This window comes from Chitinophaga niabensis (genome assembly GCF_900129465.1).
In the GTDB taxonomy this organism is placed as follows: domain Bacteria; phylum Bacteroidota; class Bacteroidia; order Chitinophagales; family Chitinophagaceae; genus Chitinophaga; species Chitinophaga niabensis.
Window position 1 is genome coordinate 173,015 of the sequence record NZ_FSRA01000002.1, and the last position, 115,343, is coordinate 288,357.

The 115,343-nt window shown below is 45.7% G+C and carries 76 protein-coding genes (1 of these 76 cut by a window edge); 27 read left to right on the top strand and 49 right to left on the bottom strand.

What is annotated here, in order from left to right; translation table 11 throughout:
* The 3 genes from BUR42_RS17635 to BUR42_RS17645 form a co-directional block, all read right to left on the bottom strand.
* On the bottom strand, positions 1-2,569 hold the 5' portion of the coding sequence (locus BUR42_RS17635; RefSeq protein ID WP_074240764.1) for a TonB-dependent receptor. Its footprint begins 761 nt before the window's first position; the window shows 2,569 of its 3,330 coding nt (coding positions 1-2,569); it begins with the start codon at positions 2,567-2,569; the stop codon falls past the left edge of the window.
* A gap of 223 nt (positions 2,570-2,792) precedes the next feature.
* Positions 2,793-3,947, bottom strand: a complete 1,155-nt coding sequence (locus tag BUR42_RS17640) for a FecR family protein (protein ID WP_074240765.1) — start codon at positions 3,945-3,947, stop codon at positions 2,793-2,795.
* Between the two features lie 69 nt (positions 3,948-4,016).
* A complete protein-coding gene (locus BUR42_RS17645; RefSeq protein WP_074240766.1) occupies positions 4,017-4,607 on the bottom strand; it encodes an RNA polymerase sigma factor in 591 nt (196 codons plus the stop codon).
* A 96-nt stretch (positions 4,608-4,703) separates the two neighbouring features.
* On the opposite strand from BUR42_RS17645, the gene BUR42_RS17650 reads away from it, so the two are divergent.
* Positions 4,704-5,282: a J domain-containing protein gene (locus BUR42_RS17650; protein ID WP_074240767.1), complete on the top strand. Its 579-nt coding sequence runs from the start codon at positions 4,704-4,706 to the stop codon at positions 5,280-5,282.
* On the top strand, positions 5,275-6,177 hold the full coding sequence (locus tag BUR42_RS17655) for a DMT family transporter (RefSeq protein ID WP_074240768.1): 903 nt from the start codon (positions 5,275-5,277) through the stop codon (positions 6,175-6,177). Before BUR42_RS17650 ends, BUR42_RS17655 begins: the two co-directional genes overlap by 8 nt.
* On the opposite strand, the gene BUR42_RS17660 is transcribed toward BUR42_RS17655, so the two are convergent.
* From BUR42_RS17660 to BUR42_RS17705, 10 genes are all read right to left on the bottom strand, one after another.
* Positions 6,141-6,746, bottom strand: a complete 606-nt coding sequence (locus BUR42_RS17660) for an RNA polymerase sigma factor (protein WP_074240769.1) — start codon at positions 6,744-6,746, stop codon at positions 6,141-6,143. The genes BUR42_RS17655 and BUR42_RS17660 overlap by 37 nt on opposite strands.
* 138 nt (positions 6,747-6,884) lie before the next feature.
* Positions 6,885-8,567, bottom strand: a complete 1,683-nt coding sequence (locus BUR42_RS17665; protein WP_084185674.1) for a DUF4082 domain-containing protein — start codon at positions 8,565-8,567, stop codon at positions 6,885-6,887.
* Positions 8,568-8,606: 39 nt separating this feature from the next.
* Positions 8,607-10,280 carry a DUF4082 domain-containing protein gene (locus BUR42_RS17670; protein WP_200798317.1) on the bottom strand — a complete coding sequence of 558 codons (1,674 nt, stop codon included), beginning with the start codon at positions 10,278-10,280 and terminating at the stop codon, positions 8,607-8,609.
* 29 nt (positions 10,281-10,309) lie between these two features.
* Positions 10,310-11,290 (bottom strand): right-handed parallel beta-helix repeat-containing protein, encoded by a 981-nt coding sequence (locus BUR42_RS17675; RefSeq protein ID WP_143197507.1) that lies wholly within the window; start codon positions 11,288-11,290, stop codon positions 10,310-10,312.
* Positions 11,291-11,309: 19 nt separating this feature from the next.
* Positions 11,310-13,049, bottom strand: a complete 1,740-nt coding sequence (locus BUR42_RS17680) for a hypothetical protein (protein ID WP_074240773.1) — start codon at positions 13,047-13,049, stop codon at positions 11,310-11,312.
* Positions 13,046-14,080: a carbon-nitrogen hydrolase family protein gene (locus BUR42_RS17685; RefSeq protein WP_074240774.1), complete on the bottom strand. Its 1,035-nt coding sequence runs from the start codon at positions 14,078-14,080 to the stop codon at positions 13,046-13,048. The genes BUR42_RS17680 and BUR42_RS17685 overlap by 4 nt, the downstream gene beginning before the upstream one ends.
* An 83-nt stretch (positions 14,081-14,163) precedes the next feature.
* Positions 14,164-15,582, bottom strand: a complete 1,419-nt coding sequence (locus tag BUR42_RS17690) for a DUF4832 domain-containing protein (protein ID WP_074240775.1) — start codon at positions 15,580-15,582, stop codon at positions 14,164-14,166.
* Between the two features lie 20 nt (positions 15,583-15,602).
* Positions 15,603-17,270: a RagB/SusD family nutrient uptake outer membrane protein gene (locus tag BUR42_RS17695; RefSeq protein WP_074240776.1), complete on the bottom strand. Its 1,668-nt coding sequence runs from the start codon at positions 17,268-17,270 to the stop codon at positions 15,603-15,605.
* Between the two features lie 11 nt (positions 17,271-17,281).
* Entirely contained in the window at positions 17,282-20,551 is a 3,270-nt protein-coding gene (locus tag BUR42_RS17700) for a TonB-dependent receptor (protein WP_159442296.1), read from the bottom strand.
* A gap of 126 nt (positions 20,552-20,677) precedes the next feature.
* Positions 20,678-21,844: a FecR family protein gene (locus BUR42_RS17705; RefSeq protein WP_074240777.1), complete on the bottom strand. Its 1,167-nt coding sequence runs from the start codon at positions 21,842-21,844 to the stop codon at positions 20,678-20,680.
* Between the two features lie 98 nt (positions 21,845-21,942).
* Between BUR42_RS17705 and BUR42_RS17710 the strand changes: the two genes are divergently transcribed.
* From BUR42_RS17710 to BUR42_RS17720, 3 genes are all read left to right on the top strand, one after another.
* Positions 21,943-22,476 carry a gluconate 2-dehydrogenase subunit 3 family protein gene (locus BUR42_RS17710; RefSeq protein WP_084185677.1) on the top strand — a complete coding sequence of 178 codons (534 nt, stop codon included), beginning with the start codon at positions 21,943-21,945 and terminating at the stop codon, positions 22,474-22,476.
* Positions 22,477-22,490: 14 nt separating this feature from the next.
* Positions 22,491-24,206: a GMC oxidoreductase gene (locus BUR42_RS17715; RefSeq protein WP_074240778.1), complete on the top strand. Its 1,716-nt coding sequence runs from the start codon at positions 22,491-22,493 to the stop codon at positions 24,204-24,206.
* A 64-nt stretch (positions 24,207-24,270) separates the two neighbouring features.
* Complete coding sequence (locus BUR42_RS17720; protein ID WP_084185678.1) at positions 24,271-25,179, top strand: alpha-1,2-fucosyltransferase; 909 nt, start codon at positions 24,271-24,273, stop codon at positions 25,177-25,179.
* Here the strand turns inward: BUR42_RS17720 and BUR42_RS17725 are convergent.
* Positions 25,174-26,028: an NAD(P)-dependent oxidoreductase gene (locus BUR42_RS17725; protein ID WP_074240779.1), complete on the bottom strand. Its 855-nt coding sequence runs from the start codon at positions 26,026-26,028 to the stop codon at positions 25,174-25,176. The two genes, BUR42_RS17720 and BUR42_RS17725, sit on opposite strands and share 6 nt — an antisense overlap.
* Positions 26,029-26,038: 10 nt before the next feature.
* Positions 26,039-27,310, bottom strand: a complete 1,272-nt coding sequence (locus BUR42_RS17730) for a hypothetical protein (protein ID WP_074240780.1) — start codon at positions 27,308-27,310, stop codon at positions 26,039-26,041.
* Positions 27,311-27,433: 123 nt separating this feature from the next.
* On the opposite strand from BUR42_RS17730, the gene BUR42_RS17735 reads away from it, so the two are divergent.
* The 8 genes from BUR42_RS17735 to BUR42_RS17770 all read left to right on the top strand — a co-directional run bounded on the left by BUR42_RS17735 (position 27,434) and on the right by BUR42_RS17770 (position 40,198).
* A complete protein-coding gene (locus tag BUR42_RS17735; protein WP_074240781.1) occupies positions 27,434-28,564 on the top strand; it encodes a LamG domain-containing protein in 1,131 nt (376 codons plus the stop codon).
* 276 nt (positions 28,565-28,840) lie between these two features.
* Complete coding sequence (locus BUR42_RS17740; RefSeq protein ID WP_074240782.1) at positions 28,841-32,002, top strand: TonB-dependent receptor; 3,162 nt, start codon at positions 28,841-28,843, stop codon at positions 32,000-32,002.
* A gap of 90 nt (positions 32,003-32,092) precedes the next feature.
* A complete protein-coding gene (locus BUR42_RS17745; protein WP_074240783.1) occupies positions 32,093-32,665 on the top strand; it encodes an RNA polymerase sigma factor in 573 nt (190 codons plus the stop codon).
* A 79-nt stretch (positions 32,666-32,744) separates the two neighbouring features.
* Complete coding sequence (locus tag BUR42_RS17750; RefSeq protein ID WP_074240784.1) at positions 32,745-33,722, top strand: FecR family protein; 978 nt, start codon at positions 32,745-32,747, stop codon at positions 33,720-33,722.
* Positions 33,723-33,797: 75 nt separating this feature from the next.
* The gene (locus tag BUR42_RS17755; RefSeq protein WP_159442297.1) at positions 33,798-36,884 is read left to right on the top strand and encodes a SusC/RagA family TonB-linked outer membrane protein; all 3,087 of its coding nucleotides are present in this window, start codon (positions 33,798-33,800) and stop codon (positions 36,882-36,884) included.
* Between the two features lie 29 nt (positions 36,885-36,913).
* Positions 36,914-38,695, top strand: coding sequence for a RagB/SusD family nutrient uptake outer membrane protein (locus tag BUR42_RS17760; protein WP_074240785.1), 1,782 nt, complete (start codon positions 36,914-36,916; stop codon positions 38,693-38,695).
* 17 nt (positions 38,696-38,712) lie between these two features.
* On the top strand, positions 38,713-39,573 hold the full coding sequence (locus BUR42_RS17765) for a glycerophosphodiester phosphodiesterase family protein (RefSeq protein WP_074240786.1): 861 nt from the start codon (positions 38,713-38,715) through the stop codon (positions 39,571-39,573).
* 88 nt (positions 39,574-39,661) lie between these two features.
* On the top strand, positions 39,662-40,198 hold the full coding sequence (locus BUR42_RS17770) for a pyridoxamine 5'-phosphate oxidase family protein (RefSeq protein WP_074243070.1): 537 nt from the start codon (positions 39,662-39,664) through the stop codon (positions 40,196-40,198).
* Positions 40,199-40,238: 40 nt separating this feature from the next.
* On the opposite strand, the gene BUR42_RS17775 is transcribed toward BUR42_RS17770, so the two are convergent.
* The 12 genes from BUR42_RS17775 to BUR42_RS17830 form a co-directional block, all read right to left on the bottom strand.
* A complete protein-coding gene (locus tag BUR42_RS17775; protein WP_234979710.1) occupies positions 40,239-41,624 on the bottom strand; it encodes a Gfo/Idh/MocA family protein in 1,386 nt (461 codons plus the stop codon).
* 95 nt (positions 41,625-41,719) lie between these two features.
* Entirely contained in the window at positions 41,720-43,033 is a 1,314-nt protein-coding gene (locus tag BUR42_RS17780; protein ID WP_143197508.1) for an esterase/lipase family protein, read from the bottom strand.
* Positions 43,034-43,174: 141 nt separating this feature from the next.
* Positions 43,175-44,644, bottom strand: a complete 1,470-nt coding sequence (locus BUR42_RS17785; RefSeq protein ID WP_074240789.1) for a TlpA family protein disulfide reductase — start codon at positions 44,642-44,644, stop codon at positions 43,175-43,177.
* Between the two features lie 85 nt (positions 44,645-44,729).
* On the bottom strand, positions 44,730-46,235 hold the full coding sequence (locus tag BUR42_RS17790) for a redoxin family protein (RefSeq protein WP_074240790.1): 1,506 nt from the start codon (positions 46,233-46,235) through the stop codon (positions 44,730-44,732).
* An 11-nt stretch (positions 46,236-46,246) separates the two neighbouring features.
* Positions 46,247-47,698 (bottom strand): RagB/SusD family nutrient uptake outer membrane protein, encoded by a 1,452-nt coding sequence (locus BUR42_RS17795; RefSeq protein ID WP_084185680.1) that lies wholly within the window; start codon positions 47,696-47,698, stop codon positions 46,247-46,249.
* A gap of 5 nt (positions 47,699-47,703) precedes the next feature.
* Entirely contained in the window at positions 47,704-51,219 is a 3,516-nt protein-coding gene (locus BUR42_RS17800) for a SusC/RagA family TonB-linked outer membrane protein (protein ID WP_159442298.1), read from the bottom strand.
* A 288-nt stretch (positions 51,220-51,507) separates the two neighbouring features.
* On the bottom strand, positions 51,508-52,620 hold the full coding sequence (locus tag BUR42_RS17805) for a FecR family protein (RefSeq protein WP_074240792.1): 1,113 nt from the start codon (positions 52,618-52,620) through the stop codon (positions 51,508-51,510).
* A gap of 70 nt (positions 52,621-52,690) precedes the next feature.
* A complete protein-coding gene (locus BUR42_RS17810) occupies positions 52,691-53,254 on the bottom strand; it encodes an RNA polymerase sigma factor (RefSeq protein WP_159442299.1) in 564 nt (187 codons plus the stop codon).
* A 135-nt stretch (positions 53,255-53,389) separates the two neighbouring features.
* Positions 53,390-54,922 carry a DUF5689 domain-containing protein gene (locus BUR42_RS17815; RefSeq protein WP_074240794.1) on the bottom strand — a complete coding sequence of 511 codons (1,533 nt, stop codon included), beginning with the start codon at positions 54,920-54,922 and terminating at the stop codon, positions 53,390-53,392.
* Between the two features lie 27 nt (positions 54,923-54,949).
* The gene (locus BUR42_RS17820; protein ID WP_074240795.1) at positions 54,950-56,470 is read right to left on the bottom strand and encodes a SusD/RagB family nutrient-binding outer membrane lipoprotein; all 1,521 of its coding nucleotides are present in this window, start codon (positions 56,468-56,470) and stop codon (positions 54,950-54,952) included.
* 11 nt (positions 56,471-56,481) lie between these two features.
* The gene (locus tag BUR42_RS17825) at positions 56,482-59,712 is read right to left on the bottom strand and encodes a SusC/RagA family TonB-linked outer membrane protein (RefSeq protein ID WP_084185682.1); all 3,231 of its coding nucleotides are present in this window, start codon (positions 59,710-59,712) and stop codon (positions 56,482-56,484) included.
* 553 nt (positions 59,713-60,265) lie between these two features.
* Positions 60,266-62,776 (bottom strand): alpha-amylase family protein, encoded by a 2,511-nt coding sequence (locus BUR42_RS17830; RefSeq protein ID WP_074240796.1) that lies wholly within the window; start codon positions 62,774-62,776, stop codon positions 60,266-60,268.
* Positions 62,777-62,969: 193 nt separating this feature from the next.
* Between BUR42_RS17830 and BUR42_RS17835 the strand changes: the two genes are divergently transcribed.
* Positions 62,970-63,383 (top strand): VOC family protein, encoded by a 414-nt coding sequence (locus BUR42_RS17835; RefSeq protein WP_074240797.1) that lies wholly within the window; start codon positions 62,970-62,972, stop codon positions 63,381-63,383.
* 4 nt (positions 63,384-63,387) lie between these two features.
* Positions 63,388-63,966, top strand: a complete 579-nt coding sequence (locus tag BUR42_RS17840) for a YdeI/OmpD-associated family protein (protein ID WP_074240798.1) — start codon at positions 63,388-63,390, stop codon at positions 63,964-63,966.
* Between the two features lie 208 nt (positions 63,967-64,174).
* Here the strand turns inward: BUR42_RS17840 and BUR42_RS17845 are convergent, their stop codons facing one another.
* Positions 64,175-64,690 (bottom strand): GNAT family N-acetyltransferase, encoded by a 516-nt coding sequence (locus tag BUR42_RS17845; RefSeq protein ID WP_074240799.1) that lies wholly within the window; start codon positions 64,688-64,690, stop codon positions 64,175-64,177.
* Between the two features lie 131 nt (positions 64,691-64,821).
* On the opposite strand from BUR42_RS17845, the gene BUR42_RS17850 reads away from it, so the two are divergent.
* Positions 64,822-66,840, top strand: a complete 2,019-nt coding sequence (locus tag BUR42_RS17850; protein WP_074240800.1) for a glucosidase family protein — start codon at positions 64,822-64,824, stop codon at positions 66,838-66,840.
* Positions 66,841-66,878: 38 nt separating this feature from the next.
* On the opposite strand, the gene BUR42_RS17855 is transcribed toward BUR42_RS17850, so the two are convergent.
* From BUR42_RS17855 to BUR42_RS17880, 4 genes are all read right to left on the bottom strand, one after another.
* On the bottom strand, positions 66,879-67,781 hold the full coding sequence (locus tag BUR42_RS17855; RefSeq protein ID WP_074240801.1) for a serine hydrolase: 903 nt from the start codon (positions 67,779-67,781) through the stop codon (positions 66,879-66,881).
* A gap of 22 nt (positions 67,782-67,803) precedes the next feature.
* On the bottom strand, positions 67,804-69,738 hold the full coding sequence (locus BUR42_RS29375; RefSeq protein WP_084185683.1) for a PAS domain-containing sensor histidine kinase: 1,935 nt from the start codon (positions 69,736-69,738) through the stop codon (positions 67,804-67,806).
* 86 nt (positions 69,739-69,824) lie between these two features.
* Positions 69,825-70,793 (bottom strand): glycosyl hydrolase family 18 protein, encoded by a 969-nt coding sequence (locus BUR42_RS17875; RefSeq protein ID WP_074240802.1) that lies wholly within the window; start codon positions 70,791-70,793, stop codon positions 69,825-69,827.
* Positions 70,794-70,879: 86 nt separating this feature from the next.
* Complete coding sequence (locus tag BUR42_RS17880) at positions 70,880-72,016, bottom strand: porin (RefSeq protein WP_074240803.1); 1,137 nt, start codon at positions 72,014-72,016, stop codon at positions 70,880-70,882.
* A 62-nt stretch (positions 72,017-72,078) separates the two neighbouring features.
* Here BUR42_RS17880 and BUR42_RS17885 point away from each other — a divergent pair, with 62 nt between their 5' ends.
* Positions 72,079-73,029, top strand: coding sequence for an aldo/keto reductase (locus BUR42_RS17885; RefSeq protein WP_074240804.1), 951 nt, complete (start codon positions 72,079-72,081; stop codon positions 73,027-73,029).
* Positions 73,030-73,083: 54 nt separating this feature from the next.
* Here the strand turns inward: BUR42_RS17885 and BUR42_RS17890 are convergent, their stop codons facing one another.
* Positions 73,084-74,598: a sulfatase family protein gene (locus BUR42_RS17890; protein ID WP_074240805.1), complete on the bottom strand. Its 1,515-nt coding sequence runs from the start codon at positions 74,596-74,598 to the stop codon at positions 73,084-73,086.
* 224 nt (positions 74,599-74,822) lie between these two features.
* Between BUR42_RS17890 and BUR42_RS17895 the strand changes: the two genes are divergently transcribed.
* Positions 74,823-75,218 (top strand): response regulator, encoded by a 396-nt coding sequence (locus BUR42_RS17895; protein WP_074240806.1) that lies wholly within the window; start codon positions 74,823-74,825, stop codon positions 75,216-75,218.
* Positions 75,219-75,231: 13 nt separating this feature from the next.
* Positions 75,232-76,932 carry a PAS domain-containing sensor histidine kinase gene (locus BUR42_RS17900; protein WP_074240807.1) on the top strand — a complete coding sequence of 567 codons (1,701 nt, stop codon included), beginning with the start codon at positions 75,232-75,234 and terminating at the stop codon, positions 76,930-76,932.
* Between the two features lie 93 nt (positions 76,933-77,025).
* Here BUR42_RS17900 and BUR42_RS17905 read toward each other — a convergent pair whose 3' ends face one another.
* Positions 77,026-78,531 carry a sulfatase gene (locus tag BUR42_RS17905; RefSeq protein ID WP_074240808.1) on the bottom strand — a complete coding sequence of 502 codons (1,506 nt, stop codon included), beginning with the start codon at positions 78,529-78,531 and terminating at the stop codon, positions 77,026-77,028.
* 225 nt (positions 78,532-78,756) lie between these two features.
* Here BUR42_RS17905 and BUR42_RS17910 point away from each other — a divergent pair, with 225 nt between their 5' ends.
* Entirely contained in the window at positions 78,757-81,393 is a 2,637-nt protein-coding gene (locus BUR42_RS17910; protein ID WP_074240809.1) for a T9SS type B sorting domain-containing protein, read from the top strand.
* Here BUR42_RS17910 and BUR42_RS17915 read toward each other — a convergent pair.
* Positions 81,382-81,774, bottom strand: a complete 393-nt coding sequence (locus BUR42_RS17915) for a nuclear transport factor 2 family protein (protein WP_074240810.1) — start codon at positions 81,772-81,774, stop codon at positions 81,382-81,384. The genes BUR42_RS17910 and BUR42_RS17915 overlap by 12 nt on opposite strands.
* A gap of 114 nt (positions 81,775-81,888) precedes the next feature.
* Here BUR42_RS17915 and BUR42_RS17920 point away from each other — a divergent pair, with 114 nt between their 5' ends.
* From BUR42_RS17920 to BUR42_RS17930, 3 genes are all read left to right on the top strand, one after another.
* Positions 81,889-82,890, top strand: a complete 1,002-nt coding sequence (locus tag BUR42_RS17920) for an AraC family transcriptional regulator (RefSeq protein ID WP_074240811.1) — start codon at positions 81,889-81,891, stop codon at positions 82,888-82,890.
* An 89-nt stretch (positions 82,891-82,979) separates the two neighbouring features.
* The gene (locus BUR42_RS17925; RefSeq protein ID WP_159442300.1) at positions 82,980-85,220 is read left to right on the top strand and encodes a CocE/NonD family hydrolase; all 2,241 of its coding nucleotides are present in this window, start codon (positions 82,980-82,982) and stop codon (positions 85,218-85,220) included.
* Positions 85,221-85,340: 120 nt separating this feature from the next.
* Positions 85,341-87,062 (top strand): ATP-binding response regulator, encoded by a 1,722-nt coding sequence (locus BUR42_RS17930; RefSeq protein WP_074240813.1) that lies wholly within the window; start codon positions 85,341-85,343, stop codon positions 87,060-87,062.
* Positions 87,063-87,119: 57 nt separating this feature from the next.
* Here the strand turns inward: BUR42_RS17930 and BUR42_RS17935 are convergent, their stop codons facing one another.
* The 6 genes from BUR42_RS17935 to BUR42_RS17960 all read right to left on the bottom strand — a co-directional run bounded on the left by BUR42_RS17935 (position 87,120) and on the right by BUR42_RS17960 (position 96,505).
* Complete coding sequence (locus BUR42_RS17935; RefSeq protein ID WP_074240814.1) at positions 87,120-88,373, bottom strand: alkaline phosphatase family protein; 1,254 nt, start codon at positions 88,371-88,373, stop codon at positions 87,120-87,122.
* A 16-nt stretch (positions 88,374-88,389) separates the two neighbouring features.
* Positions 88,390-89,289, bottom strand: coding sequence for a metallophosphoesterase family protein (locus BUR42_RS17940; RefSeq protein WP_074240815.1), 900 nt, complete (start codon positions 89,287-89,289; stop codon positions 88,390-88,392).
* A gap of 7 nt (positions 89,290-89,296) precedes the next feature.
* On the bottom strand, positions 89,297-91,099 hold the full coding sequence (locus BUR42_RS17945) for a RagB/SusD family nutrient uptake outer membrane protein (RefSeq protein WP_074243073.1): 1,803 nt from the start codon (positions 91,097-91,099) through the stop codon (positions 89,297-89,299).
* 16 nt (positions 91,100-91,115) lie between these two features.
* Positions 91,116-94,583, bottom strand: a complete 3,468-nt coding sequence (locus BUR42_RS17950; protein ID WP_200798318.1) for a TonB-dependent receptor — start codon at positions 94,581-94,583, stop codon at positions 91,116-91,118.
* A 207-nt stretch (positions 94,584-94,790) separates the two neighbouring features.
* Positions 94,791-95,861 (bottom strand): FecR family protein, encoded by a 1,071-nt coding sequence (locus tag BUR42_RS17955; protein ID WP_074240816.1) that lies wholly within the window; start codon positions 95,859-95,861, stop codon positions 94,791-94,793.
* A 53-nt stretch (positions 95,862-95,914) separates the two neighbouring features.
* Complete coding sequence (locus BUR42_RS17960) at positions 95,915-96,505, bottom strand: RNA polymerase sigma-70 factor (RefSeq protein WP_074240817.1); 591 nt, start codon at positions 96,503-96,505, stop codon at positions 95,915-95,917.
* Between the two features lie 194 nt (positions 96,506-96,699).
* Between BUR42_RS17960 and BUR42_RS17965 the strand changes: the two genes are divergently transcribed.
* A complete protein-coding gene (locus tag BUR42_RS17965) occupies positions 96,700-97,551 on the top strand; it encodes a strictosidine synthase family protein (protein WP_074243075.1) in 852 nt (283 codons plus the stop codon).
* A 72-nt stretch (positions 97,552-97,623) separates the two neighbouring features.
* Positions 97,624-100,764 (top strand): ligand-binding sensor domain-containing protein, encoded by a 3,141-nt coding sequence (locus tag BUR42_RS17970; RefSeq protein ID WP_074240818.1) that lies wholly within the window; start codon positions 97,624-97,626, stop codon positions 100,762-100,764.
* Between the two features lie 29 nt (positions 100,765-100,793).
* On the opposite strand, the gene BUR42_RS17975 is transcribed toward BUR42_RS17970, so the two are convergent.
* From BUR42_RS17975 to BUR42_RS17990, 4 genes are read right to left on the bottom strand one after another with little or no spacing between them, the layout of a single operon-like run.
* A complete protein-coding gene (locus BUR42_RS17975) occupies positions 100,794-102,197 on the bottom strand; it encodes an MBL fold metallo-hydrolase (protein ID WP_074240819.1) in 1,404 nt (467 codons plus the stop codon).
* 12 nt (positions 102,198-102,209) lie between these two features.
* Positions 102,210-102,707, bottom strand: coding sequence for a DUF4442 domain-containing protein (locus tag BUR42_RS17980; protein WP_074243076.1), 498 nt, complete (start codon positions 102,705-102,707; stop codon positions 102,210-102,212).
* A gap of 11 nt (positions 102,708-102,718) precedes the next feature.
* Positions 102,719-104,716, bottom strand: coding sequence for a polyphosphate kinase 1 (gene ppk1, locus BUR42_RS17985; RefSeq protein WP_084185687.1), 1,998 nt, complete (start codon positions 104,714-104,716; stop codon positions 102,719-102,721).
* Positions 104,717-104,718: 2 nt separating this feature from the next.
* Positions 104,719-105,981, bottom strand: a complete 1,263-nt coding sequence (locus BUR42_RS17990; RefSeq protein ID WP_074240820.1) for a Pycsar system effector family protein — start codon at positions 105,979-105,981, stop codon at positions 104,719-104,721.
* An 83-nt stretch (positions 105,982-106,064) separates the two neighbouring features.
* Between BUR42_RS17990 and BUR42_RS17995 the strand changes: the two genes are divergently transcribed.
* Together BUR42_RS17995 and BUR42_RS18000 are read left to right on the top strand one after the other, a co-directional pair.
* Complete coding sequence (locus tag BUR42_RS17995) at positions 106,065-106,916, top strand: SdiA-regulated domain-containing protein (protein WP_074240821.1); 852 nt, start codon at positions 106,065-106,067, stop codon at positions 106,914-106,916.
* A 4-nt stretch (positions 106,917-106,920) separates the two neighbouring features.
* Positions 106,921-110,556, top strand: a complete 3,636-nt coding sequence (locus tag BUR42_RS18000; RefSeq protein WP_074243078.1) for a BamA/TamA family outer membrane protein — start codon at positions 106,921-106,923, stop codon at positions 110,554-110,556.
* Here BUR42_RS18000 and BUR42_RS18005 read toward each other — a convergent pair.
* From BUR42_RS18005 to BUR42_RS18020, 4 genes are all read right to left on the bottom strand, one after another.
* Positions 110,546-112,813: a hypothetical protein gene (locus tag BUR42_RS18005; RefSeq protein ID WP_143197509.1), complete on the bottom strand. Its 2,268-nt coding sequence runs from the start codon at positions 112,811-112,813 to the stop codon at positions 110,546-110,548. The two genes, BUR42_RS18000 and BUR42_RS18005, sit on opposite strands and share 11 nt — an antisense overlap.
* 177 nt (positions 112,814-112,990) lie before the next feature.
* Positions 112,991-113,665, bottom strand: a complete 675-nt coding sequence (locus tag BUR42_RS18010) for a DUF3267 domain-containing protein (protein WP_074240823.1) — start codon at positions 113,663-113,665, stop codon at positions 112,991-112,993.
* 3 nt (positions 113,666-113,668) lie between these two features.
* On the bottom strand, positions 113,669-114,895 hold the full coding sequence (gene lysA / locus BUR42_RS18015) for a diaminopimelate decarboxylase (RefSeq protein WP_074240824.1): 1,227 nt from the start codon (positions 114,893-114,895) through the stop codon (positions 113,669-113,671).
* Between the two features lie 39 nt (positions 114,896-114,934).
* Entirely contained in the window at positions 114,935-115,321 is a 387-nt protein-coding gene (locus tag BUR42_RS18020; RefSeq protein WP_074240825.1) for an RNA-binding S4 domain-containing protein, read from the bottom strand.
* Positions 115,322-115,343: the final 22 nt, after the last annotated feature.

A 115,343-nucleotide genomic window follows, 5' to 3' on the forward strand; every position in this document is an offset into this window, starting at 1 on the left:
CGGTAGCGCTGTAAGTAAAGTCACCTATTTTATCATTCCATCCCAGCTGTAATTCCCAGCCTGTTGTATACATTTTACCTGTATTCTGATCAGGATTATCAAAACCTATGAAATCAGGTATTTCCAGCTCAAGCAACATATCCCTGGTCGTTTTTTTGAAATAATCACCTGTGAAGCGGAGCCTGTTATCCAGGAAATTAACATCTAAACCCAGGTCGTAAGACTGCGTGGTTTCCCAGGAAATATCACGGATAGCATATTGCCATTGCGCGGCTGATTGCGCAGAGGTAACAGTATTACCCCTGTAGAAGAGGGAATTATTTTCGAAGGAAAGGATAGCCTGGTAAGGATAGTTATTACCAATCCTTTCATTACCCAGCGATCCCCAGGAAGCACGCACTTTCAGGAAAGACAACCAGCTGGAAGTACTTTGCATGAAAGGCTCCTGGGACGCCACCCATCCTGCAGATACAGATGGAAAAGATCCCCAGCGGTAACCACGTGCAAAACGGGAAGAAGCATCGTAACGGATATTAGCCTGCAACAGGTATTTATCTTTGTAGTTATACATGATCCTTCCAAACCAGGAACGGTAAGCATTTTCAGAAGCGCCGCCTGAGTTGTCCCGGAATTCCAGCGGGCCCAGGTTCAGGTAAGGATAAGAACCTAAAATATACTGGCCGCGGTAGGCCATCAGGTCTTCATTAAACGCATGAAAGTATTCATAACCAGCCAGCAGGTTAATATTATGCTTACCCAATTGTTTGGTATAGTTAGCAAGGAACTGCATGGTATACCGGTAGCTGTCATCTCTGTTTTCCGTTAGCTTGGTTTCTGTAGCCCCTTCTATGTAACCTGAAATGGAATTGGGATTATTAAAAGAGGTATAAGGAACCTTTCTGTTGAACAGTTTCTTCTTATTATAATTCAGGAAAGGGGATGCAATAGCCGAAATTTTCAACCCTTCAATGGGGGTAAGATCAACGCTGACACGGCCACCTATCTGGTTATACCATTCATCTCTGAAACCGCCATTTTTCATAAGCGCGTAGATATTTGCGCCATCCTTACCAGCACCTACACGTCCATCTGACCACATCGCTGCATACAGTGGCGGAACGATACCCATTTTATACATAGGATCCGTAACGGGCTGTTTCACAATAGAACGGCGGAAATTGATATCCACGCTGGAAGAGAGGTACTTGTTAATAGTGATATCATTGTTGATCCTTGCCGTAAGCCGTTCATACGTACGGTTATCATACAACGCATCTGTTTTATCATAACCCAGCGAAACCCTCGACCGTACGGATTTTCCTGCCCCGCTGATGCTGAGGATATGACTTTGCCTTGGCGCGCTGTTATGCAATATCATTCCCCGCCAGTCCGTATTCGGATATTCATCCGGGCTCTGGGCATGCAAATTCAGATAATTATCCACTGTAGCCTTGGGGTAAGTAGGATATTCATTTGCATTATTCCCATTATCGTTCCAACGTAATTCATTCGTCATCTGCATATATCTTATCACATCAACATAAGCCGGAAGTTTAGTGGGTTTTTCAATACCATATTCAAATGCATAGTCCATGCTCATGGCATTTCCCTTGGACCTTTTGGAGGTAACTACGATCACACCTGCCGCTGCGCGGGAACCATAGATGGAAGCAGAAGCTGCATCTTTCAGTACAGAAACACTCTCCACATCGTTAGGGTTAATGGAGTTGATATCATCCACCGGTACACCATCCAGGATGATCAATGGATCGGCGCCGGCACCTGAAATGGTAGTGATCCCTCTCACCCTGATCCTTGCTGTTGCTCCGGGTGCATTATTATCACGGGTCACCATCACACCAGGCATGGAGCCTTGCAGTGCCTGGGATAATTGTGTGGTTTTACGTGCGGTGATATCTTCTCCCTGCACGGCAGAAACCGCACCGGTAAGGTCACTTTTTTTCATGGCACCATATCCTACCACCACAATCGCTTCCAGTGCTGTATTATCTGCTAAGGCAAGCTTTACCTGCAGGCTGCGTTTCCCTTCCAGGTTAATCTCCTGTTTTTCAAAGCCTATATAGGTAAAAACAAGTGTGGCATGATCATCCACATGGGCAAACTTAAACTCTCCTTTTTCATCTGTTGTTGTTCCCGTCTGTGTACCTTTCACAAGAATGGTTACACCAGGGAGAGGAATACCTTTATCGTCCGTCACACGTCCTGACACAGCTGCCGGTGGAGGTTCCGCCGGTGGCTGCACAGGCAATGGTTCCGGCTGCTTCCTGATAGAGATTGTTTTATCTGTAATGGAAAAACTGAGCCCCTGGCCTTTCAGCGTGGCGGACAGCAGTGTTTCTATGGACACATGGTCCATTGCTATTGTAACTGGTTGCGCGCTTTTGATAAGGTTATTATCATAAAATACTACATACCCTGTCTGCTTTCTGATAGCAGAAAAGACCGTTTTCAGTCTGGCATTCTTACCGGAGAAACTCACCGTCTGCGATACGGCAGTGGCACTTACATTCAGGCATATTACGGTTAGGAGCAGCGTTGTTAACTTCATCGCTAACAGAATTTTGGTTGAGCAACGAACCCGGCATCCGATATCCGGATCACCGGTGTGGAATTGTACAGCAAGCGCTATCCGCTTGCAAACAGCAATAAATTTTAATTGCATACATTTGCATTGTTTGGTTGAATAATGAAGCAGTCCTGGTCGATTGTTTTTTATCAACTGAGCGTCAGCCAGAGATGTTCCCGCATTTCTGGCTTTTTTTTCAGCTGAACTATTTCATAACGGTTATATTTCTTCCTTCTATTTTAAAACGTACATTATTCTCCTCAAGGATGTCCAATACCTTAGATAAGGGTAAAGAACGCTGTATAGCGCCACCAAAGCTCCTTTGCGGCACGCGGCCTTCATAGGTCACGGTAATGTCGTACCAGTTCTCAAGTTGCCGCATCACCGTAGGCATATCTGCATCATTGAACTGGAAAAAGCCATTCTTCCAGGCCATTACTTCATCTGTTTCCACATCATCCTCCACCCGGAACTGACCGGTTGCAGCCAGGCTGGCCTGCTGCCCTGGTTTCATGATGGCATCCTGTATCCGCACAGCCCCTTCCAGCAGGGTGGTTCTGATAACCGGCTCTCCGGGATAAGCATTGATATTAAAATGTGTGCCCAGCACCTCCACTTTCATATTGCCCGCCTGTACTTTAAAAGGCCTGGCAGCATCCTTCGCTACTTCAAAATAGGCCTCTCCTGTGATCTCTACAGACCGGGTATCTCCTGTGAACACATTAGGATAAGTAATAGATGAAGCTGCATTCAACCATACTTTTGAACCATCCGGTAACTGCAGCCGGTATTCCCCCCCACGTGGTGTGCGCATGGTATTAAACATCACTTCACCAGACCCAGCATCATTCATTTCATAAGCCAGTTGGCCATTCGGCAATTTGATGATCCGGGCATTCCCCTGTTGCGTCAACAACCCATTGGCAGCACTGTCCAGTTCAATAACGGTACCATCTCCCAATGTGAGCAAAGCTTTATTCCCTCCTGCCGGTACCTCATTTTTATACCGGGTATGTTCTGCCATCCGGGCTTTTTGCTGAAGCTGACCGGGCTTTTTAATAAAAAATAAACCTGCGCTCACAATCAATAATAGTGATGCCGCAACCGCCATCCATTTCCTGGACCATACAGGCCGTACTTTTTCTTCTACGGGAAATACTGCGGCCTGGATCCGTTCGGATACAGCCACAGGCATCAGTTCCGTTGGCTGGAACCGTTCCCATGAATTCCCAACCAGCTGTTTTAACAGCTCATCATCTTTTAGATCGTTGATCCCGCGCGCCAGTTCCTGTTTTTCCTCTTCTGTACAGATACCTTGAAAATACCTGTCCAGCAGGTATTGCATTCGTTCTCGCAACATGATGGATAGTTTGTCTGATAAATAGACAATCGGGCGGAAGGATATACCTAGATTCTTTTAAAAAAAATTTCAGGAAAGGAAAAGGAGGCAATAAACCAATACGGTAAAGGTATCCGGCGTGGCCCGTAATTGCCTGCGGATAATACGAAGGGCTTCTATCAGGTGATTATTGACGGTGGAAGGGGAAATATTGAGGGACCTGGCTATCTCATCGTGCCGGAGCCCTTTATCCCGGCTGAGGGTATATACCAGTTTCTGTTTGGGCGTAAGTTTATTAAGTGCATAGTGCAGGCTCCTGTTCGCCTCCTGCAGGGAAATATGCTCTTCCACATCGGAGCAGGCATTTTCCAGTTTCTGGCTCAACTCGTGGATAATATGTGTTTCCGTGGCCATGCGCTTCAGGGAATTGATCACATGATTCTGCGCCATACGGTAAAGGTAACCGCCAAAATTCTCTATGTTTATCAAGCTGGTACGGTCTTTCCACAGTTTCAGGAATACGTCCTGGATGATGTCTTCCGTCATTTCAGGGGAGCCGTTGGCCCGCAGGAGGAAATGATACAGCTTATCTTTATAGTTGGAAAAAAGCGTGGCGAATGCCGTGGAATTACCTTCTGCAGCATACCGTAACAGGTCCTTTTCATTGAATGGAGACTCCATGGAGCGGAATAGTGGAATTATTGTATCATTTTAACGTAGACCTGATAAAAATAACGAATTAGTTTGAAATCCATAATTTCCTATATTTATTTTCTCATGCATAATTATTATACCATCCTGGGGATAGCAGATTTTTCGGGGGCTGAAGAAATAAAAGCAGCCCACCGCAGGCTCTCTAAAAGATACCATCCGGATCTTAATAACGGCAATAAACTGTATGAGGAAAGATTTAGGGAAATTCAGCATGCCTATGAACAGCTGCGTGATCCATTAACAAAAGAAAGGCATGACAACCGGTTACGCTACTCTTATGCAGCAAAAAATACTTTTATAGAACCAGAACCCGTTGTAGTGCAACCGGATACTGCTGTAATTAAATGGCGACGATCCCGCGGAGCCGCAATTGCCTGTTTAATTCTTCTCCCCCTTTTTGCCCGGGTACTTTTTTCAAAACCCTGGGAAGCGAATGCCCGTGTACAGGAAACATTCACAGTAGGCTCAGAAAGAGAAGCGGTACTCAACGCACAAGGCAAACCTCATTGGACAACTAAACAGGGAAGTGTTGAAATGTGGGCCTACGGCAAAAGTTTTGTGATCTTCCAGGACGGAACAGTAAGCAATTATCTTAACTTAGACAGCAATCTCCACATTTCAGCAGCAGCATCTTATGAATAAAACTACCCGGGGAATTATTACCATTGTTTTCGTGATGTTCATCTGGGGCAGCTCCTTCACGGTGACCAAAATGGTGGTAACTAAAGCACCGCCGCTTACCTCAGCGGTCATACGAAATATCATTGCCTGCCTGGTACTCCTTCCTTTTTATCTCTCAAGAAGAAGAAAAGTACAGCAAACTTTACCCTATCCCAAACTGGCATTAATGGGAGTAGTTGGCACCACTGTCTATTATTTATTCTTCAACATAGGAATGAAATACATAGCCGCATCTACCGGTGCACTGATAGAAGGTCTCGTTCCTGTAGCCATTGCCGTGCCCGCTGCATTGATCCTAAAAGAACAATTAAACAAAAGGACCATCGCCGGTATTTTGCTTTCTGTAACAGGTGTTATACTGGTTGGCTTTGTGGGCAGCGCGCAAAAATCATCCAATGCATTGCTGGGCAGTACCATGATAGTTGGTGCCGTTTGTTTATGGAGTACCTACACCTTACTGTCCAGGAGCCTTAAAAATGCGGATACAATACTTGTCACAACGGTTAGTATGTTTATCGGTACCGTTCTCTCCATACCACTTGCGTTAATAGAGATCAGCAATAACGGATGGCCGGATATTTCACTCAAAGCCTGGCTGGGCATTATCTACCTGGGTGTTTTTGCATCTGCGGTGGCCTACTTTCTCTATAACAGAGCATTGGAAAGTTTGCCTGCAGCTCAGGTAGGCAACTTCCTGAACCTGATACCGGTAATAGGTGCTATCATTGCTTTTATCTTTCTGAAAGATACATTCACCTGGTTGCAGATGGCAGGTGGTATATTAGTTCTGGCAGGTATCTGGCTGAGCAGCAAACGAACTCAATCCCAGGTTTCGAGGAAAAAGAAAATCCAATAGGTAATAAGCACACCGGAGGGATGATTGTCCAAAGTTTTACGAAGTGTGGCAATGGCCTGTACGATGTAACTTTTAATGGTGATCCTGGAAACGCCCATAGTTACAGCAATATCTTCATGCCGCATGCCTTCGAAGCGGCTTAATTTAAAAGCTTTCTGCTGCTGGGGAGGTAATTGCTGTATGGCCTCCAGGATGGTAGACTCCAGTTCTTTGAACTCCGCTCTCCCGTTAGCCCATGTTTCATCCTGCTCCCGGAAAAAATGCAGGATGTGCTGCCTGTATGCATCTCCTGAAGCCAGTTTACGAAGGCGGGTATAGATCATATTCCTCGCTGCTACGAATAAGAAACCTTCAAACTTCTCCACCCCGCCCATGCCGGAACGTTTTTCCCAAACCATCGTAAATATATCCTGTGCAATGTCTTCTGCAAGATCAGGGGATTTGGTAAGCAGCAATGCTGTGGAGTAAACAGGGTCCCAGTAATGTTCAAATATAGCCTTGTATGCATGCTGATCGCCGGAAGCGAGCATACGTAACAATTCACTTTCATTATTTAGAACATGAGGCATATCCTGTGGAACTAGCGCTGGTCTTAACTTAAAAGTAATAAATGTTTCACAAATTTTCCGGCATTATATTAAATCATTAACAAAAAGGGACAGCCATATTGACTGTCCCTTTTCGTTAATGAAAAACTACTGAATCGTTTACGGATATGTGATAACTGTACCCATATTACCCGTATTTGCGGGATTATTTACGTAGTTATTTGTCCATCCTCCCAATGCAGCGCCCTGCGTTGAAATGTACCCATATGCCGGCCCGGAATAGAACCTGTTGTTATCTATATAAATGTGATCACCATAATAGCGGGTAGGGCCTCCATCAGGCGTATAGTTTCCTGCGGATATAACATATCCACCGCCGCCAAAAAGGTTACCACGCAACAGGATATTGTCAATAAAACCATACGTTGGTTGAATCATGAATGCACCGGTAGCATTGTTGCCTGCACTACGCACATCAATGTGGTTATCTATTACATTTAATTGAGCAGTACCAATACGCCTTGTACCTCCGTCAACGTGATTGCCTGCACCTCCTGGATCTCCGCCATCCCCCGGCAGATTATTAATTAGACAATTTCTCACAATGGAAGCGCCGCCAAATGAAAATCCTCCTCCCTGGATCGATACCTCTACTCTTAAAAAGGTCACGTCTTTATCCAGTGGAGTTTGCTGCGGATGTGCCGCATAGCTGCCAAGACCACCAGATCCTTCAATATGCGAATCTTTGATCAGCACTGCACCCTCCGTTGAACCAACAGGCCATCCATTACTGGCTTCAGAAACGATCCAGCATCTGTCAATAATAATATTACCCTCACTCACATCCAGGTTTACTATTTTCTTCATGCTGATGGTTGAACCTCTTGGTATACGCCCCCCGGTATACAGCGGAAGCGTTAACTTATCTATACCCTTACCTCTTAATCCTGCATTGGTGGAATCTATCTGCCAGCCACGTAAGCCACTGCTGGTTGAGCCTGAAGTAATGTTGATCGCAGTACTTGCAACAGAAAGGTTGCCTGCTGCATCTCTCGCTCTTACTTTGATACTATAGGCGGTAGAAGGGGTCAATCCATAAATATTAGCCCAGGTACCGTAAACGGAAGCGAGTAATACCGTGTCGTTGTACACATTGTACCCGGTAACAGCATCGTTATCCGTAGAAGGTTTCCAGCTCAGATCAAGACCATAGGCATAATTTTCAGTAATGGTAACAGAATCGGGAGTAGTTGGAGCACTGATATCCGGGAGTACCTCAAAAGTAACATCACGGAAGTAATTGGTGCTATGATATGTGCCTGTAGGAAACGCTCCTAAGGTTGAGCCAAAAACACCATTGGCTCCAACAATCGTACTTAATGGTCCATTGGTCACAACGTTTTCCAATCCATTGGCAGTAGCACCGTATTCCGTGTTAGAGTTAACTGTTACTACATACACTGTGTTCGCCGTAGTTACATAGGGTGTGCTCAGCGTTGCGGTTTGCCAGCCTGAAGCTGTTTCTCCCGTAAAGGTTACACTGGCCAGCACTGTGCCTCCGGCAGACCATATGCGTCCAGTGTGGGTACCGGTTTCTCCTGTGGTCTTGTAATAACGGATCTGTGTGATCTGCCCAAGGCTGGTGACCTTGAATTTCGTACCCAACTCGTAGGGGCCGTCGTTACCTGATACGGCAGGCGTTTGCGAAGTGAATATGTTATAGAACTCATCTTCCTCATCCATGGTGGCAAGAAGATCCGGCTTCACCCTTTCGCGGTCTTTCAGTTTGTTACAACTGGTTGTCAGGCAACCAGCCAATAAAAATAGAAACAGAACTCTCATGTTTTAAGGTTTTTTTAGGTTATTATAATTGACATCTGATTATGGATTACTGATGGCAGTTCCTTTATTATCTGTATTTGCAGGATTATTTACATAGTTATTGGTCCATGATCCAAACCCTGGCCCGCTTGGCATCGCTGCATAAGCATACCCGGGGCCGGTGTAGAACCTGTTGTTATCTGCATAAAGATGGGAGCCATAAGTATTGCCGCTGTGGTTTTCCCCATATACAGTATATCCTCCGCCGCCAAATAGGTTACCGCGTAACAGGATATTGTCTATAAAGCCCCATAGTGGTTGAATAAAGAATGCAGAGGAACCATTGCCACCGGCAGAACGTATATCTATCTGGTTATCTATTACGTTCAGTTGTGCTGTACCGGCACGCCTTGTTCCACCGTCAACATGATTACCTGTTGTAGCAGGGTTACCATAACCAGGCATGTTATGAATAAAACAGTTCCTTACAATGCTGGGGCCATTTAGCAGGAATCCACCTCCCTGGTCTGTAATTTCTGTTCTTAATAAAGTCACCGCTTTATTAGTAGGAGCCTGGTATGGCGCTGTAAAATATTTACCCGGGGTACCAGTTCCTTCTATCCGTGAATCTTTGATCAATACGGCGCCATTATCAGAACCCACAGCCCAGGAACCACTTCCTGTGGTAACGATCCAGCATCTGTCAATAATGATATTACCGGCACTCAGGTTGGGATCTACCAGTTTTTTCATACTGATGGTGGAACCTGCTGCAATAGCGCCGGTATGCAACGGCAGGCTGTTCTTATTTACACCAACACCGGTTAATCCGGAATTGGTAGAATCGATCTGCCAGCCACGCAAACCACTGCTGGCCGCACCTGTAGTTACGCTGAGCGCAGTGCTTGCAGCAGAAAGATTACCTGCCGCATCTTTTGCTTTTACTTTGATGCTATAGGCAGTAGACGGGGTCAATCCATAAATATTAGCCCAGGTACCAGTAACAGCAGCGATCAATACCGTATCGTTGTATACATTGTATCCTGTAACATTAACATTGTCAGTGGAAGCTGTCCAGCTAAGGTCAACACCATATCCTGTAATATCAGAGGACGTAACAGAAGTCGGGGTAGTTGGCGCTGTAACATCTCCGGTTCCACTACTCACAAAAGTAATATCACGGAAGTAGTTGGAATTATTATATGAGCTGGTTGGGAACGCACCTAATGTTGTACCATAAACACCATTGGAACCAACAACCGTACTTAAAGGGCCATTGGTAACAGCTGATGCCAAACCTCCGTTAGTAGCGCCATATCTTGCATTGGAGTTAACCGATACCACATAGGTAGTATTGGCAGAAATGCTATAGGGCGTGCTCAGTGTTGCCGTTTGCCAGCCGGAAGCCGTTTCTCCTGTAAAGGTTACACTCGCCAGCTGTGTACCGGCTGCAGACCACAAACGGCCGGTATGTGTACCATTCTCTCCGCTATATTTATAATAACGGATCTGTGTAATGGTTCCGGATTCTGAGGACCGGAATTTCATACCCATTTCATAAGGGCCATCGGTATCTGTTGTGGAAGGGGTTTGAGAGGTGAACACGTTATATGTCCCCCCCTCATCATTCAATGTTGCAAGAACGCCATCTGCCTTAACGGTATCACGGTCTTTCATTTTTGAACAACCTGTGGCCACGAGTGCAGTCAGCAAAACTAAACTTAGGATTTTCATGTTTTAAGGTTTTAAACAATAAACAATCATTACCAGTTTACTAGTACAGGGGTAAAGGGCTCATCATTATCATCCCAAACGTTGTTTGTCCATACCGCCGGATAAAACTCCCAATAACTTGCAGGGCCATAGTCTCCGCCTAATGGATTCCTTGCACCCGGGTCAGGTGGGTTACGTCTTACCCTGTTGCCGGTACAAATGCCAGCACCCAAACCAGCACCATTATTCGGGAAATTCAGCCTGATGGCATAGGAACCACCGGTCACTTTGTTATTAGTGATCTTAACATTACGGGAAGCAGCGCCCTGCATGAAAATAGAAGCAGTATTGGATTCATCCAGTAACTCTATGTTATTGGCATTTACGGTTACGTTGTTAGAGTTGCCCCAGATGAACACACCATCATGATGTTTTGATTTATCCTGTGTAACCCATATTTCATGAATGAAATTGTTCTCCACCAGGGAATTGCTCATGGCATCAACACCTCTTACCACATCATGAATATTATTGTTCCTGATGGTAGTATTCGTTGCGCAGCCAGCTATTCCGCAGTCTACATCATTGGGGTTAAAACTTCCTACTTCAGGTCCGATGTCGCAGTTCTCAATGAGGATAGATGTCCTGTCGCCATTTACGCCTGGTACGCTTGGCTGCGCAGTGTTCTGAAACCATACTACCGTACGGTCAAAACCGATCGTAGCATCTCCGCGAACACGGCAGCGCCTGATAGTACAACGTTTCACAGATACAGGGATAGATATATACCCGGTAACAAGCACATCACTCAGTACTTCATTGTTACGCATGGTATAGTTAGCATAAGTTTTTTTAGGTTTCCACCCTCTTGGAAGACCGGTGTTGCTGGCATCAGGCCAGCTCCTGTCGCCACACCTGTTTTTTGAATAGGATAAAGCATCTTTGAGGGATACCTTATCCAGTGCCGCCTCTTTAGAGGAACATCCGGCGAGTAAGATGCCGATAAAAAATAATACTAGTCTTTGTTTCATCATTTGGTTGTTTAAATGGTTAATTGTTTATAATACTCTCAAGTAGCGGGGTCCAGTTCCTTTCATAATATGCCTTCATTAACGTGTTGATCTTATCCGTTTGGTTGCTCTTTTCAAAATGGGTCAGCAGATCATTGAAAATGTAGAATTGAAGCCAATAACCGTTGCTGTACTTCTCCCATTTGCTTTTGGGACTTGTTAGCGAAGCATACCATTTATAATTGATCTTAAGGGCCTTGGCCACTTTAATAGATTGCAATGCATTGCTCCACATTTCATCTGCTACTTTTTCAAACAGGTTATGATACTCCTTGTAGGTAAACTTCCTCGTATCGATTATTTCATACCTGATATTAAATGGGCGCAGATTCGTCACCCGTTCAAAAGTGGCATCACCGTCCAGATCATGTTTGATAAGATCAAAGAAACCATCTCCGTCCGTATCTTCATAAGCGATGGTGGGGAACTGTTTCGGCTCATCAGGAAGGCGTTCATATCCTCCTTCATACAATCCACCCCAGCCCTGATAACATGCCGCATTCTGGTCAATCCTCCAGCAACCTTTTTCTGCACCGTATAAATGGATCTTACCATCAAAACCGATATACAGTTTGCCTTTTCCGGAATTATCCTCATCCCATTCCCCCCTGTCTCCGGCAGCATCTGCCTGTGGATTATGGTCAATTCCATTATTATTCTTTCCTATCCTGAAAAGGTTCTTAGGTTCATAAAACTCTACCCGCTCCCAACGTTCACAATCATCATCTTCATCAAACACCATCCAGCAGCGGCTCCATTCGCCTTTATTAAAGATCCTGTCCAATGCAACATCCCTGGATGTATATACCAATGTGTTTAATGCTCTCCATCTTTTATCATATAACAGATGACTGATCCGTGCATCAATATCTGCATGATCATTATTTATCTTATGTACCTGGTCTTTATAAGAAAAACCCTTCCCTTCAAAGTACAGGCTGAAATCATAATCAAATTCATTTGAAGGTGCATTATCATTATCCAGATCAATGGATAAAAAGGCCCGGTTTACCACTCCATTTAGTGAAACATCACCCGCTGAATCGAAACGGCCTTTATCCTCCAGCCTTACAGACATTTCCGTAAGCCCGTCATGATCCGCATCATAAAATATAAATGGGTTCTCCCAATTGATCCCAGGGTCTTTGATCCGGTAACTGGGAGCATGTGTTTTCAGAAAAAGCGTTTGCCCATGATAATCTTCAAAGAAATTGGAGGCGCCGCCATGTGTCCAGCATCTTAATACCAGCTCTTTCCAGTTAATAAAATGAAATGCTCCATCCTTTTCATCATCAATGATCCACATGTAATTGCTGCTCCAATCCCATCCATCAACAGACTTCAGATCACTGTTCTCCACTACCAGCTGCATATCCGCTTCTCCATCACCATCGTTATCTATCCAGTCAACACTCAGATCTCCGGGGCCTGCAAATACGCCATCCCCATTCCTATCGATCAATAAACAATCACTATCAAGATCACCTTCTGTGTCACTGTAGGTCATATCATCATCATCGTCTACCCATATGGCATTAGCACCATTGAATAATCTGATCTTTATCAGATCCGGATCACCGTCCCCGTCTAAATCCACATGCGCAGGTTTATCCATATATCTAGGCCTGAATTCGTTCAATAGCTGGGCAGAGGCCTTACTTAAAACCCCCATGCAGGCAACCAGCAGGATCAACCCTGTTCTCTTCAGATCTATGTTCATTGCTTCCGGGCTTTTATCTGTGCCACTTCAGAATCCTGCACATGCTGTTCAAATGTTCTGATGTTGAACTCCTTTAAAACATCTTTCACCTTCACCTCCGGGGACAAACTCTCTATAATGGCCCATTCTTCCTCATGAAAAATAGTGATACGTATCTTTCGGCCATATTTCTCTTTTATCTTTTCAAACTGAAATACATGTGGCCAAACGTGTACGAAAGCTTTCTCCAGATTAATAGGAGCACATACCAGGTTTCTATTCCAGATACCCGTCTTCGCAATTTCCATCCCGGACATATCGCAGATCTTAGATGTGTCTTTCCTTGTGCTGGACACTACATGGTATCTGTTCTGCCAGGCCCTGGTGTTCACCATCTGGCCACCGGCGAAAGCTGAGGGCCAAAAGACAATTTCAGCCCCGCTTTCTCTTAGTTTCCGCCAACAGTCTTCCCATAAAATATCAAAGCAGATCTGAATACCAATTATGCCAAAATCAGTTTTAAAAACCGGAGGTGATAAGGTGCCGGGGGTAAGACCAAATGACACCTCGTCCTCCACGATATGCGCTTTCCTGTATTCACCAAGTCTCTTCCCCTGCCTGTCAAATACCACGGCAGAATTATACACGCTTCCGGCTTCTTCCGTATACACCGGGCAGATAACATAACAATTGTTTGTTTTAGCAAACGCTGCAAACTGCTTTAAGGTCTCTGCGGAAAAAGCCACTTCTTCTTTAAAAGTGTATTTCCGTTTTATATTGGATGTATTAAAGAGTTCCGGCAGGCAGATGATATCCGGTTTAAAAACAAGTGCCTCGCGGAGTACTTCAAATATTCTCTCCACCATTAACGCTGGTGTTTCCGCTGCCATGTCCATTTGAGACACTGTGGCAATCCATACTTCCCTGGCAGCACTTTCAGTTACGGCACCTGGCAAAGTATTAGCCAATCCACCGGAAGCGATGGTTACCCCTCCTGCTGCCATAGCCGAAGCGGACAGGAATTTCCTACGCGAAATCATATTTCTTCTCATCTTTGATATTTGGTTCGTTTATGGACGTAAAAGGCTGCCCTGCAAATACTGCAGGTTCTGAGGGAACAAACCGATCTTCATTTTTAGTTGACCATCACCTCTCCGATCTTATACCAACCGGAAACAGTTTCACGCTCCTTTTTAAGTGGTAATTCAATTTTCCTGTTATGAAATCCGCATGCATCAAGCATGTTTATCAACAGGTCATACTTACCCATGTCTAATTTTTTATCTATTTCAATCTTATATTGTTCCGCTACTATTTCATCAGGCAGCCATGTTCTGTTATCAGACTCCCGCAATTCCTGTATGAACGATCTGCCGGTTTTCTTATTGATCAGTTGCACAAAAAGTTTAAACCGGTGATACGCAGGTGCCACACCATGATTTTCCCAGGTCATCCTTAAATAGTTCCGGTTAGAATGAATACGGAATGTATCCGGCATCATGGCAAATTTGGGGAAGTACCAATATCCGCTCAGGTTAGCCAGTCTGCCAGCCAGTACCTTGTTCTCCAGGAGCCATTCCCTGGGATAATGGTGAAAGCCTATGTAGGTGGCATGCGTTTCATGGATTGCCCTTTCAAACCCGGAACCATCCCTCCACATACCATTTTGCACTGCATCACTGTAATGGTCGGATTCCAGCACAACCGGGATCTTCTTATACACTTTACTATACAGCTCGGGGCTGCGTATACAGGAAGGGCCAAAACCCAGCCGCTCGTACCACTTTACGTTGCCGCTATCATCACGGAAGCCGATACCTTTTTGCAGGCAGTAATGATATATTTCATAATCTGCTCCATCGTCTGTATCCCGCTGTCCGATAAAGTCATCACTGATCAGCAGTACAGATTTTTTGTAACACCTTTTATACATATCCACATGCCGCTTAACAACAGTCACCGGTACATCTTCCCAACCTGAAAAAGCAGTATGCCCTTCTCCCCATTCTCCGATGCTCCCGATATCGATATATTCCACCCAGGGTTTACCATCATATCTTGCGGCGAAGGCTTTATGAAAATTCTCCAGCTTTTCAAGGAACACCGGATCTCCATAATCCGGTGCCCAGGCCTTACCACCCTGTATCATTTTTCCTTTTGCACCGGCCTTTTCCACCCATGCGGGTGTAGCATAGGGAGGGCCGGTTGTTTCTTTACAGGTGATGCGGAATGAAATGGTATGCCCCCATCCTACCCACCTGTTGATAATAGAATCTATCAGTTTCCAATTGTACGCACCTTCCTCCGGTTCCAGATAAGACCATGCCAGCCGCAGATAGATATCATTCAATCCGGGGAAGTCAGGCAGGGAATCATTTGGTGCCAGCCGGTCCCCATAATTGGAGATACTGTTATCATAATAATGGATGAACCAGCCTTTATGTGGGTTGCTGCATACTTTCGCACTATCCCAGTAACGCTCCAGGTGAAAAAAAGTACGGTTCTTATAAACGCCTTTTCCATCCTGTGCCTGTGTATGCAGACTTAAAAACAAAAACAGAAAACAATACCTCATTAATAACCCGGATTTTGTACCATCTTTCTATTTGCATCCATTTCTGCCTGCGGGATAGGGAATAAATATTTCCTAACGGGGTTGAACGTACGGGTTTCCAGTTTGATGTAATTCACATCGTTCACATCATTTCCATTTCCTACCCAGGTAATGCTGCCGTCTGCAAAGTTCATCGTTCCTCTGCGGCTGCCATATAAGGGTCCATTCAATACCTGCGGGCCAAGGTCCCAGCGCATGATATCCAGGTACCGGAGTCCTTCGAAAGCCAGTTCCACCCTGCGTTCATTCCTCACCAATGCCTTTGTTAAAGTGGTGGCTTTTATATGCCCGCTCCTTGTTCTGATAGCATTGATATAATCCAGTGCGGCGGCAGTGTTTGTATTTGTTTCCACCGCAGCTTCTGCATAGGTGAGATACATTTCCGCCAGGCGGATCACCATAATATCTCCGCCGAAGTTAAGAGGCCCGGCTCCATCAGCAAGACTATTGATGTATTTGATAATGTTCATACCGGATCGGGCCGCAGGTTCATTCCTGTTGTAATCCGGATTAGGACTGCCGTTTGCCAAAAACTGGTCCAGCGTATTATAGTAACGGCCTTTCCATAATTGGCCCGGATGAAGTAAAGACATTTCCAGCCGGGGATCGCGGTCCTTAAAAGGATTGTTGATATCGTAACCGGAGGTGGGATCAGTGATGGCTTTACCGTTACTACACTCATAAGCGTCCACGATACTTTTGGTGGCATTCAGGGCAGACCAGCCGCCATCTCCTGCAGGCAGGCTGATCTGTGTAAGAGACTGTTCGTAATCATTTACGATATATTGCACATTTAAGATCGCCTCTTTATTGATCCCTTCACTTTTTTCCAGGAAAAGGTCCCGGTAATTGGGGAACAGTTCATAACAAGGCATATCAATTACAGCCTTTGCATCTGCCATGGCAGCCGGATAATTCCCCATCATTAAATGCAACCTCGCTCTCAATGCCAGGGCAGCCCCTTTTGTAATGTGTCCTTTTGAATCAATGGTATTCTGAACCGATAATGCACCTTCTGTGATAATGGCAGACAGCTCATCCAGCACAAACTGTTTTACTTTAGCAGCAGGGTCCCTTGGAAGTTCATCCGAAGCATTAAGCACTTTGGTAACCAGCGCCACATCACCATGCAACATTACTTTCCAGAAGTAATCATATGCTCTCAGGAACCTTACTTCACTTTTGTACAGTGCTTTTTTAGCATCATCCATTGGCACACGGTCTATATTCGCAAGGAAATTATTGTACTTGCGGATACGCATATAGGGATACCAGTTAGCAGATGCTGCAAAGTCGTTACCATTTTCAGCGCTAAACTGGACCCAATCGATCCAGCTGCCGAGCACATTGTAGTTCGCTGGTGTCAGCGTTCCGTTACCCAGCACCTGGAAACCGAAATTGGATTTCTCATAAGCATTATCAGAGGCTCCGTCAAAAAGTGCAATATTGGCATAGGCTTCCCATAAACGGTAACAGCCATTCAGTGCTAATGTAGCGTCCTGCTCTGTTTTCCAGAAAGAGGCATCCGTTAGTTCATTCCTGGGTTTCACATCAAGGAACTTATCCCCGCATGAATATATTACAACGATGTTAAGTGCAAGTATTGTAAGTAATAGTATCTTTTTCATCCTTGTACGTTTTAGAATGTTACATCAATTCCTACTGTATAAAATTTAACCTGTGGGTAAGTACCGTTACCGGAGCCGGATAAAAGTTCCGGATCAAAACCGGAAGGGAATTTTGTAAATGTCAGCAGGTTCTGTCCGCTGGCATATACCCTGGCCCTTGTAATGCCCGCCTTCTTCAGCAAAGCCGTTGGGATGGTATATCCTATCTGCGCTGTCTTTAACCGCAGGTAGGAAGCATTCAGTACACTAAAAGAACTCAGATTCTCCTTGTTATGTTTGTCCGTGATCAGGATCCTTGGATAGTATCCGTTCTTCACCACTTTACCATTTTCAACAATGGTCCTGTCCAGGTGCATACGCAATCCATTGTTGGGATCGAACGCCCAGAATGATTCAGCGCCTATCACACGGTTCACTTTACTGGCTCCCTGGAAGAAGGCAGACAGATCAAACCCTTTATAGCTCAGATTGATATTAGCACCATAAGTAAACTCAGGGATGGTATTACCCAGCACAATCCTGTCGTCTCCATCGATCTTGCCATCTTTATTCTTATCTTTAAAGATCAGGTCACCAGCGTATACAGGTACACCTGCCAAATGCGGGGAAGCCGCTGCTTCTGCATCTGTCTGGTAAATACCTATCGCCTCATAACCATAATAAGAACCCCATGCTTCGCCTTCTGCATAGATCATGTTTCCTTTGGACGGGTTTTTATATCGTTCCACTTTATTCTTATTAAATGCACCATTCAGTGCTACTGAATACTGAAAAGCTCCTATTGAATGATTATGCTCAAGTAATAGTTCAACACCTTTATTCCTCATGGCACCGGCGTTTGTAATCGGAGCGGGCAATCCAAAGATCATGGAAACAGGAACGGAGGAAAGGATATCGTCTGTATAACGATCATAATAATCAGCAGATATGGATAACAGTTTGTTCCGGAAAAGGTCCAGATCAAAACCCAGGTCCAACTCCGTGGTTTTCTCCCAGCTGATGATCGCATTGCTGGCAAGAGCAGTAGCAGCACCATTTGCTACAATACCGCCAAAATTATAGTTTTGTCCTAATTTTACTCTTTGGAAATAAGTGTAGTCTCCAATATTATTATTTCCCAGCTGGCCCCAGGAACCTCTCAGCTTCAGGTTATCGATCCAGCTAACACCCTGCATGAAATTTTCTTCAGTTACTCTCCAGCCTGCGGATAATGATGGGAACCAGCCTACCCTGTAGCCGCGGGCAAACCTGGAAGAAGCATCCCTGCGCATGTTTAGTTCCAGTAAATACCTGTTATCAAATTCGTAATTAGCTCTTCCGAATATAGATCCCAGCCTGGATTCGATGGCATAACCTCCGTTCGTCATTCCCTCTGTTGATCCGCCATTTAACTGGTCCAGGTCGTTAGAGGGAAAGCCCTTCCGGAACGCCTCGTTCGTGAAAAACTGGTAGGCTTCGCGGGAAGCACCCAGCAATCCTTTCACGGCATGTTTACCAAACTTCCGGTTATAGTTCAGCAAGCTTTGTAAGGTGATGGTTTGCTGACGGGTGATATTATCTGTTACGCTATTGGGGCCATCAACGGTATGCACACCATTACTGTAATAGTCAATTGTTTTTACATGCCTTTTGTTGTCGCCCAGGTCGTAGTTAACACCAGCAACACCTTTCAGGGTTAAACCTTTCAACAGCGTCAATTCTCCGAAAACACTTCCCAGCAAATGGGAGTTGGTACCATTCCTGAATCCGCCTGCATCTACCCAGGCAATAGGGTTCCCGTCTGTATAGCGGTTCCAGGTACCGTCCGCATTTTTATTGGATATCGTGGGTGGTATAAAGTTAATCTGTCTGAAAAACTCTTCTCCTCCGCTAAATGGGGAGATAGGATAGATCACGTTATTCCTGGACAGTGATATATTCGTCCCTACGGTCAACCATTCTTTTACTTTGCTATCCAGGTTGATCCTTGCATTGTAACGTTTGTGGGTAGACCCTTTGATAAGTCCTTTTTGATTGAAATACTCAAAAGACACTCTGTAGCTGGTGATATTATTACCACCGGAAAAAGAAAGGTTGTGATCCTGGGTAGCGCCTGATTCTGTTATCAGGAGGTCTTGCCAGTCTGTATTGGGAAAATTGTAGGGGTCAATACCTGATTTGTATTTGGCAATATCGTCATTACTATATCTTGGAGGCAATCCCTGGTTCCTGTTCGCTTCATTGTATAATTCAGCATACTCATGTGATGGAAGATGATCCGGAAGATTAGTGGTAGCCTGCCAGCCGGTAAAGCCTCTGTAATTAATTTCAGATACTCCATTTTTCCCACGTTTGGTGGTAACCAGTATCACACCATTAGCAGCCCTTGATCCATAGATAGCAGCAGAAGACGCATCCTTCAACACACTCACACTTTCAATATCGCCGGGCGAAACATTGTCCATTCTTGATTCCAACCCGTCCACAAGGATCATGGGGCCCGCATAGTTCATAGTACCGATCCCCCTGATCAATATATTGACACCTTCGTCACCCGGCTGGCCGGATGGTTGTGTAATAGTAACACCGGGCAAACGGCCCTGCAATGCAGCTACCGTATTGGTTGGTACATTGGCGATAAGGTCTTTCCCGGAGACCGTTCCAACAGCACCTGTGAGGTTTACTTTCTTCTGCGTGCCATAACCAATGGCCACTACTTCATCCAGCCCAACTGTTGATCGCTGCAATTTTATGTTCATCACGGCATTACCGCCTGCAACAAATTCCTGCGGGATCATCCCAACAAAAGTGAACAGGATCGTTCCGTTCCGCGGAACACCTGAAAGCTGATAATTACCACCGGCATCCGTAACAGTTCTTACAGTAGTGCCTTTTACCACAATGGATGCACCAGGCAATGGTTCCCCATTATCATCTGTTACCTTTCCACTGATCCGTCCTGCGGTATCCTGGTCTAATGATCTTGCCGGCAGGTAAGTGGGGGTTTCTTCCTTTTGTTTGATCACAATATTCTTCCCTACGATCGAATAAGAAAGTGGCTGGTTCTTCAGAATGGATTCCAGTGCTTTTTCCAGCGGAACGTTTTTAAGGTCCACTGATAAACGGGGCACCTTGTCGATCATCTTATGATCAAAGAAGAACACATACCCTGTTTGTTTTTCAATGTACCGGAACAACTTCTCCATGGTGGTGTTTTTCTCAGAAATAGTCACGTTCTGAGCGGAAACCTCCATACTCACCTGAAGGCATAAGAATAGTAGAATACCCGTGAAAAACTTCATAACATGTCGTTTAAAATAAAATCTGCGCATAGCCTGTATTGCATAATTTTGGTTGTTAGGACAATAGTATCCCTTTCGGCTTCCAGCCGGCATTTTAAGTACCCGTAAAAAACAGTTGATTTGCCCTTATGGTGTTACGATGATCTTTTTACCTTCGATCCTGAAATGCACATTGCTCAGTTCAAGTATCTTCAATACATCCTTAATGTCGCTGCCCCTTCCTATTTTACCTCCGAACTCCCTTCCGGGTATAGTTCCTTCATACGTGATCTCAGCATCATACCAACGGCCTACCTGGCGCATCACACCTTCCAGCGATTCATGGTTAAAGTGGAAATAGCCGTTTTTCCAGGCAACAACTCCTTCCACATCTACATTTTCGCTAACGGACATGCTGCCTGTTGCATTTAATTGTGCCTGCTGCCCTGGCTTCAACTGAACTGCCTGCGTACCTTTATTTACCTTCACCGCACCTTCCAGCAGGGTAGTTTGTATATTCATTTCATCGTCATAGGCCATAATATTGAAATTAGTACCCAATACCTGCACCATCATACCTTTCACGTTCACTTTAAACGGCAGGCCCGGGTTCCTGGCTATTTCAAAATAGGCCTCCCCCGTTAACTGCACTTCTCTTTCCTTACCGGTAAAAGCTGTAGGAAAACGCAAAGAAGAAGCTGCATTCAGCCATACTTTGGATCCATCCGGCAAAATGACCCTGAACTGCCCTCCCTTTGGTGTAGCCAGTGTGTTATATCGCATCTCCCCTTCTGCTCCTTCTCTCACAGCATTGTAAGCCAGTTGGCCGCTATCCAGCTTAATCACCTGCACATTGCCCTGGTTGGCAATAGCACCGTTCCCGGTACTGTCCAGCGTAATTTGAGAACCGTCTGCCAGTGTGAGCACCGCTTTATTACCACCGGGCATTACCTGGTACGGCACACCTTCACTCAGAATCTGCTCACCCCGAGTAGCTGGTTGAAAAAAATAGATCAGACCGGTTACCGCAAAAGCAATGAGAGCTGCCGCTGCTGCATACGGGAGTATCCTCCTGATGCGGGAAGGTTTCTTTGCAGGCTTCCCTACCATAATAGATTGGCGGACAGCCTCCATACGCACAGGATCAGAAAGGCCATGGACCGTTTTATTATGCAATAAGGTGCCGAGGGCAGCCTCCCATTGCTGCCTCATGGCATCGTCCTGCAGGGAATCCAGCAACTGGGAGACTTCCTCCTGGCTAAGGTCCTCACTAAGGAACTTTTCCAGTAATGCGGTAAATGTTTTTTGGTCCATAACAATATAAAGACGCACAACTATATCAATAGGAGGTGCCGGAATAAAAAAAATTACCGAATCTTTAGTATTTTACCCGTCAAGCTAAAGCAAATCTGATGGACAAATTAATCAAGAGAAGGACGGCCATCCGCAATTTATTGATCATAGCAGGAGGGGCGATGGTACTCCCGGCCTGTTACAGGAACTCCGGGAAAGCCAGCATAGCATTGCAAAACCTCACCATCAATGAAGACGAGGAGAACCTGCTGGCTGAATTAACGGAAACACTCATTCCTGAAACAACTACCCCTGGCGCTAAGTCGCTTAAACTACACCTCTTTGTACTAAAGATGGTGGACGATTGCTACACAGCAGATAATCAAAAGCTGTTCATGGATGGGCTGAAGGGATTTAACGATCGCTTTTCGACCCAGGCCGGCACCTCCTTTGCCAACGCTTCCCCCGAAAAAAGGCTGGAAGTGTTAAAGGGCATCCAGGACATCAAGCAAAAAGACGATCCCGTTAAAAAATTCTACGACATCACGAAAAGCAAAACCATACAGGGATATCTCAATTCCAAATACGTGATGACCAATATTGTAAAATACGAATTAGTGCCCGGCAGGTATAACGGTTATTTCCCGGCTTAAAAACAAATACAGTTATGGCAAATCTTACAATAGACAGTGTGAAAGAACGCACTTTTGATGTGATCGTTATTGGTTCCGGAGCCAGTGGCGGATGGGCAGCCAAAGAGTTTACAGAAAAGGGGCTGAAAACACTGGTGCTGGAACGTGGCCGCCCTGTGGAACATGTGAAGGACTATCCCACTACCAACATGTTTCCCTACGAATTTGAACATCGTAACGAGATCCCGCGGAAAGAACAGGAAGAAAATCCGATCGTCAACCGCTGTTATGCTTATCATGAAGATACCCGGCATTTTTTTGTAAAGGATGCGGAACATCCCTACGTACAGGAGAAACCCTTTGACTGGATCAGGGGTTACCAGGTAGGTGGTAAATCTCTCCTTTGGGCCAGGCAAACACAACGCTGGAGCGATTTTGATTTTGAAGGCCCTGCCCGTGATGACTTCGCTGTGGACTGGCCTATCCGTTATAAAGACCTTGCACCCTGGTACAGTTATGTAGAACGTTTTGCCGGTATTTCCGGAAATAAAGACGGCCTGGCAGAACTGCCGGATGGGGAATTCCTTCCTGCTTTCCCCCTCAATGCAGCGGAAGATCACTTTAAGAACGCACTGAAAGCAAAATACCCTAACCGGTATTTGATCAGTGCCCGTTGTGCACATCTTTCCAAACCCAACCAGATCCATTTTGATCAGGGACGGGTGCAATGCCAGAACAGGGTCCTTTGCCAGCGCGGCTGCCCCTTCGGCGGATATTTCAGCAGCAATGCCTCCACCCTTCCCTGGGCACAGAAAACGGGCAATCTTACTTTACGTCCTTTTTCTGTGGTACACTCCATTATATATGATGAAGGAAAAGGAAAGGCAACCGGGGTAAAAGTGATAGATACGAATACAAAAGAAGAAATAGACTTTTTTGCAAGAGTTGTTTTCGTGAATGCCTCTGCTCTCAACACCAATCTCATTCTGCTCAACTCTACATCCAACAGGTTCCCCCAAGGGCTGGGTAATGATAATGGCTTAATGGGCAAATATGTGGCCTTCCATAATTACAGTGCTACCATCAGCGCAGAATACAACGGATTGCTGGAATATAGAACAGACGGCAGGAACCCGGCAGGAGGTGGTTACATTCCCCGCTTCCGGAATGTATACAAACAGGAAACAGATTTCCTGCGTGGTTATGCAGCCGCATTCAGCGCAAGGCGCGCAGAATCCCGCAATTCCAAAGGAATAGGAGAAGAATTAAAGAACAGCCTCGCGAAAACAGAATTAGGGCCATGGCAGGTAGGCTCACATATGATGGGCGAAACCATTCCTAAAGAAAATAATTATGTGCGGCTGGATAAAAGCCAGAAAGATGCATGGGGTGTACCTTTGATCAGTGTTAAGGTAGAGTATGATGAAAATGACCGGCAGATCAGGAAGGATTATTACGAACAGATGCGTGAAATGTTTGAAGCCGCCGGGTTCACGAATATAAAAACCCGCGATACAGATCGTAATCCCGGATTGGATATCCATGAAATGGGGGGTGTACGCATGGGGCACGATCCCAAAACATCTTTACTGAATGGCTGGCATCAACTGCATGCCTGTAAGAATGTATTTGTGACAGATGGTGCCTGCATGACCTCTACAGGTACACAGAACCCAACACTCACTTACATGGCTTTCACCGCACGAGCTGCAGATTATGCGATGAACGAAATGAAGAAGCAAAACCTATAAAACCTAAAGCTGCCCTTTCAGGCAGCTTTTTTATTTTTCGCCGCAACCCAACTTTTACACGATCATGCCCCGTCTTATTGTAGGTATGATCATTGTAAAACTCATGGGCGGATTAGGCAACCAAATGTTCCAATACGCACTGGGCAAAGCTTTGAGCCTGCATCACGAAACCACGCTCAAACTGGACCTCAGCTGGCTGCTCGATCATTCCGCCAAACGCGAAACCGGCTTTGTACATCGTAATTTTGACCTGGATATATTCCGTATACATGTGCCCCTTGCACAACCGGAAGAAGTGAAACGGATCCGCAACCAATGGCTCCCTGTTAAACGGGCAGACCGGCTGGTAAAAAAATTGCTCAGCGTTCCGCAAACCAATATCCGGGAACCTTACTTTCATTATGCACCGTCTGTATTTACTGCCGGCCCTGATGCTTACCTGGATGGATTCTGGCAATCAGAAAAATACTTCAGGCAATACGCCGCTGTGATCCGAAAGGATTTTAATTTCCTCCATCCTATAGGTCCGCAAGCCATCCCGCTTATGGAATGTATCCGGCTGAGCGAGGCAGTGTGTGTGAACGTGCGCCGAAAAGAATACGTGAACAATCCTTACCATGGTGCCATGGATGTGGATTATTACATGCGTGCGGAAAAATATATTCGGGAGAAGGTCAAAGACCCGTACTTATATATCTTCTCAGATGATATAACCTGGTGCGAAGCCAACCTGCATTTTCAATCTCCGGCCACTTTTGTTCCTTTAACGTATGCCGGAGAAAAATACAGGGATCTCTTCAGGATGATGATTGCCTGCAAACACTTCATTATCCCCAACAGCAGCTTTGGCTGGTGGGCTGCATGGTTATCTGAGAACGGAGGCAAACAGGTAGTGGCGCCTTTACAGTGGTTTGCGGGTTTAGGCCCTAAAGACACGCAAGACCTGCTGCCCGAAACCTGGGTGCGTTTATGATACGGCATCTTTTGCAATCACCGTCCAGTCACTGTTGCCAAAACCTTTTTCTATCCAGCGATCCATCTCAGCAGCAATAGCAGGTATAACAGCCAGTGTTCCATTATTATGTTCAACAGTGTTCATGAACAACTGCGTATCCTTACGCGCCATATTCAATTCCCAGGAAGCCTTATCATATTCTCCGCTGCTCATACGCTGGAGGCGTGTAGGTAACATTTGTGCAGGATTCCAGATATCAAACAGCGATCCGATATCCTGTGCAGAAATATGTAAGGCTTTACCAAGAGATAAGGTATCGGCCAATCCTGCTGCAAAGGTTACCAGGAAGCAATTACCGATCAGTTTCATGCCAGCTGCCTTTCCTTCCTCCGGCCCAAAATTGATCAGCTTTCCTGTCATTTTCTCCAGTAAAGGTTTTACTTTTTCAATCACCGCCTGATCTCCGGACACCAGCATGAAGCCACTCCCCTCTCTTGCATTTGCAGGTCCCATAAATACCGGCGCATGCAGATAGGTAAATCCTTTTTCTTTCCATTCTTTTGTACGCTGTATGGCCCCCTCAGCAGAAGTAGTAGTATGATCAATGATCACCGCGCCAGCCTTCAGACCGGGAACAGCTGCAGCCAATACCTGGTTTACGCTGGCATCATCCTTCACAGCAATATGTATATGATCTGCCCCTCTCACAGCATCTGCTGCTGCCGCAAATGCTTTAGCGCCAGCCGCTTCCAGTGCAGTTGCTTTCTCCGGGCTCCTGTTCCATACCTGCACTTCCACTCCTTTATCCAACAAGGCCTTTACGAAATTTGTTCCTAACAGGCCCATGCCTAAAAATGCTCTTACCATATCTTAATTATTAAAGTTTAATTACACGATCGTCTTTTGTGAAACGGGTGTTCTTCACTGCAGCTGTTCCCTGAAATCGGTATTGAAGTCCTACTATATCAGTAGGTTCAGCAGAAAAACTAAGCGTATACGCCTTTGTTCCATTTACAAAGAAATCCATCTGTTTATTTTTCGCTTCCACTTTTAGCTTCACCCATTGGCTCAGATCACAACCAAAACCGGAGAGGTTGGCGTTACTGCTCTTTGCAACTGTACCGTTAGCCACAAGCACAAGGTCTCCTACACAACCTTCCGCACAAAGCGGTATCATGATCATATCGTTTTTACAAAGGATCAGTACTTCTACCCGCTGGCAGGCAGCTGTGCCCTCACGGTACTCGCTTTTTAAACTTGTTTCAAAAGTGAAATGATCATTCCTGATGCCCAGGTCCTGCACATTATAAATACGCAATTTGGGAGGCGAAGGTTGTAAAGGAAGATGATATGCAGAAAGTAATGTTTCGTCAACTACTATCGCACTATCTTTCAGGCTTTCCTCTTTTTTGAAATAAACAGGCACCCCACTGCCCTGTTCCGCCAATGCAAGCCAGCCACCTGAAGAGATCATCAGGTCATGTTCTTTCACGATCTGCTCACCGATGATCAGTTTTGCCCGGAAATACCCCGGTGTATAATAAATGGTAGAGTACTCTTTTTGATCAGCTGGTACGGTTACCTTCCGCCGGATGTCCCAGGACTGTGAGATAGATACCTTTTCGTTGCCCGCAGCACTGGCATCATAAGTAAAGATCACAGAGTTAGGCACCCCGCTGGTTACCGTTGTATTACTCCTGAACTGATAATCCTCCTTATTAATGCGGATAGTGGTGTTTGATAAAAACAACAGGTATACTACAATAATGAGTGGCAGCAACACCGCAAGGCCGTACTCCCACTTCCGGCGGCGGGGTTTGGTTTTCACAGCCATTACAACTTCCGGCTGCTCCGATACTCCGGGAACAGCTGCTGCCTCCCGCCGCTTAAACTCCCGCCAATCTTCATATCCTGCAAACTGCGCCAGGGTATTCAAAGTAGTGGTGGCCGGGATATTATCATACTTCAGCTTTCCCCACAATCTTTTCAATGTAGTCACACTGAGCGTTACACCCGTAGCCTCCCGGATGGTTTCACTGAGTTTTTCGAAATCATAACTTGTCCAGTCATGACTGTCACCCCAGCCCAAACGGGCTTCTGCCAACGCCAGGCACTTTTTTATATAGTTTATCTCAAGACTGTTATTCATTTTAAATGAAGATGTTAGGAGTTTGCAGCTACTTGCACGAACTTGGCGCTCCTTTGAATGGCTATCAATTTACTTATTATTCACATTTGCTGTACCTATCTATTTAAAATTTAAAAACAGGTCATGACAAAAACAGCAATTGTTCTCATCCCGGTCTTTTTCGCCATCATGGCAACGGCCCAGACGAAAAAGAAAGCTCAGCAGGAGATCAAAGTTCCCCTTACTGCTGAAAACTGGGCATTCAAACCCGGCACAGTTGAATTCATCACACACAAGTCAGTGCCCGCCATGAAGCTCCTGGGCGGCCAGGATTCAGCAATTCTGAAAACCATGGATTTCACGGATGGCACAATTGAATATGATATAGAACTGCTTGATCAAAAGTTCACGGCTTTTTATTTCAGGTGGAACAGTGCAAAGGAAACGGAATGTTTTTATTTCCGCCCCGCAAAATCAGGAAAAGGAGATGCGGTTCAGTACGCCCCTTTTATAGATGGTGTTAACCTTTGGGATATGCTTTTCCATTACCAGGCACCAGCCACTTTTGAAACAGGAAAATGGAACCACGTAAAACTCGTTATCTCCGGCAGGCAGATGCGCGCTTATGTAAATAACGATAAATGGCCCTGCCTTTTAATACCAATGCTTGAGGGCAACAATCTGCAGGGTGCTCTTGCATTTGATGGCCATGTGATCATCTCCGGCCTGGTAGTAAAACCCGGCCAAACGGAAGATCTTTCTCCGCAGGAAGGGCCAGACCTCACGGATCACGATACCCGCTATATCCGCAGATGGCAGATCAGCCCACCCGTTGCTGCACCTAAAAAATTTGAATTCAATGATGAGTATTTTAAAAAGAAAGACGCAGTCAGCTGGGATACGATCTGGGCAGAACGCAGAGGATTGGTCAATATCACCCGTAAATATGGTGGCCCTCCTTATCTCTCCCGCAGGCTGGTTTGGCTCAAAACCAATGTACATTCAGCGATCGCGCAAACCAGGAAACTGAACCTGGGTATTAGCGACGAGATCTGGATCTTCGCAAATGGAAAATTCATTGGAACTGACCAGAACATCTATGGCCATCCCCTGATGAAACAACCACAGGGACGCTGTGCTGTTGAAAATGCATCTATGCCTATCCCTTTAGTTCAGGGAGATAATGAAATAATGATCGCCGTAGCATGTGATTTCTATGGCTGGGGAATTATAGCCCAATGGGACAAAGACGAAGATCTGACCCTGAATAAATAATAAAGCCTTCCGCCATGCTTCAACCAGGGGCCGCTCAATGAGGGCGGTCCTTTTCTCTTTGGTTAACCCTCCTTTCACTGGCAAACCACCTTTTCCCGGTTCCTTTCTAAATATTCCATTTTCGGGATCAAATAATTTCTTTTTATTGCATTTAATTACATTTATTGTTATTTTTAGTTACGAAAGCGTATCAATTTAAATGTTATCATTCCACTGAACCAGGCAATTTCACGTTCCCGCTTTCCATTTAGTACCCTTTAATAATCCATTACTTTTATGAGATCCTACTCAAAACTCTTGCTATCCTTGCTTTGCTTTGTGGCGCTGCGCTTGCAGGCACAAACCACACAGGCCTCCATTTACGGCGTTGTTTCAGATGAAAACAAACAACTCATCCCCGGCGCATCCGTGATGGTAAAAAATCAGTCCACCGGTTTTACTTCCCGCACTGTTACCAATTCCAAAGGGGAATACAATATCCGGGAGTTGCCATTGGGTGGCCCTTATGTTGTGACGGTAACCTATGTTGGTTATGCAGATCAGCAGGAAAAAGGCAGTTTTCTCAGCCAGGGAGACGCCACCCGGGTAAATGTGGTCATGAAAGTTTCCGCAGTGACCATGAATGAAGTAAAAGTGGTGGGCAATTCTCTCCGTAACAAAACGGAAAACTTTGGCGCCGCCACTACTGTTACTGCCCGAGACATTTCAAAACTGCCGGTAAATGGCCGGAACTTCACTACCCTGATAGATCTTTCCCCGCTCAGTCGTGGGAGCAATCTATCAGGCCAACTGGCTTCTTCCACCAACTTCACCATTGATGGTACCACAGCCAGGAACCCTACTTCCGGCGGAGGTTCCAACAGCCGTACAGGGGCACCGTATATCATATCCATGGAAGCCATCCGCGAATTCAAAGTGGTGACCAATCAATATGATGTAACCTATGGCCGCAGTGGCGGAGGCACTGTAAGCACCGTAACAAAAGCCGGTACCAATACTTTCACCGGGTCTGCTTTTATGTTCAGCCGGGCAGACTGGCTTTCCAGCCCCAATGATATCCGTGGTGTTAAAAGAACAAATGATTTTTCTACCAATCAATTCGGCTTTTCCCTGGGAGGCCCTATTATCAAAGATAAAGCACACTTCTTCCTTACCTGGGACCGGCAGGCAGATGCACGTCCGCTGCAATTGGCAGACATCCGCACGCCGGACGACGAAAAACGCCTGAACATTACACAATCCACACTGGATCAATTCCAGCAGATAGCCCGCAGCAAATATGGTGTATCCAATGCTCCGCAGTTTGGTTCCTTTGATAAGAAAAGAAGTACGGATGCAGTGTTTGCCCGTATTGACTGGCAACTAAATGAAAAGAACCTCCTCACGATCCGGAATAACTTTATCAATGACCGTAACTACCAGGGCCGTGATGATAACACAGCCATCAATATGTACGAAGTATATGGCGATGCCAATACCTTTAATAATAGTCTCCTTGCCACCCTGCGTACAGTATTGAACCCCAGGGTAACCAATGAGCTGAAACTGCAGCACCTTTATACTTTTGAAGAAAGTGTACCCAATAAACAATTGCCCAAAGAAAACATTCCCCGTGCTATTGTTGAAAGGGTGCAATCCACCATCAATAACAACAACGTATTTACTTCCATCCAATTGGGCGGGCAGCGTTATTCGCCGGAACACTTCTACAATAACATCGTGCAGCTGGTAGATAACGTATACTTTAATACCAATAAAGCTAATTTCACCTTCGGTACAGACATCATGTACAGTCATTTGAATTCGCTGTACGGCAGTGAAATGAATGGCCGTTTTTACTTCACCGGCATGACCAACTTCGATAACAAAACACCCTATCGTTATGCCCGTGAAATAGCCCTCGCCGAAGATCCCAGTCTTAATCAGAATATCCTGAACGCCGGCCTTTATGCACAGATGCAAACACGCCTTGGCCGTGGACTGGAAATGATCCTTGGATTACGGGCGGATTATACCACTTACATGAACAAAGCCAATTTCAACCAAACAGTATATGATCAGTTAGGTGTACGTACAGATAATCCCCTGAATACATTCCAGCTGCAACCACGTATACAGTTCAACTGGGATATCAATGAAAAACACACGGATTATCTCCGCCTCGGCGCAGGGATCTTTGGATCTGATATCAACAACTATGCAATGATCAATAACATGTTGTTCGATGGGACCAAAGTACTTTCCGTTGATATCACAGGAAACAATGTACCAGTACCGGATTTTGTTGAATACAGGAAAGATCCTTCAAAAGCGCCCGGTAAGGAATTGTTTGACCAGCTGGGTCTGGCACGCATCGGTACTATTAATACCAATGCAAAAGACGCCCGCATCCCTGTATTATATAAAGCCAACATTTCCTATAATCACCTCTTCTCCGATCGCCTCAAAGCAGGCATCACCTTCTTCACCAGCATTGCCCGTAATAACTATATGTATGTGGACAGGAATATGGTGGACCAGCCGTACTTCCGATTGCCCACTGAAGGAAATCGTGGTGTGTATGTTCCCGCCGCAACGATCAACCCTACCAATGGTGTTGCAGACTGGACACAGGGAAGGAAAAGCACACAAGTAGGCCGTGTGCTGGAACTGAATGCAGGTGGTAAAGTAAACCAGTATGCTTTTGTAGTGGATGCAAACTGGCGTTATTTCAGAGATGGTGAAATCACCTTCAGCTACACCTGGAATGATGCAAAAGATAACACCTCTTTTAATGGAGACGTTGCCAATACCGCCACGTTGTCCCTCATGGTGAAAGAGGATCCCCGTAACCTGAGCCTCATGAGCTATTCGGACAACCAGTTCCGTCATAAAGTAGTGTTCTATGGTACATTACCCAGCTGGAAAGGTTTCAGTGTTGGCGTAAGGTATTCCGGGCTTGGTGGCACCCGCTACTCCCTTGCAGTGAACGGTAATGTGAATGGAGACTTTGTAAACTCCAACGATCTGGCTTACATATTTGATGTAAATAATCCGGCTGTACCTGAAAAATACCGCACCGGTATCACGAACATCCTGAACAATCCAAGTGTAGATAACAGTCTGAAAGATTACATCCGTAAAAGCATGGGCACCATTGCAGAACGGAATGCTGGCATCAACGGTTTCTATGGCATATGGGACCTTCGTATCGGCAAAAAGTTCAATATTTATAAAAGCCACAATATCGAGATCTCCGGCGATCTCTTTAACGTAGCCAATCTCCTGGATAAAGGCTGGGGCACTAACAAATCCCTCGGAAAACAAAACATCTATTCGCTCGGAGGATTCGATGCAGCCACCAGCGCATATAATTATAATGTGAATGTAAATACCGGTGTAGTAACGCCATCGGGTAACCCCTGGCAGATACAGTTTGGTATACGTTATGGATTTTAAGATACAAAGGCTCCGTAAACCGGAGCCTTTTTTAATTCACAATTTTATAATATCACTCTAAACACGGTTCACTGTAGTTTTACCCACGAAATGGACACGCCGTATTTTGGAGAATGCTTATCAGATCAGATTGACCTGAGTGGTTTTGATGCTTTGTATCATCAATATCACCAGGCGGTATATGCCAATATATGGAAGATCGTGAAACAGCACGAAGCGGCTGAAGACATTCTCCAGGAGGTTTTCCTGGCGCTCTGGGAAAACCGGGTAAAGCTCCGGCCTGCCAAAGTTGCCGGCTGGTTGTTTGTTACCAGCTTCAACAAATCCCTCAAATACCTTAAGCAAAAAGAAAGGCAACAGGTACCGCTTAACACCACAGACATCTACCCTGAAGAGCCGGTTAATGAAGAGTTATACACCTTCCGTTTATCCATCGTGGAAGAAGCAGTAAATCACTTACCAGACCGGAAAAAAGAAGTATTCAGGCTCTGCCGCTATGAAGGAAAATCGTATGACGAAGTAGCAAACATCCTGGGCATTTCCGTTACTTCTGTAAAAGATTACCTCAAACAATCTACCCGTTTTATTAAAGACTACATCTCTCATCACCAGGCGGAAGGCCTTGCCACCGGCGCTTCTCTGCTCCTTTTCTATCTCAGCTGATGCACATAACAATTTCGTAACACCAAACGGCATCCCCTTTTTTGCAGTTCAGGGTATTTATCTCGAAACCACAGAACGCATGACATTAAAAAAGAACGAACGAAGGGAGAAAGCCCGCCTGAAGCAGGAATTTGAAGACTTCCTTCAATCCGGCGATTCCATTCTTCCTCCGAAAAGGTCAGCGCTGCTGCTGGAAAAATTGCATAATTCTATCATTGAAAGAGAAAATACATCCAGACGTATTTTTAAGATCTCTGCAAAATGGACAGCAGCTGCAGCCATGATACTATTAACCGCTGGTGCCCTGTGGCTTCATTATAATACAGATCGAAAACCTACACCTGTTACAGCTGCTGTTGAAATAAAGAAAGATCTGCTGATCGTTGAATCCAACAAGAGCGATAGCGTTCGCCGTTTTGTATTGTCAGACAGCTCTGTTGTGAAATTAGCACAAGGGAGTTCCATCAGCTATCATGCCTCGTTTAACACAGGCAGGCGGGATATAAGGCTTTCAGGAAAGGCCATATTTGAAGTAAGGAAAAATGCAGCAAGGCCCTTTACCGTCTATGCAGGAAATATCAGCACCACAGTATTAGGTACCCGCTTTATGATGAACACATTGCTGCAGAATAAAGTGAGCGTAAGATTGTTTGAAGGGAAAGTGGTGATCCGTTCTGCCGTAGGAACTTTCGGTATGAAGGATGTATACCTCAAGCCCGGAGAACAGTTTGTGATGGATAACCGTTCCAGGCAGTTCACGGTAAAGTCTTTCAGAGAACCTGTCAATAATATTCCGTTACCGGTTCAGGTAACAGATACTACCAGCATATCACTCGAATTCAATCAGGAATCATTGGGAAAAGTATTAGCCAGCATAGGAAAACAATATAATGTAGAATTCAAGTTCAGCGACGACAGCTTTAACAACATGCTGATAACAGGTAAACTCCTGCCATCTGATTCATTAGACGTAGTGCTTTCAATGCTGGGGAACATCAATGGACTGGCATTTAAAAAAGTGGACAATAATAAGATAGAAGTAGCCAGGATTCAATAAGAAAAAATTAACCCCTTAAAAAACATGCCCATTCGGAGCATGCGGGGAAACTATTGTCAAAACAGAAAAAACAATATGATGAAATTCAGATCTCTAACAATCAAATGGTGGCTATGCCTGCTAGCATGTGCCTTTTCAATTTCATTGAAAGCACAGGAGAAACCACAACTTACCGGTATTGTGACATCCGAAAAAGGAGAAATACTGATAGGTGTTGGTGTAAGTATTGTTGCAGCAGGCACTACCGAAAAACAAAATCTCTCTACCAATGAAAAAGGTGTATTTACGGTATCAGGCCTGAAACCCGGTAATAAATACCAGTTCACATTTTCCTTCATGGGGTACGAAAAGTATGTGATCAAAGATTTCGTTATTAAAGCCGGCGCTAATAATTCATTGATCATACGCATGAAGGAAGCGCCCGCCGATCTCAATGAAGTAGTAGTGATCGGATATGGGTCCGTACTTAAAAAAGACCTGACGGGTGCCATCTCAACAATAAAATCCGAGAAGATAACAGAGGTGGCTGTAACCAATGTTACGCAAGCACTCCAGGGCCGTGTAGCTGGTGTAATGGCACAAACAACTTCCTGGAAACCAGGTACCGCTACACAGGTAAGGATAAGGGGCGCACGTTCCATCAATGCCTCTAATGAAGTATTATACGTGGTAGATGGTATGCCCCTAACAGATGGTGCAGATCAGATCAACCCGAACGACATTGAAACCATCAACGTGTTAAAAGATGCTTCTGCTACTGCGATATATGGTAACAGGGGCGCAAATGGTGTGATCATCATTACTACCAAGAAAGGCAAGGTTGGAATGACCACCGTAGAGTATAACGGTTACTATGGCGTACAAAAGAACCGCCCCATGCCTGAACTAATGAATGCGGCAGAGTTTGTTGAGTATTCCCGCGAGGCGCAACGTAATACATTGGGTGGTGCTTATGATCCTAAACCCAGCCGCGATCTCGATTTCAAGAATGATCAACTCGTGGCCACTCCCTACATGCTGAAGAACATGGAAAATGCATGGGCAAGCGGTACTTATGACCCTTCTAAACTGGTGAGCACAGACTGGATGAGTTTGGGTCTTCGTACCGGCAGCATGCAGGACCATCAGCTGAGTGTACGCGGCGGAACAGAAAAAACCAAACTCCTGTTATCCGTTGATTACTTCAACAACGTAGGTGTAGTAAAAGATCAGGATTACACACGTTATAGCATTCGCGCCAACATCGATCACAGTATCAGGGATAATATCAAAATAGGTACACAGTCCCTTTTTACCAGCTCACAATTAAATGCTGGCTGGAATGAGATCTTTGATACGTATGGATTAAAAAGTTTTAACCCTATCGCTTCTCCTTATGGGGCAGACGGGAAAACACTGGCATTATATCCCACTAACAACACCCGTACGCCCAACCCATTAACCAATTTTGGTAATACCAAACGCCTGGTGAAACAGGATCGTTACATCGGGAATTACTACCTGGATGTATCTTTCCTGAACGGGTTCAATCTAAGGTCTAATGTGGGCCTCGATTACCGTGGCACACAAAACCTCAACTTCAACAAAGCCAATACTGCTTCCGCAGGAGGTGAAGCCCCATCCAGTACATCTAATGGCGGTAACAAAAAACTCATGTACAGTTGGGAGAACATCCTGAGCTATAATAAATCTATCGGTGATCACAACCTCTACGCAACTCTGGTACAATCCATACAATCTGAAACAACTGAAAGTTATGGTGTTTCCGTGAGGGACCTCCCCTATGATCAGCAGTTGTACTATAATGTAGGGAGCGCCTTAACCATAAGCGGCGTTTCCAGCGGTTACTCACGTTCCACGCTGGCTTCCTTTATGGGAAGGCTCAATTACAACTATAAAAATAAATACCTCGCTACTGTTTCTACCCGTTATGATGGTTCTTCTGTACTGGCAGTAGGCCACAAATGGGTAGCATTCCCTTCCGTAGCATTGGCATGGCGCCTGAAAGGTGAGAATTTCCTGAAAGATGTAAAAGCGATCACAGATCTGAAACTCCGTTTAGGCTGGGGCAGAACTGGTAACTCCGGTGGTGTGTCGCCTTATATTACCTGGGGTAGCCTGTCCACCGTAAGGTATGTATACGGTGAAACTTCCAAACTGGGCTTTGCACCTACAGACATGATCAATCCTAACCTTGGCTGGGAAACTACCGGGCAATATAATATAGGACTTGATTTCTCTTTGCTCAGGGGCCGTATTTCCGGTAGTATTGAAGCATATCAGCAAAATACCAGCGATCTGTTGCTGGACCAGCAATTGCCCACTGTGTCCGGATTTGACAAGATACTCGTGAACATTGGTAAAACAACCAATAAAGGATTTGAAGTAACCATCAACACCGTGAATGTATCTACCAGGAAATTAAAATGGAGTACGGACTGGATCTTTGCTACCAACAAACAACGGATCGTAGAACTGTACAACGGTAAAAATGACGACCTGGCATCCGGTTGGTTTATCGGTCAGCCTGTTAAAGTGGCGTATGACCTGAAGCCAAATGGTATCTGGCAGGATACAGATGCAGATAAAGCAGAGATGGCCAAGTTTGCTGTCAATGGCGCTGTATACAAACCAGGAGATGTCAGACCGCTCGACCTGAATCACGACTATAAGATCGATGCGGCAGACAGGTCCATCTTTGGTCAGGCGGATCCGAAATGGACAGCCAGTTTAGGCAACAACATTCAGTATGGTAATTTCGATGCCTCCGTTTTCATCTATGCCAACGTAGGCCAGACTATTTATCACGATCTGGATATGCGTTTCGATGGTCGTTACAATCAACCTAAACTGGATTACTGGACGCCTAATAATCCAAGCAAGACCTATCCCCGTCCCTTCCTCGGTTCAGCCGGTTTAAGCTACTTGAGTATCTTGAACTATTACGACGGTTCTTTCCTGCGCGTGAAGAATATTTCTCTTGGTTATACACTCCCTGCTCCTCTTGTACAAAAAGCACATTTACAGAAGTTCAGGATCTATGGCAGTGTACAGAATCCTTTTGTGGTTACCAAGTTCCCCGGCACCGATCCCGAAGGAGCTACCGGCTTTAAGGAACCAAGCTTAACCATGTACCTGGTGGGTGTGAATGTAGGTTTCTAATATTTTCTTAATACTATAAACAGAGATAAATGAAAAAGATATATGCGTGCCTTGCGGTTGTTATGGCAATCACTTCTTTCACCGGTTGTTCAAAATTCCTGGAAGAGAAAGTTATTTCCAAAGTCTCTTATCAGCTCTATGAAACACCGGAAGGTGTGGAAGGAGCATTGACCGCAGCCTACAATAATCTCAGGCTGGCAGTGAATGGAGAACGCGCGCTTACATTCAGTGACGCCGGAACAGACCTCTTTACGGTAGGGTCTGATGGTGACAGGTCTTTCAACCAATACCTCGCTACTTTAAGCTCTTTGAGCGGCGATGTATCTGACTACTGGGATTATCACTACTTCGGTATCTCCCAATGTAACGTAACACTGAACTACCTGCCTAAAGTAGCCATGGATGAGAACAGGAAGAAGGTAGTGGAAGCAGAGGCAAAGTTCCTTCGTTCTTTCTATTACTTCGAGCTCATTCAGCATTTTGGTAATGTGCCACTAATACTCATCCCCACAGATAAGGTAAAAACAGATTTCAAACGTGCACCGGTAAAAGACATCTATGCTACCATCATTGCAGATATGGTAACGGCTGTTGCGCAATTGCCGGTAGCAGCTGCAGAACAGGGTCGTGCTACAAAAGCTGCCGCTGCACATCTGCTGGCAAAGATCTATCTCGCCAGAGGAAGTGCCGTTTCTGCAGAACAGAAAGCTATCCGCGGTTCAAAAACAACGGATATCGACAGCGTTATTTTCTATGCCGGCCAGGTAGTACGCCAGGAAATAGGTAAATACACCCTCGTACCGGATTACACCCAGTTATTCGATATTGCCAACCAGGTGAATCCTGAAGTGGTATTTGCCGTACAGTTCACCACCACTACCCTCAACAACGGAAGCGGTAACAACCAGCACCTCTATCACGTTCCGCAATACGATGCTGTGAACACTAAAATCTTAACCCGTACCACGGAATATGGTCGCCCTTACCGCAGGGTGCGTCCTACACCTTATGTATACAACGGTTTGTTTGGTGCTACTCGTAAATACGATTCCCGCTTCGCGAAATCATTTGTATGGGCTTACATCGCCAACGTAGCAGCAACCGGTATTACTACCACCGCCGGCAATAAAATAGATGTAAAGCCAGGCGATACCGCTATCTGGTTCACGCCAACGCTCTATGCTACACAGGCAGAACAGGATGCAGCTACACAGGAAAACAAACGTTTCTCTTATTTCTTCCCGTTGAACTTCTACCTCCCTTTTTCCAGGAACAACATCTTCCCCGGCTTAAAGAAATGGCTGGATAAAACACGTATCACCGCTAATGACACCAATGGTTCTAAAGACTGGATGGTGTTCCGCTATGCTGAAACATTGTTACTGCTGGCTGAAGCTTATGGCCGTAAAGGTGAATACGAAAATGCCGCTAAATATATCAATGAAGTAAGAACACGTGCTGCTTACAAAGATGGGGAAATGAAAACCACCCAGTACTGGACGTTTGAAGGTGGTAGTTATGCGGACAGGACTAAGAGTACCGTTCCGGACATGCAGGTAACTGCCGCACAGATCACTAACAATTTTGTTGATTTCATCCTGGAAGAAAGAGGCCGTGAAATGCTGGGTGAGTTGAACAGGTGGGAAGATCTGGACCGTTGCGAAAAACTGGTAGAGCGCGTGAAATTATACAACCCGGATGCACAGAACATCCGCGACTTCCATGTACTGCGCCCTATCCCGCAAACACATATCGACAGGCTGATCCCTAAAGGACCTATCGAAGAAGAACAAAACATTGGTTATTACTAAACTAAAAATACACCCGTATGTTCAGAAAAGTTTTATTTGCAGCAGCGTTATTGCAGGTGGTTGGTTCATCCATAGTATCCGCACAGGAAACGGCCCGTTTTAAAGAGATCAATAAAGCATTTTTGTCTCCTGATTCAAAGATAGTACTGATCGCATCGCACAGGGGTACACATAATGATTTTCCGGAGAACTCCATGGCTGCATTCAAAAGAGGTATAGAATTAGGTATTGATGTATTGGAGCTGGATGTACGCCACACCAAGGACGATTCCCTGGTAGTGATGCACGATGCTTCAGTAGACAGAACAACAAACGGTACAGGAAAAGTAGCGGATCTTACTTTTGAAGAAGTAAGGAAACTACGCCTGAAGTTCAATGGCCAGTTAACGGAAGAACAGGTGCCTACACTGGAAGAAGCGTTGAACCTCGCAAAAGGTAAAATACTGGTAGACCTGGATATTAAAACCAACCGCGTTCCCCAGATCATCAAAGTGGTGAACAGAACGCAAACTGCCAGCACTACCATGTTCTTCTTAGGCCGTGGCCTCTATGCTAAAATGGTGAAAGAGCAAAACCCGGGTTTTAGAACATTGGTGAGAACACATCAGGCATCAGATATTGATTCCCTCTTTGCGATCACCAAAACAGAAGCGGTACATATAGATCCTTCTCACAACACAATAGAAGTAACTTCTAAAATTAAGAAGAATGGCGGACGCGTATGGATCAATGCGCTCGGCGAAGTAGACAAAAAAGCTGCTGCCGGCGACCTGGAAGCTTATGGTGAATTACTGAAGAATGGTGCGAATATGGTGCAAACGGATTATCCCGCATTGCTGATGAAATATCTGAAAAGCAAAAATCGCTATTACAATTAACACAACTAAAACCCTGAAAAGCTCCGGTATATACCGGAGCTTTTTTATTACTGGCATGGTTTTGAACCTATTATTGAAAACATACACCATGGACAGTATTAACCGGCAACAGCCAGAAGACAATCATGAAGACCTGCATGGCCATCCAGGCATTCAAAAGCTGAAAGAACTTGCAGAGAAAGCGGAAAGCTGTTTCTTCTGTACACGTATAACAACAGGAGAACAATTCTCCACCCGCCCAATGGCCACATTAAAAGTGGATGATAATGGAACCTGTTGGTTCCTGAGCGCTAAAGACAGTCATAAGAATGCGGAAATCGCAGTGGATCCTGCTGTGCAGCTGCTGTTTAAAGGGAGTACGCATTCAGATTTTATGACCCTGTACGGCAGGGCCTCCATTAACGACAATAAGGAGAAGATAAAAGAGCTCTGGAACCCGCTCATCAAAACCTGGTTCACAGAAGGAATAGATGATCCCCGCATTTCGGTGATCCGGTTCATTCCTTTAGAAGGGTATTACTGGGATACCAAACATGGGCAGATTGTGGCATTTGCGAAACAGATCGTAGGTGCACTTACCGGCCAAACACTGGACGATTCTATAGAAGGGAAAATAACCGTATGAAAAAAGAGACAGTCAAAGGACTGTCTCTTTTTTATTATTTCTATACTTTGTAGTACTGCTCCCAGCCCTTACGTGGCGGAGGTCCAACAAGTAAATCGTTTGCATGTTTGTTGTTAGTAACGATCTTCTTCTCTCTATCAAATTCAATTTTGCTGCCTGTCCATTGTGCCATTACACCAAGGCAGAACATCTGGCTCAATGGTCCTGCGATAGAGAATGGTGAACGGGTTTGTTCCTGTCCTTTACAAGCAAGGAGGAAGTTCGCAAAGTGATTGGAAGGGCTTTTCGGCACTACCGGCAATTTACTTTCCATCTCTTTTGCTTTCTCTTCAGGAATGATAGACAAGGTACTGCCATGTGAACCTCCTTTAAAGGTCAGCTCTTTACTGTAAATGATCTTACCCGGATTGAGCTTAGCAGGTTTGATCGCACCATTACTTGGTGGCGGAATATTTGGATCGAGGCCTGATACCCCATATCCTGCAGGGATCGGAGGTAAGTTGTCTACTCCATCATACCAGCTCACTTCCAACGGCGGCATATCACCACGTTTAGGGAATTTGAAAGATAAAGTGGTAGAAGTGGGATAGAAGAAATCGTTGTGGCCCGTTAATTTCACCGGGTTCACTTCATAAGGCAGTCCCAGGTCCAGGAACTGATGCACAGTATCCAGGGTATGTGCTCCCCAGTCTCCCAAAGCACCCATACCAAAATCAAACCAGCAGCGCCATTGACCATTCACAAAATCCTTGTTATAGGTATGCCCATGTGTTTGCATCTGCCATACATTCCAGTCCAATGTATCCGGAGTAGGCTCAGTTGCAGGGAAAGATTTGATATTGGTATCCCATCCATGCCAGCGGCGGGATGAGTTCATGTGCGCAGTTACAGCTGTTACATCTTTGATGATACCTGCCTCCTTCCATGCTTTGAACTGGAAATAATTAGCTTCAGAATGTCCCTGGTTACCCATCTGTGTAACCACCTTAGGATACTTCTTCGCCGCTTTCATCATCAGTTCTACTTCATTGAAAGTACGTGCCATTGGCTTTTCTACATACACATGTATACCAAGCGACATCGCCATCATCGTAATAGGAAAGTGAGCAAAGTCGGGAACGCCAATAGATACCGCTTCGATCTTTTTGCCCATTTTATCAAACATCTGCCTGAAATCCTGGAACCTCGGTACATCAGGGAATTGCTTCAATGTATCCAGTGTATGCGGTGCACCCATGTCTACATCACACAACGCCACGATATTAGCCAGGCCGGTTTTATACAAAGCCTGTATAATTTCTCCGCCACGGTTACCAATACCAATGCAGGCCAGGTTCACCTTTTCACCCGCTTTCAGCGGTTTGCCGTTTGCCATCAATATGCCGGGAGCAGCAATTGCCGCAGACGCCAGCATAGCTTGTTTCAAGAACGACCGTCTTGAATAATCATTATTCATACGTGTAATTATTTATAGTATTAACATTCCAAAATACATAAATAATTTACAGAATCATATGAATTTTACTCCACTGTGCTCAACAGCCGGGCAATGTTGGTATAAAACGGCCTTACGGAGAAGAAATAACCGATCCCGATCACATCAAAATGGTCGTACCCGTTATATACGCCCACATCATTCCACACACCTTTTTCCAGTGGAACTGCAGGATCGTAGGGCCTGATGACACTGCCTGCCGGGCCACTCATCCCATAAGTATTGGCCGCCCCATCATTTGGCCACCATTTGGAATCTATCACAATCTTACCGGGAACATTACGGGTATAATTGCCAAGGCCCATCAGTATCGGTGTGGGAAAAGCAATTGGCATTAATACAGGGTTCATATCCAGGCGGGGATATTCCCAACCGGTGAGCAGCCCACGGAGAGAAGCTTTGGTTGTAACAGAGAAATAGTACACATTCCGGGAATCCGGTTCTGTGGCTTGGGCTGCTACAGCTGCTTCCGGTGTAACATCATGCCCGGAATAATCATCCGTGCTCCAGATGTCGCTGTCCTCTACCCTTTGCGCGTAGGCATTCCAGCTTTCGCCGGGTTGTTGTTCCAGTCCCCATTGTTCCAGGCTGAAATCGTAGATCTTTTCAATTCCCGGAACAATTCCTGCCAACGCGGCCACCCAGGTAACCATTTTACGCACAAACGGAATATTCCCGTCCAGCAACAAATAGGAAAGTGTGGCGCCATTATGCGGTGTGCTGATGGTAGTAACAGATCTTACCCAACCGGTTTTATCTCCATTGAAAATATCCGCGTGTGCAGGATCTGTTCTCTCTGCAGCATTGCCCTGTTCCAGCAACGCCACCAGCTTACGCACGGTAATGCCCCCCATGCTATGCCCCAGCAAATGCACAGGATGTGCTGCATCCCATTCCGGATAAATACCGGGGAAATAACGTACCCGTTTTTGCGCATGCCCAAAATGGCTGCTGTGGAATTTCCCATAATCCACATACCCGCCTTTAATATAGTAATACAATTCTATGGCACGGTCCCAGTTACTGCTTACCGGGCCAACTTTTGCCTCATACGCAGGATAACCGCTACCGGTAAGGTATTGGGGAATATTGTCCTGCCCGCCCCAATAATGATAAAGCCCGCCCATTTCTCCTGGTCCGAAGCCCCCGAGGCCATGTACCATAATAATAGGAATATGCCCTCCACTGCGATGCATGCCGGAATGGCCGGCTGGCAACGGAATAGCTTTATCCAATGGGGTTACCGCTTCATTAGCCACTTCTTCTTTCTGAGAGAGGGATGACTCTTTTTTACAGGCAATGGCTAACAGCATTACTAAAATGATGAGGTAGTTTTTCACAAGCATTGATGATTTTTTTTGGAGTAAGGTGGCAATATAGAGCATTTAGCCCCTGTCTTAAAGCTAATCAATTGTTAATGAAACGAAAAAGGACCGTCCCAAAGCAGAACGGCCCTAAGTATATTATTAATGAATAGTTAATTATGCTTTCCTGTTCAGCAGCAGTTCTATCATCATTTCCAGTTTATCCTCATTGTTTGCATTGATCATGAAATTACCGAAGATCAAACGGCCTTCTCCATCTATCAGGAAATTTGCAGGAGCTCCTCCTCCATTATCCAGGTTACCTTTTGCCCTCCCTTTTACATCCTCCAATGGCGTAAATGTATATCCGCTGCTTTTCATAAAAGGAATTACATAATCGTTCTGCTCAGATACAATATTGATCCCAATATAATCAACAGCCCTTCCTGGAAACCTGCGAAGTGCATTTTCGAAATGCGGGAATTCTCCACGGCAGGGACCACAACCAGGGAACCAATATGTTAGCAATACTACCCTCCCCTTGTAATCAGATAAAGAGGTGGTACCGGCACGCAGATAACGTTTTAAAGTAAAAGGTGTAGCTGGCTTTGATACAGCATCCAGTCTTTTCCATATATCTGCATCTATCTGTGCTGCACCCTTGCCTAATTTAGTTCCATAAACGCTGAGTGCTTTTTTTAATTTCACCTCCGGTGTTCTAGAGAAATACACGATCAGGCTATCATAAGCCGCCTGGTTATTTCCTGATAAAGCGATAGATTCCGCCTTCAATAATTCCCGGCTCGCGTTAAAACCAAAATACCATGGTACTTTCACTGAACTGATCAATGCAAATGCCTCTTCCCCTTTTTTCTCCGCTATTAGTTTTTTTACTTCCAATACCTTCTGTGCAGTGGTCAGTTGAACGGCCCACTCTTTCGCTTCATCATTTTTCATGTTCCCCAATTCTGTTGCCAGTGCAACCGCCTTTGCAGGATCAATGTCCAGCAAAAGATCAAAGTAAGGATACATACCATTGCGGGACCAGCTGAACTTCTCCGGGGAATACCTGTTTTTCAGCGTATCAAATATTTTCGCCTTATAAGCTGAGTCCCTGGAATCTACCGCCAGCCAATAGAGGCCCTGCGCGCCCCGTTCGTTTGCAGGGAACCGTTTTACCACATCAAAGATCATGGTTTCCCATTTGCTGTGATCTTGCTTAAAGGAATGTGCATAGTAGAAAGCATACATCGCATTAGAGGGATCTGATTCCATTGCTTTCCGCAGGTATTCCATGCCTCCCGAAAAATCTCCCCAGCGCTGTGCATCTGCCCATAGATCTCCCCATGCTTCAGTAAAAGAAGGATTGAGCGCCACTGCCTTCAGTAAATAAGGTTTTGCCTTAGCATCTTCCGCATTGGTATATGCTTTGCCGATAGCATATGGAACGATGGCGGAACGGGGAAACTGCTTCATCCATTTTTCATATTGTGCCACAACAACCGGCGTGCTTAAACCAGCTGCTTTGATATACGCTTCATGCAGCCGCAAACTATCAGGAGCAGCCTCAATAGCGGCGACCAATTCTTTTACTTGCGCAACTGCAAAAAGAGGGAATAAGAATAGAATAATAACGATCCTTTTCATAACAATATTTAGGTCAATTAAATTTAAACAAAAAAGGGCCGTTCCAAACAGAACGACCCTGAGAAAAAGGCTAATAAAAAGTTAATTATGCTTTCCTGTTCAACAGCAGGTTGATCATCATTTCCAGTTTATCCTCATTCTTTCCATCGATCCTGAAATCATTAAAGATGAGGCGCCCTTCTGCATCTATCAGGAAATTTACAGGAGCTGCCCTCCTGTTATCCATGTTTCCTTTGGCCCTTCCTTCTTCTTCTTCAAGCGGTGTAAAAGTATATCCGCTGCCTTTCATAAAAGGAATTACGTAATCATTCTGTTCAGAAACGATATTAATTCCTACGTAATCAACAGGTTTGCCTTTGAATTTACGCAACGCATTTTCAAAATGCGGGAACTCCCCACGGCAGGGCCCACAGCCAGGGAACCAGTATGTCAGCAACACTACCTTACCTCTGTAATCAGATAAAGAAGCTTTACCAGGTGTTAAATAACGCTTCAAAGTAAAAGGAGTGGCAGGTTTGGAAATGGCATCCAGCCTTTTCCAGATATCTGCCTCCACCTGTGCAGCATCTTTACCCAGTTTAGCACCATAAGTATTGAGCGCACCTTTCAATTCCACCTCCGGTGTTTTGGAAAAATATACAATGAGGCTGTCGTAAGCTGCCTGGTTATTACCGGATACAGCAATACTTTCTGCTTTTAAAATGGCAAGGCCCGTGTTAAATCCAAAGTAACGTGGTAATTTTATTTTACTGATCAGCGCCAAAGCTTCATCACCTTTTTTCTCTGCGATCAGTTTTTTTACCGCTACTACATTTTGTGCGATCGTCAGCTGATCATCCCATCCTTTCATTTCCTCACTTTTGAACTTCACCATGTCTTCTGCCAGCGAAAGGGCCTTTGCAGGATCGGTATCCAGTAAAACATCATAGTAAGAACTCATACCACTGCGTGACCAGCCGAATTTTGCAGGAGAATAGCTACTTTTCAGCATTTCAAATATTTTCACTTTATAGGCAGCATCCTTTGAATCCACTGCCAGCCAATACAATCCCTGTGCACCGCGTTCGTTGTCAGGAAAACGTTTCACCAGGTCAAAGATCATGGCTTCCCTTTTCGCATCATCATCCTTAAAAGAATTGGCATAATAAAAAGCATAAGCGGCATTGGAACGATCAGATTCTGCTGCTTTCCGCAGATATTCCTGCCCGCCTTTAAAATCACCCCAGCGTTGTGCATCCGTCCACAGATTACCCCATGCTTCCGTAAAGGAAGGATCAATAGCTACTGCTTTCAGCAAATAAGGTTTTGCTTTGGGATTCTCCCTGTTAATGTACGCAAGCCCAATACCATAAGGTACCATGGCAGAACGCGGAAATTTCTTCATCCACTTTTCATACTGCGCCACCACCGCAGGTGTATTCACGCCTGCTGCTTTTGTATAGGCTTCGTGTACGTTCAAACTATCCGGCGTTGCTTCTACCGCGGCGATCAGTTTAGCCAGTTCTGCTTTATCTGTAACAAGAGTAGGCTCCTTCATCTGTGCTACCGCAAGAAGAGGAAATAAGAGTACGAGAATGATCATTCTTTTCATAAATAAATATTTTAATAAGGGTTTTGCGTAAGTTGTCCTTTACTGGCATCTATTTCAACACCATTGAGCGGAAGGAGATAACGTTTACTGTCCAGCGTATATGTTTTAGGTGTATTCACATCTATACCGGTGATGCTTACATTAAAGAAATCGCGTGTTACGGCAATATCGTCTGCAGGATGATCGTTCACGCTGAACCGGCGGATATCATACCAACGCATCACAAAGGGCATTTCCCTTCTTCTTTCTTCCAGTACCTTTTTGATAGCATCATTTTTGTCAGTAGCCGCTAAAGCAATATAGGTGCTCATTCTTTTTAACCGCAGTATATTCACTGCATCCATGGCTGCTCCTGCTTCATTCTTACGCGCCAGTGCTTCTGCTTTATTGAGCAACACTTCTGCTACTGTAGGCCCCGACGGCGCATTCCTGCCATCGCTGAACATGGTATAACGGTATGTAGCCGGCTCCACTACACTAAATCTTCTGCCGCCATTCGGAATCATCAGGTTTTTATAACGCAGGTCATTCGCCTGATCATAAGATGCCAGCAAAGCAGCACTAGGTATGAACCACTGTGAACCATTATAGATATACCGTGTATAATAAAACTCAGACCAATACAGGAACTTAGCCGCCACCCAATCATTCAGTTCATTATAGTTTAAAGTAACGGCCGGGTTGGCATAGGTAATAGATCTGCCTGGGATCAATGTTTTATAATCCACCAGTTTGGCGGTTGTGGTGGCAAGCGCTTTATTCGCCTCCTCAATGCTCTTATCATAATCTCCTGTGAACAGATAGTACCTGCTCATAAATGCAGAGATCGCTTTTTGGCTTACCCGCCAGGCACGACGCGGATCAACATCATCGTATGCCGTTTTCTTTGCTTCTGCTATATCAGCGAGTATGAAATCATAGGTTTCCTTCAACGTGGCCCTTTTCAGAGAACCAGTATAATCAATGGTATTTTTGATAGGCAATCCCATGCTGTTCATATTAGCCTCCAGATAAGGCGCGCAATAATGATTCACCAGCACCCAATAGGAATAAGCCCGTATAAAATAAGCATCTGCTTTTACCCGGGCCCTTACTGCCTGATCTCCGGTTACATTCTCAATATTGGCAAGAATAAGATTAGCCGTGAAGATCTTCTTGAATTCGGCATTCCATAATGCATCGGCAGCCGCACCTACCAATCCATCCACACTGAAAACATAATATTGCATGTTATCAATAGTAAATGCACCAGGGTTCTTCTTATACAGATCTTTTGTTATTTCATTATCATCAGTAGAGTATACCGAAGTTATATCTGCCTCTTCATAAAAAATAGGCGCATTGTCCACCAAAGCTTCCAGCTGCGTAACAGTTTGAATGCTGGCCTGTTTCTTCGGTTCTTCTTCCAGGTATTTTTTACATCCGGCCAATAGGATGATCCCTGTAATTATATATAGCTTCATAATAATTAAAATTGAAGGTTTACACCAAATGTATACGTCTGCACAGGTCTGTTTGTACCCGGCAGCCAGTCAGGATTATAGCCTTTGCTATTGGCTTGCCATATGAGGCCCAGGTCCCTGCTTTGTGCAAAAATCTTCAGGTTATCGATATGCATGGTACGGGTAAGTTTCCTTGGCAAATTATAATCCAGCGTGAGTTCCTTACATTCTATATAAGAAGAACTTTCAACCAGGCTGCTCAATGCCGGCGCATAACGGTCCCACAGGTAAAGTTTTGTTTCATTGGGATTTGCAAAACCCGGAATATCAGGATTGCCTGCCAGTACATCATTCACATATTTGTTCACGAACACCTTACCAGAACCGATAGTGGCTGAATAGTTAAATCCGGGATTACGGTAAACCCCACCCAGCTTTCCAACAAAGATCGCCGTTAACGTAAAGTTGTATGCCTGGATCGTATTCACCCAACCCAATGTATGCGGAGGCGTGGTGGTACCTTCATAATTCAGGAATGGCAATCCCAACCCACGGTTGTACAGGGCCACATCATTGAATGATTGTAAAGTTCCTTTAGGGCCTTGCACTTGCGCAATACCATCCTTCATGCCTTTGTAAGTAAAGGAATACAATGCATTCACCGGACGCCCCTCCACAAACTCTCCGGCTATCAGTTGGTACACATACAGGGAAGGACTATAAAGACTGTTGATCCTGTTATGATTGTAAGCATAGTTAAAGGAGGTGGTGTAACGAACAGGTGTATTCGGTATATCCAGGTTTACCCCCAGGGTCAGTTCAATCCCTTTATTGGTGATGCCAGCATTATTGAATTTCTGGATAGTGGTGCCGGAAGCTGCAGGTAATGCGATATTACCGATGATCCCCTCTCCTTTTTTATTATAGATATCTATGGATCCAAAGAGTTTGTTCTTCAACATGGCAAAATCGATCCCCAGGTTCGTACTGGTTGTTTTCTCCCAACGCAGGCCCGGATTACCATTATCTGCTATGGTAGCAGTGATGGTGCCGGTATTTGCATTCAGGCTGGAACCCACATTCAGTAATGCTTTGGTGGAAGTAGACCTTTCTACATTCCCATTCTTACCATAGGTAAGGCGAAGTTCCAGGCGGTCAAACAGGTCCGCATCTTTCATGAAATCTTCTTCTTTCGCATTCCATTTGGCGCCTACAGACCACAGAGGCGACCAGCGCAATGCCGGGTCATCTGTAATAAAGTTCGATGCGTCACTTCTTACACTACCTGAAAGGGTATACTTGTGATTGTAAGTGTAAGAGGCATTGCCGTAAAAAGAAACAAACTTGTTCCGCTCCCAGCCCAATACAGTATTTCCTCCCGGAACAGTAGCAGTGCTCCCGATGAAATTCGTCAGCAGATCAAGCGAACTTCCATATCCATAAGGTGGTACGGTAGCCTGAAGCTTATCAGAAAAATATCCATATATATAAGGATTGGCCTGCGTGGTATTCGTGGTCTGGGACAATTCCATACCTGCAATAACGGATATGCCATGTTTTCCCGCCAATGTTCTGTCAAAGCTAAGTTGATTACGTAACAGATAACTTTCAAGGTTGGTATTACTCAGATCAAACTGGCGGCCACTGGCATCTGTAAACGTGCGTGGTTTCAGGATACCGCCTTTAGGAATGAAGGAGCGCCCCACTGTTTTGGTATTATTGTTATACTCTGTAAGTGTATTTATTAAACTCCGGGCATAGAAGCTATTCTCACTATAAAAATCCGCATAGTCTGTTTTACCTCTTTCATACTGGAATTTAGCATCAAAGGTGAGCCCCTTCAACAGTCTCACATTCAGCCCTGCCTGTATCCTCGCATTGAGGGCTTCACTGTTTAGCTTTCTGCTGTTAACCTCACGGAGCAGATTGTAGGACCAGTCTGAATAAGGGAACTTATTAAAAGGTATAAGTGCCAGTTGTTCCCTGTTATAGGTTTTCAGATTTGTACCATAACTACCATCTGCGTTCAGCAACATTTCATAAGGAGAGAGGTCCTGTATCTCGGAAATAGTAGCCCCGCTGGTTTCACGTTTTCTATATTGCAGATTAGCACCGATATTAAAGTTCAGGAAATTTGTAAGTTTAAAATCATTGTTCAGATTGATGTTAAAACGATTGGAACTATTTCCCTTGTAAGCACCTTTTTCACTTTCATACATCACGGAAGCGTATGTTTTAGTACGGTCTGTTCCTGCCTGCAGGCTTACATTATACTGGTTAAGGATGGCCCTTTGCATGAGTTGGTCCCTGATCTGGGAACGATTACTGGTTTTGCTTAAACGGTCCAGCCCTGCATTCATATCTGCCGTGCTGATCTGTCCGTTCTTATTGGCAAACAAAAGTTCCTGTGCCAGCGTCAGCGAATTGGTGACATCTGTAAAACCGCCTGCGTATGGAATAAAGAACCAGCTATTATCAAAAGCCTTCCGCTCGTATGCTACCTGATCTGCTGAGTTGGCTTGTGTAAGCACCTGGTCAAGGTTCACCATTTTGGAGATCCGGGTAAAGGCACTCGCATTCACCTGTAATTTGCCACCTGTTCTTGCTTTTTTGGTAACAATTACGATCACACCATTCGCTGCACGCGCCCCCCATATGGAAGCAGCTGCTGCATCCTTTAATACCGTTACAGACTCTACATCGTTGGGATTAATATCAGAGAAGTCGCTGCTGGCTATCGGGAAACCATCCACTACAATTAAAGGCCTCCTGTCTGCATACAAAGTAGTGTTACCGCGAATGAGGAAGCTCATGCTCCCATCTTCATTTTCTTTTGCCTGCATGCCTGCTACTAAGCCCTGCAATGCAGTAGATATATTAGATACCGGCCGTTTGCTCAGCATCTCTTTGCCTACGGTTGTGAAAGAACCCGTAGCGCGCTCTTTGGAAATAGTTTGATAACCGGTTATCATTACCTGTTGTAATGCTTCAGACGCCAGTTCCAGTTGTATGTTCAGGACACTGCCTTCCTCAGTATACACTTCCTTCGTTTTATAACCAATAAAAGAAATGATCAGCACGGCTTTACCCCGTAATCCTTTTACCTCAAACGTTCCATCCTGACCAGTGGTAACGGTGTTGCTGGTATTTTTAACCCGCACGGTGGCACCCGGCAATGGTGTTCCTTTATCATCTGTTACCCTTCCACGCACATCTATCAATACTATGCCCGAAGGTTTCCACAACACAGGTTTGCGGGAAAGGATGATATCCTTCCCATCGATACGGAAATTCAGCGGCTGGTCCTGCAGCACGATCTTCAGGAAGCCCTCCAGCGGAAGGTCCTTAACAGTCAATGAAACAGGGCGGGTATCCTCCAGCAGGTCGCGGTTATAAAAAACCACGTAGCCAGTTTGTTTTTTAATGGTAGAAAAAATGTTCTTTAAGGAAACATCTTTTCCGGAAAGTGTAACAGATTGCCCCGATCCCTTAGCGTGCGCACTCAGAAAAACAACCGTAAGTAAAAAAGCGGTCAGTCTCATCACTAACAAGATTTTGGTTAGAGCCCGCGGGCCTGCAGACCGGCATTTCCCGGTCATAGCCCACCCGGGCCTGATAGCAGATTTTTGCATAAATTGCATTGTGTGGTTGGTAAATAATTGACTTCTAACAGGTGTCGATAGGGATCAGCCAGGCAATTCGGCCGGAGTGGAGCAAACACGCCGGCCTCTTTTTTTTAATGGTTGATCTTACGCAATAGATTGCTGTAGCGGTACTTTCAGTACCACCAGCTCATGACTAATGTTCCATATATGATAAGTGTATTTTCCCTATTTCCTTACGATCAGCTGCCTGCCTTTGATCTCAAAATGGACCTCGGCATCCCGCAGCGCTTCTATTAATCCCGCTAAACTTTTATTCCTGCTCAATTCCCCGCCAAAGCGGATATCCGGCACACCGCCTGCATATACCACTTCAATATCGTACCAGCGTTCCAGCTCCTGCATCACTTCTTTGAAGCTGGCGCCTTCAAAATTGAAGAGACCATTTTTCCAGGCCATTATTTTATCAACATCAGGATTGCCCACTACTTTAATATCATCAGACAATTGTGCCTGCTGGCCCGGTTGCAGTATCACATGTTTACCGTTCTGCAAACCGCTTACCTTCACAGCACCTTCCAATAATGTAGTACTCAATCCATCATAAGCATTAATATTAAAATGCGTGCCCAGCACTTCCACTTTCATATTCCCGGCCTGCACTTCAAAAGGCCTGGCCGCATCTTTCACTACTTCAAAATATACTTCCCCCGTTACCTCTACTTTCCTTTCACGACCACTAAACGTAGTAGGATAACGTAATGTGGAGGCGGCATTCATCCACACCCTGGTGCCATCGGACAATCTTACCTGGAACTGGCCGCCTTTTGGAGTGGTAAGGGTATTAAAACTGATCACACCCTCATTACTACCACCGTCATATATCAACTGGCCCCCGGCCTGCTTTACAGCTATGCCACCCTGTTGTATCACCTGGTTCCCTGTACTATCCAATGTAACCACAGATCCATCTGCCAGCGTGAGCATGGCCTTGTTACCTCCCGGCGCAACATCCTGCACCGCCAATGTTTTCGCTTCAGGCGATGGCTGGGAAAAACGGTAAAGCCCCCCCGTTACCACTAAAACAATAATGGCTGCCGCGGCAGCATATTTTATCCAACCCAGGCGTACAGGCCTGCGTTTTGTAATATCTTTAAATATCGCATCCAGATCATGTTCTGCATCTGCAGCATACACCCTGTTAGCCAATACCTCACCCCACAGAACTTCTGCCTCCTGCGCAGGGTAATTGTTCCGGATAAATGCTTCCAATTGCGCAAATTCTTCCGGGCTGATGGTTTCATCCAGGTACTTCTGAAACAATATTTTAAAATCCTGCATTTTGGTGGTATTACATATAATGACGGGTGAAAGGGAAAAAGGAGAACATTCCTTTTAAAAAAAATTATTCTTAATATGAAATCAGCAGGAAACCAAACAGGAATACCAGTTTGTCTGCATGTTTTTCCAGGTATTTCCGGATGGCCATCAAAGCCCTCACCATATAAACTTTAGAGGAAAGCGGGGTGATCTTCAACTGTTGCGCGATCTCTTCATGTTTGAACCCTTTCAGCCGGCCCAATGTAAATACCTGCTTCAATTGCGGTTGCAAAGTATCCACCGCATCCTGCAAAAGCCGGCCCAGTTCTTTGTTTTCCAGTAAACGCTGGGGAGTGCTTTCGGTATAGGTAAAGTAGGATTGCAGGAATTCCGTATTGGACTCCCTGAAAACCTTGTTGTGAATATGATCGTGAATGAGATTGCGGCTGATGGTATATAAAAAGGCTGGGAAATTACGCACCTCCTCCATTTTAGTACGGTTCAGCCACACCTTGAGGAAAATATCCTGCGCCAGGTCCCTGGCCTGTTCCGGAGATTTTGTAAGCCGGAGCGCAGCACCATATACCTGGCTCCAGTAATGCCTGAAGAGTTGCTGAAATGCGTTTTCGTCTCCCTGTGCCAACAGGCGGAGCAAGTCCCTCTCGTTATCTAAATTTTCATACATCAGCCTGTCCCCCTGGCAGTAAATGGTTGATTCAGGCTTAAAAGTAGCAAAAAAAAAAGGTTACTCTATGCAGAGTAACCCTTTTATGATGATAGATAGAGAAAATTATTGCTTCAGTACAAAAGCACCTACCCCTTCAATATCAGCGAGAGTAGACGTTTTTTCCAGTGTAATGTAGTTTTGCGTCCTGGCTTTTGTCCATTTTGCCAGTGGTATGCTATACTCACCGCCCAGCAGGTAGAAATAACCCTGGTCTGCTGTAAGATAAGGAACGAACATGGTATTGGTACCTGCCCTGTAATAAGGCTGGTCTTCCAGCGTGATAGGATTCTTGATATCATACCAGTCGCTGTTCGGGATTCTATATCCTTGCGGAGTGGGTGTTGGCGTATATAAACTACCTCCTCCGTTCACAAACATGGCATCCACCGGTTTGGAATCTACGGTAACATTGATGCCTTCAAATATAGCCACACCAGTAGCGTTACCACTGTTGGCAAACAAACCACCTGTTTTAGTACCAAAGCCATCTCCGTCAGTAGTGGTGTAGTTGAGGCCCCTCACCCATTTAGTGGCAGGAATAGCAGTAGATCCTGAACCGTTGATCATTCTGCCCGCACCGCCTACATAGAAGAAAGCACCTTTGGCAACAGTACCTGTCGTGATATTGATCTTATAGGTTCGTTGCTGCCCGGTAGCCCATCCCTGGGCAGGATAACCTGTAGGGATAGCGGCATTGGGATTGGTGGTAGCCACCATGGCATAGGGTGTCAGGGCAAAGTTGATATCCTTTGTTGCCATGAACTGCACATACTCATAGTTACCATCTCCGCCTTTCACATCCGTCATCAGACCTGTGATAACAACAGACGGAATGTCTACAACAGCGCTCAGTATTTTAACATCCGCAGATCTGCGTATGCGGAAATCCACACCAAGTGAATCAGATTTAGGAGTAGGCTTTACATAAACGATCCCATAATAATTAGCCATGATAGGCAGCGAGGTATTTGCAAATTCAGCATCCGCATCTGATACCAGTGGAATATTAGCGAAACCGTCATTGAGTGTTTTCACACCTGAAAATACATCTCCCGGAACAGGTAAGGGATCAAAACCACCTTTTACAATAACACCTAAAGTGCTTTCATATTTCCCGGGGTTCGCCAATATTAAATGAGCCGGTACCCGTGGTGCAGGAATAGCATTTCCGGAAGATACTTTCTTAATATCTTTTGTTGTAACACCGGTGATCAGCATCCTGCCATCTACTTTTTTCAGCACTTTACCTTCCATTTCAATGATCAGGGAATCACCGGATGTATAATTAGCAGCATCTGCCCCCAATGGTATCGCAATCCCGCGCAATTCATTCAAACGGCGTTTGTCCTGTACTATCAGCAAACCTTCCACCATATTACCACCGGCAAAATCAGAAACCACCATGGCGGAAAGCTTGGTAGATCCAAGCATATTCTCTTTGGTAAGGGTAAGGTCGGCCCCCTTATACATACCCCTGATATCGTAGATCGCTATATAAGGACTGATCTCCCCTCCCGGATAGTTGCCATATTTTTCGCATCCCATGAACAGGCACAGGGACAGCAAAAAGAAGGAATATATTGTTATACTTTTCATTGTACTTTTTTTGATAATTAACAACTATTACGGTTTTTGCCACCACACCTGTGTATAGATCTGATCTGGTCCCTGTGCGGTTACAGCAAGTTTATAATTGGTAGGATTGGTGGACTGGATCAGCACGGGATAGGTCATCCTTGCAGGCATTACACCATTATTCCGTAAACCGGCACCCTTAGGTAATACAGGGTGACCTGTACGGCGGTATTCAAACCACTGTTGCAGATCTGCGAGGAAAAGCGCATAGTATTTCTGCAAATGGATCCGCTCCATTTTGGCATCATCCGTTAAACCTTCTTCCCATTCAATATCGGCAGCCGCCAGGAAGGTCTGGATATCCAGGTTCCAGTTAGGCAGCCACATTTTAATGCTTTCCCTGGCGCCTGCATTATAGAAGGTACCGGCAGAACCATTGATCCATTTCTTTAACGCAGCCTCTGCAAGAATGAATTTCACCTCACTTGTATTCATGATCTGTCCGGCCAGCGGTTCTGTTTGCATGGAAACGGCAGAGGTATTGGATAAGAAATAGGCTTTTTTAGGTGGGTTCTCTCCAGGGGCATAACCACTTGGAATTCCCAGGTATGCACCGGAAGCCGGTGAAATACCCCATCTGTTAAAAGTACCGTTACCCCAGGGAAGCGGTATGCTGATCCTTGGATCGCTCCAGGCCACCAGGTTATCAATAAAGAAACTGGCCAGCCCCGGCGTTCTGAAATCCTGTTCCCTTACTCCACCCACATATGGCGAAACAAGTAATCCCGCACCCGTCCATCTCAGAATAGCGGAATGGCTACTGTCTGTCATAATAGGATAAGTACTGGCCCTGGTATCTACGATCTCTTTGATCTTTGCGATGGCCATCGGCGCTACTTCTGCTTTACCGGAAACCCGCATCAGTAATCTTAACTGCAGGGAATTGCAGAATCTGCGCCAAAGGCTGATATTTCCATTATAGACCGGATCGGCGCTTCCATCGATAGCGGTACCGGTTGTCAGCAAAGTATTGGCGGTATCCAGCATCTTAAAGAGCCCCAGGTATATATCCTTTTGCGCATCAAACTTAGGTTCGGTAATACTATCTTCCTTTGCCCTGTTTGATTCGGAAAAAGGCACATCTCCATAGGTATCCGTAAGCATAGAATAGATCCATGCCTGGCAAACCAGGGAAATACCAGAGTAGGACCTGTTGTAATTCAAACCTGAATCGCTGGCAATCTTATAGATCTCCTTGAAATTGGTCAGTTGAAGATACCAGCCGTTATACAGGTAGTCTGACCAGCTGGCACGGTAATCATACCTGAAAACTTTTCCTTCTGCATCACTTGCATCTACCGTTACCTGCATTAACTCGTTATTAAAGTTACGGTTGCGCAACATATTAACGGTAAGGGTCTTTACCAGCGCCGGCCTCAAAAGCTGCGCAGGCAATGCTTCCGGAGAAGCATTTGGATTGGTATTGATCTTCGTAAAATCTTTTGTACAAGACGTCACGAACAGACCGAGCATCAACACAACACCTGTGATCTTATATATAATCTTCATTGTTTTTCTGATTAGAAGCCAAGAACTAAGTTAAATCCGAATGAACGGGTAGATGGGAATTGAGCCGTCTCAAAACCCTGTACGATGCCCGTATCGCTAATTGTACCGAATTCAGGGTCAAACATCGGCCATGGAGACCATATGAATAAGTTACGACCATAGAATCCAAGTACTGCCTTTTGCAGACGCAGCTTTTTTATCAGCTTCGGCGAAAAACCATATTCTACACGCGCTTCCCTGAATTTGATAAAATCTGTAGAGAATGTACTTCCCTCTGCATTATCTGCTCCGTAATGTGAACGGTAATACTCATCTATATCCGTAGCGAGCGCTGTATTTTTCACAAACTTCCCGCTTCCATCATCCATAACACCATTACCGATCATACCACTATATCTTCCCGGCAGCGTGATCTTTGTTTTACCTTGTTCCGCGAGTTTATAGTTCATTAAAGAATGTGCAACTGCGCCGTACTGGCCATCAAACAGGAAAGTAAAGCGGAATTGTTTATAAGAGAATTCATTCGTCCATCCCAGCTTCCATTTAGGCGCGGTATTTCCGAGATACACAATGCCTTCAGTGATCTTTGCAAAACCGGTTCTGGCATCGTAGATGATCTGGCCATCCGGAGCACGCTGATATCCTCTTCCATACATATCACCCATGCTGCCACCAACAGTTGCTACAATTGAACCACCCGCAATAGGGCCTGTTCTCAGTACAATGAAACTGTCCGGAAGGGATTTGATACGGTTACGGTTAGCAGAGAATACCACATTTGTACTCCACTTAAAGTTTTTAGTTTGTACGGGTGTGCCGTTTAAACCCAGCTCTATACCCTTGTTATTCACCACACCGGCATTGATAACAGACTCAGCGTAACCGGAGGCTGGGTCCAGCTTCCGTTTTATGATCTGGTTATGGGTATTACCTGAATAAACAGCCAGGTCAGCACCTAAACGGCCCTTAAACATTTTCAGCACAGCACCTGCTTCATACGTAACCGTTTTAAGCGGCACCAGGTTACCATTGGCCAATAAGGTTGGGTTACTTAATTCCCCATCAGATCCTATTACAGGATCATAATAATAGGAAGTAAAGTAAGGGGTTGTACCACCGCTACCAACACCTGATGCAGAAAACCGCAGTTTTGCAAAATCCACCGATGCGGGTAATTTCACTACTTCAGACACAATGAAACTCGCACTGGCAGATGGATAGAAGAATCCCGAATTCTCGGTACGCTCTGGTGTGGCCAGTACGCTATTCCAGTCCTGGCGGGCTGTAAGGTCTAAGTAAAGGAAGTTCTTATATCCGCCGGAGATCAAACCATAGAAACTGTTGATCGCGTATTTACTTCTGTTCGGTATAGTGATCAATGGCCCTGCGCTATTAGCAAAGGAGAAGATACCGGGGATCACGAGAGAATCCGCACGTGTTTCATCTTTGTTATAATTATTCCGCAGCGCACTTCCTCCTCCTGTAACAGAAAACTCAAAATCCCCTACCTTCTTATTATATCTCAACAGGAAGTCTGTACTGCGTTCCATGGAAAAGATATTCTGCGTACGGTAACTACCAAAAGGAAGTTTAGCTCCCGCATCAAAAGGACGGCTTTGAGAACGTTGCTCATATCCGAAATCTACGGAAGTCCTTACCTGTAGGCTTAACTCTTTCGTAAAATTATAGGCTGCCTGCACATTACCTGTTAAACCATTACGGTCTGAGGCATTGAGGAACTCATAAGAGATCGCATAAGGATTCTCAGGGAAAGTACTGAAGGGATATTTAATGGTTTTACCTTCCGCTCCCTTTGCCCAATAATTCCTTAACCAATCCGGATCTGCATTGGGTTGCCAGAAGATGTACCAGTACATGATGGACTGATTTCCATATCCTGCTCCCGGCAGGTTATCACTGCTCTTGTTAGTATAGTTTATTTTTGAAGAGATCTGGAGCTTATCATTCACTTTGGAATTTACAGACAGGGATACGGTATTACGGTCATAACCTGTATTAGGCAATATCCACTTGTTAGCTACATTGGTGAATGAAAAACGTGCAGTGGTCTTATCCGTACCACCATCCACACTCACTGTATTAGTTAATGTTCCGGCAGTAGTGAAGAACTTGTTTATTTTATTGGTATAAGGTACCCAGGGGGTCCTTTCTTTACCCACCGTTTGTGTTACCGGATCATACTGGAAGAACTTGCGGTCCTTATCAAACCTTGGTCCGTAAGCAGAGCTGGTACCGCTGGTGCTGGCACCATCCGCTGTGGTTCCATAGGAATAATAATCCATTCCTTCTGTACCCTGTCCGTATTCATATTGCAGGTCAGGCCAGCGGTTCACCGTTTCCAAAGAACCATTGGAACTGAAAGTAACACCCAGTCCCTTCCTTTTGCTGCTACCTGATTTTGTAGTAATGATCAATGCACCATTCGCACCACGTTGACCATACAAGGCAGCAGCGCCGGGTCCTTTTAACACCGTAATGGATTCAATATCCTCAGGGTTGATGTCATTCAAACCACTACCATAATCCGCAGGCATGTTGTCGCTGCTGGTACCATAAGTGGATTCACCACCAATGGCAGTGCGGCGGCCGCTACCCTGGTTGATCACCACTCCATCCACAACAATCAGCGCTTCATCGTTACCATCCAGGTTGTTCTCTCCACGGAGAACGATCCTGTTGGAACCGGTAGGGCCACTGTTAGACCTGATCAGGTTCACACCCGCGATCTTGCCGGACAATGCATCCGTCCAGTTATTGGATAATGCATCTGTTAACTGCTCCCCTTTTACAACGGTGGCAGAATAACCCAACGCTTTTTCATCACGTTTGATACCCAATGCGGTTACCACTACTTCACCCAATGATTTAGGATCCGGCAGTAATTGCACATTCAGTACCTGTGTTGTTTTTACAGTAGCAACATGACTGATATAACCGATAAAAGAAAAAGTGATCTCTGTACCTGCACCGGAAACAGTGAGGGTATAATTACCCTTTGCATCTGTAACAGTTCCTTTATAGCCATCCTTTGGTTTAATATTAACGCCGATCAAAGCCTGTCCGTTTTCATCGGTTACCTTACCACGCACTACAATATCCTCAGCAGATCTTGCGGAAGACCGGAGTATTGGAGTGGTAGGGTCTTTTACTGTAGACTTGCCAATTGATGTGCTATAGACACACAATTGCAGGCCGGTGATAAGTAGGAAGAATTGTTTCATTCACAATGTATTTAATGTAATTATAACCTTGCATTAGGTTGATATACAGGTTTCAGTTGATTACTTTTTTCTTGCGCAAAAGTAAATAAGCCTTACTTAACCCTATATTAAGCTTATATTATGTTTAAGATGCTTTCAGGGAAATTAAGCAGTGCAATTCACTAACATGGAAAATTTGACGAATGATTGGAAAATAGCGATACGTGGGCCTTACGGCATTCATGGTGCTGCATAGCAACATCGTTTGTTCATGGTATTAATGATTTTGGTTTTAGTTTACGTGGTTGAAAAAATCCTTGCTAATGAAACTTCTAAAATCCGTGGAAAAAGGGATGATGCTAATATAGAGATAAAACGAAATTAAACAAAATTAAATTAGAATTAATTAATCGTAACCAGATATGAAACACAATGAAAGGCAGGTACACAACAGGTTAGTTCATAAACAAGCAACTGTTTATCAATGTATTTATAAATATAAAAAAGAATCCTTCCCCACTATTACCCGGTGAGGAAGGAAGGAAATGAAACTTATCTAATGAGGGACAGGCTGTCAGAATATCCGTACCGTCTGCCGCCTGGTGTCATTTGTAATAGTCCATAATATATTATTGCCGCTCACTGGCTCCGACGTATGCACCAACCGTTCTGCCAGTATATAACTTTCAAACCCTGCGGCTTTACTGAATTCAATCGTGATGCTTTTGCCTGCATAAGGCAGCAGGTCAAAAGAGAGCATAGTCCACGGTGCAGCTTTTTCACTGGGCATACCGGACTTTGCATAACCCGCAAAGTTATTCAGCCTCCCTTTGTTGGATCGTTGTACCTTTACCGTATCCCCATTGATCTTTACGGATGGCGATTCCGGACGGCCGATCACCAGCAGATCACATCTGCCTTTCACATCCGCCGGCACTTCTGCACGAACCACTCCATTATTAACAGTGAAGCGGATCCCTGGAACAGGTTTCGCCGAAGGCAGGGACTTTCCCTTTTCAAATTCAAGGGCCAACGTAGCATATCCCGGCAATTCAATTTCCATATTCTTCCCGGCAGTGAAAGTAAGGGGGTAAACATCCTGGTAAGGAAATACCACTTTGCCTTTATAAGATTGCCCGGCCATACCTTTAAATCCAACGGACTGATCAAAAGGAATGATCAGTTTCTGAGATGCTGCCTGTGTATTCCTGGCTACCAGCACTCCCTTTTCACCATCCCAGCCAATATATCCATAAGCATTTCCTTCATCCGGCCGGCCACCCACAAATACGGTATTGGTCAATGCCCCTAAATGTTCCTTCGCCCATCCATCCACTGTACACAAGGCTTTCCAATCTTCCGGTTTCATCACGGATGGAGAGATGTACCATTCTTTCAGCAAAGTACCCCGGCCGTAATGCATCAATACATACTCTGCCCAGTCCTGTACATTATCTTCTTTACTTTCCATCATCCCCCGGCTGTTCTTAATAATGCCATGCGTCATTAATCGCGATACCGGAACCAGCGGCCGGTCTGCCGGATTACCAAACATACGCCAGATGTAAGTATCCCTGTCTGTAGATGCCATGGCACGCGTAGAGATCTCCGGCCAGTTACCATTGGTACCATCATCTCCTGCCAACATCCATAAATAATCACTGTACATCAGCCACCAGGGAGAAAACCATACCCAGTTAGTGAGGTTCTGATAAATCCCCGGATTCATTTTCCGGGTGGCCAGCAATATTTCAATGGCTGCATCCAGCGTTGCCTCGTGCCCATGACGGTCTGTTGCAGGATGATTATTCCCTTCATCTGTATCACTTAATACATTGAAGTCGTGTTTATAATAAAGCGCGTTCACCTGTTTGGCAATGGCAGGGACCTTCTCCAGCACTTCTGTTTTATACTTTGTGGCAGACAGGCTGTAGTTCCGGCCATACCGGGAAAAATATTTATTTCGCTTCGCTTCCTTATAACCATGTTCCACACCCCAATCGATATTATTGGTATAACCATTTAAAGAAAGCCATAAACCGAAACCAACGCCCTCGCTGCTGAGCCGCTCGCTTAATACTTTCACATCTTCATAACCATTGGGGAAATATTGCCTGGAAGGCTCCCAGATAGACTTCCTGTCCTGCCAGCCATCGTCTGCCACCATCGCATCCATCTTTACGCCATATGGTGTGATCGCTTCTTTAAAGGAACGCCAGATGTTCAGTAAGCCATCACCTTTAAGGTCTTTTGCCTGTGGCTCAAACCAATTATTAAAATGAAGGAAAGACCTTGGTGCTTTCCACATCGTAGTCATGTAATGTGTAAATGCAGTACCGGCCGTTTCTCTTTCCTGCACTACACCCATCACTGCTGTTTTACTTTCTATCTGAAAATTGGACTGCGTATACCCTGGAAAATGCATTAGGCGCACCAGCCCCTTTTGTGCATTTGGTTCTATATCCCTCCCTTCCAGATCGATGTAACTATAGTTCCCCACTTTTTCATAATAACGGTTATAGTCCTTTGGCGTATTACCATCTGTATGCCTGCTGTAACCGGCCGGGTATTCCAATCCTGTGAACCATTGATCGTTGATGAACACCGGTTCTCCCCTTCCTCCGCCTTCAGCTTTTTTATCTGTGATAAAACGTTCTACTTCCAAACGGTCTACCGTAGCCATTTTCTTATATGCCAGCGTGATGGTTTTACGGGTATAGGGTTGGCCTTTCACCAGATAGTATTTGATCCGCAGCAGATCAGGTATGGCTGCTGTTTTAGTAAAAGCCTGGTATTGAATAATAATGAAATTCGTGTCTTTGTTTGTGAACACAGCAGGTTTGCCGCTTGCCCGGAAATCTGAAATGGAATACGTTCTATCCTCATTCATCGGCAAAATATTTACCTCCTCGCTTTTCACAGATAACTGTTTATCTCCTTTAATATCAGAGAAGGCTGTGGTGCGCCACACCTTTCCATCAAATGATAATGTTCTTTTGATCAGATCATTCTTTAGAACGATCTGTTGTGCATGCAGAAGAGAAGGTACAGTTATAAAAACCGCTAGCATTATGCTTTTAATCATAAACAATAAAGATGTACCGTAAATTAAATCCTTTCAGGGGGCAGCGGGGATACTATTTTGCTCTTTTGTAGCTGTTTTTAAACAGTGCCTCCGGCAGATGGCTTCCTTTTTGTTGTAAAATAGTTTTATACCCCTGACACAGGGCTGTCACAAGCCACTTTTACCTTTGTTAAAACAATAAAACAAAAACATCATGGCAAACAAACATCCATTAAGAGGTTTCGCAACAGTAAGTTATTATGCAGCAGACCACGCAGCAGCAATTCAATGGTATAGTGAATTATTTGGCATAGCACCCTACTTCAATAAACCAGGTTATGCAGAATTCCGTGTGGGGGACTACCAGCATGAATTAGGGCTTATTGATGCACAGTACAAACCAAAAGGTTCAGCTACCACACCCGGCGGAGAGATCATCTACTGGCATGTGGACAATATCGAAGAGTCCCTGGACAGGTTACTGGAACTCGGCGCTACCGCATACGAACCCATCATTCAACGTGGTGCCGGATTTGTAACAGCCTCCGTGCTGGACCCTTTCGGAAACATCCTGGGCATTATGTACAACCCGCATTACCTGGAAGTGTTCAACTCCATTAAAAAATAAAGACATGGAAAAAGTACACGGCATACCTGCATTCCACGCCCGTTCCGTCAAAGATTGGCGGAACTGGCTGGAAAAGCATGGCACGAAAGAAAAAGCAGTATGGCTCATCATCTATCACCAGAAAAGTAAAACACCCAGCGTACACTATGCACAATCCATCGAGCATTCTCTTTGCTACGGCTGGATAGACAGTAAGGCACTCAAGAGGGATAAAGAAAGTTTTTACTTATCCTTCACCCCGCGCAAACCCAAAAGCAATTGGAGCAAAACAAACCGCGAAAGGGTTGCCCGTATGACGGAACAGGGATTGATGAGGCCAGCCGGCCAGGCCATGATAGACCTCGCCAAAGCAACAGGGACCTGGGATGGACTGGCAGCCGCACAGGATACCATCGTTCCGGATGATCTGAAAAAGTTATTTAACAGGAATAAAAAAGCCTTTAAGAACTTCGATGCCTTTGCTCCTTCTTCCAAGCGCGTGATCCTGGAATGGATAGCCAAAGCTAAAAAACCTGAAACCAGGCAGCGGCGTGTATTGCAAACGGTGGAACTGGCTGCGGAGAATGTGAAGGCAAATCATTAATGAATTACCTTTGCAAAAGAGCCGTTCCAAAGCAGAACGGCCCGGTATAGGCTAAGCAGGAATGATCTTCATCCTGCAAATATGCGCTTCTCCCCGGGAGTCGTATAGTAAAAAAACGGCATCTTCTAAGTAATTGATACTCAGCCTATCCGATTCTTGACATAGGCTTGACATAGGCTCAAGATAGGGCTCGCGTTTGACGCTGGTATTAATACCGCAGGAACATATGATGATTAGGGTTAGCATGCGTAGGCGAGATCTGAAAATCAAAACTCCCTATTGGCTCAAATCCTGCCCTCATATAGAAATCAATCGCCCGGTGGTTTTCCTTCCACACAAATAACCACATACCTGCCTGTTTACTCTTCCGCGACAGATCAACATTGAACTGGTATAATTGATACCCCAGCTTCAGGTTGTAAAAATCCTGCAACAGGTATAACCGCTCCAGTTTGGTAACATTCTTTAATTGAATAGCAGGATGCGAAGCATTGAGGATGATCTTTGAATAACCCGCCGGTTGCTGATCGTGGTAAATGAGGTGAAAGATATTATTGGTATCGCTGAGTTCTGCTTTCAAAGTTTCCCCGCTGAACTTCTCCTCCACATACCTCGTTATATCTTCCGGCGGTGCGCTGTGGCCATGAGATGTTATGAACGTTCTTTTACCGATATCGGCTATTAAGGCAAGGTTTTCCAATGTTGCTTTGATAATGGAGGCCATATGTCGTTAGGTTAAATGTATGCCTAATAAATATATCCCAATTCCCTTAAAAAATCTCCAATTTTCTTCTATCTTGTTCGCCATCATTATCTCCACGTCAGCAGTTATTCATTGATCATAAAACTACACGCATGAAACTGCTGTCTGCAAAGCCGATCTTTTTATTTATTGTATTATGTAACGGACTCCTCGTCAGCGCACAGGATAGATGGGCCATCCAGGAAGATGGCAGCATCCGTTGGGAAGTGAAAGACCGCCTTCCACATACTGATCACATTGAAATGAGTGGCGAAAAAGTATCTGTATGGGTACGGTATGGTTTGGACAGCGTTGGCAGATCAGACATCTTCCGCACCGTGGTATTCCCCACCTTCCGCTTATTACCCGATGCCACCCGCTCTCATATCAGCTATTCCTTTTCAGACAGTGACCTGCCCAGGTTATATGTGAACAACCGCCTCATTAACCTGCAACTGGTAAAGAATGGTCCCGGCCGCACAGGTGAACTTTCCTATAATATCAAAAGCTTCAGCCACAAAGGTATTATGAAGATCAGCGCACAGGCCGGAACGCCTGCCCTGGTAAATGTGGAACGTACAATATTCCCATCAACAGACAAACCCCTGGTGCTGGAAACATTTGTGATAAAGAACATCACAGACCAACCGGTGAATGTTTACATGGAGTACCTCAGGAAAGAAGTAAGAACAGATGCAAATAGAAGCAAAGGTCAGCAGCACAGTATGATTGTTGGTTCTGTAAATGATGGTACACAAACAGTAGCCCCCGGAGGATCTGCCAGCTTCAGCATATTCTACCTGGCGTCAGACACCCCGCAATCTCTCAGCGCCATAAATCCTCAACAGGAAGAAACGGCCCGCGCAGCAAGAGTAGCCAGCCTGGACGATAAGCTCCAACTCGAAACACCTGATAAAATATTAAATACTGCTTTCGCTTTTGCCAAACTGCGCGCCACAGAAAGTATCTTCAAAACCAAAGGCGGCTACATGCATGGCCCCGGTGGTTTAGCTTATTATGCGGCGATCTGGGCAAACGACCAGGCGGAATACATTAATCCTTTCTTTGCCTACCTGGGAGATGAAAGAGGGAACCTCTCTGCCATGAATGCCTATCGTCATTTCGCGGCATACATGAACCCTGCCTATAAACCTATCCCCAGTTCCATTGTTGCAGAAGGAGATGCTAACTGGCATGGTGCAAAGGACCGTGGGGATCAGGCCATGATTGCATATGGCGCCTCCCGTTACGCCATGACCTTTGGTAATATTGATTCCGCAAAAGTATTATGGCCTTTGATAGAATGGTGCCTGGAATACAGCCGCCGCAAGATCAATGAACAGGGTGTGGTAAATTCAGATAGCGATGAACTGGAAAACCGCTTCTCCGCAGGTAAGGCAAATCTTTCCACGAATACATTATATTATGATGCCTTACGCTCTGCAGCCATGCTGGGCCGCCTCCTGGGAAAACCTACCGAAGCTTATTTAAAACAAGCCGCAATATTACGTGGGAACATAGAAAAATATTTTGGTGGTACGATCGAAGGTTTTGCCACCTACCGCTATCATGAAAACCTGGAAGTACTGAGAGCATGGATCTGCCTGCCTTTAACTGTTGGTATTATGGACAGGAAAGAAGGTACCATTAATGCCCTCTTCTCACCAAGATTATGGACAGCAGATGGATTAGCCACCGAAGCAGGAAAAGGAACTTTCTGGGACCGCTCTACCCTGTATGCTTTACGTGGTGTACTGCAAGCCGGCGAAACAGAAAAAGCGATGGACTTTATCCGCTACTATTCCCGCCGCCGCTTACTGGGAGAACATGTTCCCTATCCCGTAGAAGCATATCCTGAAGGCAACCAGCGTCACCTCTCTGCAGAAAGCGGTTTGTATTGCCGGATCTATATAGAAGGGCTCTTTGGTATCCGCCCTACAGGATTCAATACATTTGAATGCACACCACGTTTACCCAAAGACTGGAACAACATGGCACTCCGCAAGATCAATGCTTTCGGGAATGTGTTTGATGTGGACGTTGCAAGAGCAGGGACCGGCAAGCTTTTGATCACCGCAAAAGGGAAGAAGTATACGATCAGAGAAGGAGCCACGCAGGTAATAAAACTTTAAAATAAAAAAAGCCCGGAATACATTCCGGGCTTTTAAGATCATTTCCTCAACACATCCCAGGCCGGCTTCCAGCCACTCTTAGGCTCAAAATAGTTCCACAGGTAAGCAGAGATCTTACGGATCATCACCACCGCTTCATTATCTGCTTCCCAGCGTTGGTCTTTAATATTTTTCGTACCTACATAGAACACATAATCTCCATGTGGTGCATTTACCAATACCACCTCAGAACGGGATTCATTTACAGATCCGCTCTTTGCGGCCACCTGTATATATGGTGGCACTTCCGAGATAGCCTGTTCATCATAATATCCTTTCGTCATTAATCTATACATCCTTTCACTGGCAGCTTTACTGATCACTTCGCCCCGATGGATCTTTGCTACCAGGGCAGACATCTCCCTGGGTGTGGTTTGCCCCCAGCCATAGATCTTTCTTATTTCTTCCCGCCCTTTTGTGCGGGAATTTACCCGGGTATCTTTTAAACCATATTGTTCCATTAATTTATTCACCTCTTCCCCGCCGCCGGCCAGTTGCTGGTTCCAGAGAGAAGTAGTGTTATCGCTGTAAGCCATCATTAATGCAGCCAGTACACTTACCTCCGTAGCAGAACTGTCCTTAAAGAACTGCATCAATCCTGAGCCGCCGTATTTAGCAGAATCGCGGTACACAAGGGCCTGATGCCAGCCCAGCTCTCCTTTTTCAATTTTGCTGAACAAGCCTACCAGTAACGGAACTTTTACAATACTCGCAGTGGGGAAAATGGTATCTCCGTTGAGGGAAGCATATTTGCCTGTTTTCAGATTGAGTACATATACACCGGCCGTACCGTTAAAACCCTGGGTAAGTTCGGCCAATGCTTTCTCCAGTTTATGGTCTGTTTTACGCTCCTGGGAAAGCGCAGGCAAATAGAGAAAGATCAAGAGGATTATTTTTCGCATACCCTTAAAATAGCAATTATTACTAAGCTATACAAGGAATATACACTTCAAACACGGCACCTTCATTTAACTGGCCTTTGGCCTGGATAAAGCCCTGGTGGTTCTGGATGATCTTTTTGCAGATAGCCAGCCCTACACCCGAGCCGCTGTAATCAGACTGGGTATGCAGCCGTTGAAAGAGATCAAATATTTTTACCCCGTAAGAAGGATCGAAGCCGATCCCGTTATCTTCAAAGGATATCTTATGGAAGCAGGCGTTTTTCTGCTCAGATGCAGGGAAAGGTACTGAAGTCAATTTCTCCGCGCTGATCTTAATATGCGGGGCACGATCAGGATGGCGGTATTTTAATGAATTATTGAGGAGGTTATCAAACAATTGTGAAAATTGAAAAGGAACGACTTGCACGACGGGCAGTGTACCCACTTCTATCACTGCATCATTATTTTCGATGGTTTCCCGGTTGGCAGCAATCACTTCCTTCACAAGCTCATTGAGGTCTACTGCCTCCTGGTTCTGGGAAATGGAGGAAGCTTTAGAGTAACTGAGCAGATCTTCTATCAGGCTCTTCATGCGGGCCGCGGCCTGTATAGACCTTCCAAGATAATCTTTCATTTTCTCCGGTAACTGCCCGGAATGTTCATAAATATAATCGCTATAGAACTGGATCTTCCTTAAAGGTTCCTTCATATCATGCGCGGCGATATAAGCAAACTGTTCTAACTCCCTGTTCTGGAATTCGAGTTCTTTTGCATATTGGTTGATCCTGTCTTCCGCACGTTTCTTATCTGTGAGGTCACGGGTTACTTTGGAGAAGCCGATCACATTATTATCCGCATCATGCAAGGCCGTGATCACAATGCTTCCCCAGAAACGGGTGCCATCCTTTCTTATCCGCCATCCTTCCTGTACTGCCTTTCCTGTTCTGTGGGCTTCATTGATCAGTTTCTGCGGCAGGCCACTTTCCCTGTCTTCCGGTAAATAGAACAATTGAAAGCTCTTCCCGATTATTTCAAAATCTTTATATCCTTTTATTTTTTCAGCACCGCGGTTCCAGTTCTGAATAATGCCAGACTTATCCATCAGCAGGATCGCATAATCGTCCACTTCCTCGATCATCTTATGATATTGCTCTTCACTCCTTTTCAGGTCCATCGCTTTTTCATCAGACCCTGTCTCAGCTATAGACCGGTACATTTTTTCGCTTTCCCGCAAAGCAGTAATATCTACCGTAAAACAACGGGTATGGATAAACTCCCCGTTCACCCTGAAAACATTGGAATGAATATGCACCGTTTTTATCCCTCCATCCTTACGACGAAGCTGCGCTTCATACATATGTAATGTTTCATTCCTCGTCAACCGCTCCAGTATATCATTGATCACTTCCCTGCTCTCATGGAACTCTGAAATATGATGACCGATATATTCTTCTTTTTCATAACCCAGCAGGTCCAGTTCAGCCTGGTTGGCCCACAGGATGATGCCGTTGGCGTCCACCCAATGCAAACCAATGGCGGCATTCTCCACGTAATCCTGTAATTCTTCTTTCCAGGGCATTTCCTGGTAAGAATTCACCATGCCTTTAACGGCCCCCTGCTTATCTACAATAGGGGCTATATTGATCCTGACCATAACCCTTTGTCCCCCAGGCCTTTCCATTACCAGGTCCCAGTCTTTTCTTGGTAATCCATCCATGAGGCACGCTGCCATGGGGGTTTCCTCATGGGGCAGGTATTTGCCATCCGGGTAGTAAAACATATGGGCACCGCAAAACCGTTCCCCAGATTGTGGTATTCTTCCCCACAAACTGGTAGCCTGGCTATTATACTTTTTAATAATACCCTGGGCATCGCAAACACAAACCCCCACCGGCAAAAGTTCAAGAAACTGTGCTGGAATGTTCTCTGTATCGGCCACCATGGTATCTAAAGGGACATTATTCGATTCCGGATCCATATGCAGAAATTAAGAAATATTCGGCTGCTACAACGTAGTGGAAGCCTCCTTTCTCTTAATGGTTGATCAAAGGGTATGCCACTCGTTTATTTCCCGGCTCCCTGGATCACCCCCAGCAAAGACTTCTCTCCCTGTGCATCCTGTTTCAATTCCCATATCATTACACCCCCGGCCTTTTGCTGCTTCGCAAAAACTACTTTCTCCCGGATAGAGGAGATCCCATTATAATAGATCTTCCCTCCACCATTCACACGCACACTGTCTGAATTTTCTGCACCGGGGTATTGCGCAATGATCTCACTGTAATGCATACTCTCCGGTGCATTGGCACCAAAACCATATCCATAAAATGGAAGCCCCACCAGTAAACGCTCCGCAGGAATGCCCCGGGTGCTGTGATAATAATTGAAGTCTGCAACCGCCATGGAAACGGGAGAGTGCGGACCGGGACGGGAAGGGTTCCAGGGCCCCGTTTTGTCGTAGGACATGATGTTGATGAAATCGAACTGTTGCAGCGTAACATCATTGATCTTATTGGAATTCCAGGAGGCCAGCGCAGCTGTCATCAGTTTTTTCTTTGGCTTCAGCGCAGCAGCCAGTTCACTGATAAAAGTGGCATACTGTGCATTGATCAGATCATTTTCGAGATCTACATCCACCCCGTCGAAATTAAAGGTTTCTGCCAATGCTACCAGTTTAGAGATCAGCATCGCACGTTTATCATCCTTTAAAAGTTCGCCGATATGTGCAGGCGCCCCACCTCCGCCAATGGAAAAGAAAACACGCACCTGTTGACTGTGCGCCTTATCAATAGCTTTGCGTACATTTTCATTTACGGAGAAATTACCAGCTGCATCCGGGTTAAAAAAGGCCAGGTTCAGATCAGTGATCTTAGCAAGATCAATCGTTTCAATAGCGGTATGCCAGTTATTATTGCTGTGCAGATAGCCCAGCACACGGAATTTCGGTGCCTGTGCTTCGGCTTTCTTTTTGGTACAGGATAATAAAATAACAGCTAACAACAGAAAACAGGAAAGAAATTTAAACCTCTTCATAGATTGAAAGAATTAAACATGAACTAAAGAGGTTAAGAGAGCAGGATAAAAATAATCCTTCTCTTTTTCAATTCCAAATAGATGTCTCAGATTCTTATCTGCAATTGTACGTATACCAGGTTACGGGAATAGTTAGTGGTAAGAGGAATGTCTTTTTTGAACAGGTCGATAGTAACGCCCATTTGCAATGCTGCATAGAAATTATCCGCGAAGATAAAGGAGACGTTGGGAACAATGGTCTGCCGGGGATTACTGTTTTCATCAAAATATTCATACCGTGCGGAAAGCTCCATGGCCCTTACACGCGGCCGGTGATACTCATACCGTAAAGTGGGAAAGAAATAAAACCCCTTCATCCTGTATTGGCTGATAGCCGGCTTAGGGTTTAAGGTATCCGCATTATAGGCAATGAAATTAGTGCCTGATTTATATTCTCCCATCAGCAGCAGTTTCCATTTCCGCGACAAACTGATCCGTGTGGAGGCATCAATACCATACGCATTCCCGATAGCACTTCTCCCCAGGCTGCCGGTGCCTGCATTCACACCTACCGTGAGATCATTCACCGGTGAAGCTTCTATACGGGCATACAGGTTCTTGGTATCATCATCGTCTGTACTTTCATTCCTGTTATTCCCGTTATATACGCCTGCATAATACCTTACATTACCTTGTGCATTGATATCCCCAAAAACAGAAAGCCCCACCTGGAAGCTCTGCCAGCCGTTCTTTCCAAAAGCATAATACTGGTTGGAGAAATCCACCGTGCGGATGATGTCTACCGGCATAATATCCTCTATACCCATAAAAGGCCGGAACTGCCCGGCTTGTACATTAAAATGTTTGTTCAGCGAATATTTGATAAAAGCATTCTCCAGTACTTTGTTGGCAGGATTGCCGGAGAAGTCTGCAAAGTTAGCCAGGATATTGGCAGAGAAGTGATCATTGATATTTGCCTTTACCATGATCCGCGCACGTTTTACAAGAAAAGAATTATGGGTGCCTTTATCAGCAGCGGGGTCATAGTGTTTACCGTTCACATCCACATGCCGGGTAAGGGAAGCCACGTACCGTGTTTGCAATACACCGGCAAAGCTCAGGGAACGTTTATAAGCGGAAAAGTTAGTGATGGTATCTGCTGCTGAAAGGGAGGTTTCATCTACCTGCTGCGCGTAGGCAGGCAAAGAGCAGGCAATGGCGAGCAAAAGTAATAGCGGCTTCATACAGCAAAAAACAAATCCGGTGTAAATTTTGTTCTTTTGTACTTAGAATTAAATCAACAAACATGGAAAAGAGAACATTGGGTGGTACAGGTATCCAGATAGCGCCACTCGTTTTTGGCGGTAATGTTTTTGGATGGACGGCTGATGAACCAACCTCCTTCCGTTTACTCGATGCATTCACGGATGCAGGGTTCAATGGAATTGATACGTCTGATAATTATACGGCTTGGATACCTGGCAATACCGGCGGAGATTCTGAGAGAGTGATCGGCAAATGGCTGAAGCAAACCGGCAAGCGGGATAAAGTGGTCATTGCCACCAAAGTGGGGGGTAAGTTCAGCGAAGAAAAGAAAGGTCTGAAAAAAGCATACATCCTTCAATCCATTGAAGATTCTCTTACACGCCTGCAAACAGATCATATCGATCTGTACCAGACACACTACGATGATCCGGAAACACCCATAGAAGAAACACTCGAAGCATACGCAGAAATAGTAAGGTCAGGAAAGGTACGTGCCATCGGTACTTCCAACATGACGGTGGAGCGACTGGCTGAATCCCTCAGCATCAGTAAACAGAAAGGTTTCCCTGCCTATCAATCCCTGCAGCCGGAATACAACCTGATGGAAAGGGAAAAATATGAAACACAATATGCTCCTTTTGTAAAAGAACACAACATCGGCGTGATCCCCTACTTTGCGCTCGCCAGTGGTTTCCTGACCGGTAAATACCGTAACGAAAAAGACCTGGAAGGCAGCAGCCGCACCAAATATGTGGCCCGCTACCTGAATGAAAAAGGATTTAAGGTACTGAAAGCGCTGGATGAAGTGGCCGCAGAATACAACAGCAAACCCGGCACTATAGCCATCGCATGGGTGATGGCGCAACCGGGCATTACAGCACCTATTGCCAGCGCCAGCAGTATGGCGCAGTTTGATGATCTTATAGCAGCAGCCTCCGTAAAACTGGATGCAAAAGCTTTGGACCTGCTGAATACAGTGAGTGCTTACTAAAATAAAAGCGGTCAGATGGATACAGCATCTGACCGCTTTATTATTTTGAAAAAGCTACCGCGTTTTCGCCGCAGTTTTCAACCGCTGCAATTCTGCAGCCATCTCTTTCACCTTTTCCGGGTACTGCGCAGCAATATTATCCTTCTCCCCGATATCTTTCCCCAGGTCATACAACTGCGGCATTTCATCATTCCCCGGTTCAATATTCACCAGTTCCATCAACTTCTTTCCTTTGGATGGTGTAATGTATTTAAAGTTCCCCTGTACTAAAGACAATGATCCTCCCTGTAACACTAACCAGGAACGTCCTTTGGGTGTACGTCCCAATAAAGCGTCCAGCATATTGAAACTATCCGGTGCATCATCTTCACCGAGTGCCTGCCCTGTTAATTTTGCAAAAGAAGCAAACAGGTCTACCTGGCACATCAGCGCATCTGAAGTTTGACCTGCTTTCACCACACCCGGCCAGGAAACGATCCATGGCACACGGGTACCTCCTTCAAAAGCACTGTACTTACCTCCCCGCAATGGGCCCGCAGGCTGATGACCATTTTGCAAGGTCACCGCTTCATCCTGGTAACCATCATCCAGCACAGGGCCATTATCGCTGGAGAAAATGATCAGGGTATTTTTATCTATTCCAAGGTCTCGCAATTTTTGTGTGATCCGGCCTACCGTCCAATCCATCTGCAAAATAGCATCTCCCCTGTAACCCAGGCCGCTCTTACCTTTGAATACAGTAGCCGGCATACGGGGAACGTGAATGTCGCTCAGCGCAAAATAAAGGAAGAAAGGTTTTTGCCGGTTCTCTTCAATAAACCGTTCTGCTCTTTCCGTAAATGCATACGCCAGTTCCTCATCCGTCCAGCGGGCTTTGTTACCTCCTTTCATATAACCGATCCGGCCGATACCATTCACAATTGTATTGTCGTGCCCATGGTCCGGGGAGGATTTCATTTTCAGTAATTCAGGATGCTCCTTGCCCGTAGGATCATTTCCCACTTTTTGTTGATAATTCACTTCTATCGGGTCATTCTTATCCAGCCCAAGCACGGTATGATTTTCTACAAAAACAGTCGGTACCCGGTCTGCCGTGGCAGGAAAACAAAAGGAATAATCAAAACCCACTTCATTGGGGCCTGGCTTAATGGAACCGTTCCAGTCAATTTCATTTCCGTCTCCCAGGCCCAGGTGCCATTTTCCCACCAGTGCGGTCTGGTAGCCGCCTTTTTTCATCACAGTGGCGAGGGAGGGTTTATCTGTTGGAATGATCATAACGGCATTGCCGGGTAAAACACCTGTTCCCGCTTTCCGCCAGGGATATTTACCGGTCAACAGTGCAAACCGGGAAGGTGTGCAGGTGGCAGAAGTGGTGTGCCCATTGGTGAAACGCAGTCCCTCTTTGGCCAACCGGTCAATGTTCGGGGTCCGTACTTTTGTAGCGCCGTAACAACCCAGGTCTCCATACCCCAGATCGTCTGCATAAATAATGATCACATTTGGTTTTTTCTGTGCAAACAGGTACTGGCTGTTGAGGGCAACCAGCGTCATAAAGAGTAACTTTTTCATTCGGTGAATATTTAAGAGCATTGCAATCTTACGGCTAAAAAATTATTTATTCAGCTAAAACTGCCGCAGGCTATTTTTTCTCCGGTTTTTTGTTTAAATTAACAGTAATGCGTTATCCTCAATAAAAGCCCTTATAGACATATATTTATTTCGTAATGTTTCGCGAATTGAACTTTTCTGATTTTAAAATTGTAGTTTCACTTGGCGATTGAATGACCTGATTTATGTTAAACACACCCACCATACTACTGATTGATGATGATATTGATGATCAGGAGATCTTCACTTCCGCTCTTGCGTTCATCGATAATGCGATTGCTTGTAAGATTGCACCCAATGGCTATGAAGGCATTATGCAGTTAAATGATTCGGAAGCACTGCCGGACCTGATCTTCCTTGATCTTAATATGCCCGTAATGAACGGCATCCAGTTCCTTCGGGAAGTAAAAGCAGCACATAAGGCAAAAGATGTACCCGTTATTATTTTCTCTACCGCTTCGGACATCAAAACAATTGAAGAGGCAAAACAATTAGGGGCACACGATTTTATCACAAAACCGGAGAAATTCTCAGAACTGGTAGGCCTGTTACATGGCCTATTATTTCCTGCTACCCGTTAAAGTATCTGATATCATGGCATCAACTCCAACGCAAGCTCCTTTCAAATTCATGGAAGGGGGTGGCGAATTAGGAGCGTTGATCCGTTCCTATAACTGGGCCGCTACTTCCATTGGCACACCAGACCAATGGCCGCAAAGTTTACGTACCGCCCTGAGTATCGTATTGAATTCCCGCTTCCCCATGTTCCTCTGGTGGGGAAAAGATATGATCCAGTTCTATAACGACGCTTACCGCCCCAGCCTGGGAAAAGAAGGAAAACATCCGCTTGCCGTAGGGCAAAAGGGAGAAGAATGCTGGCCCGAAATATGGCACATCATTAAACCACAGATAGACCAGGTATGGGCTGGCGGATCTACCTGGAATGAAGATCTGCTGGTACCCATTTACCGCAATGGAGAACTGGAAGAGGTTTACTGGACCTTCAGCTACAGCCCCGTGAAAGATGAAACGGGGAAAGTAGGCGGCATCCTGGTGGTTTGCCACGAAACAACAGAAAAAAGAAAGGCCGGGATCCAGATAGAAATAGCCGAATCAAGGTACCGCCAGCTGATAGAAAGTTTACCTGTTGCCATTTTCACTATTGATATAAATGGCTTCATTAACCTCTACAATAAAGCAGCTGCAGAATTATGGGGCAGGGAACCGCGTATCGGGAAAGATAAATGGAATGGTGCACACAAGATGTTCTTAACAGACGGAACAGCCATTATGCATGAGAACGGCCCCATGGCCAAAGCCCTCCGCGAAAACCGGCAGATCAGCCTGGAAATGCTGATACAACAGCCGGATGGGAAAATGAAACATGTGATCTCACACCCGGAACCTATCTATGATCACGAAGGAAATGTTACCGGGGCCATGAACGTATTAATAGACATCACCAGCCTGAAAGAAGCAGAACATGCATTACGTGCCAGCGAAGAATTGCTGGAAAAAAGAGTGCATGAAAGAACTGCTGAAATAAAAAGCGCCAACTTCAGCCTGCAACGCAGCAATGCAGAGCTGGAACAGTTTGCTTATATCACCAGTCACGATCTGCAGGAACCTTTGCGCAAGATCAGGACCTTCACGGAAATGCTGGAAGCAAGCCTGGGTTCTATTTCCTCTAAATCAAAAGGTTACCTGGATAAGATCACCGCCTCTTCTACCCGTATGAGGAAACTGATCAAGGACGTGCTGCATTATTCCCGTTTGATCACACCGGACCAGATCTTTACAAAGGTAGATCTGCATGCAGCGATCTGGCAGGTGGTGGATGATTTTGAACTGACCATCCGCGAAAAGAATGTAAAGATCAGTATACAACAGCTCCCCGTCATAGAAGCGAACCCGTTGCAGATCAATCAGCTCTTCAGCAACCTGCTCGGTAATGCCCTGAAGTTTAATATAAGTGAAGCGCCGGAGATAACTATTTCTGCTACTTTGTTAGATACGGGTACCCAAACCTTACCGGAAGGGTTAAATCCTTCTCTCTCCTACTGCCTGCTTGAATTCAAGGACAATGGTATTGGATTTGACCAGCAATATGCAGAGCAGATCTTCACTATCTTTCAACGCCTGCATACCAAACAGCAATATGCAGGAACAGGTATTGGTCTTGCACTTTGTAAAAAAATAGTACTGAACCATCATGGCAGTATCACCGCTCATTCTGAAAATGGAGAGGGTGCAACGTTTACGATCATTCTTCCTTTGAAGCAATTGCAGCTGTAGGGAAGCAGGGGTGTTTTTTTTGTAAAAAATACTTACAGCTGCTTTTCCGCATAAAATACCTGTAGCTATTTTTTCTGCAAAGCATCCCTGCAACTACAACGCATCCGGCCAGGCCACCGGCTTCCCGGTCAAAGTATGCACGGGCATCACCACTTTCCTTTCTTTCATATATGCCGTGAGTTCCTTCGCCAGCACTTTCACCATCGCTGGTTGCTCCGCCGCCAGATCATGCATTTCCCCGATATCTGTTTTCAGATCATACAGCGATAACTTTTCATTTCGCTGATCATAGATCAGCTTCCAGTTACCTTTCCGGAGAGCGGAAAAGTAATGCAGGCCGGGGCCTTCATTTGGTATCCAGCGATGCGGATAATGCCATACTAAAACACGTTCTGCCTGTTTAACATTTGCATCTTTCAACACCGGTAAAAAACTTCTCCCATCTGTTTTCTGCACCAGCCGCGCCTTTGAAGCATGCGCTATTTCCAGCAGCGTAGGAAAGAAATCTTCAATGATCACCGGTGTTCCTGTTACACTGCCCGCTTTGATCACAGCAGGCCAGCTAACGATCATCGGCTCCCGGATACCTCCTTCATGCACAGACCCTTTTCCTGCTTTCAACGGAAGGTTTTGCGTATGCGCAGGTTTCATACGCGGCGGGGCAAGACTTAACCCTCCATTATCCGACATGAACAGGATGATCGTATTTTCCGTTAACTGTTTTTCATCCAGGTAGTTCATGATATCACCCAGGCTTTTATCCATTCCTTCTATCAGCGAAGCATATTTCGCTTCCGCCGGCTCCAGCCCTTTATCTATGTAATACTGGTAAAACCGTTTATCTGCTTCCAATGGAACATGCACGGCATACTGCGCCATGTACAGGAAGAAAGGTTTACGTGTTTTATCCAGCGCAGCCAATGCTTTCCGGGTGAGCGCTTCCGTCAGGAACACATCCGTATTATAAAACTCCTCCAGCCCCGGAACACCGTGAGACTTATTCGCCGCACCATATTGTTTCTCCGGTAAATAGCTCGCAGGATGCCCTGCTGCATGGCCGGCAATATTCACATCGTAACCTACCTGCAAAGGATCTGCACCCGGTGTACCATTAGATGCATAGTGCGCTTTCCCGCAATGAATGGTATAATAACCAGCCTTTTGTAAAACGGCCGGTAAAGGAGTGGCATATATTGTATGCGGGATACCAGGCACAGCGCTCAGGCCATTCCAGTTCCAGTCTTTCTGCATAATGGTACTGTCAGGATAATCAGAGCGTTGATCCTTTTCATAATTCGTCCAGTTACTGACCTTGTGCCTCGTAACATTCATACCCGTCATCAGGCTTACACGTGTGGGTGTGCAAACGGGTGTGGCATAAGCATTAGTGAACTTCATCCCCCGTTTTGCCAACCGTTCCATATTGGGTGTACGATAACGTTTATTCAGCTCCGTTAGTTGCGTCCAGAAAGGTTCACTGGTATCCTGCCAGCCCATGTCGTCTACCAGGAACATAACAATATTGGGAGGGTCCTGGGCCTTTACCTGCGGGCTTAGGAACAGCACCAACAGGCTTAAAATCCCTTTTTTGCTTATCATACGAACAATGTTTACAATTACACAATATAGAAAATTTATCCCTATCTGCTAGTAAGCAATCTGAATCACATTACACATAAAAAGTATGTATTATATTCTTTTATGGGTGCTACCAGCATATGTGAAGGAATCATACATTTACAATAGAACATCTGACCTAACTATGCTGCCAGAGCAACCGCAACGAGGGTAATTACGTAATATCCCTGGCTCAAATACATCTGCATGAGGCACATCCTGTTGCTTTTCTTTTTGGGAGCATCGCTCACCCTGAAAGCCGACCACATTACCGGCGGGGAGATGTATTATACATTCACCGGTATGTCCGGCAATCTTTACAATTACACCGTTACCTTAAAACAGTTCAGGAGTTGCGGAACGGCCAACCGGCAGTTCGCCAATCCTACCTACATAGGCATTTTTAACCGGGCAACAGGCGAGCGCATACAAGACCGGCAGGAACAGCTCACCGGTGAAGAACAGATCAGTACTACCAGTAATGATCCCTGTATTACCCGTCCGCCGTTCATCTGTTATTATGTGGGTACCTGGGTATTTAATATTTCCTTACCTGCTTCGCCGGATGGTTATATCCTCACTTCGCAGGTTACCAATCGTGTGGATGGCATCAACAATCTCTCCTTTGGTTATGGCAGGATCGGGGCTACTTACACCTGTGAAATTCCGGGTAGTGCCTTTGCCAATAATCACAGCGCTAAATTCGTGGGAGACGACCTGGTGACCATCTGTGCAGAGAACTCTTTCTCCTATAGTTTTGCGGCTACGGATGGAGACGGAGACCGGTTACGTTACTTCTTCTGCGAAGCTTACCTTACTGCCGGTTACTCTGGTGGAGGAGGTGGTGGTGGCGGAGGTGGCGGACCCATTGGAGGCAATAACAGCCAGCCCCCTGTACCCCCGCCTTATTACTCAGTACCTTATGGCGATGGCTTTAGTGGTGGCAGCCCTTTAGGCAATCGGGTTTCCATTAATCCCAATACCGGTTTGATCACAGGTATTGCACCGGGTGTGGGTATCTATGTGGTAACAGTATGCGTGCAGGAAATACGTAATGGTGTAGCCATTGCTACGCAACGGAAAGACCTGCAGATAAATATTACCGGTTGTACGGTAGCCGCAGCATCGCTTTTACCGGAATACATGTTATGCGGCAATAGCCAGCAGCTAAGTGTTGCCAATCAATCTACCAGCCCGCTGATCGTGTCCTGGTTCTGGGAATTTAAGAACAGCGCAGGTACGGTGGTTTACAACTCTAACAATAATATTGCAGACTACACATTTCCCGTGCCTGGTACCTATACCATCAAGCTGGCTACCAACAGGGGTTTTCAATGTCCTGATTCTACAGATGCACAGGTATATGTATACCCCGGATTTGAACCCCGTTTTTCTGCAGCCGGCGCCTGCATCAACAAACCTGTTCTCTTCACGGACCAAACCACTTCCAGGTATGGCATTACTAATTTCTGGGATTGGGATTTTGGAGAGCCCTCCGCGCAAACGGACTTCTCCAATGATCGAAATCCTTCTTATACTTATCCTACCAATGGCCTCAAGAATGTACGCCTCATTGTGCATAATACTGTAGGTTGCAAGGATACGCTCTATGATCCGATGGAGATCCTGGACAAACCTCCCATCGCACTTTCTTTCCGCGATACACTTATCTGCCCGCCTGATCAATTGCAATTACAGGCTACCGGCACGGGTATTTTCACCTGGTCGCCCACCACTAATATGACGGGTGCCAATACACCTATACCAAGGGTAAGCCCTGTCAGGGATACAAAATATTATGTAGACCTTGATCAGGACGGTTGCCTGAATCGTGATTCTGTGATGATCCGTACGGTGGACCGTGTGAGTTTAAGTTTACCGGCAGACACGGTGATCTGCCAGGGTGATCCTATTGTGTTAAGGCCACAATCCAATGGCCTGCGTTACACCTGGACGCCTGCACAGAACCTGAATGATGCCACGCTCAAAAACCCTTTGGCCACAACTACCAATAATACCATGTATAGTGTTACAGCAACGATCAGTGGCTGTACGGCCACTGATCAGATGCTGGTATCCACAGTACCTTATCCGCGCGCATTTGCAGGAGCAGATACGGTCATCTGTTTTGATACCTTTGCGCAATTACATGCATTGACAGACGGAACTTTTTATACCTGGCAAACTACAGATGCCGGCGGCGTTCCCCTTTCCCTTGATCCTACTGTAAAGCCTAAATTAACGGCTGCCTATGTTTTCTCGGCATTTGATACAAAAGGTTGTCCTAAACCCGGAAAAGATACAGTAGTAGTAACCGTGTTGCCTAAGATCAATGCATTTGCAGGAAGGGATACCGCAGTTGTATTAGGCCAGCCATTACAATTAAATGCTTCAGGCGGCGTGCAGTATACCTGGTCTCCCGCAACAGGATTATCTTCTACCACTATTCCCAACCCGCTGGCATTATACAACAGACCCGTAACAGGATTACGTTATAAAGTGCTGGTACAGGATATTGCCGGATGTGCGGATTCCGCTTTCATGAATGTGAAAGTATACAATACCATGCCGCAGGTTTTTGTTCCTACTGCCTTCACGCCAAACGGAGACGGTGTGAATGATCAGCTGCGCCCCATTGCAGCAGGCATCAGGAACATCGAATACTTTATGGTGTATACCCGCTGGGGAGAACTTGTATACCGTGGTACACAAAGTGGCAAAGGATGGGATGGCCGCATCAACGGAAGGATGCAAACCTCCGGAGTATATGTATGGCAGGTAAAAGCAGTGGATTATCTCGGTTTGGATTTCTTCCTCACCGGTACTGCCACCTTATTGCGGTAAAGGTCCCCAGAATGCATCCTCCGCTGCAAGATCTGTAGCAAATGCTTCCACAGCTACTATCTGCCCATTCTCTACCGTATATACGTCTATATTATCCGTATCCAGCCTTAAGCCATCCTTTTCTGCTTTAAAACGTAACAGGCAGGCTACTTTATTTCCCAACACTGCTACGGCTTTGATCTCAGCCAGTGCAAATGTATCCTGCGAAGCTTCAAACATTCCTCCTACCATTTGAAACACTTCTGCAGCAGAATGTTTCAAACCGGAAAAACGATTATTACCCGGCACATTCCATTTTACTTCCGGATGAAGGAGGCTGCCTATCTTTTCAAGGTTCACTTGTTGTACAGCAGCTAAAAATTCTTTGACGATCGTTTCCATGTTTTTAATTTTTTGATAACACAAAGCTAGGCCGGTACACTTCCATGGTACTTATCTTCACACGACAAACAATTACCATTTCGCGACAAGCCCTTTTTGCAATAACTTTAACATATGGAAGACCAACAGAAAAGAATGGCATTGAGCCTGCTGGCATATGCTGCGCAAAGGGATGTGCAACCGCAGCAACTATGCAAACTGGCAGGTATTCAGCTGGAAGAATTAAAGAAACCATCAGGAGAAACGCTTAGTGCCACGCAGATGAATAATCTATGGACCAATGCAGGGCAGCTTACCAATGATCCCCTCTTTGGCCTGCACTTTGGAGAATCCCTGCAAATAGCTGCACTGGGTATGGTGGGAGAGATCATCAAAAGCAGCGGCACAGTAGGAGAAGCCATCACACACGCCGCAGCACTTTCACATCTTGTTACAGACCTTTTCAGGATGGAAGTAACATCTCCCGGCAAAACATTCACCATCAATTATATTTCACTCACGGATGCAACACCTTCTTTTTCATTCCTGCAGCTGATGGATTTTTTTATGGTCTTCACCGTTCATGAACTGGATGGGCTGCTGCTGCAAAAGATCCAGCCCAAAGCTGTACGTTATCCTTATGTGGTATCCAACATCGCAGAATATGAAAGGGTACTGCGTTGCAGGCCTGTAAAACGAACTGGTGAATATGCTCTGGAGTTCGATAAAAAATACTGGGATGAACCTATCCTCTCCGCAAATTATGAACTGCAAAGCCTGTTATTGAAAAAAGTACAGGCCTTACCGGAACAGGCAGCAGGCACACAATCGTTACAGGCAAGGATCTACAATTACCTGCTCACCAATGCCTACCTCGGCATTATTTCACTGGAGCAGATGGCAGCGAATTTTAATATCAGCCCCCGCAGCCTGCAACGTAAATTAAAAGAAGAAGGTGTGAAATACCAGGACATTGCAGATGCCGTGCGCAAGTCCCTCGCCATGCATTACATGGCTTCCGGCAACTACCCGCTGAAAGAGGTTTCGTATATGCTGGGGTATAATGAATTAAGTGCATTTACACGTGCTTTTAAAAGGTGGACAGGAGACACACCGGGTAGTTATCAGCACAATTAATGGTTATTGATAGGTCGGAACAGGCTGTGTATCCGCAGGAACTGTCAGCCTCCGCTTTTTTGTTATATTTGGATACAAACCTGGCTTATATGCGTATCCTGACCCTTATATGCGGCTGCCTCCTGCTGGCAACCGCCACTTATGCCCAAAGCTCCTTCCGCCTCAGCCCAAACTTAAACATCAGGGATACTGCCGCAATCCGGGAAGAATTAAACCGCCTGGCAGACAGCATATTTGCATTCTGCCAGGCCAAAAATTATCTTATAAGTCTCCCCCTCAGTGCATCCCTTGTTAAACACCGTTATGCAGAAGCACAACAATCTTTAAAAAAATTTCCGCAATGGCCGAAAGGTGTCAGATCATTATCTGCCCTTAACCTGTTGCAGGAGCTGGCAGCCTGGCCGGGTAAAGAAAAAGAAATACTGGAGGAACGCATCAAAACTGTGCAGAAAGATTTCAGGCCGGATGTGATCAGCAGCCTGAAAGGAAGTTGCCAGCCGGAATATGCCAGCCTGCTCCGCCATAATATTTTCCTCTGCCTGGAAATGGCACAGCAATACAAACAGGACCTCAACTTCAGTAACGTAACAGAGCTGTTGCAATACCAGGCCATCCAGGACTTCCTGGATAAAAACCATCCTGTTCTCCAGGAAACTTTACACCAGCTGGAACCGACCCAATTTAAAAAAATAGTGGCCCGTATTCCCATGCGTGATGGTGTACATCTGAATGCTTTCATTTTCCAGGATGCAGATGCGATGGAAAGACAACCTGCTATTATCAGTCTCAGTCCTTATCCTTATGGAAGAGAAGCAGAAAGAGGAAATATCTGGGCACTGCATGGCTATAATTATGTGTATGTAGATAATCGTGGCAGGCGTACTTCCGAAGGAGAAAACTTCCCTTATGAAAAAGATGCGCAGGATTATTACGATATCATAGAATGGGTGAGCCAGCAACGCTGGTGTAATGGAAAAGTAGGTACCACAGGCGGCTCTTATCTTGGATTTGCACAATGGCAAAGCATTCGTAAAGAATACCGCCATCCTGCCCTTAAAGCAGTGAATCCTGCGGTAGCCGTAGGGTTTGGTGTTGACTTTCCCCGTAATGCCAATATGTTCACACCATATATGCTACGCTGGGCAGAGTTTGTAAGCGGCACAGAAAATAACGGCCCGAAGTTCATGGACGAAAATTTCTGGTATGCAAAAGAAATGGAGATGTACCGCCATCATGTTCCATTCGCACAATTTGATTCTCTCGCGGGCCTGCCCAATCCTTTCTTTCGTAAATGGGTATCACATCCTGACTATGATGATTACTGGCAGGGTATTATGCCTAATGAAGAAGATTACGCCACACTGGACCTCCCCATCCTCACCATAACAGGTTATTATGACGATGATCAGAATGGCGCCATGTTCTATTATAATAACCATCACCGTTATGGAGGAGCAGCTGCACAGCAAAACCATCAACTGCTTATTGGCCCTTTTGACCATGCCGGTTCCCAATGGATGGCCAATCCCATGCAGTCCGCAAGGACCATTGAGAAAGAAGCACAGATAGCGCCCTACAGATATATGATCTCCTGGTTCAACTGGATCCTGAAGGGTGCGGCTAAACCATCCTGGATGAAGAACAAGATCACTTATTTTGCTACCGGTACCGGCCAATGGAAAGGCACTACCTCTTTTGCAGATCTTACAAAAGACAGCCTAAGGTTCTACCTCACCAATACTAAAAAACTACTGGCACAAATACCGGATACCCAACAAATCCTCACTTACCGGCACGACATTACTTCCCTGCTGGATTCCGGTAAAGCTTATCAAAGTATACTGGCAGACAGGAAAGATCAGCGTAGCAGCTATTTCCCGCACACCATCCTTTTTGAAACAGAACCACTGGCACGTGATATTCAACTGGCAGACCGGATCAGCGCAGAACTTTACATCCGACTGAACGTACCGGATGCCGATTTCTCTATTAATTTCTATGAGATAACAAAAGATAATATGCGGGTATACCTGGGCACCTCAGCTATCCGCTGCCGTTATCGTTTCGGCGGAGATCAACCCAAACTGATGCCCCTGAACAGTATAGAAAAACTAGCCTTCAACAATGCTTACATCTATCTGAAAAAGATCCGGAAAGGCAGCAGGGTCCGTATGGAATTTGGCAGCTCCAACAGCCCCTCCATAGAAAAGAATTACGGGTTTGGCGGAATTGTGGCACAGGAATCTACCCGGTCACCACGGTTTATTGAAGCCACTATTATCACAGATAAAGATCATCCCAGCAGCATCAAACTTCCCATTACCGACTAAGAAGGCACACATACATGTTTGCGTATAACATTCTCTTTTTGAGAGCATAACCCGATTTCCTATTTTTACGTATATTAATAATAAGAGTCGCGCCCCGTAGTACACCAAAATATACGTCTATTGAAACTATATCCTCCTATAGCTTACCTCATCCATTCAGGTACTGCAGACCAGGACGAAAGGAAACAGCGCTGGATACGCATTATTAACTCCCTCAGTCTGGTGACTGCTGTACTGGCATTCATTATGGGGATCGTGTTCTTTTTCCTGAACAGGAAACTACAGATCATCATCCCGGCTATGATAGAAACAGCTGGTTTTATAGGTATCATCTGGTTGAATAAAAAACGCCGCTCTCAAACCGCTGGTATTTCCATGATGGTATTGCAGGCCATGGGCTTTGTGTATTTCGGCATCCTGTTAGGCACTGCCGTGGAAGCTATCCTGATATTGCTGTTCCTGGTGAATGCAACTTACCTGTTATATGAAAAAGGCCCGGAAAGGACCATCTGTTTAATTGCCATAGCAGGAGGCCTGATCACCACAGAATTTTTCTATTATACAGAGCTGGTTGAACCTATTACTTTTGCGCATACCACTACTTTCATATTACGCTGGTTATGCATCCTGTTCATCCTTACCATGAATACCCTCGTGATCCGTTTTTATAAAGAAGACAGGAATGTACTCATGAAAGCCCTCGAGGAACAAAAAGAAGAACTCGTAAGGTCTAACAAATCAAGAAAAGTGTTCCTGCAGGAAACAAGCCATGAGATCCGTAATCCCCTCAATGCCATTTTCGGGATCGTGCAGTTAATGCGCATGGACCTGAAGAAAGCAGCCAATCCTGAAACATTACCGAAGCTGGTAGACGATCTGTATGTAGCGAGCTTTAATATAAAAGACATCATCAATAATATCCTTGAACTATCCCGCATTGAATCCGGCCACCTGGATGAAGTGAAACGCAAAGAGATCTATATCCGTACCACCATCCGCAATACCGCCAACATTTATGAGTATGTGGCCAATACAAAAGGTGTACACATAGAACAGAAATTTGATGAGGCGCTGCCCAACAACATCTTTACGGATGAAACCAAACTTTCGCAGATCATCAATAACCTGCTGACGAATGCCATTAAATTCACCCGCCATAACAGCACGATCACGATCCATACCGGTGTAAAGGAAAAGAGCTGGTTTGTTAGTATTACAGACCAGGGAGGCGGTATTGAAAAGGATAAACTGGAAAAGATCTTTGAACCTTTTGTAACGGAGAAAAGCAGTTTTATTGAAGGTACCGGGCTGGGCTTATATATTTCAAAACATTTTGCCATACTGTTGAACGGAAATATCACGGTAGAATGTGTGCAGGGTATCAGTACTACTTTTACCTTATCCCTTCCCCTCTCTGATTTCAGGCGGGCTACAATCCTTTCCGCTAAAGAAGATCCTCTGCAGATCCGTTTCGACAATAAAACAATACTGGTAATAGAAGACGACAAAATGAGCCAGGCCCTGCTCAAAAATTACCTGTCGGGTTTAGGCGTGAACGTGATTACAGCCAATAACGGCCTCGAAGGTCTTGCTGCTGCCCGGCAGCAAACACCGGACCTGATCCTGCTCGATTCTCACATGCCTAAAATGAACGGGAGAGAAACCCTGCAGCGCTTGAAAGAAGATCCTGCCCTGCTGCATATACCAGTGGTCATTGCTTCAGGGGACGCATTTACAGAAGCCATGGATGTGTTCATGAAAGCAGGTGCCAATGATTATGTGATCAAACCTATTGTATTGGCTACCCTGCCACTCATATTGGAACGGCATCTGCATAAATAAAAGGGGATGCATCAAAATATGACACACCCCCTTTTATCATTTATACCACTTTAAGGATCATTTTTTTGATGCGGCCTCATTCTTCTTTTCTTCCACCCACCACCTGTTGATGGTGTTCTCCTTTCCTTCCAGCACTACTTTATAAATATCGGAGGGCACATCTCCTACCGGGATGCTGATACGTTCCTTCCCAACCGGTACTTCTCCGATCAGTTTATAGGTATCTTCTCCTCCTGTTTTATAGTTATTGGTGCTTGCCAGCCATACTTTCACCGTACCCTGTTCATCCAGGGCTTTCCAGGTAACGTCCAGTTTATCCTGGATCTTTAGTACCGTTGGGTTAGCTACAGATACTTTGCCGATCAGGGAAATACCATCTGATTCACGGCCAACGGCCAGGGGCAGCGGCAATTGCAGGAAACGGGCTACGGTAGGCATAATATCAACTACACCGGGATAATAATATTTAGCATAGTTATTTACCTGCGGCTGATTGGTGAGGATCCAGCTGGAACGCTGACGTACAGATTGCCCGCCATGATGTTTACCTGTTTTCTCGTCACGGCCATGGTCCGTTGTAATGATGATCAGCCAGTTTTCCTTAAACTGTTTCTGACGGTATTGGATAGCATCATAGATCTTACCTACCTTTTCATCCATCTTCTGAATGCCCCTGGTAAACTGCGGGCTATCTCCGTACATATGCCCCATATCGTCTGTATACTCAAGGTACACCCAGGAAAGGTCTGGTGCATTTTTACGGATGCAGTTAGCTGCTTCGTCTGCAACATGCGCGTCTATCCTTTCCATAAAGTCCCTGCCTTTATCATGCGGGAATTTTACAGTATCCAGCTCATACCCGTCGAACTTATAATCAAGGGTGATATTACCTGCTTCCGGCATACCTTCTGCTACCAGTTTGGTACGGTTATCCAGCCAGCTGCTGAAGATAGCGGTTTTCCGTTGCGGGTATTTCTCTTTAAAGATGCGGAAGATGTTCTGGTAATTGTAATTCGGCGCTGCGATATCATTGTCCCATACATTGTGTTTGTTCACCCAGGTGCCGGTTAATACACTGTTATAACCTACTGCAGAGATGGTGGGTGTTTGGGAGTACCCGCCTTTTTCTCCCCCAACGAATGCGCGCATGTATTTACCATCTTTGGCAATACGTTGCAGGTTGGGTGTGTTCAATGCTTCAATAACATCGGCAGAAATACCGTCTACTATTATAAACACGGCCTTGCGGGCTTGTGCAGAAACGCCTGCACTGGCTGTTAAAAACAATAGGGCTGCGAACCACTTTTTCATACACAAGTTTAATGTTTTAAAAAGAATGCGGATAATAATTATTCTCCACAGATCCGTCTGCATATAATTTGAGGATAGCAAAACCCGGAGGTGTTTCTTTATAATAACCTTCCCCGATGGAATCCTTATCTCCCTTGCCCCACCAGAAACCGCTCATGGCTCCGTTGCAGCAATACCAAACATCATTATAGAGCGTTTTGTCGAAAAGATGATTATGCCCGCTGAGCATGATCTTCACTTTATCCTTGTGTTTGTAAAAAAGGTCTTTCAGTTTCTTATTATCTGAATGATTACCGCCTTCCAATACCGGCGTGGCACCAAATACGGGGAAGTGGCTCATGAGCAATACCGGGGTATTGGGTGCTAATTTCTCCAGGTCATCCTGCAGCCATTTGTACTGTGTTTCATCCAGGGAGATCTTATCGTTATTCCCGTCCAGGATAATAAAGTGCCAGCCATTCTTTGAAAAGCTATAGTACCGGTGTGGGATCTTCAGCCTTTTTACGACGTAATCCTTTCCATACATCTCGTCTTCTTTGGAAGGTGCAGCCCACCAGTTATCATGGTTGCCGATACAGCTATGCACCTCGTAATCTTTCAGTACGCCCATACAATCATCCCATGCTGCCCATTGGCTGGTTACCTTTTCCCGTACCACATCGTTATAAGAAGCATCCATAATGGAATCTCCCCCATTCAGGAAAAAATCCACTTTGTGTGCTTTCACGGCATCCAGGCATTTTTTAAAGCGGGACGCAACAATGGGATCTGCCGGTAAATGTACATCCGTAATATGCGCTACCGTGAGTACCGCCTTTTTCCCCTTTTCAGGCTGAAGAGCAGCCACTGCGTTACCACCCAATGCGGAGGCGGCTAACAGCAGGCTGCTCTTCTTAATAAGATCTCTTCTATTCATTGTTTATCTATTGCCAGTTGAATAATTGCGGCGCCAGTTTAGGATTTACCACCAGTTCGCTGAACGGCACCGGGCGGTAATAATACTGCGGTTCTTTGAAAGTACGAAGCCTGGTTTCTGTAACAATAGGGCCACCTGCATTTCCGTTCTTGAGATAAACTACAACGTCTTCGCCAAAAGCACCCGCTTTGTAGTACACGAGTTTCACACCCAGGGAATTGCTTTCCTGTGCGCCGGAAGGAGGAATGGCAGTACCTTTATCTATCAGGATGATATCTTCAATACCATCGCCTGTAAGGTCGTATTTACCAAGCCCCGGGAAGTACATGCCTTCGGGTATTTTCTCCAACTCTTTACCTGCATGCCAGCGGGCAATATCATCAAAGCGATAGCCTTCCATGGCCAACTCTACTCTTCTCTCCCTGCGGATCTCCAGGATCACGCCTTTGTTGGCACCGCTTACATCAGGATATTTGGCAGCGAGTACAGGATCAACATTTGCATTTACAGCTGCGAGCGTCATAAAAGGCATATTCACTCTTTTACGCAAGAGGTTCACGGACATATCGAGGTCAGCCTGTGTGAGTGTGCCCAGTTCAGCTTTTGCCTCTGCGAAGATCAGCAATACCTCTGCATAACGATATGCAGGGAAGTCTGCGCCATCCAGTATTTTGGAATCAGTACTGTTGATATATCCTTTCAGCTGATGGTATCCGGAAAAGTTCTTATTCAACCGCACCACGTGAGGCACGGCTACGTTCGGAGGGTTTACCGCTAATTTCAGTCCGGGGTAGAACATGGTTTGAGATAATCTCGGGTCCCTGCCGGTGAATTCCTGTACAAACTGCATCGTCTGGTAGTTAGGCTTATCCGTAAAACGGGTACCGTCTGCCATCAGGTAAGTTTGCACCAGGTCGCGGGAAGGAGATTGCTCGTAATTGATAATGTTGCCATTGTTATTCCCGGTCTTTTTCAGGTCCTGGTCATAGATATTCACCAGCATCACTTCTTTATTGCTGGTGAGGCTGGCACTATTGAACAGCGCTCCGTAGTCCGTTGAGAGCTCATACTTTTTGGAAGCCATGATCTCCTCAGAAATTTTCCTGGCTGTTTCAAGGAATACATTCGCCGTGCTTTTCAGGTTTAACTCCGGATGATACAAACGGTAAGTACCTTCATACAAGGCCACACGCGCCTGCATCAGTTTCACCACCCATTTACCGGGTGTTCCAACAGGTACAGATTCCTTTACATGAGACCCGGCAAATTCCAGGTCGGCCATCACACTGTCCATGATCAGCGTGCGGGGATCGCGGGGTTTGTATAAACCTACGCTGTCACTGGGGTTGAGGGCTTTTCCATACCAGGGCACATCGGAATAACGTTTCACTTTATCCATATAAAAGATAGCCCTGTAGTATCTTGCCAAACCTGCATAATGATCTTTTATTTCCTGTGTTACGCTGGCTTTACCATAATTATCCAGGAAGTAATTGATATTGCGCAAACGGCTCCAGGTCCAGCCGGAAGTTACATTCTGGGAAGTCGGCGAACCAGTCATCATGGTCTTTATTTCCATAGCGCCGGTTGTAGCTTTATCATCTGTATCCTGATCGCTTAAATAACTGCCCCGGTCTTTCATTGTTAAGAGGCCGGTAACATAAAGGTTCAGATCTTCTTCTGATTTAAAGAAAAGATCAGGTGGAATAGATGTTTGCGGATAACGATCCAGGAAACCTTTCTGACAGGATGTACCTATCAGCGCAATAGCAGCAACCAGGATTATCGGGAGGTGTAATAACTTTTTCAACTGCAAAAATTTTATCTTAAAAATCAAGATTAATACCCATAGCATACTTACGCTGGAAAGGATAGGCCCAGCCATAACCATCTTCGATGGCCTCAGGATCATAATACTTCTTAACAGAAGAGAACTCAAAGAGGTTTTCTCCGGTAGCAAAGATCCTTAAGCGGCTCACTTTGTATTTCTTCATCAATGCTGAAGGCAAAGTATAACCAAGCGTCACATTCTTAAACCGCAGGTAAGCTCCGTTCAACAGGTATTTGGTTTGAGGGATATCCAGGCCACCACCATAGTTGGCGTCTGCCATCCATGATTGCAGTACAGGGAAATAAGAATTCGGATTGGCATCCGCCAGCCCCGCTGCTATATAGGAAGCAGAGTGCCTGTCCCTGTCTGCACCGGTTTCAGCAGCTCCCCTGTAGAAATCGAGGTTCCATGGGTATACACCTGCGTAAGGTTGCTGGTAAGGCCCCCAGAAGAGGTAATGCCTTGGATAGAAATCTCTTTTAGCCACCCCCTGCATAAATACAGTAAGGTCAATATTGTTCCATTGCATATCTACGGTAAGGCCATAACGGTAACGTGTACTGTTATTACCGATCACTTTATAATCACCGGGATCATTCACGGTGCCATTTCCTTTATTGATCTTACCATCCTTATTCTGATCTACATATTTTGGCCAGCCGGGAACAACATCCAAAGCTCCCCAGGGCACAATGGCTGATTGGTCCAGCGCTTTGATCTCATCGGCATTTTTGAAGTATCCGTTGTTTTCAAGTCCCCATATTTCACCGGTGTAATGCCCAACCATGTAACCACTGATGAGCCCCAGTTTATTCTGGTTGTATTTGGTGATCTTGGTACGGGAATCAGAAAGGATGAACCTTGCACTGAATGTAAATGGCTTTTTAGCCACCATAAATTCATTGCGGTATCCTGCGGACAATTCCCATCCGGTTGTATTCAGGTCAGCGGAGTTGGTAGGAGGAGCAGATGCACCCATTACAGCAGGCACCGTTGCATCTGCGGTAAGCATCCCGAGAGTTTTACGGGAGAAGGCATCAAACCCTAACAGGATCCTGTCATTGAAAAAGCCAATGTCTGTACCTACGTTAAAGGTGTTCACTTTTTCCCAGGTATAAGATGCAGGGTCCACTGGCAGCAATGCTGCGCCGGTTGCAACAAACGGGAAAGCATTGTTGATCAGGTAATTGGATGTGCCCGTTGGAATAGTAGCAATATGGCGGAAGGGGAATGTTACCTGGTTACCCAGCGCACCATAAGATGCCCTGAATTTCAAAGTAGACAGGGACTTACCCAATGTTTGCATGAAAGGTTCTTCTGTTACGATCCAGGCGCCGGAAACGGAAGGGAAAAATCCCCAGCGGTTGGAAGGAAGGAATCTCGAAGAACCATCATACCGGCCATTTACTTCAAGGATATAACGGTTTTTATAAGTATAATTCAAACGACCGAAATAGCCGCGTAATGCATACGCTTCATAACTTGCACCGGTTGTTTGTGTACCGGTGGCCAGGCCCAGGTAAGGTAAGGAGGAGGTGATAAGACCATCCCTGTTAGCATCTTCATACGTCCAGGTATTTTCTTCCTGGTTAAAACCAACCAGTAATCCCAGTTGATGATCAGTGCCTAATTTTTTATTATAGTTAGCGTAGAGATCATACACATCATGTTTCACAACCCCATTACGCACAGATACTGATCCAACACCACCTTCTTCTCTCACATCTTTCGGACCGTAACCTATGCGATATTTCCGGGTATCCTGGTTGTACTTCCACAGTTCCCTTTTAAAGCTGGCGTTTGCAGTCAGCTGCAGATCACCATCCAGGAAAGTAGCCACACCTCTCACCACGTTCTGGAAACCAAAACGTGTTTGCACATTGCGCCCGCCTTCTGTTAACTGGGCAGCTAATCTGCCTGCAGCAGTATTTGCCCAGGTACCATCAGGGTTCACCGCAACCTGTGTGGGCATAAGGTAATAAAGATCGGTAATGCCCTTAGTGGGAGCATCAGACTTGATCTGATAGATGTTGAGATTGTTATCTACTTTCAGCCAGCTTAAAGGCATGAAATTCATACGCGCCCGCAAACCATAACGGCTCCAGTCGTCTTTGGACAACCTGTTCAAGCCATTTTCCTTGGTGTAATCGCCAGAGAGATAATACCCGATAGGTTTACCTTTCCCTGTTTCTGAACTACCACTTAAGGTAACGGTATGCGTAACGGAGTTACTGGATTTATTGAAGAAATAATCATTCCAGTTATTGCTGCCCATATAGATCCATTTCGTAGGATCATTAGGGTCTGTACGGATATCTTCCACCGCAGGATTATCGGAACGTTCTTTTGCCCATTGGTAGTAATAATCTGAATAGTTCACATAATCCCAGGGTGTATTATCTGTCGCAGTTTCCAGCACCCGGGAGAAAATGTAAGGGTCTGTAACCTGGTCAGGCAGTACGGTAGGTCTTGAAGAAGCGATATAGTTATTATAACTGATCTTTTGCCTGCCACCTGATGTACCTTGTTTGGTAGTGATCAGCACAACGCCGAATGCAGCACGCGCACCATAAATAGCGGCGGAAGCAGCATCTCTCAGAATAGTAACACTACCGATATCATTAGGGTTCAAACGCTGAAAATCCTCTGTTGCAGCGGTGATACCATCAATGATGATCAATGGTGTAGTATTGGAACCGGATACGATAGACCCAACGCCACGGATATTGATACTGGGGGTAGTACCTGGCGCACCTCCTCTGTAGTTAATATTCAAACCGGGGCTTGCTCCCTGCAATCCCTGGAAGATATTGGCGATAGGGCGTTCTGCAAGTTGTTTACCAGCTACCTGGTCTACAGCACCTGTAGTATTTATTTTTCTTTGTACGCCATATCCCACTACTACCACTTCCTCCATGGAATTAGCTGAAGGCTCCAATACAACGTTCATGGTAGCACTGGGATTCACTGGTAATTCCTGTGTTACATATCCCACATAGGAAAACACCAGCATTCCCTCTTCAGGCACTTTTAATTCAAACTCTCCTTTTTCATTGGTGAACACGCCTATACTGGTGTTCTTTAACCGTACACTTACCATTTGCAATTTTTCGCCGGAAGGGCTCAATACCTTTCCTTTTACTACCAGGTCTTTGGTCACCGTAGCCGCAGGTGCAATAACAATGAGGTTATTGGGCATCATGCGGAAAGTAAGGTCCGTATTGGCCAGCATCTGTTCCAGTACCTTTTTTATTGGCCATTCAGTTGCATCAATGCTCACTTTATGCCATACAGGCAGCTTATCATTATTGTACACAAAACGGTAAGCAGACTGCAATTCAATAAGTGAAAATGCCTTTTCAAGATTAGTACGGGATAGTTTTACTGAGACAGTAGACTGTGATCGCACTTCGGCGCTCACCTGCATACATACCACAAACATTAAAATCGCGGAGAGCTTCATAAAAATTAACAGTTTTTTGAGGCTTCGCCCAGGTGGAAGCCAACTCACCACTGTACTTTTTTTCATACCTTTGAGTGTTGGTTAATTGATAATTGGTTACATGTTTACGCATAGCAATGTCACTAACCGATATTCAGCGGGAAATGGTGCGAACATTTCCCGTTTTTATTTCGGTTCATTGCCAAATATGATATGTCTATTGCTTGTTTATTCGATCCAGATAATTCCCTCTTTATCTGTTTTAAAATGAAAAGATCCCCCGGTTAGTTCAAGGGCCTTTAATACTTCTTCCAGGCTCTCGTCCTGGAATACGCCTGTTAGGTATTCCTGTCTTTTGTTGTTATTCTTAAAACGTATCTCCACGCCAAACCACTGTTCCAGCATCACGGCCACCTTTTCCAGCGGCATGCGCTTAAAGGCCAGCTTGTTCTCCACCCAGGCCGTTTCTGTTACCACACTGTCCCTCACTACAGTGAGCGGGGATTTGATCAGCCTGATCACAACGGGCGCCGTATTATGTTCCACTGAATCCTCCTGCATCAGCTGGATGGTGGGGATGGATAATTTTTCATTCGGCTTTAATCTTACCACCTGGTTCTTTTTCTCATCCAGCACTACTTCTACGGAACCAGTTACCAAAGAGGTTACCGCACTGTCTTCCAGCGGATAGGCCCTTACGTTGAACTCTGTTCCCAATACACGGATGCTGAAAGACTTTGTGCGTACCATAAAGGGCCGTTGTGCATCTTTCGTTACTGTAAAGAAGGCCTCTCCTTCCAGTGTTACTTCCCGGCGTTTTCCCGTGAATTGTTTGGGATAATCCAGCTTGCTGCCTGCATTCAGCCATACGGTTGTTCCGTCCGGCAGTTTTACCTGGGAGCGGGAACCTTTATGGGTAACCAGTTGCTGGCGGTTCTCATCCATTTTAGGCTGGCTCCACCATTTGCGGCCCATAAAGAATGCCATCAGTAAGGCTGCTGCCACTCCGGCAATACGTACCGTCATCCTGCGGATGTTGCCACGGCGGCTGGAATAAACAGGGATCTCTTCCACTTCCACAGCTGATTCCAGTCTGCGTTTGTGCTTCTCCAGTGCTATCTCAGTGTCCCCGGAGCTAAGGGGCTTTTGCTTGTCCTTCCAGCCCTGGGTAAGTATTTCTTTGGTATAAGAAGCATCCGGGTGCTGCTGTAGTAAACGCGCCAGCTCCTTTTCTTCTTCGGGGAGCAGCTCGTTTGCCACTTTTTTGGCAAGCAGGTTCCAGATTTGATCATCCATCATATCAAAAGGACAGTTTAAATGTTAAAAGTTCCCTAAAGAGAAAGAAAAAAAATTTATTGGCGTAGTAAATACGACTGGGCTAACTCGGCAGACATATCCAGGCGGATAGCCGCTGCTACTTTTTTCACGGCTATAGTGAGTTGTGCATCAACGGTTTTGGGTGAAATTTCCAGCAATTCCCCTACTTCTTTATATTTCAGTCCATCCTGTTTTATCAGCCGGAAGATCAGCTGGCAACGGGCAGGCAGGCTGCGGATGGCGGCTTCTATCTTCTGGGCCACTTCCGCGGAGATCATATTATGCTCCTGGTCCGGACTGATGGCAATGGCATCCATATCCAGGTTCTCAAGGCTGGCATACTGATGTTTGCGTTGTTGCTGAAGGGTATTATAAGAAAGGTTGCGGGTGCAGATATATAAATAAACTACGGGGTTTTCTACGGAGATCAGCTGGGAACGTTTCTGCCAGACCATAATGAACACATCTGAAACGATCTCTTCCGCCAGGTGAAATGAGCCGACCACTGCAGCAGAGAAATGGATCAGCCTGCTGTAGAGTGATTTGTATAACTCATCATAGGCTTGCATATCCCCTGCTTCACATACGCTTCGGAAGTTGCGTCTGATCAGATCGTCATTAGTCATGCCCAAAAATATATAAATGTTGTTTCGCGATTATTAACGCAATGTTATATCCTTGATAAATTGATCCCGGTTGATTAACGTGGCTTGCCATGCAAACAAAAATCCTGTTCACTGTATTGATTACACAGGCAAAGTACAAAAATTCTTCATCCAGCCAAGATTTATTAAATTTAGTACCTAATCTGTTACCAGTTATGAAACTAAAAGCGACTATCCTTTGCCTGCTCACCGCAGCAGTTCCCCTCGTGCATGTATCCGCCCAGGCCAGTTTAGAGAAAAAATGGACCTCAGACACTACTTTAAAGGTACCTGAATCTGTTTATTTTGACGCCAAAAGGAACACCCTGTATGTTACCAATATTGATGGCGCCCCCTGGGGAGACGATGGCAAGGGTTCCATTTCGAAACTTTCCCCGGACGGAAAGATCACCCATCTCAATTGGGTAGAGGGTCTTAGTGCCCCCAAAGGCATGGCGGTTGTTGGTAATCAGCTCTTTGTAGCGGATATGGGTACACTCGTTATCATCGACATTACAAAAGGAACCATCACCAAACGCGAAACCATTGAAGGCGCCCTCAACCTGAACGATGTAACTGCTTCCCCCAGTGGCGTGGTGTACGTTTCAGACTCTAAAAAGAAAACGGTCCACACTTATCAGAACGGAAAAGCTACCCTCCTGCTGGACAGCGCCCATAGTGGCCTGAGAGGTCCAAATGGCCTGCTCTACATGCCCAATGGCTTGCTGGTATTGGATAATGGCGCGCTTTACAGGGCCGGAAAAGACAATAAGCTCACCCTGCTGGCTAAAATTGCCGGAGGAACAGATGGAATTGAACACGTAAAAGGCGAGGAATTCGTAGTTTCGTGCTGGGGAGGACAAGTATTTTATGTGGATGCCAAATCCGGCACAGTTACCAAAATGCTGGATACACAGGCTGAAAAACTGCAAACTGCAGACATTGGATATGATGCCAAAAAGAGAATTGTATACATCCCTACCTTTTTTGGAAATAAAGTTTCCGCATACCAGTTAAATGTAAAATAATCTAATGACCGGTTTAGGTCCGGAATCAGTTCTGTTCCGGACCCAGCCAGGTTCATACATCGGGAATTCAGTTTGTCTAAGATTTTCATTTTTGTTGCAGCGATCTTCTTATTACACCTGCCTGCTTTTGCACAGGGGCAGCATAATGCCTATACGTTCCAGCATCTTTGTATCGAAGACGGGCTCTCCGGCAATCACGTTTCCGCTATCCTGCAGGACAGGAAAGGGTTTATCTGGATTGCCAGCACCTCACTGCAACGTTACGACGGCAAACACCTGGTCACCATTTCCAACTTCGACCGCCTGCCCGGATCTATCTATTACGAGAACATTGCTTTGTATGAAGACCGTGCCAGCCGCATCTGGATGGGCACGCCTGATAATATCCGTGTGTATGATCCCCTCACAGCCAAAGTAACGATCATGCCGCTGGAAGCAGGCCTTGCTGTTCCCGGTAATCTCAGTTGCCACGATATTATACAAGATCATCATGGTATTATCTGGGCCACTACCGCGCTCGGCCTGTTACAACTGGATGAGCAAAGCAATAAATTCAGGGTACCTCCCGGTATGCCGGACAGTATCCGCACACAACTGAGAAGCGCATTGCTGGAAGACTCATTCGGCCGCTTATGGGCCAGTGGTAAATATGGGTTATACATCCTCAGCAATAACCGTAAAGAAATATACAGTTCACATAACAATCCACTGAAGATTGCCGCCTTGTCCATTGGCGCCAGCTCCAAAAGATTATTTGAAGATGCACAGAAACGGATGTGGATAGCTACACGCGGCTATAATTACCTGTATGCCTATAACTCAGATTCCAACTCTTTAAAAAGATACCAGTTCAATCTCTCCACGAAAGTAAAAGAAGATCCGTTTGACCAGGTATATGATATGGCATCTGATATGATGGGCAATATCTGGGTAGCCCTTGAACATGAAGGTTTGTATCGTTACAACGAAAAACTGGATAGTTTCAACCTGCACATCATCGGTAATCAGCAGGATGAACTGGGCCTGCATTATGATTATGAATCCAACTGCCTGCTTAACGACAGGGACGGGCATTTATGGATTGGTACGGACCGCGGCATCAATATCATGAGCCTGCATAAAGAAAATTTTACCCGCTATGATCATCGCACCCGCTTTGCAGGCAGCCAGTTGAAATTACCTTATTCAGAAGTAACAGGTACTTTCGCTGCTTCCAACGGAGATGTATACATCGGTTACTGGGGAAAGGGATTCGCATGGCTGGATGCACAATTACACCTGAAGGCACATTTCACGCACGATCCAAAAGGGAGTGGCATTCCGGATGACCATGGCCTGGTCTGGAGCTTTTCCGAAATGCCCGATGGCCACATCCTCATAGGGCAGGAAAATGGGTACGTTTCGGAATTTGATCCCGCCAGCAAAAAATTCAAACATCACCGGCCTGAAAAATTCCATGATGAAGCAGTGCTCACCATGCTGCCGGAAAATGATACCACAGTGTGGACAGGACTGTACCTGCATGGCATTGCCCGTTGGAACCCGAAGGAAGATAAAGTGACCACCTATCCGCAGTTCTTAGATGTTACCCGCCGTTTTACTGCCGTGATGGCTATTGTACCACAGGGAAAAGAAATCCTCTGGCTGGCCAGCACCTATGGTGGCATATTACGTTTCAATAAAAACACCGGGCTTGTAGAAAAGCAGATCATGTTCCGCAATAATACAGATACCGTGCGCAACATTACTTCTCTCCTGCCTTATAACGACAGCATCCTGCTGGCCGGAACAGATCATGGCCTTTACTTTTATAATCACCTCCGCGACACCTGGACGGCCCAAAGGCTCAACACCATCCATTTTGACGAATGGATCCTGAGCATGCAGCCTGCAGAAGAAGGGGATATCTGGTTCACCACTCCCTATGGTTTTTACCGGCTTAATGCGGCAGACCGTACACTCTCTGCATTTGTGCAGAACGATGATATCATAGATAATCACCGCCGTGTACGCAGGCATATCACAAAACTGCAGAACGGGCATCTGCTGGTAGGTGCCACCGATCACTTCGTTTCATTTTCTGTGGATCACCTGCAGGTAAAATCTCCGCCACCGGATGTAACCATTGTAGATTTCCGTGTGCTGGACAGCCCTATTATTGTGGATTCCGTGGTAGGTACGCAATTCCCGCTGATCCTTACACACGATCAGAACTTCATTAGTATAGAATTTAAATCCCTGCAATATCACACTTCAAAAACACGCTATTATTACCAGATGGAAGGTGTGGACGCAGATTGGGTACCTGCGGAAAACCTGCTGGTAGCACGTTACACCAAACTCCCTCCCGGCGATTATGTCTTTCATGTAAAAAGTATGAACATGGCCGGCATGTTCTCCCGCAACACTACTTCCCTTCGTATCAGTGTATTACCTGCCTTCTGGCAAACCTGGTGGTTCAGGGGTTTAGGCATCCTTGCAGTGATCGCGCTGATCTATGGATATTTCCGTTTCAGGTTATACCGTGTGAAGAAAGAAGCCAAGAACAGGGCTGCTTTCAGAGAAGAACTGGCACAGCTGGAAATGAAAGCACTGCGCGCGCAAATGAACCCTCACTTCATCTTTAATTCGCTGAACTCTATTCAGACCTTTATGATGAAGAACGAAACGGAACAGGCGCTCTCTTACCTCAGCCGTTTTGCACGCCTGATCCGCAATGTGCTGGACCACTCGCAATTGAATAATGTAACCATCCTGCGGGAAACAGAAATGCTGGAGAATTACCTGGAGCTCGAACGTTTACGGCTCAATGATCACTTTGATTATAAGATAGTGGTAGATCCGTCCCTGGATAAAGACTTCCTGGAAATACCGGCGATGGTGATACAACCTTTTGTAGAAAACGCTATCTGGCACGGGCTGCTGCATAAAAAAGAAAAAGGGTTATTAACGATCTCGTTCATGCGCAAAGAAGACAGGATCCATTGTATCATTGAAGATAATGGTGTTGGCCGGGAAGCAGCCGGCGTATTCAAACAACAAAGTCATCCCACACATATTTCACGGGGCGTGCAGATAACAAAAGACCGGCTGCAGATCTACAACAGCCGGTACAATATGGATGCGTTCTTTGATATAGAAGACCTGAAAGATGAAGCAGGTCAGGCTATGGGTACCAGGATCAATCTATGGTTCCCGTTGCTGGAAGATTAAGAGGAACGTTTTTTTATTGCATGAGATCATTATCCCAGCCCAACCTCTGAATGCCGCTCAGGAATTTCAATATCTAAAAATCCTTTCTTTAGTAACCACTCCTTAAATACCGTTTGCACTTCATACTCTCCATGCACCAGGAATAACTTCTTCACACCTCTCGGCATCTGGCATGCCAGCCATTGGCTCATATCTTCATAATCTCCGTGCGCACTCATGGAGCGGATCACTCCAACCGCTGCACGTACTTCATGTTTATCTCCATAGATATGCACTTCTTTGGCTCCCCGCATCAGTCTTCCGCCAAGGGATTGCGGTTCGCAGTAGCCTACAATGAGGATGGTATTCTTTGGATCATCGATATTATTGGCAATGTGATGTTTCACGCGGCCGGCTTCTGCCATGCCGGAGGCAGAAATGATCACACAAGGTTCTTTGCGTAAGTTGAGTGCTTTTGATTCATCTACTGTTTTGATATAATGCAGCCCGGGGAAGTCAAACGGGTCGTCATCTATCTCCAGCATTTTTGCCACGGTTTTGTTAAAACATTCCGGATGTGATTTTGTGACCTGTGTGGCCTCCAGTGAAAGCGGGCTGTCTACAAACAGGTCTACTCGTGGCAATTTACCTGCTAACTGCGCCCGGTTCAATGCATACAATATCTCCTGTGTACGCCCTACGCTGAATGCGGGTATGATCAGTTTCCCTCTTTTGCCTATACAGGTTTCTTCTATGTGACGTAGCAGGGCTTCATCTCCCGGTGCCACATCTTCGTGCAGCGTACTGCCGTAAGTAGATTCCATGATAATGTAATCTGCCTGCGGGAATACTTCGGGAGATTTGAGGATGGGATCGCCATAGCGGCCAATGTCCCCACTGAAAGTGATCTGCCGCACATGCCCGTCTTCTTTGATCCGGAGATGCACACAGGCGCTGCCAATGATATGGCCGGCATCTGTGAACAGCACTTCCACATCCGGGTCTATACGGAACCATTCTCCGTAATTAACACCACGGAATTGCTTTACTGCACGTTTCGCATCGTCCAGTGTGTAAAGCGGTTCAATAGCCGGTTTGCCTTCTCTTTTGTTCTTTTTGTTCACATATTTGATATCATCTTCCTGGATCTCTGCAGAATCCAGCAGCAATATCTCTGTAAGGTCTTTGGATGCGCGCGTGCAATAGATGGCGCCGGTATAACCGAGTTTGTTTAAACGGGGTATTAAACCGGAGTGATCGATGTGCGCATGCGAAAGGATCATGATATCCACTTCCCGTGGATCAAATCCAAAATCCTGGTTCAGGGGCACTGTTTCTCTGCCCATACCCTGGAACATACCGCAATCCAACAGTATCTTCTTTCCATTCTTTAGCGTGATCAGGTGCTTGGAACCGGTAACCGTCCTTGCTGCCCCATGGAATGCAATCTTCATAATGCGCTCTTTTTATGTCTTGGATGTACTTTTAAAACTCCAGGTAACTTTGAATTGTGCCACTTCCACACCATCAGCCGATCTGCCCATAATATCAATTGTGATGGCAGAAGAATTGCCGGATGCTATTGCCTGCAAAATAGTATGGCGGATAGCATCCCCCTGTTCGCAGGTAAAATAAGTGCGGCTTTTAGCTTTCTTGAGAAAGATACCTTCCAGCCCTGTAACTAACATGGATACACGGGAAGGGGCACCGCTTGTATGTGCCATGGCCAGCACACCTGTACTCATTTCCGCCGCCATAGCCAGGCAGGCAAAGTAGGTAGAGCCGAAAGGGTTTTGGGATAACCAGCGGTAAGGTACTATCGTGGTACAGCTATGTGCATCCATTTTATGGATCCTCACCCCGGACAGCCAGGCGCTGGGTAATTTAAACAGCAGGAACAAAGAAAACTTGAAACGGTTATTCACCAGTTTAACAAAGTGATCAGTTGATGTTGCATTGACCATACTATTAAGCATTACAGGTGATGCACATAATCATAAATACCTTTCTGTGCATTTACGTCCGGCTCGCCCGCTACTTTGGGTACCGGTATTGCCCTCATTTCATCATCCAATATTACGGCATTTGTGTTATCTGCCAGTTGCAAAGCAAGAATATCTTTCAACTGCTGCGCATATACGGGATCATAAACAGGAAAACATACTTCTATCCGGCGATGCAGGTTGCGGTTCATCCAGTCCGCAGAACCCATATACACTTCTTCCGCGCCATTGTTATGAAAAACAAATACACGGGCATGTTCCAGGTAACGATCTACAATACGGTGAATACTGATCCCTTTCCGCGGCACAATGCAGCAGATGCTCCTGATGATCAGCTTCACTTCCACACCAGCCTCTGCGGCAGCATACAATTCAGCGATCATTTGTTTCTCCTGCAGGTTGTTCAGTTTTATGGTAATGCGTGCCGGCATACCTGCACGCGCATTGTTCACCTCCCGCCTGATCATTTCCGTAAAACGGTTTACCAGGTTGAACTGTGCCACCAGTAAATGATTAAAGGGCAGGAAGTGATATTTGGCAGGTGCAATACCTGTTTGCATGTAAATGAATAAGAGTTCCAGTTCCTGCGTCATACCGGCATGTGCGGTCAGCAGCACATGGTCTGTATAGAAGCGGGCAGTACTTTCGTTGAAATTACCGGTAGCATATAACCCGATGTGGTCCCAGGTGTAACCGCGTTTGCGTTTCACCAATGCTACTTTTGCATGTACTTTCAGGTTAGGTATGCTGTACAATATTTTTACGCCTGCTTCCTTCATGCGTTTAGCCCAGCGTACGTTATTCGCTTCATCAAACCTTGCTTTCAGTTCTACCATCACTGTTACCTGTTTGCCATTCCTGGCTGCGCTGATCAAAGCATTTACGATCTGTGAACCGGAGGCCACGCGGTAAAGCGTTACATAGATCTCCTGCACATCGGGGTCTGTGGCTGCTTCATTAAAAAAGCGGAGGATATAATCGTAGTTCTGATAAGGTACATGTAATAACACATCCTTTTGCAGGATGGTGTTCAGTAACGTTTCTTCCGTTTCCAATGCTTTTACACGGGCAGAAGGTAAACGCGGATAGTTCAATGCAGGGTCCTTTACCGGAAGGTCTGCCAGATCGCGGAGATGATGGTACCTGCCGCCGCTGGCCATTTCCTGCGGGGCTATACGAAAATAGGCGGCCAGGTTATGCTGCAGGTCTTCCGGCATTTTGCTGTCGTGCAGGAAACGGGTGGGTAAACCCAGCGCTCTTTTCACCAGCATGCTTTCCACCTTTTGCAGTAAATGGCCGCTGAATTCATCCACATCTATTTCTGCATCGCGCGTTAGTTTGATACTGTAGCAGCCTTTTACCTGCTGGCCGGGGAAAAGGAAAGGCAGATGCTCCCTGATCACATCGTCCAGGAAAATAATATGCTGGTCCGGCAGGCTCAGAAAGCGGGGCAGGTGATTGGAAGGAATGTTCACCAATGCATATCCGTTGTTCTCAAAACAAACCACGAGGTACAGGGCATTATTTTCCAGGAACACTTCTACGGGATGTTCCATCACTATCTTTTGCGGTTGCAGGAAACCCAGCACGGTATTAAAGAAATAATCTTTAATGGCCGGCCGGTGTGCAGCCTGGATCACATCTCCATAATAAAGATGTACCCCATGGCGGTGCAGCCCTGGCAATACCTCACTGGTAAGGATCCTGCCGAATTCCTGCAACTGGCGGCCTATTACCTGCTGTACAGCAAAGAGTAAACCTTCCTGTGATACCTGTAATTGCTGCAGGGCCAGGATGGCCGGCATACGTACCCGGAAGAATTCATCCAGGTTGGAAGAAAAGATGGATAAGAATCGCACCCGTTCAAAGATCGGCACCTGCTCATTGGCTGCCATTAATAACACCTGGTTATTAAAAGAGAGCCAGCTAAGGTCGCGATCGTATAGTGTAATATCAGTTTCTGTGTGCAAGACTATCCTTTTACCGGGAAAAACAATGCTGCGATCGTAAACGCCAGAACAGAGGCAATGATCCCATACATAAAAATATTATAAGCGATCCGCAGCATGCGGTACTTGCGGCCCAATACAACACCCAGGTTATAGATGTCGTGGATCATATTGCTATAGAGGTAATCGTTCTTCTTCATAATGGTTTCCATACCATCTTCATACTCTTTATAGCTCATCTGGTGGAAGTTGCCGAAGAACAGGAGGTTGGATTTTTTATTCTGTATATCCAGGAGCGTGAACCGGCCCGAGGTAACATTCGGGCGGGTAGCCAGGATAGAAAATACAATAGTGGTAACGCTGGTAGTTAAAAAGATAATGGAAGGGAGGATGAAGTTGGGATAATCTTCCAGTTTACGTAACAGTACGCTGAGCAATACGGAAATGATGATGGCATTCACAGAGATCATAATATTGGCCTTGGAATCCGCCATGGAGCTTAACCGTATATGGTTGGTGCTGGTGGTGCGGAACATGGTTTCCACACCTCTGCCCGGTTTGGGTTCTTTTACTGCACCCGCTTCTCCCGGTTTGCCTTCTTCTTCTTCTTTTTTCTTTTCCTGTTTGGCTGCTTTCTTTTCCAGTTTCTTCTGTTCTGCTGCAGCCTCCTGTATAGCTTCGCCCTGTTTTTTTTCCAGCTTGGCTTTCAGGCGTTCCAGGTTCTCTTCTTTCTGCTGCTTTAAAAGCGTTTGGCTGTAAGCCGTATGGTATTTATGTGCTTCCAGGAAATTGATCGTGGAAACCGTCCATTCAAGGCCGGTGATCTCCTGCTTTGTGGCCAGCTCTGCCTCTGCCCTGAGTAGTTTATTCCGCTTATTGAACTCTTTGGAACCCAGGTGAAAAAGGTCTGCATCACAAACGATCTGCTCCAGCAGGTTGTTAGGCATCTGCGGTATCCTTGTGGCCAGGATGCAACCTTCCACGGCCTGCGCCACGCTCTCCGGCAGTTGCTGCTCTCCAATAAATGCCCTTGCTGCATTGGCACCTGCCTGCTCATGTTCCGCACGGGCACCTAACACATAACCCAGGTCATGAAACCAGGCTGCCAGTAATACCACCAGCTGGTCCGCATCCGTTAAGCGGTAATAAGCAGCGATCTGCTCTGCCGCCTGAACCACCTGCAGCGTATGTGCCATGTTGTGATATACCAGTACAGGGTTAGCCCGTTGCTCAAATTGCTGGGTAACATAAACCTTCGCCGCAGCGATCACTGAACTTATTTCCATCGGAACTTGTATTAACAGAGAAAGAATTCAATTCCAAATTACGGCATTTTTTGCGTTAATTTTACTTCTCAAAGTTAAGGCTTATGAAGATGATCACACTCTATTGCCTGCTCATAGCCATCATATCCTGCCAGGGAAACCAGCAAAAAGACATCAGTTCTCCAAAGGGATATAAGATGGAAACCCCCGAAAGGTTCAAGGTAAGGGAGTCTTTACAGGAGATCTCCGGCATTGTATATTATAAGGATGAAGAACATTTCATGGCTATCAACGATGAACAGGGCAAAGTGTTCCAGGTAGGCCTTCGTACCAAACAACCCTACCCCTTCTGGAAGTTCGGCAAAAGCGGGGATTATGAAGAGATCCTTAACACCGGTAAGCAATGGATCGTATTGAAAAGTAATGGAAGCCTGCATTTCGTGAACGACCTGTTCACAGATACCACTTCTTCCACCATTTATCACTTTCCGAAAACAGGCACTGGCCCCAAAGAGTTTGAAGCGGCTTATTACGATCCTGCCCGCAACAGTACGATCGTTATCTGTAAGAACTGCGAGGAAGATAAAAAGAAGAAAGCCACCAGTGTTTATGCCTTTTCCATGGATTCCCTGCAATTCTCCCCGGAGCCGGTTTTCAGCTATCCGTATGCAGACATTCCCAAGCTCTCCGGATCACCTTCCAAACACTTCAGGCCATCTGCCGCAGCTGTACATCCTATAGAAAACAAGGTATATATCGTAGCTTCCATCAACAGATTGCTGGTAATTACCGATCTTTCCGGTAAAGTACTGGAAACACACCGCTTGTCCTCCAGGGACTTCAACCAGCCGGAAGGCATCACCTTTGCCCCCAATGGTGATATGTATATCTCCAATGAAGGTGATGAAGAACATACGGCAGACATCCTTAAATATAAATATCATCCACAGCCATAACCATATGCGTTCAAAGTTATACTTACTTGTCATCACCTTATTTATCCCGTCTTTTTGTTTTGCACAATCAGACAGTGTTCTGCAGCGGATCGTCCTCATCGGGGATGCCGGGGAAATGCACAATGGCACCAACCCTACCATCGATGCCGTACGCCGGACAATAGACCTGAATAAAGGGAAGAATACCGTACTCTTCCTGGGAGATAACGTGTATCCGCTGGGGTTGCCTAACGTGAACGCACGTAACTATAACGAAGCGAAAGAAATACTGGATTACCAGATCAACCTGCTGAAAGGCACCAAAGCGGAAGGGATCTTTATTCCCGGTAATCACGACTGGTCACGCCACAAACCGGATGGATGGCAGATCATCCGCAACCAGCAATTGTATGTGGATTCATTTGGCCTGGCCAATGTGCAGTTCCTTCCCAAAGGCGGATGCCCCGGCCCTGTTGCAGTGCCTTTGGGAAAAGATGCCGTACTGATCGTATTTGACAGCGAGTGGTGGTTATATCCCGGCAAAAAACCCGGTCTTGAATCCGGCTGCGATTGCAAAACGGAAGACGAAGTACTTGCTGCCATCAATGATATTGCAGCCCTCAATCCCGGCAAGTTAATGGTATTTGCCACCCATCACCCTTTGCGCAGTTATGGGATCCATGGGGGATATTATACCATCAAGCAACATATCTTCCCTTTAACAGATGCCAAACCCGGCCTGTATATTCCGCTGCCTGTAATAGGTTCCATCTATCCTTTGGTAAGAGGGGTGTTTGGTACAACGGAAGACCTGCCGCATCCTTTATATAAAAGAATGATCAAAGGCATTGAAGAGGCCCTGCCTGAAGATGCACAGGTGGTATTTGTTTCCGGCCACGATCACACCCTGCAGCTGATCAAAGATAAAGGCAGGAGTTATATAGTAAGCGGCTCCGGCGCAAAAGATAACCGGGTAAAAAAAGGCAAACTTTCAGAATTTGCCAGCCGCCTCAATGGTTTCAGCGTAATAGAAGTAATGAGCAATGGCAACGTGCAGGTGAACTTTTACAACGATAAGGACACCAAACCCATGTTCAGCCAGAACCTCTATAATCTCAGCACTTACCGCGGAAGGGCAGAGAACTACCCCAGCCGGAAAGATGCTCCCGCCACCATGACCCTGGCGCCCGATCTGCAATATGAAAAGGCCGGTGGCTTTCATCGTTTTTTATTAGGAGACAACTACCGCAAAGTATGGGCTACCCCGCTTACCTTTCCGGTGATCAACCTGGACACGGTGAAAGGTGGCCTGAAGATCCTTAAAAGAGGAGGTGGTAAACAAACACGTTCCCTTCGGCTGGAAGACAAAGCAGGTAATGAATGGGTAATGCGCTCACTGCGTAAATGGCCTACTTCCGCCCTGCCGGAACAATTGCGGGAAACCATTGCAAAGGAAGTGGTGCAGGACCAGATCTCTGCTGCCAACCCTTATGCCCCGCTGGCGGTAAGACCTTTAGCCAGGGCTGCCGGCGTACCTTATACAAACCCTGAATTCGTATACCTCGCTGATGATACTGCACTGGGCATTTACAGGAAAGATTTTGCCAATGGCGTATACCTGCTGGAAGAACGGGAACCGGTAAGCACCAATAAAACCTACAACTCCGAAAAGCTGATGGAGAACCTGCTGGAAGATAATGACAACAGCATGGACCAACCTGCTTACCTGCAGGCCCGTTTGCTGGATATGTTCATTGCGGACTGGGACAGGCATGAAGATCAGTGGCGCTGGTATGCGGAAAAAGATAAAAAGAAAAAGGTGTTCTATCCTATCCCGAGGGACAGAGATCAGGCCTTTTTTGTGAACGAAGGCATATTGCCCAGGCTGGTGAGCCGCCCCTGGTTACTCCCTGCCATACAGGGTTTCAGAAAGAAATTCCCCTATATCCAGGGTTTTAACTTCAGCGCGCGTTTCCTGGACCGGAATTTTATGAGTGAGCTGGATGAAGCAGCATGGCAGAAACAAAGCACTGCCTTCGCCGGATTGATGACGGACCAGCTTATAGATGAAGCCGTTACCCAGTTCCCCGACACCATCAATAAACAGGTGAGTGAAATGATGCGCAGCACCCTGAAAGTAAGGAGAGACAAACTTCCGGTGCAGGCGATGAAATATTATCACTTCCTCGCTAAAGGTGTTGATGTTACCGGAACATTTAAAAACGAACAATTCACCGTTACCCGTTTGCCGGAAGGAAAGGTGCAGGTGCAATCGCAGAAGATCAGCAAAAGCGGGGACCTGGAACAAACACTCTACAACAGAACATTTGATCCTGCACATACAAAAGAGATCATGCTGTACGGCTTAGGCGGCCAGGATAAATTCATTATTAAAGGAGAAGGCAGATCGCCTATCCGCATCCGTATCATTGGAGGGAAAGAGAAAGATACTTATATAGATAGCAGCAAAAGCAGCGGTAAACGCATCTTCATTTATGATCTCGCACACCGCCAGGATAGTTTTGCGGTGACGGGAAGAGAAAGGTTACGCCTCTCTTCCAAACCGGAAGTGATCCGATACGACAGAAGGGCTTTCCAGTATAACAAGGTAATGCCTTTACTGGCGGCAGGTTATAACCTGGATGATGGTATCTCACTGGGGCTTGGTATTCAATACATCGGCCATGGTTTCCGCAAAGATTCCTTTGCCGTAAAACATACTTTCACCGGCACCCATGCTGTAGCTACACAGGCTTACCAGTTCCGCTACCAGGGACAGTTTAATGATATCATCGGGAAAACAGACCTGATCGTTAATGCAACTGCCAAAGCACCGCATAATACGGTTAACTTCTTTGGTTTTGGTAATGAAACCGTATACAAAGACACTACAAAACCAAGGATCCGGTATTATCGCAGCCGTTTTAATGTATATTCCGTAACCGCAGCTTTACGTACTAACCTTACGCAGAACGTTACATTCTTTGCAGGCCCTGCCGTTTCTGTCAACACGCTGGAAGCAGAAGATAACGGAGGCCGTTTCCTCACCAACTACAAAGAAAATAAACTGGACTCTGCCTCCCTGTTCAAGAACAAATATTACGCAGGGCTGAGCACAGGCATCAACATAGATACCCGCGATAACAACCTGAACCCTACACGCGGATTATTATGGTCTACCACTTACCAGGCCAATACGGGCCTGAACAAATACAGCAACAGTTACTCTACTTTGCGTACGGACATGAGCATTTACGCTTCCCTGGGGCTGCCGGCTACGGTTACACTGGTATCCCGTTTCGGAGGAGGTGTTACCTGGGGGCGGCCGGAATTTTTCCAGGCCATGACATTAGGCGGTACTGCTAACCTGCGTGGTTACAGGAATAACCGTTTTGCAGGAAGGGCCATGGTATATAATAACATGGAGCTGCGCGTAAAATTATTCGACTTCACTTCTTATATCCTGCCCGGATCCGTTGGGCTGCTCGCTTTCAATGATGTGGGAAGAGTGTGGGAGGATGGGGAAAGATCACATGTTTGGCATGATGGCTTCGGAGGCGGTATTTACTTCTCTCCGGTGAATATGCTGATCATTACCGCAGTGGTAGGGCATTCCAAAGAGGAAACCCTACCCTACGTAACGTTTGGATTTAAGTTTTAACGATCCCTTCAAAGTTCACACTTAAACGGATGGCCTTTAAACCGCTGATACCTTGCAGTTCTTCCAGGTCAAGCATTTCCACTTCAGGTAAGAGGATGTTCTTGTTCTGTAAGAACTCAATGTATTTGCGGTATTCTTCTGCCTCCCGGCCATAAGAATATACAATGGCTATTTTACCAGGCTGTGTGAGCCTTTCCTTTGTAGCCTGTACCCGCACTTTATCGATCCGTTTCTTCATGATCTCATAACGGATGTTATAAGCTCCCTCTACATCAAAGCGCCGCTCATCTTTACGGAAACTGATATCGATAGGATTATTATGTGCCAGGATCAACTGTGTTGTTTGTAATGGAATTTTCAGCTTAGGCTCCAGTTCATGCGTGATGCGTGCAATGTTTGCCATAGATGTAAGCTGCCACAGGCGCAGATTGCGGAGATACATGTTATCAAACTTCCTGTCCGGCGCAATAGACTGGCCAATGTAGATATTATATTCTACCCCGTCTGTTCTGTACTTTTCAAAATAGCAGGGATACGATTTTTGCAATTCGTCCTTCTCTTTCTCATAGTACTTGTTCACTGCAGCATTGATCTTCTGCAGGCTTTCTTCATACTCACGGCGGTGATGATATACATGGCCCGTGTTCTTGTCTATCTTCTCAAAATAATGATGCAGTAAAGGTTTCAGCTCACTTTCACTATCATACAGATGGCGGAAGATAGGTGCAATCTCATGGTCCAGGAATTCGTTGATCTTCACTTCATCTTCTGCAAAGAGGGAATCCTGCATGCTGTTCAGCATGCGGTTGTTCTTGAACTGCAGCTCTTCCAGTAAAGGCAGGTTCAGGTCGCCGTTGATCTGGCGGAAAGTATTTTGAATGAGCTGTAATTGTTCCCGAAGGTCGTCCCGGATGGCAGAGCCTCTTTCTACAGAGGAGTTGCGGATATCTACCGCGCCATATAAAGGGTACACCCCTTCAAACAAGATATTGCCAATATCTTTCTGCTGTTCTTTAGGTGTGTGCAGGTACTCCCATGCAGCTTCCGTAAACTTCCATTCCACTGCAGGCTGCAAGGCCGTATACTGTTCTTTGATCACTTCATTGATCCTTTCATTGGCCAGTTCCATACTTCTGCGTAACAGCAATGTGCCTACTGCATAACTTGGTTGCAGGCGGGCCAGCATTTCCCAGTCCAGCACTTCATCTGTGATAGAAGCTATTTCCAGCATACCCAGCAAAGTATCTTCATGCCGGATAGGGCAAAGGATAAAACTCTTAATGCCCTGCAAAGGCAGGTATCTTAAGAAAGGATACAACTCTACCGTTTGCCGGTTGATCTCTGTAAGTACCAATGGCTGGGGATTGTTATCCAGGAATTCCAGCAACTGCTCATTCAGGCTGTTACGCTCCGCATCGTTCCGCGCATTGGCGAAGATGATGCTTTGTGCAACATAAGCATTGTCCAGCACGGACTTGTTGTTCACCTTGATAAAGGGGATCATGTGCAGGCTGATGTCTGGCCGGCCTACCATTGTTTTCAGGTAGTCCCGCGCTTTCACATAAGTTTTCAGCTCATTGTCCTTCCCGATGTTCAGTACCAGGTTCTTCATGCCATTTACCACATGTTCCTGTGTAACATCCTTGATGGTCCAGATGGCGAAGCCTTCCAGGGAGAAGCTGTCCAGCGGTATCAGTCTTTCCAGGTCGCCGAGGTCCTGTAGTTTAAAATCCCCGGTGCAGATCCGGTCACAATCCAGTTTCGGAAGCTCCCCTTTCAATTTCACATCTATAAAGCGGGGGTCTATCACCAGCTTAATATAGCGCTGAACGCCAGTTTCCGGATGTACAATGCTGTGGGTAAGTTCGTTATCATAATTGATCGGGAGGCCATACCAGCGTTCCAGGATGAGCTTATACATCCAGGCCTTCTTATCCTTTTTCGCTTTTTCTTCTGAAACACCTTTAGGAATAGCCATCAGCTCATGCCCGTTATCGGTAAAGAGCTGGCGGAACCGTTCAGAATAATAGAAGATCGCAAAACGGAAAGGCGCCCCTATACCATAGATGTCTTTCGTATCATCTATGGTCACCGGGAAAACGGTAGCCGTAATAAGGTCCAGGTATTCCTGGTATTTGGAGATATCAGTATCCTTTTCCAATGGTTGCAGTAAAGCAGGGTCACTTTCAAAATGGCGTACGATCTCTGAGAAGTAGCTGGCACGTGCTCCTGTGGTCCGGGCGGCCTTCTCTTTCATGTAGCGGATGTAAGGACCGAATGAAATGTGACTGTCAATCAATTCATCCTCCTTAAACAGACGCGGGTGTGCAGTTAAAATTTTCATATTCAAACGTCAAAAAAATCATCATTACAGCGCTAAGCCAGTTGACAGTGCAGGATAACAGAATTGTTGCTTGGGGAAGGTGACACAAAGTTACGGGTTTTCTACATCCGAAGTATTATTTGCCGGATAAACCGGGGAATTCGTGTCCTGAATGGCATAAAAATAAGATGTACCGGTATTGGCATCGTCAAAGCTGACGGGGTTTTGATGGCGGTATATATAAAAATATCCGCATAAGCCAAAATCTCCGGCGCAGCAAAGGGTATGGAAGGTATATAATCCTAAAAGCAATGCTTTTCCTTCCACCGGCACCAAACAAAAAGCAATTACGCACAGGCCGGAGATAATTGCAAAAGGCGCCATGGCAATGTACCGGAACTGCCGGTAATTGATCACAAAAGCATGGGCTACGGCGTAGAACATCAGGTAGCGCCAGATCACGCCATAACGTACATCCCTGGCTCCGTACCAACGGAACATCCAGCCATGGATCAATTCATGCAGCGGGACCAGTAAAAAGGTGGAGGGAATACCCAGCAGCATCCATCCCAGGAAAGCAGGAACGGTCAGCAGGCCGGAAGTTCTCCAGTAAATGCCGCTAAGAACAGTGAACACGCCACCCAGGAAAAAGAAGGACATAAACAGGCGCTGGTAGATATTCCGGGCCTGCAGGCCTTCCCGTAAAGGAAGTACCAGCTCCCGAAAGCCATACCGCGCAAATTGCGAATAGCCTTTCGATTCCAGGGAACGGATCAGTTCCTCCATGGTTTACAGGGGAATTTCTACCTGGTTCTTCAACAGGTCGTCAATTGTATCCCGCTTGCGGATCAGGTGAGCTTTGCCATCCTTCACTAATACTTCCGCCGGTTTCAGACGGGAGTTAAAGTTGCTGGACATTTCAAAACCATAAGCGCCGGCATTGTAGAACACCAGGTAATCTCCTTCCCGCACTTCATTGATCTTACGGTCCCAGCCGAAAGTATCTGTTTCGCAGATATTACCCACTACGGTATAGATGCGTTCTGTGCCCTTGTGGTTGGAGATATTTTTGATGAGGTGGAAAGAATCGTAGAACATAGGGCGGATCAGGTGGTTGAAACCGGAGTTCACACCCACAAATACCGTAGCCGTTGTTTGTTTGATCACATTGGCCTTTACTACAAAGTAACCGCATTGGCTCACCAGGAACTTTCCCGGTTCAAACCACAATTGCAGCGGGCGTTTGTAGGATTTAGCGAAGTGATTGAAAGCATCAGTGAGCTTTTTACCCAACAGGTCGATATCCGTTTCAGGATCACCCTGCTGGTAAGCCACTTTGAATCCGCTACCCAGGTCAATGAATTCCAGGTCGGGGAAATGCTCCGTCATTTCAAACATGATCTCCACCCCGCGGAGGAATACATCCACGTCCTTGATCTCAGAGCCGGTGTGCATGTGCAAGCCCGTTACTTTCAGTTTGGTGGATTTAACGATCCGTTCTATATGGCGCAGCTGGTGGATGGAAATACCAAACTTACTGTCCACATGGCCGGTAGAGATCTTAAAGTTCCCTCCTGCCATGATGTGCGGGTTCAGGCGGATGCAGATAGGATAGCTGCCTCCGAACTGGTTGCCGAACTGCTCCAGGATGGAAATATTGTCGATATTGATATTTACGCCCAGGTCTTTTGCTGCAATGATCTCCTGCAGGTCTACACAATTGGGGGTAAAAATGATGTTCTTAGGATCGAAACCGGCCTTGAGGCCCAGTTGTACTTCCTGGATGGATACGGTATCAAGCCCGCAGCCAATAGAATTGATATAGCGTAATACGTTGATATTGGTCAACGCCTTACAAGCATAAAAAAAGCGGGCATCGGCCTTGACAAAGGCTTTCTGGAGCTTCTCGTATTGTGTTTTGATCTTTTCGGCATGATACACATAAACTGGTGTACCAAACTCTTCCGCCACTTTCACCAGGAAATCGGCGCTGAGAACATCGCTTTGCTTAGCCATCGTATCTATTAAATTGAATGTGCGAAAATAGTAAGAATATTAATCTTCCCGCATAAAATCGTCCAGATCCCTGCGTTCCCGCTTTGTAGGGCGTCCGATCTTGCTCTGGCGCTTGCCGGTATCGAAGCTGGAAGCGATCCTTTGGTTGAATTGCTTATCCTCTTCGGGGGTTATATCTACGTAATATTTAATAGCTTCTGTGTACTGCACACGGTTATGCAGCAGGCCCACGACCTCTATTTTCCAGCGTTTGGCCTCTGTTTTAATGTCATACTGGTCCCCAATGCTCACACCTTTGGCAGCTTTTACGGCCATGCCTTTGAGCTTCACCTTGCTGGCATCGCAAGCTGCAGCAGCCTGGGTACGGGTCTTAAAGATGCGTATGGCCCAGAGATATTTGTCCAAACGGAGTTTTTCTTCACTCATGGCTGCAAAATTACGAATCGCC

Bases quoted from the DNA above. Each gene is read 5' to 3' on its own strand.
- BUR42_RS17735 (WP_074240781.1), top strand. From the start codon at position 27,434: ATGACAAAAACAGCAATTGTTCTCATCCCGGTCTTTTTCGCCATCATG.
- BUR42_RS17795 (WP_084185680.1), bottom strand. From the start codon at position 47,698: ATGAAGCTATATATAATTACAGGGATCATCCTATTGGCCGGATGTAAA.
- BUR42_RS18000 (WP_074243078.1), top strand. From the start codon at position 106,921: ATGCGTTCAAAGTTATACTTACTTGTCATCACCTTATTTATCCCGTCT.
- BUR42_RS17845 (WP_074240799.1), bottom strand. From the start codon at position 64,690: ATGGCCTCCATTATCAAAGCAACATTGGAAAACCTTGCCTTAATAGCC.
- BUR42_RS17755 (WP_159442297.1), top strand. From the start codon at position 33,798: ATGATGAAATTCAGATCTCTAACAATCAAATGGTGGCTATGCCTGCTA.
- BUR42_RS17750 (WP_074240784.1), top strand. From the start codon at position 32,745: ATGACATTAAAAAAGAACGAACGAAGGGAGAAAGCCCGCCTGAAGCAG.
- BUR42_RS17730 (WP_074240780.1), bottom strand. From the start codon at position 27,310: ATGAATAACAGTCTTGAGATAAACTATATAAAAAAGTGCCTGGCGTTG.
- BUR42_RS17660 (WP_074240769.1), bottom strand. From the start codon at position 6,746: ATGCCTCATGTTCTAAATAATGAAAGTGAATTGTTACGTATGCTCGCT.
- BUR42_RS18005 (WP_143197509.1), bottom strand. From the start codon at position 112,813: ATGAAAGAGAAGGCCGCCCGGACCACAGGAGCACGTGCCAGCTACTTC.
- BUR42_RS17940 (WP_074240815.1), bottom strand. From the start codon at position 89,289: ATGAATAGAAGAGATCTTATTAAGAAGAGCAGCCTGCTGTTAGCCGCC.
- BUR42_RS17885 (WP_074240804.1), top strand. From the start codon at position 72,079: ATGGAAAAGAGAACATTGGGTGGTACAGGTATCCAGATAGCGCCACTC.
- BUR42_RS17880 (WP_074240803.1), bottom strand. From the start codon at position 72,016: ATGAAGCCGCTATTACTTTTGCTCGCCATTGCCTGCTCTTTGCCTGCC.
- BUR42_RS17790 (WP_074240790.1), bottom strand. From the start codon at position 46,235: ATGAAAAGAATGATCATTCTCGTACTCTTATTTCCTCTTCTTGCGGTA.
- BUR42_RS17920 (WP_074240811.1), top strand. From the start codon at position 81,889: ATGGAAGACCAACAGAAAAGAATGGCATTGAGCCTGCTGGCATATGCT.
- BUR42_RS17835 (WP_074240797.1), top strand. From the start codon at position 62,970: ATGGCAAACAAACATCCATTAAGAGGTTTCGCAACAGTAAGTTATTAT.
- BUR42_RS17875 (WP_074240802.1), bottom strand. From the start codon at position 70,793: ATGAAGAGGTTTAAATTTCTTTCCTGTTTTCTGTTGTTAGCTGTTATT.
- BUR42_RS17705 (WP_074240777.1), bottom strand. From the start codon at position 21,844: ATGGACCAAAAAACATTTACCGCATTACTGGAAAAGTTCCTTAGTGAG.
- BUR42_RS17890 (WP_074240805.1), bottom strand. From the start codon at position 74,598: ATGAAAAAGTTACTCTTTATGACGCTGGTTGCCCTCAACAGCCAGTAC.
- BUR42_RS17675 (WP_143197507.1), bottom strand. From the start codon at position 11,290: ATGAAACAAAGACTAGTATTATTTTTTATCGGCATCTTACTCGCCGGA.
- BUR42_RS17805 (WP_074240792.1), bottom strand. From the start codon at position 52,620: ATGCAGGATTTTAAAATATTGTTTCAGAAGTACCTGGATGAAACCATC.
- BUR42_RS17745 (WP_074240783.1), top strand. From the start codon at position 32,093: ATGGACACGCCGTATTTTGGAGAATGCTTATCAGATCAGATTGACCTG.
- BUR42_RS17830 (WP_074240796.1), bottom strand. From the start codon at position 62,776: ATGATTAAAAGCATAATGCTAGCGGTTTTTATAACTGTACCTTCTCTT.
- BUR42_RS17715 (WP_074240778.1), top strand. From the start codon at position 22,491: ATGGCAAATCTTACAATAGACAGTGTGAAAGAACGCACTTTTGATGTG.
- BUR42_RS17650 (WP_074240767.1), top strand. From the start codon at position 4,704: ATGCATAATTATTATACCATCCTGGGGATAGCAGATTTTTCGGGGGCT.
- BUR42_RS17720 (WP_084185678.1), top strand. From the start codon at position 24,271: ATGCCCCGTCTTATTGTAGGTATGATCATTGTAAAACTCATGGGCGGA.
- BUR42_RS17825 (WP_084185682.1), bottom strand. From the start codon at position 59,712: ATGAAACAATTCTTCCTACTTATCACCGGCCTGCAATTGTGTGTCTAT.
- BUR42_RS17915 (WP_074240810.1), bottom strand. From the start codon at position 81,774: ATGGAAACGATCGTCAAAGAATTTTTAGCTGCTGTACAACAAGTGAAC.
- BUR42_RS29375 (WP_084185683.1), bottom strand. From the start codon at position 69,738: ATGGATCCGGAATCGAATAATGTCCCTTTAGATACCATGGTGGCCGAT.
- BUR42_RS17800 (WP_159442298.1), bottom strand. From the start codon at position 51,219: ATGAGACTGACCGCTTTTTTACTTACGGTTGTTTTTCTGAGTGCGCAC.
- BUR42_RS17700 (WP_159442296.1), bottom strand. From the start codon at position 20,551: ATGAAGTTTTTCACGGGTATTCTACTATTCTTATGCCTTCAGGTGAGT.
- BUR42_RS18020 (WP_074240825.1), bottom strand. From the start codon at position 115,321: ATGAGTGAAGAAAAACTCCGTTTGGACAAATATCTCTGGGCCATACGC.
- BUR42_RS17815 (WP_074240794.1), bottom strand. From the start codon at position 54,922: ATGAAAAGTATAACAATATATTCCTTCTTTTTGCTGTCCCTGTGCCTG.
- BUR42_RS17900 (WP_074240807.1), top strand. From the start codon at position 75,232: ATGGCATCAACTCCAACGCAAGCTCCTTTCAAATTCATGGAAGGGGGT.
- BUR42_RS17925 (WP_159442300.1), top strand. From the start codon at position 82,980: ATGCGTATCCTGACCCTTATATGCGGCTGCCTCCTGCTGGCAACCGCC.
- BUR42_RS17935 (WP_074240814.1), bottom strand. From the start codon at position 88,373: ATGAAAAAGTGGTTCGCAGCCCTATTGTTTTTAACAGCCAGTGCAGGC.
- BUR42_RS17640 (WP_074240765.1), bottom strand. From the start codon at position 3,947: ATGTTGCGAGAACGAATGCAATACCTGCTGGACAGGTATTTTCAAGGT.
- BUR42_RS17840 (WP_074240798.1), top strand. From the start codon at position 63,388: ATGGAAAAAGTACACGGCATACCTGCATTCCACGCCCGTTCCGTCAAA.
- BUR42_RS17910 (WP_074240809.1), top strand. From the start codon at position 78,757: ATGAGGCACATCCTGTTGCTTTTCTTTTTGGGAGCATCGCTCACCCTG.
- BUR42_RS17770 (WP_074243070.1), top strand. From the start codon at position 39,662: ATGGACAGTATTAACCGGCAACAGCCAGAAGACAATCATGAAGACCTG.
- BUR42_RS17980 (WP_074243076.1), bottom strand. From the start codon at position 102,707: ATGGTCAATGCAACATCAACTGATCACTTTGTTAAACTGGTGAATAAC.
- BUR42_RS17955 (WP_074240816.1), bottom strand. From the start codon at position 95,861: ATGATGGATGATCAAATCTGGAACCTGCTTGCCAAAAAAGTGGCAAAC.
- BUR42_RS17960 (WP_074240817.1), bottom strand. From the start codon at position 96,505: ATGACTAATGACGATCTGATCAGACGCAACTTCCGAAGCGTATGTGAA.
- BUR42_RS17975 (WP_074240819.1), bottom strand. From the start codon at position 102,197: ATGAAGATTGCATTCCATGGGGCAGCAAGGACGGTTACCGGTTCCAAG.
- BUR42_RS17850 (WP_074240800.1), top strand. From the start codon at position 64,822: ATGAAACTGCTGTCTGCAAAGCCGATCTTTTTATTTATTGTATTATGT.
- BUR42_RS17670 (WP_200798317.1), bottom strand. From the start codon at position 10,280: ATGAAAATCCTAAGTTTAGTTTTGCTGACTGCACTCGTGGCCACAGGT.
- BUR42_RS17655 (WP_074240768.1), top strand. From the start codon at position 5,275: ATGAATAAAACTACCCGGGGAATTATTACCATTGTTTTCGTGATGTTC.
- BUR42_RS18010 (WP_074240823.1), bottom strand. From the start codon at position 113,665: ATGGAGGAACTGATCCGTTCCCTGGAATCGAAAGGCTATTCGCAATTT.
- BUR42_RS17990 (WP_074240820.1), bottom strand. From the start codon at position 105,981: ATGGAAATAAGTTCAGTGATCGCTGCGGCGAAGGTTTATGTTACCCAG.
- BUR42_RS17645 (WP_074240766.1), bottom strand. From the start codon at position 4,607: ATGGAGTCTCCATTCAATGAAAAGGACCTGTTACGGTATGCTGCAGAA.
- BUR42_RS17895 (WP_074240806.1), top strand. From the start codon at position 74,823: ATGTTAAACACACCCACCATACTACTGATTGATGATGATATTGATGAT.
- BUR42_RS17765 (WP_074240786.1), top strand. From the start codon at position 38,713: ATGTTCAGAAAAGTTTTATTTGCAGCAGCGTTATTGCAGGTGGTTGGT.
- BUR42_RS17740 (WP_074240782.1), top strand. From the start codon at position 28,841: ATGAGATCCTACTCAAAACTCTTGCTATCCTTGCTTTGCTTTGTGGCG.
- BUR42_RS17950 (WP_200798318.1), bottom strand. From the start codon at position 94,583: ATGAAGCTCTCCGCGATTTTAATGTTTGTGGTATGTATGCAGGTGAGC.
- BUR42_RS17995 (WP_074240821.1), top strand. From the start codon at position 106,065: ATGAAGATGATCACACTCTATTGCCTGCTCATAGCCATCATATCCTGC.
- lysA (WP_074240824.1), bottom strand. From the start codon at position 114,895: ATGGCTAAGCAAAGCGATGTTCTCAGCGCCGATTTCCTGGTGAAAGTG.
- BUR42_RS17820 (WP_074240795.1), bottom strand. From the start codon at position 56,470: ATGAAGATTATATATAAGATCACAGGTGTTGTGTTGATGCTCGGTCTG.
- BUR42_RS17665 (WP_084185674.1), bottom strand. From the start codon at position 8,567: ATGAGAGTTCTGTTTCTATTTTTATTGGCTGGTTGCCTGACAACCAGT.
- BUR42_RS17685 (WP_074240774.1), bottom strand. From the start codon at position 14,080: ATGAGAAGAAATATGATTTCGCGTAGGAAATTCCTGTCCGCTTCGGCT.
- BUR42_RS17710 (WP_084185677.1), top strand. From the start codon at position 21,943: ATGGACAAATTAATCAAGAGAAGGACGGCCATCCGCAATTTATTGATC.
- BUR42_RS17725 (WP_074240779.1), bottom strand. From the start codon at position 26,028: ATGGTAAGAGCATTTTTAGGCATGGGCCTGTTAGGAACAAATTTCGTA.
- BUR42_RS17965 (WP_074243075.1), top strand. From the start codon at position 96,700: ATGAAACTAAAAGCGACTATCCTTTGCCTGCTCACCGCAGCAGTTCCC.
- BUR42_RS17760 (WP_074240785.1), top strand. From the start codon at position 36,914: ATGAAAAAGATATATGCGTGCCTTGCGGTTGTTATGGCAATCACTTCT.
- BUR42_RS17695 (WP_074240776.1), bottom strand. From the start codon at position 17,270: ATGAAAAAGATACTATTACTTACAATACTTGCACTTAACATCGTTGTA.
- BUR42_RS17855 (WP_074240801.1), bottom strand. From the start codon at position 67,781: ATGCGAAAAATAATCCTCTTGATCTTTCTCTATTTGCCTGCGCTTTCC.
- BUR42_RS17905 (WP_074240808.1), bottom strand. From the start codon at position 78,531: ATGATAAGCAAAAAAGGGATTTTAAGCCTGTTGGTGCTGTTCCTAAGC.
- BUR42_RS17680 (WP_074240773.1), bottom strand. From the start codon at position 13,049: ATGAACATAGATCTGAAGAGAACAGGGTTGATCCTGCTGGTTGCCTGC.
- BUR42_RS17785 (WP_074240789.1), bottom strand. From the start codon at position 44,644: ATGAAAAGGATCGTTATTATTCTATTCTTATTCCCTCTTTTTGCAGTT.